The sequence below is a fragment of the Mesorhizobium sp. CA12 genome (genome assembly GCF_020165255.1).
Lineage (GTDB): Bacteria > Pseudomonadota > Alphaproteobacteria > Rhizobiales > Rhizobiaceae > Mesorhizobium.
In genome coordinates this window covers 1-86,004 of the sequence record NZ_JAIUHT010000024.1, presented here as the reverse complement: position 1 = coordinate 86,004, position 86,004 = coordinate 1, and the positions used below count along the sequence as shown (strand labels likewise).

Genomic DNA, 86,004 nt, shown 5'->3' with positions numbered 1-86,004 from the left:
AGCGCCAGCGGCAGCTTGCCGCCATAGCGCTTCGGGCCTTCGGTGCGGGCGCTGTTGCGCCTAGCATAGATGTGGATCGGCTCACCGATCTTGCCCGACGTCATCAGCTCCTTGGCGGCGGCGTAGCGCGGATCGAAGCGAAGCAGGTAGCCGACGCCGAGCTTTACGCCCGCCGTCTCGCAGGTGGCGATGATGGCCCGGGCGTCGTCGACCTTGGAGGAGATCGGCTTCTCGACGAAGACGTTGATGCCGGCTTCGGCGACCGCAACCGCCGGCGCCAGATGCAGATTGTCTGGCGTGCAGATAGAGACGAGGTCGAGATCGCGCTCCGAGCCGAGCAACGCCTGATGACTGTCGTAGACTTTGCAACCCGGCGCCTTGGCCGCCACCGCCTCGGCCAGCGCGCGGTTGGGATCGACGATAGCCGCGAGCTCGGAGCTCACCATGCCGGCGAAGATGCCGGCATGCATGGAGCCCATGAAGCCTGCGCCGATGACGGCCACGCGACAGCGCTTGATCATGATGGATTCCTTTTCAGTTGCGGACGGGCGCTCCAGGCGGCGACCTCGTCGGCGAAGCGGCGGGTGATGGCGTCGGGCCGCGTGATCGCGCCCCCGACGACGATGAAGCGGGCGCCGAGCTCGAAGCAGCGGGTTGCCTCGTCCGGCGTCCAGATGCGACCTTCGGCGACGAAAGGCAGGCCGGCGCGGGCGAATTCCTCCATCAGGTCGAAGGCGGGGCCGCGCTGCTCGCTGGAGTAATCCGTGTAGCCGGCCATAGTGGTGCTGACGACGTCGGCGCCGGCATCGAGCGCGCGCCTGCCTTCGTCGAGCGTGGCGACATCGCCCATCGACAGCCGCCCTTTCGCGGCGATGGCTGAGAACATCGCCGTCAGCTCGACCGGGCGCGGCCGACCGGTGGCGTCGATAGCGACGATGTCGGCGCCGGCCTCGACGACGGAAGCGACGTCGTCGAGCGTCGGCGTGATGTAGACCTCGGTGTCGTCGCGCCTGGCCTTGATGAGGCCGATCAGCGGCACCTCGACCGCAGCGCGAACGGCGGCGATGTTGGCCGCGCCCTCAATGCGCACGCCTGTAGCGCCGCCCAACAGGACGGAGCGCGCCATCGCGGCGATGTGGCCGGGAGCGTCAAGCGGCAGGCCAGGCTCGGCCTGGCAAGACACAACCAGCGTTCGATCGAGTGTGGCGAGCAAATCGCCCTGCTTGGCCTGCACCGCGGCTTCTCCTGGAAGAGCATTACCGCTCTAACCAAGCGTAGATGAAACTTTTTGTCAATAATTTATTTCTGAAGAAAATTTTCGTCAGAGCTCTTTGGTCGTGCCAGCACAGCTGCGCCAAGCAGGCCGGCATCGGCGCCAGCCCGCGCGGCAACAATGGGGCGCCGATAAACGCGCGGCAGATCGAGCGAGCGCACCTGCAGCGCCTCGATGAAGCCGCCGGCGAGGCCGACTCCACCACCGACAGCAAAGCAGTCGATATCGACGGAGGCCGTCAGGTCGGCAAAGGCGTCGACCAGCGCGACGACCGCGCCGGCGATAATTTCCGCGGCAATGCCGCTGCCTTCTTTCGCCGCCGCAAACAGCTCCGGCGTCGTAACCTTGCGGCCAAGGCGCGCGCTGCCCGCCCGGGCCAGCGCTGTACCCGAGGCGACCGTCTCCAGGCAGCCGCGCCTGCCGCAGCCGCAGAGGATACCGCCGGGCTCGGAGCGTGTGTGCCCGACATGGCCGGCAAGCCCGTTGGCGCCGCTTTGCAGCCGGCCGTCTATCACCAGGCCGCAGCCGATGCCGGTCGATACAGTGAAAAAGGCGAAATTGCGAAAACCCGTGCCGGCGCCGAGCGTGAACTCGGCCCAGGCGGCCGCTTGCGCGTCGTTAATGACGAGCGGCGGCATGCCGAAGACGCGTTCGATTGCTGAGGCCAGCATATAGCCATCCTCGATCGGCAGCGTTTCGGGATTCAGCGCGGTGAGCGAGCCGTCGCGGACGATACCGGTGGTCGCGACGGCGACGGCGCCGAAACCTGTTTTCGGCGCGAGATCGGCGATGGCCGCGACCAAATCGTCGCCCCGGCCGGCGCGTGGCGTCGGTGCCTGCCGCCGGTTGGCGATCCTGTCGCCGCTCACCTCGGCGATGGCTATCTTGGTGCCGCCGACATCGATGGCGAGCACCGGCAAATCAGAAGCTGCGGTCACTCACGACCTCCGCCGTGCGGCTGAGCTCGACCAGCCGCTTCGGATCCTGCCTCGTCATCTCGGCGACCAATGCGTCGACGATGAGCAATTGACTGATCTTCGACGGGAAGGCGCCGCCGGTGAGCGGCGTCTCCGGCCAGGAGGCTATTAAAGCCAGGTTACAGACGGCGATCAGCGGGCTCTTCGAGCGATTGGAGATACCAATGACGAAGGCGCCTTTGGAGCGGGCAAGCTCTGCCACGCGCACGGCATCGATGGTCGAGCCGGAGCTTGAGATCACCACCTGCACGGTTCCCGGCTGCGCCGTTCCCGCCGCCATCACCGCCAAATGCGCGTCGCCCGACGCGCGGCTTAGCTTGCCGATGCGGGTCATCTTGTAGGCGAGGTACTGCGCCGTGACGGCCGAGGCGGCGATGCCGAAACACTCGACGACGGAGGCGTCAAGGAGCTTTCGCGATGCGGTGGTAACGTCGTCGCGGACGATCAGTTGCTCGGTCTCGCGCAGCGAGGTAATTGCGGTTTCGACCAGCCGCTGGATGTCATCGGATGGCGAGCCGTTGTCGCGCGCCCGCTCGTCGGTCGCCAGTTCCTTGGCCAGTGCCAGCTTGAAATCCTGGAAGCCGGAAAAGCCTTGGTCGCGGCAGAACCGCATGACGCTGGCCTCCGACGATCCGGACGTTTCGGCAAGCTCGGTGATGCTTTGGCGAAGCGTTGCGTCGGGCTGCGCCAGCACCGTCTCGGCGACGCGTGCCAGCGCCGGCGTCATGTCGCCCGCGGCCGCTCTCAGCGAGGCTATCAGCGCGTGTGTCATGCAAGACCCCTCAAAAAGATTTTCGGTGCGAGCATGTTCTTGTCCAAAACCGGTTCCCACTCTTTGGAATCATGCTCAAAAATGCTCCGCCACCCAAGGCGGCGGTCCGGCAAAGAGCTGGTCGCAAAGGCGAATGTCCGCCGAGTCGCCGGAAACGAGGCCATACTGCGCCAGTTTCGATGCGCTGCGAAAGCCCGTGAAGAGCTGGGCGAAGGCTGCCGGCTGCATCGACACCGACGCGTGCGCCGCCTCGCATATTTCGACTGCGCCGGCGCGGATGTCGATCGCGAGCGGCGATGTCTCGCCGATGCGCAACGCGAGCCGCGCGGCGTCGACATGGTAGCCGCGCTGGCGCAGCGCGGCCTCGGGGTCGAGCACGCGTAAGAGCCATTCCTCCTGATGCGCAAGCCGCCAGCCCTTGTCCGGCATGGCCGCCACCAGATCGTCCTGCGGCGCGCCGTGCCATCTCACCGCCGGATAGACCGAGCGGAAGCGGGCTAGGAAGGAGAGCAGGCCTTGTGCAGCTTCAGGTGTCGCGGCGAACCAGTCACGCACCGTCAGGCAGGCCTTGTTGCCCATGTCAAGGATCAGATAGGCGGCCTCGCCGTCAGCGAGGTAGGCCGCGAGAGCGTCAGTCGGCGTGCGTCGCAACTCGTTCCAGTGCGCGGCACCGCGTTCCAGCAGCCCGGATTCGGGGAGCGTCTTTGCGAGATAAGCTATGGCTAGGCGTGGATCGTCGAGCTCGACGCGATCGAACGCAAGCTTGCTTGCCGAAGGCAGTGCCGCCGTCGCTGCCTCATAGATAATCTCGTGGCCGGCAAGCTCGAATCCGGCCTTGCGGTAGACCGGCCGCGTCGAGGCAAAGAGCGTGGCGATCGTCGCCCCATTGCTCTTCGCCTCATCGCACAGAGCATCCACAAAAGGTACAGCGAGTCCCTGTCCGCGCCACTCCGGCGCAATCGCCACATGCACGATGTTTGCCGCGCGCACAGATCTGCGGTGGAAGACATGCGCCGTCTGAAGCAGCCCCGCGCACACCGCTGGACGGCCATCCTCGCCTCGAATGAGCCGCATCGCTTCGAGGCCGATGTTGGCGATATATTCGTGCGAACGTGCCTTGCTGAACCCGAAAGCCCAGCTTAGCAGGCTGGCGATATCGACCACATCCTGTGTGGTCGCCCGGTCTGTTGTGAAGTTTTTTTTCATATAATTCCCATCTATGATGCTTTTTATCATAGCAAGAAAACAAGGGTGCGCAACGGGGGCTGATCAGCCCGGCAAAATTTGCGTCGGCAACGTCAAGGATGGATTGCTGTGGGAAGTCCCGCGTGATTAGGATGAACTTGGGCCCAAGTTCGCTTTTTGAGCGCTTCAAGCTGCGCCGAGCCGGGGCCAGCGAATTAATATTCGGGAACCGAACCAATCCACAGAAATATTTTGTTGGTATTTTTGTTGGCTAGAACGGCCAGGGGTCTATGGTCAAGTATCTGGAAACAAAACAAAATTTCCTTGACTTGGATTCCGCCTCTGGCACCATCCTCTCTTGGGGTCCGTTCCGGACACATAGGTTACGGTTTATACCGGAGACATGGGTAACACTTTTGGCCCGAAGGGGTTGAGTGGTTCGAGCCTGAATGTCTCATCATCAAAGTACCCCAAATCATAGTCCATGAAGCTGGCAAGCCAGATATGGTCTTCGATCTGTTTGATGCCGACGGTCTGGCCGGCAAAGACGAGGCTAAGGTTGATCTTCTTGCGATTGTAGCAGATGCGACCGCAGGTGGTGACGGTGACGGCCTTATCGTGAAACGGATAGTCGAGCTCTGGCAAGCCAGTGTAGGGGCGCGTTGAGGGCGTGTAGCGCTCTGCCGGGCAGTCCATGCCGAGCGCCTGATGCGGGCGCTCTGAGTTGAACTCGTCGATGAAGTCATCGAACCTAGCCTGTTGCTGAAGGAAATTGGCGCCAGCCGGTTTGGTGGCTTCCTTCTTCAGGGTGAGGTGCATGCGCTCGTGGCGCCCATTCTGCTGTGGGCAGCCCGGCTGGATGCGCTCGATGTCGATGCCCAGGCGCAGCCATCAGACCGACAGCTTGCTGAGGTTGAAGAGCGCGTTGGGGCTGGCGAAGGGAACGCCATTGTCGGTCCTGATGGCGCGGGGCAGACCCAACTCCTTGAAAACGCTCTCGAACACGGTGAAGGCATAGGCTTCCTTGGTGGTCGACAGCGCCTCGCAGGCAATGAGATAGCGGCTGGCGAAGTCAGTGATCGTCAGCGGATAGCAATAGCGCCGATCGGTGAGCATGAACTCGCCCTTGTAGTCGGCGCACCACAGATCATTGGGTCGACAGCTGCTTGAAAGTGGCGTCCCCGTTGCCTTGTTGCGCCGTCGCTTGCGGTGCTCGACCATACCGTGCCGGTCGAGCACCGCATGCCTGTGCACATCCGGATAGAGCCGGGCCAGCCGCTCGCGTATCTTAGGCGCACCCCAAGTCGGCTTGTCCTGCTTCAGGCGCACAATCAGCTTCTCGATTTGAAACGGAAGCTGATTGGCGTGGCGATAGGGTCGGCGTGACCGATCCGTCAGCCCCTCAAGGCCGCTATCATTGTAGCGCGCGAGGATCTTGTAGCCGGTCTTGTGCGAGATATCGAATTCCCGGCAAAGGACCGCCATCTTCTCTCCGTCCAGCAGACGGGCCACGAACTTAAGCCGCTCGTCCATGACGTTACACTCCTTCCAAGGCACCTTGCTCTCCTTGCAAAGGGCCAAAAGTGTAACCCATCTATCCGGAATGAACTGTCACCCATCTCTCGGGAAGGGCACTTCTCCTGATAGTCCTTTTCGCTGAAGCTTCTACGCCGCAGCCTCTGCAAACAGCTGAAATTGTTGGTCTTTTCGGGTCAGTTCGCGAATTTGAGCGCGGTTGGGCCGTTTCGAGCGCATTTGGTCCAACGGCGGGTGGAGATGGTATTCCGTTGCTAATGGACATTCTGATGGTATTGAGACAGCCAAAGGAGATCTGATAAATGGCCCTTTCCGACGTGAAATGCCGGCACGTCGCCCGCTTCCAAACTCGCGAAATTATCTGACGGTGGCGGGCTCCAGCTATGGCCATAAAGTGTATTCGGGAGATCGGCTCGCCAGGGAGACGAATATCCAACGCCCGAAAAACCCACTGACGATCGAACACCACCTGAAATCTTCCCGTTTCGTTCCGTATGGTCTCGCGCCCAGAATGATGTCAGCGATCTGAGCCGTGCCAGGAAGCGCGCCGAACCGCATGAACGTCAGCTAAGCCCGCCTCATTCTCGCCGCGGCGGATGCCGCCGCCCAGCCGGCAAATGCTCATCGCGGCGAGACGTCAAATAGTCCCGAAAAAGCTTACGAACGTGGAGTCCGCCTGCTGGCGAGATCAGAATAAATCTTGGCAGGGTCGCTATCGTCCTTTTCGATCAGAGACAGTGCTCCGATCGATTGAGCTTGCCGATTTTCATAAGAAATTCAAACTCGTGCATCGGCATACCGATTCCAAGCGAACGGTGCGGTCTCGTTTGGTTTCTTTCGTCACGCTTCGGTCGTCGTGAGTGTCCAACAGGGCGGCCAGCAGACGTAGGCGCAGTTCAGAGTGAACATGCGTTGCATGAGAGGCGGTAAGACGGTCTACGCATGACCGATGGTATCGAAGAAGGCCACCGGGGGTGCCGACTCGATCGCATTGCGTCCGCTTGACGAAAGAGTCGGGTGGGACAAGCAGGCCCTCAGGAGCGGGGTCGCTCGCGCCGGTCGGCACATGTCGCGTAAACCGCACGACGAAGCGTAGTTCCACCGCTGGTTCAGGCTCGACCAGCAGCGCGGCCGCCTCGGCCACGAGCCGCTGCCGCTCGAAACCGCCGGCATATAGTGCCTCAGCGCCTCTCTGGAAAGAACGATTACCGGTCGGTACGAATTGAGATCGAATTGCGTTCCACAAGATGGGCCGACAGAACACGGTGCTCCAGGGGTCTCGTGGCCTCCACCAGCCTCTTCAAGAGGAGTTCGGCCGCCGCCGCTCCAATCAAATGCGCTGGCTGCGCTATGGCGGTGATACCTTGGGCCACGAATTGCATCCAGTCGAGATCGTCGAAGCAAAGCAGCGAAACGTCTTCAGGGATTGCGAGCTTCAACGCGGAGGTCGCCTCCAAAACGCCCGTCGACATCACGCCGTCGGCGGTAAACAGCGCGGACGGCGGATTGCGCATTGTCAACAGATCGAGCGCTTCCTTCCGGGCTGCCTCGCTGGAGTAGACCGCCACGCGGCGTATCAACCGTATGTCAGGCTCGACGCCTGCGGCGCGATGGGCCTCCAAGTAGCCCAACAGCCTCTGCCAGCTCGGATGATGATATCGAACATCAGAGCTGGAGAGATCGGTATTTGCCACAAAGGAGCCGACATCGTCGCGCTGGCCGGGTCCGAGTTCGGCCAGTATGGCAATGCGGTTATGACCGGCCTCGATCATCGTCGCGATGCTGCTGCGCGTTGCAGAGACGTTGTCGACCACGACCGAATCGGTTTCCAGGCCGGCAGTGATGCGATCGAACTGCACGACGGGACAGTGGGCTGCGACAGCCTCCCGCAGATGGTCCGGCTCATCAACAAAGGTCGACGAGACGATTAGCCCGTCAACCTGCTTTTCCAACAGCAGCTGAACCGCCTCTCGCTCGAGTTCGGCATTTTCGTCACTGTTCGTAACGATGACGCCGAAGCCTCCGCTACGCGCGACGTCCCCTATTCCGCGCAGCACGCTCGCATAGAATGGGCTTTCGATGTCGCCGACTACAACTCCGATGGTCTGTGTCTTGCCGGTAATCAAACCTTTGGCCAGGCGGTTGGGGCGGTAGCCCAGCGCGGCTGCGGCGGCGCGCACTTTCTCCTGAACTTCGGGGCTGCTGTAGCCGTAGTCACCAAGTACGCGCCCTGCGGTGGCGGAACTCACCCCGGCCCGGCGAGCGACCTCGATGATGGTTGGGTTCTTCGATGATCTCGGAGTCACTCAGCAAGCCTTGCCGCCCGTGGGTGCATCGTGAAGAGACGAGCTAGCGGCAGCAGACCCTGTCCCGCAAGGCCGAAACCCGCATCACCGGAAGTTGCGCACACCATTGCAGTCATAGCACCTCGGACAGAAAGCGCCGAAGGCGTGGGCTCTGCGGATTGTCGAAAATATCCTGCGGCCGCCCTGCTTCGACGATCCGGCCCTCGTCCATGAACACAACCTGGTTCGCGACCTTGCGAGCGAAATTCATCTCGTGCGTAACGACGACCATGGTCATGCCTCGTTGTCCCAAGTCGGCCATCAAATTCAAGACGCCTTTCACAAGTTCTGGATCCAGAGCGCTGGTAACCTCGTCGAAGAGCATGACTTCAGGTTCGAGCGCCAGTGCCCTCGCGATTGCCACCCGCTGCTGTTGTCCACCCGAAAGATTGGCCGGCCGGTGGTCCTTGCGCTCCAGCAACCCGACCTCCTGCAATCTTGCTTTGGCCACGCTGTCGGCCTTTTCACGTGACATGCCTTTGACCTTGCGCAGTGCCAAAGTAATGTTGGCGAGCGCGCTGCGGTCGGGAAACAGGTTGAACTGCTGGAAAACCATGCCAACGCGGCGGCGAAGCTGGTCGGGGGTAGACTGGTGAATGCTTTCGCCATCGAGCAGAATGTCCCCCGCGCGACACTCGACGAGCCGGTTCAGGCATCGAAGCAACGTTGATTTGCCCGACCCGGATGGTCCGATGAGGCAGGTGACAGTCCCTGGCTCTACTTTCAGACTGACGTCATGCAGGACCTGAAGGTTGCCATAGGCCATATCGACGTTTTTGATTTCAATGCTGCCGCCCTTGAAGGGCGTGGACGTTGCAACGGATGGCTTTGCAACGTCCAGCGCGCCCGCGTCGGCAAGCTCGGCGACTTCCTTAAGCCCGCTTTGCACAGCCACGATACGCTTTCCGATGCGCATGCGCGCATCGATGTAGTTGACAAGGTGAGTCAAGGGTACGGTGATCACCAGGTAGAACATGCCAGCCAGCAAAAGCGGCGAGAGGTTGCCGGTCAGAACGGCCTGATCCTGCCCAACCCGGAACAGTTCGCGCTCCGAAGCGAGAAGACCGAGAAAGTAGACAAGACTGGAATCTTTGACGTTGCCGATGAACTGGTTGACCAGCGCCGGCAGCACGCGGCGGATACCTTGGGGAATGACGACCAGCCTCATGCCTTGGCCATATGTCATGCCGAGCGTGCGCGTGGCGTCGAGTTGTCCGCGCTCGACGCTCTGAATGCCGGCGCGGAAGATTTCTCCTATGTAGGCACCAGCAATCAGGCTCAGCGCTAGAATGCCCAGCGGATAAGGCGACGGACCGAACAGTTCTCGGCCCAGCCGGGCAAAGCCTTGGCCAATGATCAGAATGGTGACGATGGCGGGAAGCCCGCGGAAAATATCGGTGTAGACGCGCGCCAGGAGTTTGAGCACAGGGTTGTCGGATATCCCCATGATGGCCAGCACGATTCCTATGAGCGTGCCGAAGAATGTAGAGGCAAGGGCCAGGATCAGGGTGTTCTTGAGGCCGACCATGACCATGTTCGGCAGAACTTCCGCCATGGCCTGGAAATCGAGGAAGCTGCGCGAGAAGGTATCGAACCAGCTCATATCAGGCCCTTCTGTAGTTCGACCGGGCTCCGCTGCTCACGGGACCCGGCCGGAATGCGACAATGAATAGGCGCCAATTTACTTCTTGGGCAAATATTGATCCGGCATCGGAGTGCCCGGAAACCATTTCTCGTGCAGCCGCTTCCAGGTGCCGTCGTCCATGGCCTCGTGCAGTGCTTTGTTCAGGGCCTCCCGAAACGCGTCATTGCCTTTCTTGACCACGAATCCGGCCGGCGCATCGAAGGATGGCACGTTCATCGTTATCTTCAGGTTTTTATAGCGCTCGACATACTGCTTGGCCGATTCATAGTCGGTGAAGTGGCCATCGATCGTTCCGTTGTTCAGTGCAGCTACCGCGGTGTTGTTGTCGGGAAATTTGACGATGTCACCCTTCAGGTTCTTCTCGGCATAGATCTCCTGCAGGGTTCCCTGGATCACGCCGATGCGCTTTCCGGCGGTGCTCTCATTGCTGGTCAGTGCCGGATCGGCCGAGATGATCGACAGGTAGCCAGCGAGATAGCCGTCACTGAAATCCACGGTCTTTTTGCGCTCCGCGGTCGTGCCGATGGCGGCAACGGCCACATCGAAACGGCCGCTGGCAACGGAGGGCAGGAGCGCCGAGAATTCCTGGCCGGTGAAAACGACCTGCTCGTCCTTGAAACCGAGCCGGTGGGCCACGTCACGGAACAATTCCGCGTCGAACCCAGTGAAATTGCCATTGGCGTCGGTGAAGACATAAGGTTTTGCATCGCCCATGGTCCCAACACTGATTACCGAAGGATCAATGAGGTTGTAGGGATTGCCGGTCGCCTTTGACTGCGTTGACGCGACCAAAGTTCCAAACCCGGTTACCAGCGCAACGGCCGCGGCCAGACCACATTTGATCAGCCGACGTCTGCTCGAATTCGTTTGCATGTCTTCTCCTCTCATTGATAGCCGTAGTCGGCTTGCAACCCCACTTGAGCTCTCATCCATGGACCGACGCTCTCAGACGGTGCCTAATTCATGATGAGAACGTTCTCACGTTAGCACCGCAAATTCTTTGGGTCAATTCTCCCGGAGAATCCGGCAACTATACCGTTTCGTCTTGTAGGCGCCGTGCTCGGAGGAGGATTTCGGACGTGATCGCGCCTAAATCGATCACCGCCGCATGACCGACCGCCCCAAAATACTGGCACGTAGCGGCCGCTGCCTCCGCGGCTTGGCCGAGGATGTCCTCAGGCGCCTCCCGGCGAAGCAAGCCGAATAGCGTTCTGGCAATGAATGTGTCCCCCGCGCCCAATGTATCGATCGGTTCGACCAGCCGAGCCGGCGTGCGGTAGGAGAAGGAATGGCTGCGAAGCAGCGCACCGGCCCGTCCGCGAGTGACCAAAACCCATTTGGAACCGCACGCAAGCAATTCGGATGCGATTGCGTCCGATTGCTCGTCATCGAGACCGTCACTCGACACTGAGGCCAGATAGCAGTGGCGTCCGATCGAATAGCGATGCTCCGGGTCTCGCCGTGTCGAAAAATCGTAAGACACCAGAGACTTAGTGGAAATCTTCGGCACCCATGCATCGAGCCCGCTAGACTGACCGATGTGGGCGGCCTGAAAGCCCGAGAGAAAATCGAGATCTTGCCGGTTAGGCGTGAACATCGACACACCGAGATCGAAGGTCAGGAAAATCCGATCGGCGTCGCGGTGACCTACGACGCAGTATGCGGTGGGCCCGTCGAGGCGGCGGAGCTGGCTGATGTCCACACGCTCCGATGACAGCGCGGCCTGGATCAGGTCCCCGGCGCGGTCTCTGCCGATCGCTCCGACATATGCCGACTGCCCCCCGAAGCGGCTGACATAGACCGACACATTGAGGCAGTTGCCGCCAGGATACATCTCGCCCCGGGCAAGATAGCAATCGACAACGTTATCACCCATCGCGGCAATCTTGACCATGGCGAAACTTTCGGTTTATGGATATGAGAACGTTCACACAAATGGCTGCTGTTTGTCAATTGTGCACCAGCCTCAAGCTTTCCAACGAGACGAGGATACCGATGATTTCCGCACTGCCCGCCGATGTAGAACGCGCTCTGGCCGCTACAGCGGGCAAGCGGTTTTCGCATCTATTTCTCGTAGCGTGCGGCGGCTCGCTCTCGATCATGATGGCAGGAAAATACTTCGTCGACCGTCACAGCGGCACGATGGCCTGTGACATCTACAATGCGGATGAGTTCGTCTGCCGTGATCCGCGGCGCTTGGGGCCCGATACGCTCGTTGTCCTTTGCTCCCAGACCGGAACCACCAAGGAGACGGTGCGCGCAGCCGACCATGCCCGTGATCGAGGCGCCATGACGATCGGCATGACACTCGACCAAGCATCGCCGCTTGCTCGTGCGGTCGATCACTCGATCGCCTACCAGGCTTCTTATACGACGGGCAAAACAATCGATTCAGCCTACAGCAACTACGGAGTGCTCTACATGGTGCTCGCTGGCCTGATCGATGAGCGAGAGAATGCCGGATTGACCGCTGACCTGCTGATCAGCCTCGGCCATCTCCAGCCGGCGATCGATCGTGCGCACCAAACCTTTGACGACCGCTTTCAGACCTTTGCACCCCGCTTTGCGCCGCGTGATGCAATCTACACTCTCGCCAGCGGCGCCAGCTACGGCGCAGCCTATTCGTACGCTATCTGCGTTTTAATGGAGATGCAGTGGTACGACTCGCAGGCCATACATGCCAACGAGTTCTTCCATGGTCCTTTCGAGGTGGTAGACGAGGATGCCGGCTTCATCGTGATGCTGGGCCTGGACGAGACACGGCGCCTCACTGAGCGCGCGCGCGACTTCCTTTTCAAATATGGCAGCCGTGGGAACATCCTGCTGCTCGACGCGACGGAACTCGATCTCACGGGCATGGTAGATCGGATCAAGCCTTATCTCGTGCCTCTGGTCTTCTTCGACACTCTGTGGCGGTTTGCCTACAAGCTGGCCGATCTGCGCGACCGGCCGATGCTTGAGGGCCGGCGCTACATGAAGAAGCTGAAGGACTACTAGGTCTACCGTTCTTCGCCCAATCTCGGCCTCCCCCATTCCTCTTCAGCGCAGAAAGAACTCCCCATGACCACATCCCCAAAGCCGCGCAAGGTGATCGTCGTCGGCGCAGGCATCTTTGGTGTCTCCTCCGCCCTGCATCTTGCTCGTCTTGGCCTCGACGTGACGATCGTGAACGATGGTGCGCCCACCAAAGGGGCTTCGGGCCGTTCACTCTCCTGGCTGAACTCGGCGCGGCGCGCCAACACTGCCTATCACCGATTAAGGATGGCCGGCATCGATCGCTATCGCACGCTGGCCGCCACAAAGCCGGAAACGGCATCGTGGCTCCGCTTTGACGGCGGCCTGACTTGGGATGCGGATGAGGACAAAAACCAGATCGTCTCGATCTGCCAGCTGGAGCAGAACATCGGCTATGACGCCCTGTTGCTCAGCCCGGCGGAAGTGGCCGCCGTGACGCCCGGCGTCAATGCCGGTGCGATCAGTCCACAGGGCGCCATCTTCAATCCTGGCGAAGGATGGGTCGACTTGCCTTCTCTGATCGATCTTCTGCTCATCGAATTTCGCGCTCGTGGAGGCAAGCTTATCCAGGATGCCGGACGTGTGCGGATAGACACCACAGGCGGCCGCGCACGTGGCGTCGTCATTGCCGGCGATGCGCCGATCGAGGCGGGTTCGGTGCTGCTTGCTGTTGGACCGGCGACGCCTGCCATGCTTGCCGAGATCGACATCTATGTCCCCGACGCCACGCCGATTGCATTGCTCCTAAAGACCAAACCGATCAAGACAGCCCTCCGTGCCGTGCTGAATACGCCGCGTGTTGCGGTGCGTCCGACGCCGGACGGTGCACTTGTTTTGGATTCTGCATGGTCGGAGGAACAAGTGGTGGCTAACTCGGATGGCACTTACACCGTGCACGACAAGACCATCCGAGGGCTACTCGACGAAGCCAGTGCAGTGCTCGATGGCAATCCGCGGCTCCAGCTCGCCGCCTACGCCGTCGGCCCGAAGCCTATCCCCGGCGACGGCGAGCCGGTGCTTGGAGAGCTCGAGACCGTCCCTGGTCTCCACGTTGCCTTCAGCCACAGTGGCGCCACGCTTGGACTGATTGTCGGAGAGTTGCTTGCCCGTGAGATTGTCTCAGGCAACCCGCACCCAATGCTCGCGGCCTTCCGCGCCAGCCGTTTCAGTTGAGAGGCAACGTTAATTGTCTAAATGGGCTATGGTAGCTCAACGTTAGACTCCATCTGAATCAGAAGCACGCCGATTTCACCGAATGCGACGCCCCTTCGAAATGCCAAAAGACACTTCGAGCTTCTTCAAACGAGAGGGTTCGAATCCATAATATGAATCGACTCTCAAAAATTCAGCGAGAACAGTAGATGTAGGCATAGTGTGGTAGGCTCGGAGGGCGTGAGAACAACGGGAAAATCAATACGTTAGCGGCTGGCCCCCCAACCTTTTTCCCTCGTACTCTCTCGTATGGTCTGACGAACCCAATGACCAAGATGGAGAGTGACTTGAAGCTGTTCCATGCGCAATTCAACCCTACGTTAAGACGATCCCTCCCCTCTTTGAACGCCCTCGACACTTCCTCAAGCTTTCCGCTGAACCAGCCGTTCTGAGCCGAATCCGACTCAAGCATTCCATGGGTAAACGGCGGCTCTGCGCCAAGAAGTGGGCTTGGCGATCGCGCGGCCACCGAGCGAGGGGTCAGTGATAGTAAATGCCGCCGTCGACGTTGAGCGCCTGGCCGGTGACGAAGGCCGAGAGATCCGAGGCGAAGAACAGCACCGGTCCGACGATGTCTTCCGGCGCGCCGAGGCGCTTCAGCGCCGCGACCTCCTCCCAATGGCGGATCGCCGCTTCGCTGCCCAGATTGTTCTTGCCCATCTCGGTCAGGATGATGCCGGGGCAGATGGCGTTGACGGTGACGCCGTCCATGCCGACCTCCTGCGCCAGCACGCGGGTGAGCGTGATCACCACCGCCTTGGTCGCGGCGTAGTGGCCCTGCGTCGGCACGCCCTGCCGGCCGGCGATCGAGGCGATGTTGATCACCCTGCCCGACTTCCTGGCGCGCATATGCGGCAGCACCGCCTGGCACATCATCAGCACGCCCTTGGCATTGACGTCGAAATGCGCATTCCAATTGGCCTCGTCGAGATCCTGCAGTAGACTTGGCTTCAGGATACCGGCATTGTTGACCAGAACGTCGATGCTGCCCGCAGCCTCGAGCAGGGCCTGCGCGGCCGCCTCGATGTCCTTCTTCTTGCTGACGTCCATCGTGTAGACATACGCTTTGCGGCCGGCCGCCTCGATCTCGCCCTTGGTCAGGTCGAGCTCCGCCGCCTGCGACGGCAGATCGGTGATGGCGACATCGAAGCCCGCTTCGGCGAGCCCCTTGGCGAGCGCCCTGCCGATGCCGCGGCTGGCGCCGGTGACGAGAGCCGTCTTGCCCTTGGCTGCGGGGAGAATGGTCATGCTGCTTCCACCTTTGATGTCTTGACCGGGAGCGAGTTCATCGCCGCGATCGTGTCGTCGAACGAAACGAGTTTGCCGTCGGAGCCGAGCCCCATCGCCACCTTGGCGGCGACGGCGCTGGCAAAGCGTGCGGACTGCCTCAGGTCCCAGCCCTTGACGATGCCGACGATGATGCCGGCGGTGAAGGAATCGCCGCAGCCCGTGGTGTCGAACACGTCGACCTCGAAGGCGGGCAGATGGAAATCCTCGCCATGCTCGGGCGAGACATGCACACCGTGGGCGCCGAGCGTGAGGATGCAGTTCTTGACGCCCCTCGCCTTGAAGAAGGCGGCGACGCGGGCCGGATCGCGGTCGTGCGCCATCTCGCCGGCTTCGTCGATGCTGGGCACGAAATAATCGATATAGGGCAGGCAAGGCTCGACCAGCTTCCAGGTCTCCGGCGTCGCCTGGATGAGGTCGAAAGTGGTGATGCGGCCAAGCGCCTTCGCGCGCTTCAACAGCCGTACCGTTGGTGCGCCGTCAAAGCGCTTCAACAGGCCGGTGCCGCCGACATGGACTACGGTCGCGTCGAGCGCGGCATCGAGATCAGCATCGGCGACCTCGAACAGGGCGGCTGTGCCCGGCACATGCAATGCGGGACGCTCGCCGTTCGGCCGCACCGGCAAAATCGTGGACGAGGTCTGGACGCTGCCGTCGCGGCGCACGAGGCTCGTCTCCAGGCCGTATTTCTTGAGCTTGGCGAGGAACCAGTCGCCCATATCGTCGGTGCCAAGCGTGGTGACGGCCCGCGTCTTCAGACCGAGGATGGCGCAGTCCATGCCGGTCGCGCCCGCCGTGCCGGCGACGGTCATGCGGATCTCCTCGATATAGTCGGCCCGGCCGCCTTCGGGGATGCGCGAGACCGGCCGCCCGAGAATGTCGAGGACATAGAAGCCGATCGAGCTGACGTCGAATTGTGGCATGGTTGACTTAACCTTTCGAGTTCAATGAGCGGCGCGGCGCAGGCCGAAGCTCGCGGCCAGCACCAGGAAGACGAGCACGCCGATGCCGACCTGCTGCCAGTAGAAATTCCAGCCGACAAGCAGCAGCCCGTTCTTGACGATGGCGAGCAGCAGCACGCCAAGCAGCGTGCCGATGACCGAGGGCTTGCGCTCGCGGCTCAGCGTCGTGCCGATGAAGGTGGCGCCGATCGCATCGAGCAGGAAGGCGTTGCCGGAGAGCGGCACGTAGGACTTCACGGTCGCCGAGAGCAGGATGCCGGTGACGCCGGCAAGCAGCGCGCACAAAACATGCACCATCGACAATTCGCGCGGCACGCGGATGCCGGAATACCAGGCTACGCCGGGCTGCGCGCCCATGGCCTGCACGTAGCGGCCGAACACCGAGCGATGCAGCAGGACATGAACCGCGACGACGAGGACGATCAGCACAATGACCGGGGTCGGTATCCCGAACAAAGCGGTGCGGGCGATGGCGTTGAACTGGTCTGCTGCATACCCGCTGGTGAGATAGATCGGCTGGCCGCCGCTGGTGGCGAGCTGCTGCGTGCTCTGGCCGATGAAGAGCACGCCGAGCGTCGCCAGGAACGGGCTGATGTTGAGCCTGGTGATGAGGATCGCATTCAGCACGCCGACGATCAGCGCGGCGCCGAGCCCGCCCGCTACGCCGACCACGCCGCTGTAACCGGCGGCCAGAAGCATGACGAAGATCATGCTTGCCATGTCGACCGAGACGCCGACCGACAGATCGATGCCACCCGACGAGATGACGATGGTGAGACCCAGCGCGACGATCGCCAGCATGACGACGTTGTTGACCAGCACGTTGAAGAGGTTGGCCGGCGTCAGGAAGGTCGGGCTCGCCACGGCGAATAATATGACGATAACCGCGAAGGCGATGAGCACGCTGTATTTGGCGAGGAAGCCGCGCACACTCACCTTGGCTGAATTGTCGTTGGCTGAGACGCTCATCGCGAACCCTCCGAACCGCGGGCAAAGGATGTGATGGCCACCACCAGCAGGATCAGCGCGCCCTGCACGCCGTTGACCCAGTAGCTGGAGACGTTGAGCAGCTGGAAACCGTTCGCGAGCAGGCCGATGAACAGCACACTGAGCAGCGTGCCGCCCATGGTCGGCACGAAGCGGCGCGAAAAGACGGTGCCAAGCAAGGCCGCCGCCAGCACCGACAGAAGCAGCTCACCGGAACCGGGCGTGCTGGCCGACAGGCGCGAGACGGTGAGGATCGCCGCCACCGCCGCGCAGAGGCCGCTTAGAACATAGGTGAAGGAGACATAGAAGGGCACGCTGATGCCGGCCGCGCGCGCCGCCTCGGGATGGCCGCCGACAGCGTAGAGCCTGAGACCGAAAGAAGTACCGTGAACGAGCACGGTCATGATCGCGGAGAAGACGATCAGCGCCCAGGCAAGCGCGGAGACGCCGAGGAAGCTGCCCGAAACCAGCACGCCGAGCAGCGGGGAGGATGCGCCGACCACCGTGTTCTGGGTGAGCGTGAGTTCCATGCCGGCTGCGACGTTGAGCACGGCAAGCGTTGCGAGCAACGGCAGGATGCCGAGGCCGACCACGGCAAGGGCGTTCAACGCGCCGACCGCCATGCCGACGGCGATGGCCGCGAGCACGGAAAGGAAATCGCCATAGCCCATCGACAAGAGCGTCGCGTAGACGGCGGCGCAGAGCCCCATATTGGCGGCGATCGACAGATCTATGCCGCCTTCAGTGACATCGGAACCGCCGCCGATGATGACGGCCGTCATGCCATAGGCGAGCACACCCAGAATCGCCGACTGCTCGACGACGTTGATCAGGTTGAAGGTCGAGGTGAAGCCCGGCGCGAAGATGACGAAATAGGCCATGATCGCGGCGAAGGCGGCGATCGCGCCGAGCCGCACGACGAGCGCGCCAAAGCGCCGGCCGGCGCTCTTTGCGGCGGTCTGCTTCTCGTCGGAAACGCCGACTTCGGTGTGGAGAACAGTCGCGCTCATGCGGCCACCCCATCGGTGTTCGAGCGCGCGCCGGACGAAGCCGCCAGCAGCGCGTCGCTGTTCATCGCGGGACCGGAGAAGCTGCTGGCAAGCCGGCCGCGATAGACGACCAGGACACGGTCGCAGACGCCGACCAGCTCGAGCAGGTCGGAGGACAAAAGCAGGATCGCCGCGCCCTCGCCCGCCAGCCGGTTCAGCAGGTTGTAGATCTCGACCTTGGCGCCGACATCGACGGCGACCGTCGGCTCATCCAGCACATAGACGCGCGACTGGCAGCTCAGCCATTTGGCGATCGCCACCTTCTGCTGGTTGCCGCCGGAGAGCTCGCGCACCAGCGCGTCGCGATGCGGTGTCTTGATCGACAGTTCCTTGATCAGGCCGTCCACCGCCTGGTTCTCAGCGCCACGGCTGACCATGCCGCTGCGCGAATAGCGGCGCAGGCTGGCCAAAGAGATGTTCTCGCGCACGGACAGACCAAGCGCCACGCCATGCGCACGGCGATCTTCCGGCAGCATGGCGATGCCATCGCGCACGGCCTTGACCGGCGTGGACAGCGACAGCTCCCTGCCCTCGACCTTGACTTGGCCGCCATCGGCAGTCTTGAGGCCGAACAGGCACTGGACGATCTCCTTGGCGCCGGAGCCGAGCAGCCCGGTGAGGCCGACGATCTCGCCGGCGCGCACATTGAAGCCGATGTTCTCGAAACTGCCGCCTAGGCGGAGGTTGGAAACCTCCAGCACCGGCGCGCCTAAAGTGACCGAGCGCTTCGGGAACATCTCGCCGACATCACGGGCAATCATCATCGCGATGATCTCGTCGATCGGCGTCTGGCGCGGATCGACTGTGCCGACATCGGTGCCGTTGCGCATCACGGTGACGCGGTCGCAGAGTTTTTCGATCTCCTGCATATAGTGGGAAATGAAGACCACGGCGATGCCGTCGTCGCGCAGCCGGCGCAGCACGTCGAACAGGCTGTCGACCTCGCGCTTTACGAGCGCCGCCGTCGGCTCGTCCAGCACCAGCACCGACGCCTTCTGCGCCAGCGCCCGGGTGATCTGCACCACCTTCTGCTGCGCCGTGGTGAGGTCCTTGACGAGGGTTCCGGCCGGCAGTTCCATGCCGAAGAAGCGCTTCAACAGATCAGCGGCGCGGCGCTCCATGGCACGGCGGCTGACGAATGGACCGAGGCCGATTTCGTGGCCGAGGAAGACGGCTTCGCCGACGGTCGCGGTCGGCACCAGAAGCCTGTCCTGATGGATGAAGTGCACGCCGAGCTTTTCGACCGACGCTGGTGTCAGCGAGGTAATGACCTCGCCATTGATGACGATCGTGCCGCTGTCCGGCTTGATGATGCCGGCCAGCACCTTGATAATGGTCGACTTGCCGGCGCCGTTCTGGCCGACAAGGCCGAGGATCGAGCCGCGCGCGATCTCGAGGTTCGCGTTTTCCAGCGCGCGCACCGGACCGAACCGTTTCGATATGCCCGTCATCGATACAGCAATTTCTCTTGTTGCTGTCTGCATGGCCGTCAATCCTGGTTGGCTGTGACGGGCGGCCGCATAGGCGCGGCTGCCCGTCGTTCCGTTCCGTCCTATTGAACGCCAGCCTTCTCGGCGGCGTCGAGGAACGGCTTTCCTTTTTCGGCGGCGTTTTCCTTGTTGATCAGCACCGAAGGCACGAAAGTGAACGGCGGCACCTTTTGGCCGGCCAGATATTTGGCGGCGTTGTCGACCGAGGTCTTGCCGATCTCATAGGGCTGCTGAGCCGCGACCGCGCCGGCCGACGACTTCGGGTCCATCACCATCTTGATGACTTCCGGGCTGCCGTCGATTCCGTAGGTCTTGACCTCGTTGCGGCCGGCGGCTTCGACCGCCTGCGTGGCGCCGATCTGCGGCACGTCCCAGCACGCCCAAACCGCGCCGATCGACCCCTTCTCGGGCGACTTGGTCAGCATGTCCGTGACATTGGAATAGGCGCTCTGCACCGTGTTCGGGATGACGTCGCGCAGTTCCGGCTCGATGATCTTCACATCCGGGAACGAGGTCAGCACGTATTTCAGCTGGTCGTAGCGGATCTTGCAGACTGGCACGCTGTAGAAGCCGTTGAAGACCAGCACATTGCCCTTGCCGCCCATGTCGGCGACCATCTGCAGCGCGATCTCGGCGCCGATATTGTAGTTGTTCGACGTGGTGTTGTTGATGGCGTGCGGCGTCGCGGTGTCGACCGTGAACAGCGGAATGCCGGCGTCGCGGATCTTCTGCAGCCAGGGGTTCAGCACTTCGAGGTTGCCGAGCTGCTCGATGATGGCGTCGGGCTTCTGGGCGATCAGCGTCTGCAGCTGCGCGATCTGCTGCTGGTCCTTGCGGCCGGCATCGAGCGCGATGACTTCACCGCCGAGTTCCTTGACGCGGTCCTGGATGCCGCGGAACGCCATCAAGTCCCAATAGTGGTCCGTGCCGATGGCGGAGACACCGATGCGCTTGCCCTTGAGCGACAGCTCCTCGGCACTCGCGCCGGAGACGGCGGCAACGCTGCAAGCCGCCGCTAATCCAAAAGCGAGCGCCTTGACGAGGCCTTTCATGGATCTGGTCATTTTCATTCCTCCCTTGTTGATCGCTCCGGGCCTTCCCGGAGGATATGCGAAACTGTGAAATTGCTGCCCCTCAAGCAGCGGCGTCATTGTCGCGCAGGCCGTAGCTCGCCATGCGCTTGATGACGTTTTCGATCTCCTCGTCGGACAGGATCGGCGGCTCGCCGATCTGCAGGGCGCCGTGATACTGGCGCGCCAGCGTCTCGACCTCGACCGCCAGCCACATCGCCTGGGCGAGGCTCGATCCGACGGCGATCATGCCGTGCTGGGCAAGCAGGCAGGCCTTGCGGTCGCGCAGCGCCTCCACCGCATGCGCCGAAAGCTCCGCCGTGCCGAAGGTGGCGTAGGGCGCGCAGCGTATGTCGCTGCCGCCGGCAACCGCGACCATGTAATGGATCGCCGGTATCTTCCGGCCCATGATGGCGATGGTCGTGCAGTAGGTCGGATGCGCGTGAACGACGGCGTTGACCTCGGGCCTGGCCTTCATGATGTCGAGATGGAAGCGCCATTCGCTGGACGGTGGCAGGCGTCCGTCGACCTCGCCGTCCCAGCCCATGAAGACGATGTCTTCCGGCTGCAGCGTGTCATAGGGCGTGCTGGTCGGCGAGATCAGCATGCCCTCGCCATGGCGCCGGCTGATGTTGCCTGACGTGCCCTGGTTGATCCCCAGCGCGTTCATCTCGATGCAGGCATCGATGATGGCCCGGCGCGCCTCGAGGTCCGAAAGGGTCATGCGGTATTCCAATCCTTGCGAGGCCAATTACCAGGCCGTGTAGCCGCCATCGATCGACAGGATCGCGCCCGTGACGTAGCTCGACGCGGGCGACGCCAGGAACAGGATCGCCGAGGCGATCTCTTGCGGCGTGCCCAAGCGCCCCATCGGCGTCATGTCGATCCAGGTGTTGAAGAGTTCGGGACGCTCGCGCATCTTCAGTGTCATCTCGGTGCCGACATAGCCCGGCGCCAGCGCGTTGACGCGCACGCCTGACTTTGCCCATTCGACCGCGAGCGCCTTGGTCATCATATGCACGGCGCCCTTGCTCACCATGTAGGACGGCGCCGTCTGCGGACGGTTGATGATCAGGCCCGACATCGAGCCCAGATTGACGATCGAGCCCTTCTTGCGGGCGACCATCGAGCGGCCGAAGGCGCGCGAGGCCCAGTAGACGCCGTTGACGTTGACATCCATCACCAGGCGCCATTCCTCGTCCGACGTGTCAAGCGCGGTGTTGAGGCGCGCGATGCCGGCGCTGTTGACCAGGACATCGACCTTGCCGAAGTCCGCGACGATCTGAGCGGCCATCGCCTCCACGGCTTGCGGATCCGTGACGTCGAGCACGCGGCCATCGACGCTCGCGACGCCAGCCGCCTTGAGCGCCTCGACAGCAGCTTTCAGCCCGTCCGCATTCATGTCGAGAAGCACGATACGCGCGCCGCAAGTCCCCAGCGCCCCGGCGGCCTCGAGACCGATCCCGCTGGCGCCGCCGGTGACGACGGCGACCTCGCTCGTTAGGTCGAATTGCGACCGGTAATCCATGCACGTCCTCCATCAGGACGAGCTTGAGCGCGGGCAAAACACTGCCCTCGCCGCCGAAGCGGCGCCGCAAGCCAGCCGATCCTGATAATGCCTCCGGGGTCAGGCTCCTTCCGACCCCATGACAGGGACGTTACAGAAGCTTTTTCCACCCGTCAATCTGGTTATAACCAGAAAACAGATTCTTTTTTGGTAACTGGCAAGTCAGGTGCGATCGACGCCGTTCACCGTCGCTGACGGCTGCTCGACCGCCATATGGATGCGGGCGACGGAGGAATTATAAAAGGCCTCGTAATATTCGAGCGCGGCACCGTCCGCGTCATAGGCGATTGACTCGATCTCGATCAGCGGCGTGTTGGCGGCGACGCCCATTTCGTCGGCCTCTTCCTTGGTGGGGAGCGCGGCGCGCAGCCAGCGGTCGGCGCGCTTCACCGTCAGGCCGAACACGGCGCGGATAGTGCCGAAGATGGACTGGTTTTCCGACAGGATGTTCTCCAGACCCGGCACCCGGTGCCCCGGCAGGCTGATGCGCGTCATGGTGATAGGCGTGCCGTCGGTCATATAGACGCGGCTGATGCGGACCACGCTGCCATTGGCGGGAATGCCGAAGACCTTCGACTCCTTGTCGCTCGGCGGGCAGCGGTAGATCTCCAGCGTGCGGGTCGAGACCTTGTGGCCCTTGGCGGTCAAATCGTCGAAGACACCGAGATTGGCGGTCATGAAGTCGACATGCTCGCGGGGTGCCGCGACGAACATGCCCTTGCGCGGCATCTTGATGATGCGGCCTTCGTTGGACAGCGAGCCGATCGCGGCGCGCACCACAGGGCGCGAGACGCCGAAGAAATCGCAAAGCGCCTGTTCCGAGGGAATGCGTGAATTGGCGGCAAGCAGGCCGGTGTTGATCGCTTCCTCGACCTGGTTGCGCAACTGCACCCAGAGCGGTGCGGCCTCGTCGCGGTTGAGCTGCACTTTCGAGCCGATCGAGCGGAAGGCCTCGGCCGCCTCGGCGTCTTCCTGATCGTAACGAGGACGCCCGCGCGTTCTGGTAGCTTGTTCCATCCGATCCTGCCGCAATTCATTTGCCGCGACTCAGATAAGCGGCAGCGCCTCGCTAGCGGAGGCCGCCGGCCATTTTCACGCTCTCCGGCAAGTTTCGCAACCATAGCATGGCGGCCGCCCCCAGAAGCGGTCCGGGAACCAGGAGCAGGAAGGCCCAGCGCCAACCCCCGATGAATTCGGCGAAGCGCGGCGTCAGCCAGATGGCGAGCACCGTCAGCGCGAAGCCCGCGCCCATTTGCACCGACAGAGCGGTTCCGACGAAGCGGCGGTCGGCGAGCTCGGTGACGGCGGTGGAGAACTGCGCCGAATCGCCGATGACCGAGACGCCCCAGACGAGGGCCACCAGCATGAACAGCCAGAGCGGGCCGGTGAACAGAAAACCCATCAGCAGCGCGCAGCTTCCCGAGACGATCATCATGCCGGCGGTGGTGGCGGTGCGGCCGACGCGGTCCGACAGATAGCCTCCGAGCAAACACCCCAGAATGCCGGAGGCGACGACGAGGAAGGTCGAGAGCGAGGCAGCGGCCGCCGTTCCGATCGCCTGTGCTTCGAAGGCGGCGCGCGTGTAGGCGAGCAGCCACGCCCACATGGCGTACAGCTCCCACATATGGCCGAGATAGCCGAGATTGACTAACAGCAGCGGCTTTTCGCGAAAGACCTGGCCGATGCGCGAGGGCTCAAAGATAGCCTTGCCGAAGGGATGGGGTCCTTCCTTCGCGAACAGCAGGAAGAGCAGCGCGCCCGCCGCAGTGGCCAAGCTTGCCCCGGCAACCACCGGACGCCAGTCGAGCGCGGTCGAGACAGCGCGGAAAAGATGCGGCAGCGCCGAGCCGACAGTCAGCGCGCCGATGACGGCGCCGAGCGCCAGTCCCCTTTCGCGGGTGAACCAGGTGGCGACCAGCTTCAGCGCCGGCGGATAGACGCCTGCGAGCGCAACACCGGTGACGATGCGCGCGACGATCATGCCGCCAGGTCCGGGATGGAAGAGCAGCGTCGCGTTGGCCAAAGCGGCGACGAGCGCCGCCGCCGCCATCAGGTGACTCAGCCGTACGAGGTCGGGAAGATTGACCAGACTCGCCGCCAGCGCGCCTAGAACGAAGCCAACCTGGACGCCATTGGTCAGCCAGGCCTCGGCGCCCGCGCCCAACGCCAGCTCCTGCCTCAGTTCGGGAAGTATCGCGGTGGCCGAGAACCAGGTGGTCAGCGACAGGACGACTGCGAGGCAAAGCGGCGACAGCACGCGCCAGCGCTCGCTGTCGGCCGCCGTGCCAACCCCGCCGGCCGTGCTCATGCGCCTTGCAGCGGTACGGTGAAGACCGTGGCTGTGCCGGTGAGGCAAAGCTCGCCCTGGCCGTTGCGCACGCTAGTCTCGATCTTGCAGATAGGCTTATCGGGCCGCACTTCCTTGACCTCCACGCGTCCGGTGATCTCCTCGTCAACGCCGACCGCCTTGACGAACTTCCAGGCCACTTCGAGGAACACGGTTCCGGGGCCAGGCAGATCCTCCGCGACCAGCGCGTTTAGGATGCCGGAGGTGACGCCGCCCTGGACAATCAGCTTGCCGAACACCGACTTCTCGGCCAGCATTCGGTCGTAATGCAGCGGGTTACGATCGCCGGTGATGTCGGTGAAGGCCTCGATGTCGCTCATCCTTGTGCGGCGCGTGCGCTCGGCGAAGGCCCCGACCTGCGGGCGACCCTTCACGACACCCACCCAACCGTCTTTCGTCTCGGTGCTCATTGCGGCTTCTCCTCTGCTCCGGGTTCGACTGGTTTGAAGGCCGGCAGGACGCGACCGCCGATGGCTGTCGGCGCAAGCCGAAGCATGTCCCCGATCTGTAGCGGCCGTGTGCCGGCCAGGATGAAACTCAGCATCGTCGGGCCTTCGACCAATTCGATAAGGCCGACCACATAAGGTGCTACAGGCAGCCAGCCGGCATGGCCGGGCTTGTGCACCTCCGAAAAAGACTTGAGCCGCCCTCTGCCCGATGCGTCTTTCCAGACCAGGCGCTTGCTCCAGCAATGCGGGCAGATCGGGCGCGGATAGAAGATAGCCTTGCCGCAGTCCTCGCAGTGCTGGATGGTCAGCCGGCCTTCGGCGGCGGCATCCCAGAACGGCTTGGTCAGCGCGGTGATCGTCGGACCAGGGGTTTTCAGCGTATTGAGATCGACGGACATCAGGCGGCTCCCAGCACGAGCGCTGTCGCTTCGCTCATCGTCGCGCCATTGCCGGTGACCAGCGCGAGCCCGGCCTTGCCGATCTGGCGTTCGCCCGCCTCGCCGCGCAGCTGGCGTACCGCCTCGACGACATGAGTCATGCCGCCGGCAAGGTCCGGCTGGCCGAAGCCGAGCTGGCCGCCATGCGTGTTGAGCGGCTTGTCGCCCTTGTGGGAAAGGTCGTGGTCGTTGAGCCACGCGCCGAACTGGCCCGGCGCGCAGAGGCCGGCATCCTCGATCGTGGTGGCGACCATGATCGTATAGCAATCATAGAGCGACAGAAGGTCCATCTCATCGGCCCGCGTGCCGGACTGTTGGAAGGCCCGCGCCATGGCGCTCTTCAACGGACCGGAGGTAAGACTCGGCGCCTGGCTGACCGCGCGGTGCGTGACTTTCTCGCCGGCGCCGAGCAGATGCACGGGCGGCTTTCGCAACGACCGCGCGCGTTCGACCGAGGTGACGACGACCGCTTCGCCGCCGGCGACCGGCATGACGATTTCGAGGAGGTGCAGCGGCGAAGCGATTATCGGCGAGGCCAGCACCGCCTCCACATCGGCCGGCTTGCCGAAGAAGATGGCGTCGGGATTGAGCTGCGCATTGGCGCGCGCGGCCGCGGCGATCAGGGCGAAGTCCCGCGCGGTCGAGCCGTATGCGGCCATATGCGCCTGCATCAGCAGCGCATAGGAGATGTTGGCGCCCGAGGCGCCGAAAGGCACGTCGAACTCGCGGATCGGATTGCGGTTGGGAGAACGAGGCGGCGTCTCCTCGCGGTTGTTGGCGAGCACGCACAGCACCGTCTCGCACATGCCTGCCTCGATCGCGGCGGCCGCGCGCCAGACCATGCCGGCGCCGGATGCGCCGCCGAGGTCCACGACATTGGCCATGGTCGGCGCGAGACCCAGATATTCGGCAATCGTCGCCGGCACATGCTGCGGCGTCTCGCCGACCTGGGGACCGACCAGCAGCCCGTCAATTGCCGCCGGATCGAGCCCGGCGTCGAGCACCGCCAGGCGCGAGACCTCGGCGATCATCTCCAGCGTCCTCACGCCGCTGGTCAGGCGCTGCGGCTTCAACTCGCCGATGCCGACGATCGCTCCCTTCGGCCGGCTCATGCCGCCTTGCTCCGGTCGAGCGTGCGGTATTCCTCTAGGCATGCCGGATTGGCGAGCGAAGCCATGTTCTTGACCGGCTTGCCCTCGAGCGTGGTGCGGGCGGCGCCCTCGACGCGTTTTCCGTTCAGCGTATAGGGCACGGCCTGCACCGCATGGATGCGATGCGGCACATGGCGCGGCGAGGCCCCTTCGCGAATCGCGCCGCGGATTTGCGCGGCAAGCTCTGGGGTCAACGCATAGCCATCATTGAGCTTGACGCAGAGCACGATCTCCTCGTCGCCTTCGACCGGCGCGCCAAAGACCAGGCAATCCTCGATCTCGGCAAAGTTTTCGCAGGCGGCATAGATTTCCGCCGTGCCGATGCGCACGCCGCCGGGCTTCAGCGTCGTGTCCGAGCGGCCGTGGATGACGCCGGAGCCGTAAGCGGTCATCTCAGCCACGTCGCCATGCGTCCAGATCTCGTGGCGCGTGGCGAAATAGGTGGCGTGATAACGCTCGTCGCCGTCCTTGCCCCAGAAGGTCAGCGGCATCGACGGGAAGGGCTCGGTGCAGACGAGATCGCCCTGGCGGCCGATCACCGGCGCGTTGCGCTCGTCCATGACGGCCACGGCGAGGCCAAGGCCTTTCACCGTCAGCTCGCCGCGCCGCACAGGATGGATCGGCGATCCCAGCAGGAAGCAGCCGATGATCTCGGTGCCGCCGGAGATGGAGGCGAAGATCATGTCGCGCTTCACATGCTCGTAGACCCAGTCGAATTGCCCGGGCGAGACGGGCGCGCCGGCCGACAGCAGCGAGCGCAGCGGCGAAAGGTCGTGCAGGCGCCCCGGCGCGTAATTTTCGGCGGCAAGCGTGGCGAGATATTTCGGGCTCGTGCCGAAATGCGTGACGCGGGCACGCTCGGCCATCGTCCATAGCGGACTGGGGTCGAGGCCGTCGGCCGATTTCAGGATCGGCGCGCCGTCATAGAGCACCACGCTCGCGCCGCAGGCGAGGCCCGAGATCAGCCAGTGATACATCATCCAGGCGGTGTTGGTGTACCAGCTCATGACGTCGCCGGGGCGAACGTCGCCGTGGAGCAGATGCTCCTTCAGGTGCTGGAGCAGCACGCCGCCGGCGCGGTGGACGATCGCCTTCGGCGCGCCTGTCGTGCCGGACGTGTAGAGCACATAGGCCGGATGGTCGAACGGCACGCGCTCGAAGGTGAGCGGGCCGTCGCCGCCGAAATCGTCGAACGAAACGCAATCCGCTGCGCAATCCAGCTTCGCGCTCGGTTCGCCGGTCAGCACCAGCGCCGTCACCGTCGGCATCGCCGCGAGGATCTCGGCCAGCCTGCCGGAGATGTCGTGATCCTTGCCCGCGTAGCGGTAGCGCGGCGCGGCGAACAGCGCCTTGACGCCGATCTGGCCGAGGCGGTCGACGATCGCGGCGGCGCCGAAATCCGGCGAACAGGACGACCAGACGGCGCCGATGGAGAGCGTCGCCAAAAGCGCCACGAGCCCTTCGACCCTATTGGGCAAGATACCGCCGACACAATCGCCCTTGCCGATACCGGCCGCGCGCAGGCCGTCGGCCGTTCGAGCTACAAGCCGGCGCAATTCAGCGAGCGTGATCGCCTGGAAATGGCCGCCCTCGTCGGCCTCGATCACCGCGACCCTCTCGCCGTCGCCACGCAACAGGTTTTCCGCAAGATTAAGCTTTGCTTCCGGCAGGAAGCGGCTCCCGGTCATCGGCGCATTGTCGTCGCGCAGGAAGGAGATCGCGCCTGGATCGCCGACGACCTCGGCGAAATCCCACACCGCCCGCCAGAAGGCCCCGGGATCGCCGATCGACCAGCGATGCAGCGTCTCGTAGTCGCGCGGGTCGAAGCCGTTGGCGGTCGAAAAGCGCGCAAGGTTGGATGATTGGAACGCGGCCGGCGCCGGCGTCCAAAGCACGGATGACATGGATTTCCTCCCGCAACGCAGGCCGGGCTCGATGCCGCGACCTTGCCTGCCGATGCATTTCATGATTATTGGTTATAACCAGAATGTCAAGCGGCGATCCCGCCTGTGTGGATCGTGCGTGCGGAGGATCGGAAATGGATGCGGTTTATATCGTTGCCGCCAAGCGCACGCCCATCGGCAAGCTGAACGGCGCGTTCGCCGGCTTGTCCGCGGCAGATCTAGGCGGGCAGCTTATCGAGACGATGCTGGCGGAAACGCGACTTGCGCCCGATGCCGTCAGCGAGGTGATCATGGGCCAGGTGCTGACCGGCGGCGCCGGGCAAAACCCGGCGCGGCAGGCCGCGCTCAAGGCCGGGCTGCCGGTCAGTATCCCCGCCATGACCGTCAACAAAGTGTGCGGCGCCGGCCAGAAGTCGATCCATCTCGCCGCCCAGGCCATTCGCTGCGGCGACGCCGATTGCGTGATCGCCGGCGGACAGGACTCGATGACCTCGGCACCGCACTTCATTTCCGATATGCGCGGCGGCATCCGCATGGGCGACCGTACCCTCAAGGATTCGATGATCACCGACGGGCTGTGGGATGCCTTCCATCAGGTGCATATGGGCGTAACGGCCGAGGCGCTGGCGCAGCGTTACCAGATCACCCGCGAGGAACAGGACAGGTTCGCGCTGCGCTCACAGGAGAAGGCGGACGCCGCCATCCAGACTGGCCGATTCGACGAAGAGATCGTCCCGATCTCGATAAGGACAAGGCAGGGCGATCTCGTCATCGACCGTGACGAACATCCCAATCCCTCCACCACCATGGAAGTCCTCGGCCGGCTGAGGCCGGTCTTCGATGCGGCTGGCACGATCACGGCCGGCAACTCGTCAGGCCTCAACGACGGGGCGGCGGCGGTGCTGGTGATGTCGGAGGCGCGGATGAAGAAACTCGGCCTGACGCCCCTAGCCCGCATCGCCTCCTACGCTTCAGCCGGGGTCGAGCCTATGGACATGGGCCTCGGACCGGTGGCGGCCTCGCGCCGCGCGCTCGACAAGGCCGGATGGCACGCGTCCGATCTCGACGTGATGGAGGTCAACGAAGCGTTCGCCGCGCAAGCCATCGCGGTCAACCGCGAGATGGGCTGGAACGAGGACATCATCAACATGAGCGGCGGCGCCATCGCGCTTGGCCATCCGCTGGCCGGCTCCGGCTGCCGCATCGTGGTGACGCTGCTCCACGAAATGATCCGCCGCGACGCGCGGAAGGGCCTCGCCTCGCTCTGCATCGGCGGCGGCCAGGGCGTGGCGATCTGCCTGGAGCGGTGAGCCTGAAACTCTGAGCAGTTAGTTGCCCGAGGGAATTGGGCAATGGGCTTGGCCAGCATCTGGCGAACGACAGCTTTGGGTCAACGAAAGAGCTCAAGACTACGGCCGACATTAGGCGCGAAGCAGACGTTCAAGACTTTGTCAGCAGGAGGTCACTTCGGTCAACTTGCGCCATGCGCTTGACAAAGTCGGACTGCCTTAATGGCGACCGGCAGCAGTCCAGCTGCGTCGAGTTGGGACCTGCGAGTAATATTCGGGAACCAAACCAATCCACAGAAATATTTTGTTGGTATTTTTTGTTGGTTAGCACTGCTTTTGCGCGAGTCTTAACCATTTGAAACGACAGCCAGATTTCTCTGACTTGGATTCCGCCTCTGGCACCATCCTCTCTTCCCCCGACATTCCCCTGCGCCGAAGCTTCTACGCTCAGTCGAAGAAACCCGCATCCTCTTCCCTGAGATATTTCCTGGCCGCCTCGGCATCGATATCGAGCCCCAGTCCCGGCGCTTCCAGCAGGTCCACCATGCTGTCCTTCACGATCTGCGACGGCAGGCCGATGACGATGTCTTCCCACCAGGGATCGGAGGCGCTCGGATATTCGAAGGCGATGTAGTTGGCGGGCAAGGTGGCGCAGACATTGATCAGCGCGCCAAGACCGAGCAGGCCGTTGGCGGTGCCGTGCGGCGCCATCAGGATTGAATGCATGTAGGCGTGCTCGGCCACCCATTTGAGCTCGGCGATGCCGCCTATATCGGCCGGGTCGGGGCCGATGACGCGCACCGCTTGCGTCTCGATCAGCTCCTTGAAATTGTGCCGCAGGTAGATCTGCTCGCCGGTATGGATCGGCGTCGAGGTGGAGGCGGTCAGCTCCCGATAAGCCTGCGGATTGACCCACGGCACATAATCGCCGGTCAGCATGTCCTCCAGCCACATCAAATTGTACTTCTCGACCGCGCGGGCGAATTTGATCGCGTCGGGCAACATCCAGCCCGGGCCGCAGTCGAGCGCCAGGCTCACCTTGTCGCCCAGCACTTCCTTCATCGCGATCACGCAGTCGAGCATGTGATTGAAGCCGCGCTCGCTGATAACGCCCTGATCCATGGCGCCGTGATAGCCGGCCTTCTTCTGCGTCACGCCGTAATGGAAGCCCTCGATGGTGTCCTTCATATTGGAGTGGAATGAGATTCCCTGCTTGATCATGAAGAAGTTCTGCGGCTGCTCCATCATCCATTTGACGTCGGCGGCGTAGTCCTCCGGCCGGTCGCCGGTGCGCTTGCGGCGGATCGAGCCATTGTAGACGCGCACCTTGTCGCGCACCTTGCCGCCAAGCAGCTTGTAGACCGGAACGCCGGCGGCCTTGCCGGCAATGTCCCACAGCGCATGTTCGATCGCGCTCACCGCCGCGCCATAGGGCTTGAACGAGCCGCGCTGGCGGATCTTCAGCATCACTCGCTCGACATCGGTCGGGTCCTCGCCGATCAGCGCCTCGCGGAAATGCAGAACAAAGGGCTTGAGGTAGGTCTTGGTGAACTCGACTTCGCCAAGGCCGTAAAGACCTTCGTCGGTCACGATGCGCACGATGGGGTGCTGACCGATGACGGCGCAGCGCAGGTCGGTGATCTTCATGGCGCAGTCCTAGTTCACAGACGAGAAAGCTGTCGGCGTGAGCAGCTGGCTGCTGATATTGGCAATGATCTGCCCGTCGCGCTCAGACTCGTCCCGGGCCCTGTGCCATGCCGGATCGGTGACGAAAGCCGCCCATTTCGCCTCACGCTCGGCCAGCGATTCCCAGGCGAGGAAATAGGTGAGGCGATTGCTGTTTTCGCCGATCGCCGTGGTGAAAAAACCGGCCTGGCGGATGCCATGCCTCTCCCAGATGGCCAGCGTTTGGTCGGAAAAGCGCTTGAGCAAAGCCGGCAGCCTGCCCGGCAGGCAGTCATAGATACGCAGTTCGTAGATCATGGTTTCGTCGGTTTCCTTCTTCACCTCTCCCTTGGGAGAGGTCGACGCGAATGGTCGGTCGTTGGTCCTGTGAACCTGGGGGAATGAGGGCGGGCGATCTGGCTAACTCCAGGTCCGGTCCCAGCTATATTCATTGTCCCAATGCTCGGTGGATTGCCATATCCCCGTGACACCGGGCTGCAGATGCTGCGCGATCACTTCGTCGACGACATCGTCGATCCCCAGGCCCGGTCTGTCCGGAACAGTGATGAAGCCGTCCTTCACCAACGGTTTGGGCAGGCCGGTGACGATATCGTCCCACCAGTCGACATCGGCGGAATGGTATTCGAGCGCCATGAAGTTTTCGGTCGCAGTCGCGACATGCGCCGCGGCCATCGCGGCGATCGGGCTTTCGGCCATGTGGATCGCCATGGCGACGCCGTGGTCCTGCGCCATGTCGCCGACCTTCTTGGTCTCGAGGATACCGCCACTGGTGAGCAGGTCCGGATGGACGACGGAGAGACCGCCGCTTCTCAGCAGAGGGTCGAAGGCCTCCTTGAGGTAGATGTCCTCGCCGGTGCAGATCGGCACCGAGGTCGCTTGCTGCAGCTGCCGGTATTGCTCGGTGTACTGCCAGGGAATGACGTCCTCGAGCCAGGCCGGGACGTACTTCTCGATGCGGCGCGACAGGCGGATGCCGTCCTGCAGAGAGATGTGGCCGACATGGTCGATGGCCAAAGGGATCTCGTAGCCGATGACCTCGCGAACCTCGTGGATGTACCGCTCGAGAAGATCGATTCCCTTCTCGGTGAAATGCAGACCGGTGAACGGGTGCCGCACGTTCTGCGCGTCATAGGCGAGATTGCGGGCCTTGCGCTCCTCGATCGTGCCGCCGCGGCCGCGCGGATTGGCGTGAAACCCTTCGAGCGCGCCGGCGGGCGATGTCACAGCACCCGGAATGTGGGCGATCTGCATCAAGCCGAGATCCATCTTGAGGAAGGTGAACCCGCGGTCCATGCGTTCCTTGAGGCGTTTACCGGTCTCGGTGCCGCTCGGTTTCTCGGCGTCGGTATCGCAATAGACGCGCACGTGATCGCGGAACTTGCCGCCCAGCATCTGGTAGATCGGCACGCCATAGGCCTTGCCGGCGAGATCCCAGAGCGCGATCTCGACCGCCGACACGCCGCCACCCTGCCGCCCGTGCCCGCCGAACTGCTTGATGCGGCGGAATAGCCGGTCGACATCGCAGGGATTCTCGCCGAGCAGCCGGCTCTTCAGCATCAGCGCATAAGTGGCGCTTGCGCCGTCGCGCACCTCGCCAAGCCCGACGATGCCCTGGTTGGTGTAGATCTTGAGCAGCGCCGAGGTGAACGGCGCGCCGACGATCTCGGCCACCCGCATGTCGGTGATGCGAAGCTCGGACGGTCTGGAATTGGTGTTGACCCGATTGAGAGCCTCGTCGGCTGCATCCGTCTTCGGCATGACGTATCCTCGTTCTCGTCGATGGTTATGCCCCTCGCCTGGCTCGCACAGGTCGTTGCTAGCCCAACTCGATCTCGTGGGCCTGCAGGTAGTCGCGATTCATCTCAACACCGAGACCGGGCTTCGACGTCAGCTTGAGGCTGCCGTTCGAAACATCGAGCGGCTTGTCGATGAGGTGGTCGTATTTGGAGAGGTCCCACTCCGAGGTTTCGAGCTTATAGAAGTTGGGAACGGTCATCATCACCTGCGCTCCCGCGACCACGTTGATCGGTCCGGCAGCGTCATGCGGCGAGACGGGCACGTAATAGGCTTCGCACAGGGCGGAAATCTTCTTGAGCTCGGTGACGCCGCCGGTCCAGGTGACGTCCGGCATGATGTAGTCGGCGAGCTTGCCCTCGAGCACCGGCACGAAATCCCACTTCGTGTGGCCGCGCTCGCCCCACGAGATGGCGGCGCTGACCTTGTCGCGCACCTGTTTGAGGGCATTGAGGCTCTCGGGCGGACAGGGCTCCTCGAACCAGTCGATCTGGCCCGCCTCTTCGAGGCTGCGGCAGAGGCGAATAGCGGTCGGAACATCGAAGCGGCCATGCGCATCGATGAGGATGTCGACATCGGGGCCCGCCGTTTCGCGGATCAGGGCCGTCAGTTCGGCGGCCTCGCGCTCGTCCTTACGGGTCATGCTGCCGTCGAGATAACCGTCCCGCCTTTCGCGGGCTACGCCATCGACGCTGGGGCCCTGATGGGGAAAAGGATCGAATTTGAGGCCGGTGTGACCGGACTCGACGATGTCGCGAATTTCGCGGATCACGGCTTCCTTGCTGGTGAATTTGGCCTGGTTGGGATGGGTATAAAGCGCGATTTCGTCGCGCACCGGTCCGCCCAGCAGTTCGTAGATCGGCTTGCCGAGGACTTTGCCACGGATATCCCAGAGGGCGATGTCGATGGCGCTGACGCATTCGACGGCGGCGCCGCGGCTGCCCATATAGGTGAAGCTGCGGAAAATCTTGTGCCAGAGATACTCGATACGCGCCGGATCCTCGCCTGTCACGGCGGCGCCGATCTGCCGCAGGATCGTGCAGAGCGCGCGGTTGGCGAGCTTTGTCGTCGTGGTGATCTCCCCCCAGCCACTCACCCCCTCGTCGGTCGTCACTTCGACGAACAGGAACTCTCCCCAGTAAGAAGCATCGGACTTGATCAGCCATGGCCGAATGCTGGTGATTTTCATCTGGACTATCCTCTCTGAAACGGCCAGGCTGACGGTGTTGCGGATCGGCTACCCTGCCCGGGCGGCGCTTCGCGCGCGCATGTGTTCGAGGACATGCCGGCCGGAGCCCTCGACATGGCGGGCAATGAGTTCGGCCGCCTTCTCGGCCTCTCCCGATTTTACCAGCGCGATGAGCTCGCGGTGCTCGCGGATGATCGCGGCGCGCCTGGCAAGCGTGAAATTGAACCGCCGGCTGACCGCCCTCAGCACCTCGCGATGCTTCCACCAGAGCTCGGCCGCATGGCGGTTATAATGCCGCTGGTACATCACGGTGTGGAAGGCGGTATCGAGCTCGCTGTGCCTGAACGTGTCGGCAAAATTGTTCTCCTCGATCAGGTTCTGGAGACGTTCGAGCTCGGCGATGTCCTCGTCGGTGGCCATGTTCACGAACCATCGCGTCAGGGCGGGTTCGATCAGGACGCCGATCTCGTAGATATCCCGGACAAAGTCCTGATCTATGGGTCGCACGCGTGCCCCGCGATTGGGACTGAAGATGACAAAGCCCTCTCCGCGCAACAATTGCAGGGCCTCGCGCACCGGGTTGGTCGAGGTGCCGTGACGCCGGGCGAGATCGGCGACCACAAGCCGTTCGTTGGCGGCCAGCCGTCCTTCGATGATGTCATCCCTGATCAGTTCATAAAGCGAGGCGCCCTCGCTGGAAGCCCCGATGGGGTCAATTCCCGCAGGTGGCTCCGCTTTGAAATCGCTTGTCTCGGCCAAGGCCTATCTCCCCCAAGTGAATACACCCTCCGCCCTATATCACGCTCGGTTTCGATAAAACAATGTACGATTCTTCGCGTTGACAGATAATCTGTGATCTGAAAACGTACAAAGTCGTCGAAGGGATACATTAGAACTGGCAAATATCCCGCGATCGAACGAGCAACGACCGCTTGCCTCGACGCAGAGCGGCACGGGAGAGAAACCTGGAGGATACCTATGACGAGGATTACGCTCGGCGGTGCCGTCCTGCGCGGCACTGTCTCCACTGCGTTAATGGCATCGTTGATGGCCGCGCCGGCGCTGGGCGCGCCGCCGGTCGACCTGAGCAAGTGGTCGCCGGAATATGTGCGCTCCATTGCGGGCACGCAGGATTTTGACACTGCGGGCGATTGCGCCAAAGTCACCCCGCTCGACTACAAGGGGCGACTGACGTTCTGGTACCAGGGCGTGTTCGAGGGCGACCCGGACCTTTTGCGCCAGTACTACAAGGATTTCTTCGCGACCTTCCGCAAGACCTATCCGAACATCCAGCTCGAGGAACAAGCCCTCACCTACAACGACCTTCTCGACAAGTTCCGCACGGCGCTGCTCGGCAACGCAGCGCCAATGGCGGTCCGCCTGCAAATCCTGGGCGGCACCGAGTTCGCCTCGAAGGGCTATCTGCAGCCGCTCAAGCCAGAGGATGTGGGGTATTCGACCGAGGACTTCTGGCCCGGCGCCATGAAGGCCGTCACCTGGGACGGCGTGACCTACGGGATTCCGACCAACAACGAGACGATGGCGTTCATCTGGAACGCCGACATTTTCAAGCGCGCGGGCCTCGATCCGAACAAGCCCCCGGCCACCTGGGACGACGTCGTCAAATATTCCAAGCAAATCCACGACAAGCTCGGCATTGCGGGCTACGGCCTGGTGGCGCGCAAGAATGCCGGCAATACGCCTTACCGCTTCATGCCGCAGCTGTGGGCCTATGGCGGCGGCGTCTTCGACGAGGCTACCCCCAACCCCACTTACAAGCAGATCGAGCTCGACAGCCCGCAGAGCAAGGCGGCGCTGCAAGCCTCCTACGACATGTATGTTCGCGACAAATCGGTTCCGGTCTCGGCGCTCACCAACCAGCAAGCCGACAACCAGCCCCTGTTTCTCGCCGGCCAGCTCGGCATGATGATCTCGCATCCGTCCGACTACAACGTCATGCTCGACCTGCAGAAGAAGGCGACGGGCACCGACAAAGACAAGGCACAGACCGTCATCGACAACATGCGCTATGGCCTCATTCCGACCGGCCCCGACGGCAAGCGCGCCGTCGTGTTCGGCGGCTCGAACATCCACATCCTGAAGCCCGAATATGTCGAGGGGGGCAAGGTGGACGAGCCGGCCGCAAAGGCCATCATCTGCATGTGGACGAGCCCGGAATGGTCGCTGAAGATGGCCTATGCCGGCTCGAACCCGGGCAACCTCAACGGCTTCAAGACCAAATGGATGAAGGAACGTCTGGACAACATCAAGTTCCTCGACGTCACGACCTCGATGCTGCCATACGGCATCCCGTTCCCGGCGCTGCCGCAGTCGCCCGAAATCATGAACATCATCATCCCGGACATGCTGCAGAATGCCCTGACCGGAGCGATGACCGTCGATCAGGCGGCGGAGGACGCGGCCAAGAAGGTGAAAGACCTGATGGGAGGCGGGCTCTAATCCGGGCCTGACCGACGATCGGATCGGCTGCGCCGTGAGCGCAGCCGATACTTCCCCAAGAACAAGGGCGCGCTACAGTGACGATCGCGACCGGCAAGGCCGAGGCTCGCCGCAGATTGCAACCCGCCGGGTCCGGCGTGCTCCGCAGTATCTGGGAGCATCGCGCCGACTACGCGTATGTGCTTCCCGCGATCGCCGTAATGCTCATCGTCATCGCCTATCCGATCTACTACACAATCGAGCTGTCCTTCTTCAACACCCCGCCCGGCCTGCAGCTCCGCGACAAGATCTTCGTCGGCATCAACAACTACACGGCCATCCTCACAAGCGAGGTGTTCTGGAAGGTCACCTGGAACACGCTTATCTGGACAGCGGCCTCCACTTTCATTTCCTTCGTCCTTGGCTTTTGCGCCGCGCTGGCGCTCCACCGCGACTTTGTCGGCCGCGGTATCCTGCGCGCCATCCTGATCATTCCCTGGGTCATCAGCGCGGTCGCCGCTTCCTATATCTGGAAGTGGATCTACCATTCGGATTTCGGGGTCATCGGCGCGGTTCTGGTTGGCCTCGGATTGGCCGGAGGGCCGCCGAATTTCATCGACAATGTCAGCACGGTGCTGCCTTCCCTGATCGTCGTCAATATCTGGCGCGAGTTTCCGTTTGCCATGATCATGATGATGGCCGGCCTGCAGACGGTTCCCGACCAGTTGCTGCGCGCGGCGACAGTCGACGGGGCCAATGCGTGGCAGCGCTTCTGGCACGTCACCTTCCCGCATTTGAGAAACGTCTCGACGGTGACGATCCTGCTGCTCGCGGTAGCTAACTTCAACTCCTTCATCATCCCATGGATCATGACCGGCGGCGGGCCGTCCAATGCGTCGCATATCTGGATCACCCACATTTATGAGCTTGCCTTCGGCCGGCAGCGCTGGGGCGTGGCGTCGGCCTATTCGGTGCTGCTGTTCTTCATCCTGATGACACTCGGCTATTTCTATGTCCGTGCGCTGAGCGGCAACGAGCGGAAGGACGGGGGAGCATGAGCACGATTGCCGAGACGGCCCCTCGAGACCGGGCCCGTCGCCGCATGCGAATCGACGGGTGGCGGTGGGGCGGCCGCATATTCCTGGTGTTCATGCTGCTTTACACCGCGCTGCCGATGATCTGGATGCTGCTGACCTCGATCAAGTCCGGCTTCGCGGCGATGCAATTTCCGCCGCAATGGTGGCCGGACCAGCCCACTCTTGCCAGCTACCAGAAGCTACTCGATCCGCAGAACAGCGTCGGTCAGGATTTCCTGCGCTTCTTCTGGAACAGCCTTTACGTTTCCACTGCCACGACCATCCTTTCGGTGATCGTGGCGGTTCCCGCGGCTTACGCGTTTTCGCGCTTTACCTTCCCGGGCCGGAACTTCCTGTTCTTCGCAGTGCTGCTCCGAAACATGTTCCCGGCGGTGATCTTTCTCGTGCCGCTGTTCATCCTGATGCGTGCGCTCGGGCTGGTGAACACGCATGGTTCGCTCATCCTCACCTATCTGACCTTCGGCTTGCCGCTGGCGATCTGGCTGCTCAAGGGCTTTTACGACAACATCCCGGTGCAGCTCGAGCAGGCGGCACGCATCGACGGCGCTACACGGTTCCAGGCCTTCATCCTGATCGTGATGCCGCTCTCGACGCCGGGGATCATCGCCACCGCGATCTATTCCTTCATCGGCGCCTGGAACGAGTACATCTACGCCTACACCTTCCTCTCCAAGAACGAGCAGTTGACCCTGCCGGTCGGCATCCAGCGCTTCTTCTCGGAAAATACGACGGACTTTCCGGGCCTGATGGCGGCAAGCTTCATGATGAGCGTGCCCGTCGTCGTGCTGTTTCTCGTCCTGCAACGATACTTCGTACGCGCCCTGACGGAAGGCGCGGTCAAGCACTAGGAGTCGCTGCCGATGGCCCACGTGGTCCTCAAAGATCTCGTCAAGACCTATGGCGGCTTCAAAGCTGTCAACGACGTCTCGCTGACGGTCAATGACGGCGAGTTCGTCGCTCTCGTCGGCCCTTCAGGCTGCGGCAAGACAACCACGCTCAATCTCGTGGCGGGTCTGACCTCGGTAACATCGGGCGATATCATCATCGGCGACCGCGTGGTCAACCACCTAGATCCCAAGGACCGGGACATCGCGATGGTGTTCCAGAACTATGCGCTCTACCCGCAGAAATCGGTCTACAAGAACCTGGCCTTCCCGCTGCAGATGCGCAGGCTGCCCAAGGACGAGATCGACAAGAAGGTCAGGGAAGCGGCGCGCGTGCTCGATATGACGCAGTTGCTCGAGCGCAAGCCGCGCGAACTTTCAGGTGGTCAGCAGCAGCGCGTGGCCCTGGGCCGCGCCCTCGTTAGAGATCCGGCGGTGTTCCTGATGGACGAGCCGCTCTCCAATCTCGATGCGAAGCTGCGCGTGCAGATGCGGTCCGAGATCAAGCGGTTCCACCAGGACCTGAAGGCGACGATCATCTATGTGACGCACGACCAGCTGGAGGCCGTCACCATGGCGGACAGGATGGCGGTGATGAACGGCGGCTACCTGCAGCAATATGATTCGCCGGCGCAGGTTTTCGCGCATCCCGTGAACATGTTCGTCGCGAGCTTCGTGGGCAGTCCGGCGATGAGCCTTATTCCGCTCGAGGCATCGACGGCGAACGGCGGCACGGTGTTAACCAGCGCGGAGGGCTGGCGCCTTGAGCTGTCGCCGCCCAATGCGCGGAAGGTCGCGACAGCAACGACCCGGAAAGTCGTGCTCGGCGCGCGACATTCGACGATCAAGTTGCACAAGAGTTCTGTCCCCGGCACCATTCCGGCCAAGGCCTATACGGTGGAACCGACCGGAGACGTGACATTCGTTCAGGCCTTCCTGTCCGGCGCCATCGTCAATGTCAGCGTGCCGCCGAGCATTGCCGTCGCGCCCGACGAGCGGATCTGGCTCGAGTTCGACCAGGAGCGGATGCATCTGTTCGACAGTGAAACCGAAATGGCCCTCAGGGCCGATTGACGCGGCGAACGCGTGTGGACGTGGCGCGAATGACGACGAAACTTAAGATCACCGCGATCAAGCCCTACCCAGTGTGGGTAGGAACGCGCAACCAGATGCTTGTCAAGGTCGAAACCGACCAGGACATCTTCGGCTGGGGCGAGAGCGGCTTGAGCGGCCGCGAGAAGGCCGTGGCCGGCGCCGTCGAGCATTATCGCGAGTTCCTCGTTGGCCGCGACGCCATGCAGATCGGCCGGATCTGGCAGGAGCTTTATCGCAGCCAGTATTTCGAGGGCGGGCGGGTTCTGCAGGCGGCGATTTCCGCCATCGACATCGCCCTTCACGACATCAAGGGCAAGGCGCTGGGAGTGCCGGTCTACGACCTGCTCGGCGGCAAGCAGCGCGACCGCATCCCCACCTTCGCCTCGACCGGAGACGAGGCCGAGGGCGATGCTGCCATCGAACGCGCCCATGAATTGCGCGCGCAGGGATGGCAGGCCATCCGCTTCTTTCCCGCCGGCCAAAACAGCAAGGACATCTTCGAGCCTCGCGAGTCAATCGGCGCTACGGCGAGCATGCTGAACAAGGCGCGCGAAGCGCTGGGCGAGGACGTGGTGCTCGGCATCGACTATCATCATCGGCTGTCGGTGGCGGAGGCCGCGAGCTTCTGCAGCAAGCTCGGCCGCGGCGTGCTCGATTTCCTCGAGGAGCCGATACGCGACGAGACGCCGGAGGCCTACGAGTCCCTGCGCAGGATGACCGACATCCCCTTTGCCATCGGCGAGGAATTTGCCAGCAAGTGGCAGTTCCTGCCCTACATCGAGCGCGGCATCCACCAATTCAATCGGCTCGATGTCTGCAATGTCGGCGGGTTTACCGAGGCGATGAAGGTCGCCGGCTGGAGCGAGGCGCATTATGTGGACCTGATGCCGCACAATCCGCTCGGTCCGGTGTGCACCGCCGCGACCGTGCATCTGGCCGCCGCCGTGCCCAACTTCGCCTGGCTCGAAACCAGGGCGCCCGAAAGGAAGCTGGGCTTCGACAATTCCGACTTCTTCCCCGTGCAGCCGCGGTTGGACGGCCCAGATTACCCGGTGAGCGATCTGCCGGGGCTCGGCGTCGAGGTCAATGAGAAGGCGATCAAGGCGCAGAGTTTCCGCTTCTGGGAAGCGCCGCATCTCAAACGTCGCGACGGTTCTGTCACCAACTGGTAGTTCCAACTCATCCGGAGTTCGACAATGACGCATATTTCCGACATCACGCGTCCGCCCAAGGACCTGATCGACGCGCTGAAAGAGATCGGCGCCGCGACGGTTGCCGGCACGCTCGGCCACATGGGCTTCCGCAGTCCGCACATGGTCGGCCCGGTGGCGCAGAACCATGGGAAGTCGATCGTCGGGCCGGCGCTGACGCTGCAATTCCTGCCGCAACGGCCGGACCTGTTCGACGAAGGAGAATATACCGATCCGGAAACGCAACTGCACCGGCATGTGCTCTATCATGCGCAGGAGGGCGACGTGGTCGTGGTCGACGCCCGCGGCGACATGAGCTCCGGCGTCTTCGGCGATATGATGTCGACCTATTTCAAGGGCAGAGGTGGCGCCGGCATCGTCATCGACGGATGCATGCGCGACCGGCCCAATGTCGAGAAGCTCGATCTGCCCCTGTGGCTGCGTGGCTGGACGCCAAACTATCATGTGCAGACCAGGATCTATCCCAATGCGGTCAACGTCCCGATTGCTTGCGGCGGCGTGACGGTGATCCCCGGCGACATCATCGTCGCCGACGATGACGGCGCGGTGGTGGTTCCCGTCGCAATGGCCGCCAAGGTCATCGAGGAGGCTCAGAAACACCACGATTGGGAAGAGTTTTCACGCGAGAAGCTGATGCAGGGCGCTCCCTTGCAACGCTACTACCCGCTGCACGACGATGCCCGCGCAGAGTATGAGGAGTGGCGCAGGACAAGACGCCTTTAAGTTGGCAAGCGGGCCTCCCGGCCCGGCGGCGCAAGGCATCGACCATCCGGTCGCGCAAAGGCGGCTTCCCTCGCCATGAAGGCCTATTCGAACGAATAGGTAAATCCTTCCGGCGACGCGCCGACGATGACTTTCGCCATCTTCTTGCCCTCGAGCGAGCGGTTGAGGACGCCACGGCTGAGTTCCGGCAGCAGCGTGTTGGTGAGGATGGCGTCGATCATGCGGCCGCCGGATTCGATCTCCGTGCAGCGCGCCTTGACCAGGTCCATGACGCCGTCGCCGATCACCAGCTCGGCATCGTTGGTATCCTTGAGGCGCTTGGCGATCTTGCCGAACTGGTGACGGGCGATCGCCTCGATCATGGAATCCGACAACGGGTAATAGGGTATCGTGACGACGCGGCCCAGGAAGGCGGCCGGGAAGACCTTCAGCAGCGGGGCGCGCAGCGCGGTATCGAGATCGTCGATGCCGGTCCGCACCGTGCCGTTCTTCGTGCGATCCATGATGACGTCGGATCCGACATTCGAGGTGAGCAGGATCAACGTGTTCTTGAAGTCGATGCGACGGCCTTCGCTGTCGTCCATCATGCCCTTGTCGAAGACCTGGAAGAAGATCTCGTGCACGTCGGGATGCGCCTTCTCGACCTCGTCGAGCAGGATCACCGAATAGGGTTTCCTGCGCACGGCCTCGGTCAGGATGCCGCCCTTGCCGTAGCCGACATAGCCGGGCGGCGCGCCCTTGAGTGTCGAGACGGTGTGCGCTTCCTGGAACTCCGACATGTTGATCGAGATCAGGTTCTGCTCGCCGCCATAGAGCGTCTCGGCAAGCGCCAGCGCGGTCTCGGTCTTGCCGACGCCGGAGGGGCCGCAAAGCAGGAAGACGCCGACCGGTTTTTCCGGCGCGCCGAGGCCGGCGCGGCTGGTCTGCACGCGCCTGGCGATCATCTCCATCGCGTGATCCTGGCCGACGACGCGCTCGGACAGGGTCGCGGCGAGCCTGAGCGCCTTTTCGGTCTGGCTGGACAGCATGCGTCCGGTCGGGATGCCGGTCCAATCCTGCACCACGGCGGCGACCGCATTGCGGTCGACCGAGGGCAGGATGAGCGGTGTCTCGCCTTGCGCCGCGGCAAGATCGGCCATCAGCTCGCGCAATCGCGCGAGATTGGCAGCGGCTTCGTCTGCCGGCTCGGCGGACACCGCTTCGGCCTTCGCAGCCTTGGCGTTCGTGGCCTCGGCATTCCTGGTCTCGGCAGGCTTGCCGTCGCCAGTCTTGCTCTCGCCGATCTTGCTCTCGGGCGCCGTTTGCTCAGGCGCCTTTGCCGCGCCCTCCGCGCTCTCGGCCTCCGCAGTGACCTCATCGTCTGCCGCATCGAGCGGCACGCCCTCGCCGCGCAATTTTGCGCGCAGGTCGAGTATCTCGGCCACCAAGGCCTTTTCCCGGTCCCAGCGCGCCTGTGCGGCGGCCAAAGCGGTCTCGGTTTCCGCCAGCCCGGCGTCGACACGGGCCTGCCGGTCGGCGACGTCGATGCCGATCGCGGCTTCGCGGCCAATGATGCCGCTCTCGACCTCGAGCGCCTGGCGGCGGCGCAGGATGTCCTCGACCTCGGCCGGCGTCGCATGCTGCGAGACCGCGACGCGGGCGCAGGCGGTGTCGAGCAGGCTGACCGCCTTGTCCGGCAATTGCCTGGCCGGGATGTAGCGGTGCGAGAGCGAGACCGCGGCCTCGATCGCCTCGTCCAGGATCTGCACCTTATGGTGCTGCTCCAGCACGCCGGCAACGCCGCGCAACATCAGCACGGCCACCGCTTCCGAGGGCTCATCGATCTTGACCACCTGGAAACGGCGGGTGAGCGCCGGGTCCTTCTCGATATGCTGCTTGTACTCAGCCCAGGTCGTAGCCGCGATGGTGCGAAGCTCGCCGCGCGCCAATGCCGGTTTCAGGAGATTGGCGGCATCGCCGGTCCCGGCCGCGCCGCCGGCGCCGATCAGCGTATGCGCCTCGTCGATGAACAGGATGATCGGCACCTCTGAGGCTTGGACCTCGTCGATGACCGCCTTCAGCCGCTTCTCGAACTCGCCCTTGACGCTGGCGCCGGCCTGCATCAGCCCGACATCGAGCATGCGCACGCTGACATTCTGCAGCGTCGGCGGCACGTCGCCTTGGGCGATGCGGAGCGCAAAACCCTCGACCACCGCGGTCTTGCCGACGCCGGCCTCGCCAGTCAGGATCGGGTTGTTTTGCCGACGGCGCATGAGGATATCGACGATCTGCCTTATTTCCGGGTCGCGGCCGACGACAGGGTCGATCTTGCCGTCGCGGGCGCGCTGTGTAAGGTCGGTGGCGTATTTCGCCAGCGCCGAATCCCCGCCCGGACCGCGCTTCATCGGCGTCTCGGCAGCGTGCTCGGCGGGCGGTGAGCCGGCCTCGAGCGAGCCGTCGGTGACATCGGCGAAGCGGGAGATGACCCCATCGGCGTCGATCTTGTCGAATTCGGCGCTGATCTTGGAGACCAGGCCTTCCAGCACCGGCGTCTTCAGGCAGGCAAGCAGGATATGGGCGCTGCGCACTTCCTCGACGCCGAACTCCAGCGTCGCAAGGTTCCATCCTTCCTGGATGGCGTGGAAGATGTGGTCGGAGAATTCCTCCACCGAGGTGGCGCCGTAGGGCAGCTTATCGATGGCTCGGGTCATGTCGGCCGTCAGCCGGCTGGCATCCAGTCCGGCGTCGGCGATGATCATCTGCACATCCGAGCGTTCTGACAGCACCAACTGCTGGATGAAATGGACAAGCTCGACATAAGGATTGCCGCGCAGCTTGGCCGTGTCGGCCGCGGCCTTGAAGGCGCGCACCCCGGTGGCGTTCAGCTTGGCAACCAGTTCCTTACGCTTGAAGCTCTGCGATGACCGGCGCTGTTCCATCGAACCTGCTCCCGCAACCTGCCGACCGTACCCTGCCATATAAGCGGCTGCTTGACAAAGCCGCATGGCTGATAAGGTTTTTGAATCTATCCGGGCGGCACCGCCCGGATACACAAGCCTTGCAAACTCGTGGCCAACAAACACGATTGCTGCCCGGGCTATGCGAGCCATTTCACATACCGGGTCCGGCAATCGCGCAATGGGTTTCGCCGAAGAGAACGGTCGCGTTTAGCTTCCGTTAGTTTTTGCGCAGGTGCTCAATTGTCGTCGCGCGAAGCCGGTGATAACGTTACGTTACATAGGGGTCTCAGGGCCGCTGGCTGGGGGTTGGTGTGATTGATCTCGCACTCTGGCTGAATCCTCTGAACGGTGAGAATCCGTCGGGAGAGGACTTGCGCAACGACCCGGCCTTTCATGAGCTGGAGCGCCTGGCCGAGCCTCAGCTCAAAGTTGTCCATGACGGTAACAGCAAGCCCACCTCGCAACCCAGTCCTGTCGACTGGGCGGCGGTGCTCGAAAAGGCCGAAGAGTTGCGCGCCCGCGGCCGGGACCTGCGCCTGCTGGTCATCGTCGCGCGGGCCTTGGCCAACGAGGAAGGGCTGGCCGGCCTCGCCCAGGGCCTGACGCTGATCGCGCGAACCTTTGAGCAGTATTGGGACACCATGCACCCGTCGCTGCGGACAGGCGCGCCGCGCGATGCTGCCTTGCGGCGCATCAACGCGCTGCTCGATCTGCAGAACGGCCAGGAAGGCTTGCTGGCGAACCTCAGGCAGATGGCCTTCTTCTCCCCGCGCGCGATCGGACCGATCAGCGGCCGGGACCTCGAACAGGCTGCGCTCGACGAACGCGTCATGCTCCAGGAAGCGGCCTCTGGCCTTGGGGCCGCCGAAAAGGCGGCGCTGACGAGCGCCCACAATCAGCTGTTGAACCGCGTTCGCACCGGATGCGCGGCGCAAATCGATCAAGCAGCGGATGTGATGACCTCGCTGCTCGCCGACGCGCGGGCCGCGATCGCTGCCCTCGACGCGGTGGACGCCGCGCTCAACGCCCGCATCGACGGCCATGGCGCCACTATCCCGGAATTGAAGAAGTTCCTGCAGCGTTTGCTGACGACGCTGGAGCGGAATTCCGGTGCCGGCGCCACGGCGAATGGTGCCGCGAAGGCCGCTCCGCAGGCGGCGGCGGAACCAGCAATGCCCGCCCGCAACGGTCATGGAGCCGAGACGATGGCAAGTGTGACAAGCGCCGTGGAAGCGAGCACCGGTCTGCCGGACCGCATCAACTCGCGCGACGAGGTCGTCAAATGCCTCGACCTCGTGGTCGCCTTCTACGACCGCACCGAGCCGTCCAGCCCCATCCCGCATCTCGCCCGGCGCGTGCGCCGGATGGTGCACATGGATTTCGTGGAACTGATGGAAGATCTCGCCCCGTCGGGGCTGAAGGAGTTCCGGCTGCTTGCCGGCGTTCCCGATCCCAAGAAGCCGGCCCAGAAGGATGAAAGGTAGAAAAGCATGCCAGCAGAGAGCAAAGCGAAGGTCATCGAAAGAAACCGCGCGCCGCGCGTGCAGATCGCCTACGACGTCGAAACCTACGGCAGCCCGACGACGATCGAACTGCCGTTCGTCATGGCCGTGATGGCCGATCTTGCGGGCGCTTCGCAGACCAAGGAAGCGTCGAAGTCGGTGCTTGACCGCAACTTCGTCGAAACCGACGCCAACCGCTTCCCGAAATTCATGGAGGCGATGGGGCCGCGCGTGAAGGCGCGGGTGAAGAACACCCTGCCGCAGGCCGAGGGCCAAGAGCGTGAGGAAGAGCTCATGGTCGATCTCACCTTCTCGAAGATGGGTGACTTCGCGCCGGACAAGATCGCCGAGCAGGTCCCGCAACTGGCCGAGATCCTGAAGATGCGCCGTCAACTCGAGGAGTTGCTGGGCTTCATGGACGGCCGCGTCGACGCCGAAAAGCGCATCGCACAGCTTTTGAACAACGAGCCGCTGCTGAGCAAGATCGCCAGCCAGGCGATGGATGACGGCAAGGGCGAGGAGTAAGTCATGGCCGAACAGCAAAAGACCGCAGCCGCCACCGCCGAGGCGGAAGCCATCGATCTCGGCGAATTCAGTGGACTCCTTGAAAAGGATTTCAAGGTCAAGAAGGACGACAGCGAGAAGCTGCAGCAACTGGTGCGCAACCTGGCTTTGGCCGCACAGTCGCGCTCCGAGACCACAACCATCTCTTCCAATGCGATCAAGTCGATCAAGTCGCTGATCGCCGGCATCGACAAGATGCTGACGACGCAGGTCAACGAGATCCTGCATGCGCCGGAAGTGCGCGAGATGGAAGGCACGTGGCGCGGCCTCTGGTACCTGATCAACAACACCGAGACCGATACCAAGCTGAAGATCCGGGTGATGAACATCTCCAAGGAGCAGCTGGCCGACACGCTCGAAGACTATGAAGGCCAGATGTGGGACCAGAGCCCGATTTTCAAGAAGGTCTACACGGACGAGTATTCGATGCTGGGCGGCGAGCCGATCGGCTGCATCATCGGCGCCTACGAGTTCTCCAACCATCCGCGCGACGTCGGCCTGCTGCGCAACATTTCCGGCGTCTGCGCCTCGGCGCACACGCCGTTCATCGCCGCCGCCTCGCCGCGGCTGTTCCGCATGGACAGCTGGCAGGAACTGCCCAACCCGCAGGACCTGCAGATGATCGTCAACAACCCGGCCTATGCCTCGTGGCAGTCGCTGCGCGAGAGTGAGGACGCCCGCTATATCGGCCTCACCATGCCGCGCGTGCTGGCACGCCTGCCCTACGGCTCCGAAACCGTTCCGGTGAAGGGCTTCACCTTCGAGGAGGAGGTGGGCGGCGACCATAACAAATATGTCTGGATGAATGCCGCCTTCCCGATGGGCGTCAACATCAACCGCAGCCACAAGCTCTATGGCTGGGGCACCCAGATCCGCGGCGTCGAGAATGGCGGCACGGTGCTCAACCTGCCGGTGCACGCCTTCCCGACCGACGATGGCTCGATCGCGATGAAATGCCCTACCGAAGTCGCCATCGACGACCGGCGCGAGGCGGAATTGGCCAAGCTCGGCCTGATGCCGATCCTGCACCGCAAGAACACCGATCTCGCGGCCTTCATCGGCGCGCATTCGCTGCAGGACGACGAAACGCGCGCCGGACGTCTGGTCGATCCCGACGCCCAGGCGAACGAACGGCTGAGCGCCAACCTGCCTTACCTCTTCCCGGTCTCGCGCTTCGCGCACTACCTGAAGGCGATTGCGCGCGACAAGATCGGCTCGTTCAAGGAACGCACCGACATGGAGATCTGGTTGACCGAATGGATCAACCGGTATGTGCTGGCCAATCCAGCCTTTGCCGATGACAAGGCGCGCGCCAAGCGCCCGCTCGCCGCGGCCGAGGTCCAGGTCGACAGCGTCGAGGGCCGGCCCGGTTACTACAATGCCCGTTTCTATCTGCGTCCGCACTACCAGCTGGAAGGCATCAACGCCTCGCTCCGGCTGGTATCGGAACTGCCGTCGGTGAAGGGCTGAAATCGTTAAGCAAAGTCATCTTGTTTGTAGCGGTGGAGAAAGACAATGCCAGAGAGAACCGATGCGCCTTCGACGAAGATCGACGGCTTCCTGAAAGTCCCGGACATCAAAGGCCCGAGCAAGCGCGACGGCCATGAAGACGAAATCGAGATCCATGGCGTCGACTATAAGATGATCGCGCCCTACGACCCGAATTCGCTCTCGCGGCGCGGCCGCGTGTCGATGGGTATGATCAAATTCATCAAGCACTACGACAAGTCGTCGCCCTATCTGAAGAAGGCACTGTTCGAGAACAAGGCGCTCGACGAGGTGGTGTTCTCGGCACGCCGCACCATCGACGGCGAGACCAGCGACTATCTGGTGGTGACGCTCACCGACGCCTCGATCATGGAATACGACATGCGGCAGGCGCACGACGAGCCAGACCTGATCGAGGAAGAAGTCAGCTTCGCCTACAAGAAGATCAAGTTCGTCTACGACAAGGACGACGAGATCGAAATGGACGTCTATGTCGGCAAGTGAGGCCAAGCGGCCGGCCGCGAAGGCGCAGCTCGCCGGCAGCTCGCGGGCAAAACGCGAGGCGGTCCAGCCCTCCCTCTGGGACCGCCTTGTCAACGATTTGCCCGGGCTGACGTCGGAGATCGATGGGCTGCGCCGCCTGCTGGATGAAGAACTCGGCACCGAGCGCGTCGAGGCCCTTCTTGCCGGCAGCGCCCGCGTCATCGATGCCGATGCGGAATTGACGCCCGAGCAGAAACGGCGACTGCACAGGCTGGTCTTCCAGACCGAGCACCGCACCGAGATCGAAAGCCGCGGCGTGGTGGTGTCGGCGCGCGTGCTCAGGGAAGCGGTCCGGCGCGATATCGAGGCCCTGTTCAACACAGAGCGTTTCGAGTCCGTCCCGATGCTTTCCGACGCCGAGCATGAACAGCCCTTGGACGAATTGCCGCCGCTTGCCGACTTTCCGGAGGTGCGGCGCAGCGTCGTCAATTACGGCGTGCCGTCCTTTTCGGGCCGTTCGTCGCGGGATTTCGACCGCGATACTTTAGCGCGCGAAATCCGTGCGGTGCTCGCCACTTTTGAGCCGCGCCTTAAGGAAAGCGCTACGACCGTCAACGTCACGCTTGGCGACAAGACCGTCGGTCTCAAGATCGAGATCGACGCCGTGCTGATCATGACGCCGACGCCGGAACGCATGCGGCTGCGCACCACGATCAATCTCGACAACGGCCTTGCGCGAACCGAATTCCGGGAGACCTGAGATGGATCGGGTCTTCGTGGAGTATTACGAAGAGGAACTGACCCATATCCGCGCGCTGGCCGCGGAATTCGCCGACATGCATCCGGCGGTGGCCCGCAACCTTTCCCTCGATACCGTCCCCTGCCCCGATCCCTATGTCGAACGGCTGCTCGACGGCGTGGCCTTTCTTGCCGCGCGCACGCGGCTGAAGGTCGACGCCGAGCGCTCGCGCTTCTCGCGCGCCGTGCTCGACGTGCTCTATCCCGACCTTGTGACGCCGGCGCCGGCGACGGCGATGGCCGTGCTGAAACCTGGACAGCAGGTGCAATCGATGATCGCCGGCCATGCGGTGGCGCGCGGCACGCGGTTGGTTTCCGGCCTGCATCCTGGGCTCTCGACGCGCTCGACCTTCTCCACCGCGCAAGAGGTGACGCTGTGGCCGATCGCGATCAATTCGGTCAGCTATTTCCAGGACCGCAGCGCGCTCGCCGCCGCCGGCATCGCGCCGGTCGGCGGCGTGCGCGGCGAAGCGGCATTCCGCATCGCGCTTACCCGGACCGGAAAGGGCAAGCTCAGCGAATTGTCGCTCGACCGCCTCGATCTCTATTTCGCCGGACGCGCCAAGGCGCCGCTCATCTTCGACGCGATCTTCGGCGCCTGTTCGGCCGTCGGCGCGCGGCCGGAAGGCAAGACCAATCCGCTCGCCGCGCTGCCCGAGCCCGAAATGGTCGGGATCCACGACGATGAAGCGCTGATGCCGCGCACGCGGCCGACCTTCGAGGGATACCGGCTGCTGCGCGAATATTTCATGATCCCCGAACGCTTCCACTATGTGCGCGTCGCCGGCCTGCAGCCGGTGGTGCGCAAATGCGATGGGGGAATGGAGATCGTCCTCCTGTTCCGGCGTCCCGTGCCGGAGCTCGCCGATGTGACAGCGGCCGATTTCGAGCTGTTCGCGACGCCGATCATCAATCTGTTCGAACGCGAGTGCAACGTCATCGAGATCGATCCGCGCCGGACGCGCCAGGTGCTGCACGCCGACCGCACCCGGGCGCGCGATTTCGAGATCTTCCGGGTCACTCGGGTGGAAGACGCCGATGCCGAAGGCAGCGAGGCGACCATCCCCGAACTGTTCAGCCTGGGACAGAACCGCGGCAGCGGCTGGGTTTATTCGGCCGAGCGGCGCCCGCGGCGGGCCACGGAGGATGAACGGCGCGACGGCCTGACCCGCACCTCCTACACCGGCGACGATGTCTTTATCGCAGTCTCGCGTCCGGCCGGCAGCCAGCCGAACCGGCCGCTCAAGCGGCTCGACGTGATGGCGCTCTGCACCAACCGCGACCTGCCGATCCTGGACGATACGCCGTCGCTGACGCTGGAGACCGCCGACCCGGTGGAAGCGGTACGCCTGCTCGGCGCGCTGCGGCCGCCGCAGCCGGCGATCCCGGCGGCGCTGCCGGCCGGCGCCGAAGGCGAATCCCGCGCCGACAATCTCGCGTGGCGGCTGGTGGCGCAGCTCTCGCTCAATTTCCTGAGCCTCGCCAAGGAAGGCCGCGGCGTCGATCCGCTGCATGCCTTGCTCGACCTCTATGCCGATCGCGGTGATCCGAGCCTTGCCCGCAACGTGCATTCGATCACCCGGATCGATTCGCGGCCGGTGATCGAGCGGCTCAAGATCGACGGGCCGATGTGTTTCGGACGCGGCACCGAGGTGACCCTGCATGTCGATCAGTCGGTTCTGGCGGGCCAGAGCACGCTGCTGCTTTCGGCTCTGCTGGCGCGGCTGTTTGCCCGCCATGCCGGGATAAACGGTTTTGTGCGGACGCGTACGCGGCTGCTGCAGAAGCAGGAGGATGTGCCATGGCCGATGATGCCCGGCAATCGCTACCTGATCTAGCGCAGCCCGCCCTAGCCGAGGCCGAGGCGCTGTCGGAGAGCTTCGACTTCTTCGAGCTGCTGCGCCGCCTGGAGCAGCGGCGCGGACTGTTCGGGCATTCCGGAACCGCGGACCGCGAGCCGGCAAGGCTCGGCCAGCATGTGCGACTGAGCTTCTCGGCCAGGGACGTGATCAAATTCCAGGACGCTACGGACAAGGCGCCGGCGCGGGTGACCGTCGCCAATCTTGGCCTGCTCGGGCCGGAAGGGCCGATGCCGCTGCATCTGACGCGCTGGGTGCTCGACCGGCTGTCGCAGCGCTGGTTCACCGGCGCCGGCGCCGAGCAGACCAGCGACACGACCTTCGTCGACTTCGTCAACATCCTGCAGCATCGCATGATCGCGCTCTACTACCGCGCATGGGCAGATGCGCATCCGGCGGTGCAGGTCGAACGTTCGGTCGGCGGGCGCGTCCGCGCCATGCTGGAAGCGATGGCCGGCATCGGCCTTCCCGGCACGCAGGATTCCGAACTCGATACGGTGCGGCTGCGCCAGGCCGGATCGCTGGCCAACCAGGTCGACGGCGCGGAGCGGCTAACGCTTTTTCTCGCCACGGCCTTCAAGGTGCCGGTTGAAATCAAGGAATTCGTCGCCGCCTGGATCACCATTCCCACGGCGCTGCAGAGCCGCATCGGCAAGGCATATGCGGCGCTCGGCGGCGGAGCAACGATCGGCCCGCGCGTCTTCAGCCGGCAGAGCCGGATCGAATTGCGCGTCGGCCCGCTGAGCCTCGACGACTTCAAATCGTTCCTGCCCGGAGAACGGCGCCTTGCCCTGTTCAAGAAGGCGGTGCGCGACATGATCGGCGAAGCGCTCGACGTCGATCTGCGCATCGTGCTCGCGCGCGACGCCGTGCCTTCGCCGAAGATGGGAACCATCCAGCTCGGCCGTACCTCCTGGCTTTCGCGCCCTGTCGAAAAGGGCGACGCCGACGATCTCAGGCTGCGCACCATCGTCGGTTGGCGGCCGGACATGGCGGAGGCAGCCTGATGAGCCTCCTGCTGACCCTGGAACAAGGCCCGCGCTCGCAGGTGGTCAGACAGGCCCGGCTGGACGAGGGCGAGCTAGTGATCGGCCGCAGCGCCGATGCCGGCTGGCAGATCGACGATCCAGACATGTTCGTCTCACGCGCGCACTGCAAGATCAGCGGCGGCCGCGACGGCTATTACGTCACCGACACGTCGAGCAGCGGACTATTCATCGACGATTCCGACAGCCCGCTCGGCACCGGCAGGTCGACGCGCCTGCAAAGTGGCATGCGGCTGCGCATGGGCGACTATGTGCTCCATGTCGAGGTGCAGCCCAGCGCCGGCCACACCTCGATCAGCCAGGCGCCGATCGCCAACGCCGAGCCGGCATGGTCGTCACAATCGCGGACACCAGCCAGCATCGGCGGCGACGACTTTTTCTCGGCCAAGGTCGAGGAAGAGCCGCAGCGGCCGCGCCCGGGAGGACTGCCCGATCCGTTCGAGCAGCCTGTGCCCGGAGCTTACGATCGCAGTTCCAACCTGCGCAGCTCGCCCGCCTTCGACGACCCGTTTAGCCTCGATCCGGTGGCGACGCCGGCATCGAACAACGAGCCCGCCGTCGGCAGGTCGGATCCGTTCGGCTTCGGCGACATGCCGTTGCGCAGCGATATGCCCGAACCCGCGGCGAAACCGTCCGGCTTCGACGATTTCGGCTTCGGGCCAGCCGCGACGCCCGCTTCCGGTAACAGTGCCGATCCAGCTCGCCGCGTCGAAAAGGCCGCCGAGAAGCCGCAGGCCGCCCGCCCATGGGAGATGCCGGTGCGGGCCGAACCCGCTGCGCCGCCGCGTCCCGCTCCCAAACCGTCACGTTCGATGCAACCGGCGCCCAGCGACATGGCGTTGCGCGCGGCGTTCCTGCGCGGCATGGGCGTCGAGGATGCCGATTTCCCCGGGCGCGATCCGATCGCCGAAATGGAGAAATTCGGGCGCGAGTACCGGCTGATGCTCGATGGGCTGATGCAGCTCCTGCGCAAGCGCGCCGAGGAGAAGGGCAGCGCGCGCGTCGCTCAGACCATGGTCGGCGCCTCGGAGGTCAACCCGCTCAAATTCCTGCCGACGGTCGAGGATGTCATCGTCACCATCATCGCGGAACGCAGCCCCGGCTTTTTGTCCGGCGAGGCGGCGATCGGCGACGCGGTGAAGGACCTCGCGCAGCACCACGTGCGCGCCTGGCGCGGTGTGCAGGCGGCGCTGCGGCGCATGATCGACCGCTTCGATCCGGCCGCGATCGAGGAAGAGCTCAAGTCCAATTCCGCGATCGGCAATCTGCTTGCCGGCGGGCGCAATGCCAAGCTGTGGGAGCTTTACCAGAAACGCCACCGCGACATCGCCCAGAGCGCGGAATCGAGCTTCCTGGGCGAGATCGGCGCAGATTTCAGGGACGCATATGAAGAGGAGTAGGGACATGATCGACAGACGTGAATTCATCGTCGCCATCGGCGCGACGGGGCTGCTTGCGGCTTGCCAGAGCGGCCCGCCGAAACCATCGGTCATCTCGGTCAACGTGACCGGTGGCGCCGGCATGAATCCGGGACCGGGCGGCGGCGACAGGCCGGTGACCGTGCTGGTGATGCGGCTTGCCAGCACAGGCAAGTTCAACTCGGCCGATTATTTCGCGCTGCAGGGCGATGCCGGCTCTGCGCTGGGCGCCGACCTCATCGGATCGGACGCAATCTCGGTCGCTCCGGGCAAGACGGCAGCCAAGACCATCACGGTCGAACCGAACGCGACGGCGCTCGGCTTCGTCGCGCTGATCCGCGAGCCAGGCGGACGCAACTGGCGCACGACCAAGTCGGTATCGCCGGGGTCGAAATTCACCATCAACGTCAGCCTCGGCAAGGGCGGCATTTCCGCCTGACGGCGAGACAGCGCGGCAGTGCAGAGAGCAGTGGCATGAGCGACGCAAACAGGGTGCTGTGGTCCGAGGGACTCTTCTTGAGGACCCAGCACTTCCAGCAGCAGGACCGGTTCTTCGAGGGAATGGTGCGCGGCGCCTTGCAGGCCGGCCAGCTCCATACGTTCGGCTTCCAGCAGCTGACGCTCGACCAGTCGCTGCTCGATGCCGGCCAGGTGTCGATCGTGTCCGCCCGGGGCATCTTCCCGGACGGTACGCCCTTCTCCATCCCGGAACTGATGGACGCGCCGAAGCCGCTGCCGGTCACGGCCGACACCGGCGCCGGGCCGGTGCTGGTGGCGTTGCCGCTCGAGCCGCCCGGCGGCGTCGGCTTCGATCCGGCGCATTCCGCGTCGACGGGCGCGCGCTACCACGGCAAGATCGTTGCGGTGCGCGATGCCGTGAAGGGCGGCGCCGATCCGGAAGAGATCGAGATCGCGCGGCCGCAAGCGGTGCTGCTGGCGCCCGGCAAATCGGTTGGCGGCTATACGGCGCTGCCGGTCGCCGACATCAAAGGCGTGCGCGCCGATGGCGGCGTCTCGCTCGACCAGGCCTTCCTGCCGCCGACGCTGATCACCGGCGCCGTCCACTGGTACCGGCAATTGCTGCAGGAGGTCGTCACCGGCCTCGACCAAATCGCCGAGGCGCATGGCAAGATGGTGATGGGCGGCGCCGGCCGCAGCGTCGAGGACCTTTTGATGCTGCATCTCGCCAATGCCGCGCGGCCGCGCCTTGCGCATATGCTGGCGCAGGATGTCTTCCATCCGGCCGAGCTCTATCTCGAGCTTGCCGGCCTCGCCGGCGAAATGGCCACCTACGGCTCGAGCTCGCGGCGGCTCGGAGAGCTGCCGGCCTACGACCACATGGCGCCGGGTCCCGCCTATATGGCGCTGGCCGACGCCTTGCGTTCGCTCATCCTCAGCCTGCGCTACATCGAGCCGAAGTCGCGCGCGCTGCCGGTCATGCGGCACGCGACCAATGTCTGGAAGGTGCGCATCGACAATCCGAAACTGCTGGTCGCCAGCCGCATCGTCATCCGCGTCGGCTCCGAGCTTTCGGAAGACGCGCTGCGCAAGATCTTCGTCAACCAGGCGACGGTCGGCTCCGCCGACCAGTTCGAAGGATTGTGGAAGTCGCGCCTGCCGGGCATTCCGCTGAAACCGCTGCATTCGCAGCCGCGCGAGATCCCGTATGACGGCGACCGGCTGTGCCTGGAGCTCGACCAGAAGAGCGAGCATTGGGCTTCGCTGCTCGACGCGCCCGGCTTCGTCATCGGCGTTTCCGGTGTGCTGCCGAGCGAGCCGCAGGTCGACTGCTATTCGGTGAACAGGTGAGGCCATGAGCCGGGATGATCCTTTCGGACTGTCGGAGGATCGCGAGCGAACCCGCATCCGCCTAACCGGAGCCGCGCCCCGGCCGATGGCGCCGCTAGCACCGGGCGCGCCGGTCAAACGGGCGCGTGCCCATCCCAATACGCTGATCAACATCTTCGCGCCGCTGCTCGAATTCGCGCCGGAGCTCGAAAGCGCGCTGGCGCCGGAGAACCCGGAAGTCATGCGCACGCGCCTGCTCGACGAGCTGGTGCGGGCGCGCGATGCCGCTGTTGCCGCGGGCTCGTCGCTGGAGCGCGCCGACCAGGCCGCATGGGCGGTGGCGGCGCTGCTCGACGATCTCGCGCTCAACACGCCGTGGGGCGGCGCCAGCGCCTGGCCGCGCCAGCCGCTGGTCGTCATGCTGCGCGGCGATGTCGACGCCGGCACCCAGTTCTTCACCCGCCTCGACGAGCTGGAGCGGCATCCCAACCGCGACCGCGAAATGCTGGAGCTGCAATATTATTGCCTGGCGCTCGGCTTCCGCGGCAAATACCGCGTGCCCGGCCGCGCCGGCGACCGTTCGCTCAACGCCGTGCGCGTGGCGGCGGCGCGCTTCCTGCGCAATGCGGATGCCGAGGACGCGCCGCTGTCGCCGAGCTGGAAAGGCGTGATCGCCTCCGACGAGCCGCAGCGCTTCATCGTGCCGATCTGGGTGATGGCGCTTGCCGCGATCGTCGTCGCCGCAGCCGCCTATATCGGCCTGTCGATGGGCCTGAGCAGCCAGGCGGTCGAGCTCTCCGCGCTGGTGCGCACGCTGCCGCCGGCCTCGCGCGGCGACATCACCCGCGCGGCGCCCAAGCAGGATGCACCCGCGCCCGAGCCGCAACCGGTCGATTTCGCGCTGCTGCCGGAGTTCAAGGCCGAAGCGCCGGACAACCTCAAAGGAGCGCTGAGCGGCACCGAGAGCGTCTCGCTGGCGAAGCTCATCATCCAGTCCTCCAATCCCGAGCTGTTCCAATCCTCCCGGCCGACGCTGACGGAAGGATACGAACCGCTGATCGCAGCGATCGCCAAGGTGATCCTGGACAATAAGGAGCTGATCGGAAAAATCACCGTGGTCGGCCATACCGACAATGTGCGCCTGCAAAAATCCAACCCGCTGGCCAGCAACCAGCGTCTGTCGGAAGCGCGCGCCGAAACCATAGCCAAGCTTCTGGTGCAAGCCGGCGTGCCGCAGGAGAGTATTTCTTCCGAGGGCCGCGCCGAAACCGATCCGGTGGCCGACAACTCGACGCGCGAGGGCCGCGCGCTCAACCGGCGCGTCGAGGTTCTGGTCGAGAAGAGGCTCTGAGATGTTCATCCTGCGCTTCCTCTGGGCCGTCATCACCTCGCGTTTTCTCTGGACGCTGATCGGCATCGCGCTGCTTTCGCTGCTGATCTGGGTGTTCGGCCCGATCGTGCAGGTCGGCCCTTATGCGCCGTTCGAATCCGACAATGTGCGCATCGCCATCATCGCCGGGCTGATCATCCTGTGGCTGATCTGGCTGATCATCGCGCAGCGCCGCGCGATCCGCGCCAACCGCATGTTCGTCGCCGAGATCGCGGCGCCGGTCGCCGAAAAGCAGCTTACGCCCGGCGAGGAAAGCGTGGCCGCCGTCGGCGCCAAGTTCGGCGAGGTGATGGCGGAGCTGAAGCGCCGCAAGCTCGGCGGCAGAAAATTCCTGCGCGAGATGCCCTGGTATGTGATCGTCGGTCCGCCGGCCACAGGCAAGACCACGGCACTGCGCCAGTCCGGCCTCAATTTCCCGATCGACCTCACGGACGATCTGCAGGGAGTCGGCGGCACGCGCAATTGCGACTGGTTCTTCTCCGAGAACGCGGTGCTGATCGACACCGCCGGCCGCTACGTCCAGCAGGAAAGCCAGCCGGATGTCGACGCGGCGGAGTGGCTGGGCTTCCTCGACCTTCTAAAGAAGCACCGAGGCCGGCGCGCGCTCAACGGGGTGATCGTGGCGTTGTCGATCGACGCGCTGTCGGAGGGCGACGACGCGATCAAGGCGCATGGCAGAAAGATCCGCCGCCGGCTGGCGGAGCTGAACGACCGGCTGGAGATCCGCCTTCCTGTCTACCTGATGCTGACCAAGGCCGATCTGATCAAAGGGTTCGAAGCGTTCTTCGGCGGCTTGTCGACCACGGCGCGCGAGCAGGTGTGGGGAACCACTTTCCCGCTCGACGCCCGCGTCGGTGCCGGCATGATCCAGACGGAACTCGCCAGGCTTGCCACCGAACTGGAGCGGCGGCTGGTGCCGCGGCTGGAGGACGAGGACAAGCTTGGCCAGCGCGCCGAGATCTTCCGCTTCCCCGCGCAGCTTGCCAGCCTGTCGGAGCCGATCCAGGTGCTGGTCGAGGCGATGTTCGGCGAGAGCCGCTACGAGGAGGCCGCCTGGCTGCGCGGCCTCTATCTGACCTCGGCGACGCAGGAAGGCGCGCCGATTGACCGGCTGACGGCGGCGCTGTCGTCATCCTTCGGGCTGCCGCCGCGTCGCGCCATGCCGGCGGCGCGCGTCGAGAAGCGCAGCTTCTTCCTCAGGAATCTGCTCACCGAAGTGATCTTCAAGGAAGCCGGCCTCGGCACATTCGATCCGTTGGCGCAGCGCCGCCGCGCCTTGATCTGGCGCGGAGCCGCCGCCGCCTGTGCGCTCGCCGCCCTGCTCGCCGGCGGACTGTTCACCTGGTCCTATCTCGACAACCGCAATGCGATCGCCGAACAGGCCGGCCAATTCGAGGCGCTGCAGGCGCCGCTCACGGACGTCGCGGCGATGCCGGCCGCGGTCGAGCAGCCGACCATGGACGGCGCGCTGGCGGCAATGGACGCGGTGGCCACGGCCCGGACCGCGCCGCCGGATGCCGTCCATAATCTGCTCGGCCCGACCGCTTCGGCCGAGCTCATACGCGCGCAGACCGACACTTACGACCACGCTTTGCGCAATGTGCTCGAGCCGCACATGGTGGCGCTGCTTGAGGCGACGATGTGGCGGCAGATCCGCGATCCGGACTTCATGCTCGGCGCGCTGAAGACCTACCGGATGATGACCGGCCTGTCGCAGATGGACACCGATTTCGTGCAGAACTGGTGGGTGAACAACCTGCCGCAATTCGCGCCGGCCGCGCCCTTCCCGACCGCGGACGCCGAACAGCACCAGCTTGCCGCGATCCGCCGCATGGCCGTCGACGACAGCTACATCGCGCCGGACAAGGAGCTGGTCGCCGAGGCGCTGAAGACGGTGTGCACGATCTCGCTGCCGGAGCGCGCCTACAAGCAGTTGCTTGCCGACCCGGAAGTGGCGGCGGTCAAGGAATGGGTGCCGGCCAATTTCGCCGGACCGAACGGCGCCAAGGTGTTCGCGCGCCGCTCCGACAAGACGCTGCGCGTCGGCGTTCCGGGCCCCTATACCTATGCCGGCTTCCACGACGCGATCCTCGACCGGGTCGAGGATGTCGCCGGACAGGCGGCGCTCGACCGCGCGGTGTTTGCCGGCGGCTGTTCGGAGAATTCGGAGACGTCGGTCTCGGCGCTGTCGGAAGACATATTGAAGCTCTATTACGATGACTATATCGCGCAGTGGGACAGTTTCCTTCGTGACATGCGGCTGGCGCCGCTGACCGACCTCAACGTCGCCAGCGAGAACCTCAAGGATCTTTCCAGCGCCGACTCCGCGCTGAAGCGCCTGCTCACCGCGGTGGTGCAGGAGACCGACCTGACCCGTTCCGACGAGGCGTCGGCCGACGACAAGAGCGGCGCTGCCAAGACCGGCTCGAAGCTTTTGAGCAAGCTCGGCAAATTGGGCAAGGTGGTGAAGACGGGAGCGAAATTGCTGCCCCGCGCGGGCTCGGCCGATCAGGTCGACATGACCGGCAGCCTGGTGGCCGAGCATTTCAAGCCGCTCAAGGGCACGATCGCCCAGATCGACGGCCAGCCGCCGGCGCTCGACGCCGCCGTCGTGGCGCTCACGGCCCTGTCCAATGTGTTGCAGACGGTGACCGCCAACCCCGATCCGCAGGACGCCATCAAGAAACAGGGTGGGCTTGCCGAACTGACAGGCGCAGTCGCAAGGCAGGCGCAGATCCTGCCCTCGCCGATGAACGACTGGCTGGGCGGAATTGCCGGCGACACAAGCGGCCTGTCGCAGAAGGCCGTCACCAACGAGCTCAACGCCATCTGGCGCGCCGACATCCTGCCCTTCTGTCAGGCGGCGCTCAACAACCGCTATCCGTTCAGCCCCGACAGCGCGGTCGACGTCAATGTGCGCGACTTCCAGCGCCTGTTCGGCCCGACCGGGCTCATCGACGCCTTCACCAACGACCATCTGATCAACTATGTCGACACCGCCAGCGAGCCGTGGAAATGGCGCGCCGATTTCGGCCTCGACCCGGCGGCGCTGGCGGCCTTCGAGCAGGCGCGCCACATTCGTGACGACCTGTTCCCCGGCGGCACCGGTCCCGTGATGAATTTCACGCTGGAACCCAAGGATCTGTCGCCCAACGTGGCGCGGGTGACGCTCAACCTCGATGGCCAGAACCTCGTCTACTACAACAACGCAACCAGGCCGCAGCCGATGACATGGCCGGGCAAGGACGGCACCGGCGTGATCTCGCTCGCCTTCCAGCCGGTCGACGGCTCGCCCGAGGTGATGCTCAACGAGACCGGCAGCTGGGCGTGGCTGAGGATGCTGCGCGGCGGCCGCTTCAACGCGACCAAGCTCACCGACGTCTACAGCCTGCGGCTCGGCACCAAGGGGATGTGGGCCGATTTCGAGCTCAAGGCAGCCAGCGTCGAGAACCCCTACACGCTCGAAATGTTCAAGAAGTTCACATGTCCGCCGCAGATCTGATCCTGCCCGGCTTCTATGGCAAGATGCCTGCCGCCGGCGATTTCGTCACGCGCCGGCTGCCGGGCGATTTCGTGCGCAGGTGGGACCGCTGGCTGGCGCAGCACATCGTGCCGCTGTTCGGGGTAGAGACCTGGCCGGCGGACACGGCGCTGCGGTTCCTTAGCGGCCCTGCTTCGTTCGGTGCTGCGGCCGGCGTCGTGCTGCAGAGCGCGGACAGGATCGGCCGGCGGTTCCCGCTGAGCGTGGTCGCCCGGCTTTCTGAGGCGCCGCTGAAGCTGGCCTATTCCGATGGCTGGTTCGACGGCGTCGAGAACGCAGCCTTCGCCGCGCAGCGCGGGGAGTTGGTGCCCGATGAGCTGGACGCCGCCCTGACAGCGCTGCCTGCGCCACCTGTCGATGGGGATGGAGATATCATCGTCGACCTCGTGATGTGGACGGCGCATACGGACATTTTCGATGTCGATCCGCAAGCGCCGCAGCCGACGCTCGAGCAGATCTTCGCCGCGAGTTGGGAGACCAGCTGATGCAGATCTGGAACCAGATGGGCTATCCGCATCAGTTCACCATGGGCATGGACAAGGCCGGCCATGAGTGGCTGGTCGTGGTGGTAAAGGGCACTTTCGATTTTCCCGCGACACCCGCCGGGCTGGTGCGGAAATCGGCAGAACAGGTTCCGCTGGTCATGGCGGACACGCACACCGGCGTGCCGGGCTATTCGGCGACGCTGTGGGAAACCGATTTCGCCTTCCGCAAGCCGCGCTGCGACGTGATTGCAAATGGCTTTGCGTATGCGCCGGGAGGGCGTCCAGCCGAACGCGTGCCGGTAGGCATCAAGATTGGCAATTGGTCAAAGCTGTTCGAAGTCGTCGGCCACCGCGAATGGCGGGCCATCGGACCGGTGTTCACCGCAACCGCGCCGCAGCCCTTCCTGAAGTTGCCCATTTCGTACGATGTCGCCTGGGGTGGCGTCGACCGGCTCGACCCCGAGGACCAGCTTCCCGCTAGCTATAGACATAATCCGGTCGGCACTGGCTGGTCGCGGACAAGGAATCAACGCCTTATTCCAGGCCTTCGATTACCGAACACGCAGGCTCCCGGCGAGGAGATCCGCTCGCCCTTCGGCGACTACAGGCCAATGGCGTTCGGGCCGATGGGACGTGGCTGGCCCGGCCGCATCGAATATGGCGGCACCTACGACCAGAACTGGATCGACAACATCTTCCCGTTTTTGCCGCCCGATTTCGACGAGCGATATTTCCAAATGGCGCCGTCCGACCAGCAGATTGACCATCCGCGAGGCGGCGAGGACGTGGTGCTGGTCAATCTGACGCCAGAGGGACGAACCGCGTTCCGGCTGCCTCCGACGGCGCTCCCGATGCGGCTCTTCAAGAGCAGGTTCACCGCTTTCGAAAGCGACGTGTACCCGGATACAATCCTATTCGATCCGGAGGCAAAACGATTCTCGTTGGTCTGGCGTATTTCGTGCCGGATCGAGCGCACTGTGCTTGATTTTACAGAATGCTGGATCGGCGCGCCTACAGAGTCGATGATCCACGCGCACAGGACGGGGCGCATCTTCATACGAGCCAACGGTACCGCCCCGGACGAGGAGGAGGACGCCGCTTGAACGGGACGATCGATATCGCCTCGGTTGGGATGGTCACCTCCGTGGGACTGGACGCTCCCGCGTCCTGCGCTGCTATGCGCGCGAGGCTCGACGGATTTCGCGAGACACGTTTCACGGGCGCGCGGGGAGAGCCCCTGATCGGCGCTCCCGTGTCCCTTCCACGCGACTGGGTCGGAGAGCGCAGGATCGCGCATCTGGCCGCCGGTGCGATATCGGAAACACTGAGTGGAGCGCGCATTGCCGGAGAGCAGACGGCGCTCATCCTTTGCCTAGCCGAGGAAGGCCGGTCGGGAAGGCCGGTCCGCGACGCCTCCAGGCTACTGAGAAAGATCGCCGAGATCCTGGAAATGGCTCCGCATACGAAATCGCGGATCATCAGCTACGGCAGGCCGTCGGGCCACGCCGCGCTCGAGCAGGCGCGCCGTCTAATCTCCTCGGGTGAGGTGGCCAATGTCGTGATCGCGGGCGTCGACAGCTACCTCACGCCCCGCACGGTCCGATATTATCTCGACCAGAGCCGCTTGATGACCAAATTCAATCCGAACGGCTTCATCCCCGGAGAGGCCGCCGCCGCCGTGCTTTGCACGAAGCCCGGGCAAGGCTCCTTGACCCTGCTCGGTGTCGGATTGGCGCGCGAGCCGGCCGCCATCTACAACAAGCAGGACCTCCCACTTCGCGGCGAGGGTATGGCCGCAGCATACGGCGTTGCGCTCAGGGAATCGCGCTTCGCCATGGTCGGGATAGGCTACCGAATATCGGACCTGATCGGCGAGCAGTACTGGTTCAAGCAAACAGCTCTTGCATTTCTGCGCCAGATGCGCGGCCACGTGGACTTCCAAGACCTTTGGTCTCCGGGCGAGTCGATTGGAAATATCGGGGCCGCTGTCGTACCGACAATGATCGGCATGGCGTTCACGGCTGCAAGGAAAGGTTATGCGGCCGGAAATCCGGTGCTGATCGAAGCATCGAATGACGAGGGCGCATGCGGCGCCGCCGTCGTGGCGTCGAGGCTGAGCTAAATGTCCAACGTCTTCGCCAACGGATTGGAAATCTCCGGCAAGGCTGTCGACGCCAAGACGATCGCCGCTTTCCCCGACACCTGTTTCACGCCACCCGAAAACCCGGCGACACCGCCTGGCGTTCCTGTCCCCTATCCGAGTTTCGGCTTCGCCTCCGACACCGAGGACGGCACCGGGACGGTCAAGATCGGCGGCAAGACGATAAACATCAAGAACAAGTCCGACCTGACGAAGACGTCCGGAACGGAAGCCGGCTGCGCCGCGAAGAAAGGCATCATCACTTCCAACAACACAGGAAAAGAGTATTTCAATTCCTGGTCGCCGAACGTGAAGGCCGATGGCGAGCCGGTGATAAGGTTCACCGACCTGGCGACAAACAATCACGGCTCAGCGGCGAACACGCCGCCATGGCTGCATGTGTGCAAGGCCAACCCCGGCTGGACCCCGACCTGTCAGAAACTCTATGAAGACTACCTCTTCATGTACAAGCCAAACAAATGCGCCAAGGGGTATGAGCCGCATCATATCATCGACAACTGCGCCTTCGTGCGGGCCGGTGCTCGCGCCTCGACCAAGAAGTCCTTCAAGTCGGCGAAAAAGATAGCGGCGCGCGTCTGGAAGAAGCTCAAGAATATCTTCCAGTCGGGCAGCCCGCATCCGGGACGGAACTACAATGAGGACGACGCGCCCTGCATCTGCCTGAAGGACAACATGGACCATGGCGAGCAGCATAAGGTCGCTCATGACGTTACCCGGGCGGAGGCCAAGAAGGCCAATGTCAAGGCCAACGGCGGAAAATGGAAATACAGTCAGGCACGGGCCGCTGGCGTCAAATCGGTCAAGAAAGCCGCCAACCTGACGGACGCCCAGGCTGAGTGCATCAAGATCGTGCTTGATTCCTATTATAAGGACCAGATGGGCTGCACCGACAGCACCGAAGTCGGTGGGCCCGAGACCAGCGCTCCCACCGCGACATCCTTCGCCACGGGCCATGGCGGCAATGCCAATGTGAGCGCCGTACCGTCTTGACGCGGATATGTCCGCGAGGAGGTAAGCTATGAAGTACCAGACACCTGGCGGTTTGTATCCGACCTGCATCGCGCTGCATGAGACCGGCGCCTACGTCATCGCGCACCCGATCGGCGACGGACCGGTCGACGCGGATCGAACGCTGCTGTTTTCGGTGCAAAACGATGTCGCCACCCTGATCCGTGACTTCGGCATCGAAATCACCGGGATTGCGTGGCTCGACGGCTCGCTGTTCGCGGTGGACGGCTATTCCGGTCTCTACCGGCTGCGCGACGGCGAATGGAGGGACCTGCCGGATGTCGGCGATCCGGTGCCACGAATAAACGCCCTGCGCGTCGTCGGCGGCCGACTTCACGGCCTGACGTCGGAAGGTGTCATCTGTCTTTGGCAGGACCCGGCCTGGGTAGAGATCACGCCCAATGACGACGACACCTATCTGTTCGATCTGGCGCTCGAGGGCGAAGGCAAGATGATGGCGACGGGCGACAACGGTTTTCTGGCCTATGTCGCCAATGGCGCGTTTCAAACAATCGACGTGCCGACAAATGCAAGCCTGACATCGGTGTTCGCGCTGTCCAGGGACACGATACTGGTGACTGGATGGAACGCCACGGCCTTGATGGGCAATGCTGACCAGCTCAGGCAACTCGACGTCGAAGGCCGAACGGAAACACTGATGAACACGGTCCGCTGGGACAACAGGATCCTGATCGCGGCAAACGAGGAGATCCTCGAATTGAAGGGGACGACGTTGTCGGTTTTCGAGACCACGCCGGCGATCAGGCTGACATGCGACGGGAGCCAATTGTGGAAGCAGTACGGGCGCGGAGTCGACAGATACGAGAACGGCCAGTGGATCAACGTGCCGCTTGTGGCGAATATCTGATCGGCTCTGTTCCGGTTGGCGGCTGCAGTCGCGGTCACGCGCCCGGCCCCGAGCGAAGGTAAGTCCGCACCCTGTCGAGGTCGAGATCGAGGATGCGCGGCGGCTCGGCCACGGATAGCATCCTCAGCACGAAGAGCTCCCCCTGTTCAGGGAACTCGTCATAGCGCTCCCTGGCAATCCTCAGGCCCGCCTCGCCGGCGACGCGCAGCCCGTCGAGATGCGCCTCGAGGCGTTCAATCAGCCGGGCAATCCTGACCGCGTCAAGTTCAGGGTTCTCCTCCGGATGCAGCAGGTGGCGGTCATAGACGGACCAAAGGAACGCCGCCATCTCCGCATGCTGGCGAACGATCTTTTCCAGGACGAACTTGCTCAATTGAGATTCACCGAGCCCCCGCGGATGTTATTCGTAACACTGGCGTGACTTGTGACGTAGGTGCCGCGGATGGTGATATGGCCATCCTTCTCCATCACGATGGCCGCCTTGCCGCAGCGCAGCTCGACGCGCTCCTTACCAACGATCCTGACGGTCTCTCCATCGCGCACGATCAGTGCGGCGCTGTCGGGCCGGCTGGGCTCGACGATGCGGCCGACGATCAATGGACGGGCGGGGTCCCCGTCTTGGAACAGCAAAGCGACCTCGGTCCCGATCATACCAGCCGACAGATCGGTCAACGTGCGTGCCGCGATTGCGGTTTCCTCGGGATTTCCAGGGAACACGACGAGCGGGGAATCGTCTCCGAAGCCCAGGAAGACACCGATCACCACGCCGTCGATACGATCAATGACCTTCGCCATGCTGGGTCTCAATTCTGCTTGATCTCGGAGCCCTTCATCGTGATGTCGCTGGAGGCCTTCACATTCACGCTGCCCGATGCTTTCACGATGATGTCCTTGCCACTAATGGTGATCTCGCCGTCTTTCTTCAGGGTGATGGACGACGACCCGCAATTGAAGATGATCTGCTCGCCGGCGGTGATGGTCATGCCTTTGGCGACCTTTATGAGACCGTCTTCGCCGATATCGAGCATATCCTTCTTGGCGACCTTTGTGCTGCGCGCGCCGCCGATATCGGTCGAATCGTCTGTTCCGACTTTTGCGCCGCGCTCCTTGGCAATCTCGGTGCTGTGGGCTCCGCCGATCTTGAAGACCTGGTCGGCGCCGGTCTGAACGGTCTGGTCAACCGAGATCTCCCAGGTGTCGCTGGCGCCGATGGTATGGCTCTGGCCCGCTCCGACAGTCACCGACCGCGTGGCACCGATATCGTTCATCTGTGGGCCGCCGACGCTGCGCTGCTCAGCCGCGCCGACCGTGTCGACACGAGCCGCCCCAACGGTGATGGTCTGCACGAGGCTGACGGTTTGCGAATGGTTCTGACCGATCGTCTCGGTCGAATTGGCGCCGATGCTGATCGTCTCGTTGGCGCCCACCGTCAGCGACCTGTTCTTGCCCACCGTTTCGGTGTCGTTCGACCCGATGTTCGTCGTCTGGTCGACGCCGATCTTGACGGTCTTGTTGTTGCCGACGTCCTCGTCGAGGTTATGGCCGACGGAGTGCTTCGCGTCATGGTCGATGCGGTCGGACTGGTCGTGCTGGACCGTCTTGTTGCGGTCGTGCTTGATCAGCAGGTGATGGTCCTTCTGGGCCTGGAAGTTGACCAGCTCGGAGCCCGCCTTGTCCTCGAACATCAGCTCGTTGTAGCCGCCGCCGCCTTTCGAGGAATTCGACTTCCAGCCGGACTGCGTGGCGTTGCCGGGCAGCCCATAGGGCGGCATCTGCGAAGCGTTATAGACGCGGCCGGTGATGATCGGCAGGTCCGGATCGCCCTCGATGAAATCGACGATGACCTCCTGGCCGATGCGCGGGATCTGGATGAAGCCCCAGTTGCTGCCGGCCCAGGTCTGCGAGACGCGCACGAAACAGGAAGAGTTCTGGTCCTTCTTGCCGAGCCGGTCCCAGTGGAACTGCACTTTCACCCGCGCATATTTGTCGGTGAAGATCTCCTCGCCCGAAGGGCCGACGACGGTCGCCGTCTGCGGGCCGCGCATGATCGGCCGCGGCGTGATGCGCGCCGGCCGGTAGGGCAGTTTGGTGGGCGCAACGCCGAGCACCACCTTGAAATTCTCGCTGTGGGCCTCGTTCTGCGTCCGGTAGCCCGGGTCGAACAGGCGATATTCGGCGCTGACCACCAGATAGTCCTGGTTCTGGTCGTCGCGCGGAAAGCTTTCCAGCGTGAACTTGCAGCCGGAAAAAAGACCGCGCACGGTACCCACCGCCGTGCTGTGCTGATGCACTGCCTGAAGTTCCTCGCGGCGGATCCCGGCGATCTTGTCGCCGCGTCCGACATCCAGATGCGCGCCGGGCTGGCGATAATTCTCACCCGAAGCCTCCTTGTGGGCGAAAGGCTGGGCGGATTTCGCCATCAGATCGGCGCCGGGCTTCTCAAAATCATAATCCGTATGGGCATAGGCGCCCGGGCGCACCGCGCTGCCCGGAATCCACTCGGTGATGTATTCGACATCGCGCCGCGAGGCCTGGCCCTCGAAATTGTAAAGCACCTTCTCGTAACCGGGCGCCGGCTTCAGCTTGCTCATCGCATCGCAGAGGATGAGCGTGTGCTTGCCCTCGTCATGCTCGAAGAAATAGAAGATGCCTTCGTGCTCGAGCAGCCGCTGCACGAAATCGAGATCGCTCTCGTCGTACTGAACGCAATATTCGCGCTGGGGATAGGACCCCTGCAGCCGCTTCTCGAATTTGGCGATGCCGTATTTCGAGAATATCTTCTCGACGATCTCCACCGCCGTCATGTTCTGGAAGATACGGCAATCGGTGGTGTTGCCGAGGAACCAGAGCCATGGCCTGACGGTCGCCTCGTAAAAGGCCAGCCGGTCCTCGATGCGGGTCAGCTTGAAATCCGACGCAAGGCCGCTGAACCAGCGCTTCGGATCGGATTCGCCCTCGACCGAAACGACGCCGCCCAGCATCTTCAACGGGTCGATGTCGCGGTTCTTCGAGACGAAGCCGACCGTATAGGCAAAACAGCGGCTGATCTCATCGCGGCCGATGAGATGGGTGAAGGTCAGGTCGGCGCCCGCCGGCGTCTGCACAACCGTGGCGCGTTCGTTCGGCATGGTCGTGCCCCTCCTGGACGCGGCCGCCAGTATGATGGATTGAAGCCCCCGCTATGTTAACCGCATCACGTTCGGGAACTTTTCACGCCCACCGCACCGGACCGCTTTCAGCCTAGCATATGTTTGGCGGCGGCCAAATAACAGCCGTGGCTAAACCGCCCCGTGCGCCGGTGTGAAACGCTGCTCTCCCGCCGCGCTCGCAAGCTGCTAGAATGCCAGAGCATTTCCAGGAAAGCTGCGTTGGCGTTTCCCCCTGGAATTGCGCGGAAAATAAGCATTTGTTGACCAAGTTGGGCGACGCTTCCGGATGTTCATCTCGCTCCAGATCAGCAATGTCGACAGGCTGCCGGCCGGCACCGCCGCCAGCTATGCCGCCCGCGACCGCAGCTTCGAGATCGGTCGCGAGAATTGCGACTGGACGCTGTCGGACCCGGACAAGTTCATTTCGGGCCGGCACTGCGAGGTCCGCTACCAGGCGGGTTCGTTCTGGCTCTACGATGTCTCGCGCAACGGCACTTTCATCAACGGGTCCAGCCAGCGCATGGCTGGGCCGCATCGGCTGGCCCAGGGCGACCGGCTGCTGATCGGCCGCTACGTCGTCGGCGTTTCGATCGAAGACGAACGGGCCGCGACCGGACATCCGCAGGCCAGGACAGGATCGACGCAGCGCAAGCTGCCGCCCTCGACGGGCGGCCCGCCGGATCCTGGCCATGAGCCGTTCTTCACTCCGGTGGAACAGTGGTCGACCGGGGCGGCGCCCGTCTCCAGGTCCTCGGCCCCGCAGCCCGGTCCGGCCGTGCCGGCCAATCGGCCGGCCGAAGCGGACGCGATGCTGCGGGAGATCGCCAGGGCGGCGGGCATCGCGCCTGACTTGCTGCAATCGCGCGACCCGCACGATATCGCGGCCGAGATCGGCTCCGTGCTGAGGACCACGGTCGAGCAGCTATCCCTGCTCCTCAAGGCGCGCGCGGCGGCAAAGGTGCTCGCCAAGAGCGCGCACCGCACGATGATCGGCGCGGAGGACAACAACCCGCTGAAATTCGTGCCGGGCACCGACGACATATTGGAGATCATGTTCGCCAAGCGCAGAGCCGGCTATCTCGATGCCAGGCGCAGCGTCGAGGATGCGTTCCGCGACCTGAAGACCCATGAGATCGCGACCTATGCCGCCATGCAGGCCGCGCTGTCGCGGCTGCTTGACGACCTATCGCCGGAGGCGATCGCCAGGAAGATCCCGCCGGCTTCCTTCTCGTCCAGGAAGAGTCAGGCCTGGGATGCGCTTGTCGCGACCTGGCGGACGATGGAAGACAAGCACGAGAACGGCATGCTGGATGTCTTCCTCGCCTATTTCGCCGAAGCCTACGCCAAGGCCGACAAGCAGAAATAGCCGCACGGCACGGCCGCGCCGGCCGTATGTGACGGGTCTCATAGAAGAAGCCGCCTCTTCGAGCATCTTGCTCTCCGATTTCAATCGACGGGCCGTTTCAATTGGGTATCCGGGCGACTAGAATGCCTGGGGACGCTTGCCCGGCGGGCAAAGCGGCGTGGCTTGGGGCGTGTGCAGCAATGTCATGTTTCGGCGAGATGAGCCTGTCCATGCGGTGCGCCGCCGAGGCTCAGGCTGGAACGCGTTCCCCCGGGCCAAAACCTGCTCATTGCAATTCGAGGGCGGGTCGTCGCCGATGAGTTCCAAGGACGATCCTTCCAGGCCGGCGGATAGAACCGTCATCCGCGCGCCGCGGCCGAAGCAGAAGCCGCTTGCGGCTCCCGAGAGATCCGGTCCGGAAGGCGCACGTCCTGCTCCATCGCCTGCCCGCGAGGCGACAGTGTTCGACCCCGGCGGCGGCCGACAGATGCCAACCGGCTGGTCGTCCGGAACGGTGCTGTTTCAGGGACCTGCCCCGGGAGCGGTGGACAATGCGACGCCGGGGCTGCCGCAGGACGCCGTGCTCGCCGCCGCCGAGGGCGTGCGATATGTCGCGGCAAATCCGATCCTTGCCGCGGCGGCGCCGCTGCTGATGCTCTTCGGCCAATTGCGGCTGATGCCGGTCGAACGGCAAGCCGCACCCTTGGCGGAGCGTATCGCCGACGCGATCGAGACTTTCGACCGCGCGATCGCCAAAGCCGGCGTAGCCGAGGAAGACGCCCGCATCGCCAAGTTCGCCCTTTGCGAAACCGCCGACGACCTCGTCGGCAATCTACCTTGGCCGGACAAGGACAGCTGGCTTCAGCACAGCCTGGCGGCGCGGTTCTTCCACACCCAGCCGACGGGCACGGGCTTCTATGGAGCGTTGAACAACATTCTCGCCAAGCCGGAAGCGCATTACGACCTGCTCGAACTGATGCATGCCTGCCTGTCGCTCGGCTTCCAAGGCCAGTATCGGGGGCTGACAGGCGAACGAAACATGCTCGAACGCGTCCGGCGCGACGTCTACGACACGCTGCGCTACCTCAAGCCGCGCGCCAACGACGACGTCTCGCCACGCTGGCAAGGCATGGCGGCGGCGTTGCCAAAGCCAAGGGCGCAGCTGCCGCTCTGGGCGGCAGCGGCCGCCGCGGCGACGCTGGTGACAGCGGCCTTCTTCGGGCTGCGGGTGCTGATCACCGACGAAGGCGACGCGACCGCCGGCGAATTGCTGGCGCTCAACCCATCGACGCCCGTCACCATCGAGCGCGCCAGCGTGGCGGCGCCCACTGAGCCGGCGCAAGCCAGCCCGCCGCCGCCCGCGGTTCCGGACACCACCCAGATCGACCGCATCCGCGCCGCACTTGCCAAGGAGATCGCCGGCGGCGGACTGAGCGTCGGCGAGAAGGGCGAGTTCATCGTCGTCGAGATCAACAACCAGCTTTTGTTTGCGCCCGGCCAGGCGGAGCTGAAGCCGCAGTTCCAGCCTGTCGCCGCCGACATCGCCACGGCGCTCGATGCTGAAGCGGGACCCATCAATATCATCGGCCACACCGACAATGTGGAGCCGAAGAAATCGAGCACGTTCAAATCGAATTTCGATCTTTCCGTTGCCCGGGCGAAGGCCGTCCAGGCGATGATGGCCAAGCAGTTGAAGGACCCGTCGCGGCTGAGCGCCGACGGCAGGGGCGAGGATGAACCGATCGCCGACAATGGCACTGCGGAAGGCCGCGCCAAGAACCGCCGCGTCGATGTGATGATCCCGAAACAGGAGACCCTGCAGGCGAGCGCGGCGGCGGAGAACGGCGACTGATGCGCTGGATGCTGCGTATCTTCAGCCTGGCCGCGCTTGCCGGTTTCTCGGCGGCGGTCTGGTATGCCGGGCCGCTGATCCGCTTCGCCGATACGCGCCCGCTTGGACCTGTGTGGCTCAGGGCCACCATCATCGGCGTCACCATCGTGGCACTCGCACTGTTCTACGGGGTCCGCTTCTGGCAGCGGCGCAAGGCGCAAAAGGCGCTCGAAACCGCCATCGTGCGCAGCGACGAGCGCAACGACGATTCGCAGGTGCTTGAAGCGCGCATGAGCGAAGCCATCGCGACGCTGAAGCGGACGAGCGGCAAGCGCAATTTCCTCTATGATATTCCCTGGTACATCATCATCGGCCCGCCAGGCGCCGGCAAGACGACGGCGCTGGTCAATTCCGGGCTGAAGTTCCCGCTTGCCGGCTCCGGCAGCGCGCAGCCGCTGGCTGGCGTCGGCGGCACGCGATCCTGCGACTGGTGGTTCACCGACGAGGCGGTGCTGATCGACACGGCCGGCCGCTACACGACGCAGGAATCGGACCGTGAGCACGACAAGGCAAGCTGGCTCGCCTTCCTGGGACTGCTCAAGAAGCACCGCACCGCGCAACCGATCAACGGCGTGATCCTCGCCATCAGCCTTGCCGACCTGATCGGCTTCGACGACCGGCAACTCGACGCGCACGTCACCGAGATCAGGAGCCGCCTGCGCGAGCTGCACGAGACGCTGAAGGTCCAGTTCCCGGTCTATCTGCTCTTCACCAAGGCCGATCTCATCTGCGGCTTCATGGATTATTTCGGCGATTTCGATGAGGCGCGCAGGCGCAAGGTGTGGGGCGCGACGTTCCAGACCGCCGACCGCACCAAAAACATGGCCGGCGAGGCGCCCGCAGCCTTCGATGAACTGGCGAAGCGGCTCGCCGAAGAAGTCGCCGATCGCTTGCAAGAAGAGCCCGACCCGGTGGCGCGGATCGCGCTGTTCGGCTTCCCGGCCCAGTTCGGCGCGCTGAAGAACCGGATAACGCAGTTTGTCGGCAGCCTGTTCGACACATCGAGGTCGCAGGTCAATGTCAGCCTGCGCGGGCTCTATTTCTCGTCCGGCACGCAGGAAGGGACGCCCTTCGACCAGGTGCTGGGCGCGATCGGCCGCAGTTTCGGCGATGCCTCGCAGGCGCATCTTTCCGGTGCCGGCAAGAGCTTCTTCCTGCACGACCTGCTGGCCAATGTGATCTTCCCGGAATCGGGCTGGGTGTCCTTCGACCGGGCGGCCGAGCGGCGCGCGAAGCTCGCCAGGTTCGGCGGCCTGGCCGCGATCGCGCTGGCGGCAGTGGCGGCGCTCGGCATGCTTGGCCTCAGCTTCTTCGCCAACAAGGCGCTGATCGCTTCCACACGCCAAGCCATGGCGCATTATCGCGACAGCGCCGATAGCCTGCTCAAGAGCACCACGGTGACGGACGTCGACCTCGAAAACGTCATCGGTCCGCTCGACCAGCTGCGCAACCTGCCGGCCGGGTTCGAAAATAGCGACCAGGGAAAGCCGATCGAGGAGACGTTCGGGCTCAGCCAGCGCGAGCGGCTGCTGTCGGCCTCTAAGACGGCCTACCGGCAGGCGCTGGAGCGGACCTTCCGCTCGCGGCTGCTGGTGCAGGCCGAGCGGACGATCCAGGCCAGGATGGCCGATCCGATCGCGCTCTACGAGCCGCTCAAGATCTACCTGATGCTGGGCGGCAAGGCGCCGAAGGTCGACGACGAGCTGATCGTCTCCTGGATGAAGCAGGACTGGGAGGAGAACCGCTACCCCGGCGAGAACAACCGCGAAGGCCGCGCGCAGCTCGAAAAGCATCTGCGCGCGATGCTTGCGCTTGACGACGCCTATGATCCGACCTTCGCGCTCAACCAGCCGCTGGTCGAGGCCGCGCAGCGCTCGCTCGGACGCATGAGCCTCGCCGACCGCGCTTCGGCGCAGATCAAGTCGGCGGTTTACGCGGCAAAGCTGCAGGATTTCTCCATCGCCGCGAAAGCCGGTCCGGAAGCGCAGCTGCTGTTCGAGCGCACGGATGGCAGTGAGCTCGCCGATCTTCACGTCCCCGGTCTTTACACGCGCGCCGGGTTCAATCGCTTCTTCCTGCCGCAGCTCTCGCGCATCGCGCAGATGCTCGTCGACGACCAATGGGTGCTCGGCGGCGGCGGCGAACAGGGCGGCATCGACCAGGACCTGCCCAGGCTCGGTCCCGAGCTCATCGACCGCTACGGCAAGGAATTCGCCGCCGCCTGGAACGGCGTGCTCGACCAGCTGAAGCTCAAGGCGATGCTGAAGGACAAGCCGCAATATCTGGCGCTCTCCGCCCTCGCGGCGCCGGAGTCGCCCCTCGACCAGCTCTTCACCGCGATCGCCGATGAAACCGCATTGACGAAGGACAGCGGCGCCGAGGGCGATATCGGCACGGCGCAGCCGGATCCCGCCAGCATGGCCAAGGGCCTGGCCCGCATCGGCCTGCAGATCGCCGGCGGCAAGTCGCAGAGCCGCGCCGGCGCTAGCTCGGCCGTCGTGCAGAATGCCGGCGCGAGCGTCGAGGCGCAGTTCCGCTCGTTCCAGGCGCTCGTCGGCGGGGCCGCCGGGCGCCGGCCGCTCGATGCGCTGACACAGAACTTCCACGACATCTTCCAGAGCCTGAGGCTCGCGGCCGATGTCCCGACGCAGACCGAGCGCGTCAACGCCAATTTGCAGCTGCAGATCTCGACGCTAAGGGCCAATGTCTCGCGCCTGCCGAAGCCGCTGGCGCGCATGGTCAACGCGGCGGCGGACGAACTCGAAGGCAATGTCGCCGAGGCCTCCGTCGCCAACCTCAACCAGAGCCTCGACCAGACGGTGACGCGCGTCTGCGAGGAGGCAGTCAACGGCCGCTATCCCTTCACACGCGACGGCACCGACGAGATCTCGATGGCGGATTTCACCAAGCTGTTCGCGCCTGGCGGCCTGATGGACCGGTTCTTCGCGCAGAACCTCGCGCCGCTGATCGACATGACCGGCCAGGAGTGGACTTGGAAGCAGGACGCCCGTTCCAGCCGCGACCTGGCCAAGTCGACCTTGAAGGCGTTCCAGTCGGCGGCGGAAATCCGCAGCGCCTTTTTCCCTTCCGGTGGCTCGGTGCCCTCGGTGTCCATCACCATAACGCCCACCTCATTGAACAGCGAAGTCGACAGTGCTTTGCTCGACGTCGACGGGCAGACGGTCCAGAGCGCCCAGGCCGGCAACGCGCCGAGCATCGTGACATGGCCGAGCGGCGCCGCTTCCGGATCGGCGAGCCTCAGCCTCGTGCCGGAAATGCCCGGCCGGGAGTCCGCGCTCAAATTTGAAGGACCATGGGCATTGAAGCGGCTTTTCGACAAAGCAACCATCACCGGCGACGGCGCCAACACCGAAGCGCGCTTCGTGATCGGCGGACGCGATGTCGCCTACACCATCCAGGCCGGCTCGGGCGCCAATCCGTTGCTGCTGCCGGCCTTGTCCGGCTTCAGCTGTCCGAAGGCGTTCTGAGATGGTCGGTCCCAGCCTTCATTTCGGTACTCTAATAGATGCGCTTGTGGCAGAGTGGCCTGGGCACGCGGCCCATGGCTGGTCACAGAGGACGCCTGCTGAGCGCTTGGTGGCAAATTGAGCACTGTCGCCCTCCCCATCGACAGCTTCGGCGTGAGCCACAAGGGCTGCGTGCGCGACCACAATGAAGACAATTACCTCATCGAGCCGCAGGCCGGGCTGTGGGTGGTGGCCGACGGCATGGGCGGCCATGAGGCCGGCGAAGTCGCCTCGGCCAGCATCGTCGACCATCTCGCGACGATCGGAATTGCGAGCTCGGCGCCGGATCTTCGTGCCCGCTTCGAGGACAGGCTCAGCCGCGCCAACGCCGAGATTCGCAACATATCGCGCTCGCGCGGCATCACCATCGGCTCCACTTTCGCGGCCCTGCTTGCCATGGATGGGCGCTTCGCCTGCCTGTGGGCCGGCGACAGCCGCATCTATCTCGTCCGCAACGGCTCGATCTTCCAGGTTTCCAAGGATCACACCGAGGTGCAGGAATTGCTCGACCGCGGCATGATCAGCGCCGAGGAAGCGCGCGTCTGGCCGCGCCGCAACGTGATCACGCATGCGATCGGCGTCAGCGACGAGCTTGAGATCGATTTCCAGCAGGGCGAGCTGATGGCGGGCGATGTCTTCGTTCTGGGCACCGACGGATTGACCGCGCATGTCAGCGACGCCGAGATCGAGGCCGCGGTCAGATCCGCCACGCCGCGGACGGCATGCGAGAACCTCTTGAAAACCGTGCTGGCGCGCGGCGGAACCGACAATGTGACTATCGTGCTCGTGAAGATCGGCGACGGGCAGAGCGGTGCGCTCCATTCGGATCGGTCCGCGGCAGAGGGCCTGGCCGGATGAGCGACGACGACAAGACACGGCTGTCGACGAACGTCACCTATACGGGTGTCGGCACGCAGCTCAGCGGCATCTACGAGCTCGACGAGAGGATCGCCTCCGGCGGCATGGGCGAAGTCTATCGCGGCCACAACATCCAGACCGGCGACCATGTGGCGATCAAGATCGTGCTGCCCGAATTCGCCCGCGACCAGACGATCCTGTCGCTGTTCCGCAAGGAAGCATCGATCCTCAACCATCTGTCGCATGACGCGGTGGTGCGCTACCACGTCTTCACCATCGATCCGGGGATCGGCCGTCCCTATCTTGCGATGGAGTTCGTGGACGGCCAGTCGCTGTTCGACGTCATGCGCCGCGGGCCGATGCCGGGGGATGATGTGCGCCGGCTTTGCCATCGCCTCGCCTCGGGGCTCGCCGCGGTGCACCAGGCAGGCGCTGTCCACCGCGACCTCTCGCCGGACAACATCATCCTGCCCGGCGGTCGGGTGGAGCGCGCCAAGATCATCGATTTCGGCATCGCCCGGTCGGCCACCGTTGGCGGAGAAACGCTGATCGGAGGCAAGTTCGCCGGCAAATACAATTACGTCTCGCCCGAACAGCTCGGCCTCTATGGCGGCGAGGTGAGCGAGCAATCCGACATCTACAGCCTCGGCCTGGTGCTGGCCGCGGCGCTGCGCGGAAAGCCGCTCGACATGAGCGGGTCACAATATGAGGTCATCGAAAAGCGCCGGGCGGTGCCGGACCTGTCGGATATCGATCCCGATTTCCGCGAGCTGATCGAAGCCATGCTGCAGCCGGATCCGCGCGACCGGCCGGCCAGCATGGCCGAGATCGCCCGGGCGTCGCGCGGCGAGGATCTCGAGGCGACACTGCCGCCGCCGGTGTCGTTTGGGGCACGCGAACGCTCCGGCCTGCCGCGCGCCGGTTGGACGGCGCTGCCCGATTCCACACCGCAGCCGCCGGCGTCTCCCGGCGAGCCCCGCTTCGTTGAGCATGTGCGTCCCGCATATCTGTCGGAGCCACGGCCCGCGCCGGCAGCCGCCCCGGCCAGAGCGCCCGCACCGACCGCACCGACCGCACCCAAAAAGACTTCGCGCATGCCCGCCATTGCCGGCGGGGTCGCGGCTCTCGCTGTGCTGGTTGGGGGCGGCGTTTATTTCAGCGGTGTCCTGGCGCCCCCGCCGGCAACGGTAACACCCAAGCCACTGACGCCGAAGCCGGTCGCCGAAGCCGCCAAGCCGGTGGCCGAGGCGCAGCCACCGGAGGCGCCGAAACCTCAGACGCAGGCACCGGCCGCGGCTCAGCCGCAGGCGCCGAAGCCTGACGGCGCCGCCACCATCGAGACGGCGAAGCCGCCTGTCCAACCCGATGCGGAGGCCAAGGCGCCTGCCGAGAAGCCGGCCCCGCCTGCCATTCAGCCGGAGAGCGAGGCCAACAGCCAACCGCATCTCCCACAGGTCGAGACCAAACCGGCGCGACCGCCGGCGGCGCAATCGCCGACGCCTGCACCGGCTCCCGCGCCAGCGGCCGCCGAAAGCCAGAAGCCGGTGCAGCGTGTAGGCAAGCCGGCGGCCAAGACGCCGGAACCGAGCCAGGCGGCTGAGAACAAGCCGGCGCAAGAGGCAAATCCGCCGGCGGCCAAGCCGAGCGTAAAAGAGCTCGTGGAGATGCTTTCCAAGTTGCCCAAGCCGGCGGCTTCCCCACCTCCAGCTTCGCAAAGCCAGGCATCGACGCAGCCGACGCCTCCGCCGGCCGAGCCGAAGGCGCAGACCCCAACACCTAGTCAGCCGGAAACGCCGATCGCGCCGGCACAACCAGCGCAGCAAGCGCAGACACCGGCGGCCAAGCAGCCCGACAACACCGACGTTGCCATCAATGTGCCCAAGCCGGCGCTTCCTTCAGCGGAAGACGACATGATCAAGTGGAACGACCAGCGCTCTTGGGTGCGTGATTTCAGCGGCGGCAGCTGTTTTTACGCGAACGTCACTTCCGGACCTGGCGCCACCCCGACGATCGAGGGATACGCAACGGCGGTGCAGCCCTTCGAACAATTGCTCAACGATTTCCAGACGAGGTTCCATGTCGAGCCGGACATCAGCGTGCGCCTGATCACCCCGCTGCAGTGCGGCGTGCCCACCTTCCTTCGCTTCCTCGACCGAAGCTCGGCTGCAAAGCCACAGCTTGTCCTCGACCGGACATCGGTCCCCGACGGATCGCCGGTCAGCGGCGCGCTGTATACGGGCGGCGGGCTTGTCTCGAACATCATGCTGATCGACCACAAGGGCATCGCCTTCAATCTCGATGACCGCATGGTGCCGCAGACCGACAAGGTGACCTTCAACATCCCGATCGGTCTCGCTGCCGCGGACAAAGCAGCCGGCAAGGCGGTGCCGCAGATCATGCTGGTGATCACCGGCCCCAAGGACATCCAGGCTGCCATGTTCTCCAGACCGACGCCGGCTTCGGAGCTTTTGCCGAGGATCCTCGAGGAGATCGAGGCTGATGGATCGCAGTTCTCCGCCACGGCCACCTATTTCCGGCTTGGCGGATAGCATGAACGCCGATGGACCTTCGCCGCCTGCGTTATTTGCACCAGCCCTCGCCACGCAAGCAGCGTAACCGGCTCCGATTGCCGGGCCGCATGACGCTTGCGGCGCTGCTCGGCGCGGCGCTGTTCTCGATCCTTTCGCCCGGCAAGGCGCATGCCGAATTCACCGTCTGCAACCAGACGCTCGACGTCGTCAATCTCGCGGTCGGACAGAAAGTCGACAATGCCGACCAGACTGACGGCTGGTGGACCATCGGCGCCAACCAGTGCGTCAACGTCATCCGCGAGGAGCTCACCAACCGCTATATCTATCTCTACGCGACGGACGTCTTCGGCCACGCGGTCCTCAACGGATCGACCGAGATGTGCATCGACCGGCGGCGCTTTTCGATCCGTGGCATCGAAGAGTGCTGGCAGCGCGGCCATATCGCGGCGCGCTTCGTCGAGGTCGATACGCAGGAGCAGGTGCGCTGGACCTACTTCCTGACCGGAAGCAGCCCGTGACGCACTCGATCGACACGAGCTTCAGGCAGAAGAAGCTGGCGCGCTTGGCCGAGCGCCGGCGCAAGCTCTGGCGCGGAATCCTTGCAGGGGCCGCAGCGCTCGCCGTCGTCGCTTTGGCCACCGGCTTCTACCTGACCAAGGACTATTGGTCGTTCGGCGACGAGGACGAGGAGCTGCATCCCGTCGAGAGCATGGAAGACGTGCCCCCCGATGCCTCGGTCTATGTACCGGCGATCATTGATCTCGCCGGCGATCCGATGTGGATCACGCTGGCGCCCGATGCCGACACCGCGACTAAGGGCAAGACCGTTGCGCGTCCGGCTGAGCTCGACAGTTCCGGGGCTTCGCCGGAAATCGAGATGCTGTCCGACGTGATGCTGAGCGCCAGCGAGAAGTTCATGACGACGATCCCGTCGACGCAGGAGGATTTCGCCTTCTTCCAGGCCCAGCGGCAGGCGGCCCCAAAGCCTTCGGGAATTCCCGAGGACCAGCAACCGGCACCGCCCGCTCCGGCCGCGGCGCCAGACGATCAACAGAGCGATCCGCAGGGCGACCTCGAGAACGACCTCCAGGCGGCGCCTGACGAGAGCGACGCCGGCCCGGCGCCCAAGGCCGACGCCGACGATCCCGAGGCCGGCTGGGGCGAGACCATCGACCAGGGGGAAGCCGCGCTCCCGGCTTTCAAGAAGACCGCGGTCGAGAACAACACGACCGTGGCGACCGTCGCCAGCGAATACCAGCGCTTCGAGGCGACCGAGGATACCTTCGTGAAGATCCTCAACGACCGCAGCCTGGACAGCGTGGCACTCGACGCGCATTTCTCCGCCGACGACGCGAAGCTTGCGGGCGAGGCGCTGAAGACGCTGTTCAACCGCGACGGGCTGGAGCCCGGCTTTGTGGTGGCCATGCGCGGGTTCCGGCCGAACCGCGAGACGACGATGATGTCGCTGATGCAGGTCTCGATCTACGCCAAGAATGTCTATGTCGGCACACTGACGCGCAATGCGGCCGGCGCCTTCGTGTCGGGCGTCGACCCCTGGGTCCGCGAGGATCTGTTCAACTATTCCGGCGCCTCCGACCAGGGCGGGCCCAAGCGGCAGTACCGCCTGCTCGACGCGATCTATTCGACGGCAGCGCGCAACAAGGTGCCGACCAGCGTCATCGGCGAGGCGATCATGTATCTGTCGCGGGGGCAGGACCTCGACGCCTTTGCCAGCGAGGACCAGCGCCTGGTGCTGATCTACTCGCAGACGCCGCGCGGCCAGGGCGAGATCTCCGGCCGGGTGCTCTATGTCGGCGTCCAGGGCGCGCAAAAGAGCCTCGACTGTTTCGTCTTCCAGCAGAGCGACGGCCAGTATGCCTGCGTGACGGGCGACGATCAGGTGCGATCGCTGACCGTCACCAACGGCATGGTCACACCGGTCGCCGGAGTGATGACCTCGACCTTCGGCCCGCGCAAGCATCCGATCCTCGGCACGGTTCGAATCCACAAGGGCGTCGACTGGGCGGCTCCGGTCGGCACGCCGATCGTGGCCGCCTTCGATGGCGCGATCTCCTTTCAGGGCGATGGCGGCGGCTACGGCAATCTGGTGAAGATCACGCATGCCAACGGCCGCGAGACGCGTTATGCGCATATGCAGAAATTCGCCATCGCCAGCGGGGTCGGCACCAAGGTGAAGGCCGGCGACGTCATCGGCTATATCGGCACAACGGGGCTTTCGACCGGCCCGCATCTGCATTTCGAACTCTATCAGAATGGCGAGGCCATCGATCCGCTGGGCACGGTCACTTCGGTCGCCACCGCCGTTTCCGTCAGCTCCGGCGGCTCAGGCGATTCCGCCGTCGAGACGCTGACCGACCGGATCGTGCACGTCGAAAGCGGCGGCAGCGCCCGTGCCAAGAACCCGCTTTCGTCGGCGACCGGCGCCGGCCAGTTCATCTCCAAGACCTGGATCCGCATGATGAACACCTATCGTCCCGATCTCGCCCGCTCGCTTTCGACCGCCGACCTTTTGGCGCTCCGCTACGACGCGACGCTGTCGCGCGAAATGGTGCGCAACCTGGCGCGCGAAGGCGAAGCCTATCTGCGCGCCCGCGGCCACCAGATCACCGCCGGTCGCCTCTATCTTTGCCATTTCCTCGGCATGGAAGGGGCGCATCAGGTGCTGGCGGCGCCGGGCTCGTCGCAATTGACCGCGGTTCTGGGATCAGCCGTCATCCAGGCCAACCCGTTCCTTACCGGCAAGACCGCCAGTTATGTCGTGGACTGGGCCGAGCGGAAAATGGGGCAGAAAGCGCCGCGCGCGGTGACCGATCAGGGCCAGCCGGCGACGACCACGACCGAAATCCGGCAGACGTCTCCCGAATTCGAAAAATACAAGCAGGCGATCGCCGCGCTGATAGGTTCGATCCAGAATACGCCGGGACCCGGCTGACCGTGGTCTTTTGGCTAAGGCACGATTTCGACGCGCGGTGAGCTGGAACATTTGAGAGGATTCGACGTTGCCGGCCATGGTCAAAAAGCAATCCAACGAAAACGGTTCGTGCTTCGAATTCGACGTCATGCGCGAAGCGTTCACGCGCTGGGTCGATGAGGATGAGATTCCTGAAGATCAATGGCGACCGCGCGCGACGAAGCTGGTTCGTATCATGACCGGGGACGATTACGTCGATCCCAACGTGGTCGAATGGATCATGCGTAAAAAACCCCAGCGCTGAGGGGGATCGGCGCTGGGGCTCTTTGGGCATGTACGCTGTACCGGCATGGCCGAATATCAGGCTGCGCTAATATCGTAAACGAGTGGTAAATTGCTTCCTCTAAACCATGGTCCCGAAAACCGGCTCCCACTTTTCGGGTCATGCTTTAGAACTGATCGAGAATGCGAGCCCTGCCTGTCGGCAGTCGCCCATCGGCAGTTCGCTAAGAGCTGAACGGCGCCGACCGCCCTATTGCGTCCTGATCCGCATTTCCACCCGGCGGTTGACCGGATCGTAGGGATTGGCGACGCGCGGATGCGACTTGCCCAGGCCGATCGGCTCGAGGCGGGTCGATTGAACGCCGTTCGCTGTCAGGAAGGCCGCCACCGATTGCGCCCTTCGCTGCGACAGGTCCTGGTTGTAGCGATCCGTACCGGTCGCGTCGGTGTGGCCTTCGACGACGAAGCTGAACGTGCTCAGCCTATTGTCCTTCAGCGCCTTGGCGAACTCGTCCAGCTCCGTGCGGGCGGTCTGGTCGAGCTGGGCCGAATCGAGGGCGAAATTGATCATCATGTCGAGGCTGCCCTTTTGGGGCGCCTCGTTCTTGTCGGCTTTGCTCTTGCACTCTTCTTCGGTTCCGACGCAGATACCGCGCGACGCGCCAAGATTACCCTGGCCGGCGAAGAACTTCACGATGTCTTCCGATTTCTGTAGCGGATCGGCATAAACGTGCGTTGAAAAAAGCACGGTCGCCAATGCCAAGGCTGAGCTGCCCCACCGCATGACCGTCACTCCTGTTTGAGCGGGTTTCGCTGGCGCGCACCATATCAAATCTTGAAGCGATTGTCTGTGAACAAGCGCACGTTGCCGATGGCCGCCACCTGCTAAAAGCTGGAGCATGATGCCGAAAAATATGAAGCGGTTTCGGGCGGCATCATGCTCTAGTTCTTTGATTTAGAGACGGGTTCATCCGGCTCTAGGCTTGACCGGCTCTCGGCTAACGGCTTGAGTGGTTGTCAGCTGGCTCTCGGGGTTTGGCAGCCATGGCCAACGAACTCGGATACAGAACCGCAAGGGATCTCTTTCTTGCCTGTCCCGCGATCGCCCGGGACATGAAATCGCCGGCCGCCAATCAATCCCCGCTTGAGTTCTGCCGCGCCCTGCTCGCCGGGCGCGTGCCGGAGGAGGCTGTCACGTTCTGTGCCTATCTCCTGCCGGAACGCGCCGCGGTCTGGTGGGGGCATGAATGCCTGAGCCATCTCTCAGAACTCCTTGCCGATAGGGACCTCGAATTGCTGGCGCTCGTCAATGACTGGGTCGGCGAGCCTGGCAATCCCCGTCATCGCATGGCGCTGGGCGACGCCGTCGATCCGTCGCCGACGACGCCGGCTGCTTGGATCGCTCTGTCCGCGGCGTGGCGCGACCCGGCCTTCGATATGCTGTCGACTGGATTTCCCGCCGCCCACGCCGTCAACGCCGGAATCCTGGCGGGGCTGGCGCGCGTCTCGACCGCGGACCGTTTTGGCGTGCTTTCGGCCTTCGTCGATATGGGCATCCAGATCGTGGAGATGGAGGCGCAGCGGCAATCGGTCGACGCGTACTAGGGCCTACCGCACACAGTCATTTGCAGCCGCCTTGCGCCCATCTGGCCAAAGCGACCTTGAAGCGCGTGCCGAGCGGATGCTGCAGGCGCAGCACGGAGATGTCGTTGGCGGCGAAATTCTTCGCCTGCTCGCAGAGGCGGGTCTCGTTCCACTCGTGGCAGCCGTCGCAGTGCTTGCCTTGCCAGACCGACTTGTCGAGGCCTTCGACCGGACTGAAAAGCGGTTGTCCCTTGATCAGTTGGGCTATGCTCTTGCCGTCGATTGCCGGGTCGCCGAACTTGACCGGGCGCTCGAAAAAGATCGGCCCGTCCGTCGCCAGCTTCGGGATTCTTTCACGCAGCGCATTGAGCGCAAGCTGATCGTCGGTCTGGCCGGACGCCGCGCCGGTGTTGCGCGTCCCGGAGCCCGCTTCGGCCTGAGGCGGGCCCGCCTCGCCGACAATCAGCGGCGCATTGAGATCGATCCTGTGCAAGACGACCTCGGTGGTCAGCGAGACGTTGATCCAGGGGCGCTGCTTGCCGGCGGTGGCCTTGAAGACATCGCTGGTCACCCTGTTCATCGCTTCGGTGATGGAGACGTTGGCTTCGCCGATATGCTGGAGCAGCGCCGTGGTGAACGGCGAGTGGTCGCCCGAACCGTCATAGGCGAGCTGGTTCGGACTTGCGGCGAAGGCGACAAGCGTGCCGGCGCCGCCATTCTCGATCGGAATTTCGGCGAGGCCGCTGCTAGCGCCCTTGATGCCGGCGGTCTTCGCCAGCACGTCGGCAAGCGGATTGTCGCGGCAAGCGTCCAGGAAAACCAGTCTTATGCTGGTCTCGCGCGACATCTGGCGCAGGACGAAATCGACCGAGACGGCCTCGAAATCGAGCGAGGTCTCGTCCTCGAGCGCGGCGTCGACCGGAAGCAGATAATTCTTGCCGGAGACCTGCAGGCCATGGCCGGCATAGAAGAAAAGCGCGATGTCGGCGCCCCGCACCTGCTTGGCAAACTGCGCGACCGTAGTCTGTGTCTGCTGCTTGGTGAGGTCGAAGCCGGAGACCACCTCGAAGTCGAGGTCCTTGAGCCGATCGGCCATGGCTTGCGCATCCCGCGCCGGATTGGCGAGCGGCGCCGCGTGCTGATATTGCGAGTTGCCGAGCACCAGCGCGACGCGCCGCCCGGCATTGGCGGCGGCCATCGTCAGAATCAGGGCAAGCGCCACAACTCCCAGAGCGCGAAGCAGGCCACCGCAAAAGGCGATCGGACCAGGACCCACCGCCACCTCAGTTGGCGAGCTTGCTGGCGGAGAATTCGATCCGCCGGTTGAGCGCCTTGTTCTTGGGCGTGTCGTTGGCGGCGACCGGCTTGTCCTCGCCATAGCCGGCCGAGCTTATCTGGTTGCGCGGAACGCCGTCGGCGACCAGCGCATCGGCGACCGCCTGGGCGCGCCGCTCGGAGAGCGCCTTGTTCGCCTCGGGCGATCCGTCGGAATCGGTATAGCCGGACACTTCGACCTTGAGGGCCGGGCATTTGCCGACGACGCCCTCGACCTCCGCCAGCAGCGGGCGGCTCTTGGCGTCGAGCCTCGCGCTCGCCTGGCGGAAATAGATGGCGCCGGTGCGCGAGAGCACGGCAAACCGGTTGAGGCATTCCTCGTCGCTGAAATTGGCTTTCGCGGCATCGGTGGCGACGGGGCCGACCTCGGCGGTCGAGGCCGCAACGGTCTGCACGGCGGCCGGCTTGGCGCCTTCGGCGGTGAAGACGAAATCGAAGGACACCGACGCCGTGGGCACGATGTTGGTCACGTTGGCCGCCTGCTGCAATTTGTCGATGTTGGGCAGGAGGCCGAAATCCTCGACATGGACCGCGACGGGCGCTTCCGAAGCGACGGAAACCTGGGTGTCGCTGATCATGGTGACGACGACGCTTGCCTCGAGATCCTTGTCGACGCCATGCAGGCTGAGGCGGAACGGCAGTGTCGTCTTCACGCGGCGCTTGGTAGGCAAATCGGCGAACGCCGCCGGATCCACCTTCGCCGTCACTTCGGCCGTCGGATAGGTGAATGTCTCGAAAAACAGGAAACGCATGCGAACGTTGCGCAGGTCGACGCCCGTATCGACGGAATTGAGGTCGAAGCTGATCCTGGCGCCGCCGGCGGAACTCAGCGTGCCGGTGATGTTCCTGATCTTGTTGGTCTCGACGATCGTGTTCTTCTTGACCGACTGGTAGGTGAGCACCGAAGCGGAAGGATCGAGCGTCCAATTCGGCGCGGCGCTCGCAGCCTGCGATCCGAAGACCAGCAGGGCGGCAACGATCAAGCCAAAAGCCGCCGCCTTGACTCGCATCTTTCGCCAGAATGCGACGACTTCGAACATGGAACGCCCCCGCCAGGACAACCCGATCTCGATACCGGCATGTGATCGGAGCATAGAGCACTTGCCCCGGCTTGGCGAGCGGTTACGCGGACTTGATAAACGACTCGGCCGCAGCTACCGAGTCC

General features: G+C 63.9%; 70 protein-coding genes and 1 pseudogene. 35 read left to right on the top strand and 36 right to left on the bottom strand.

What is annotated here, in order from left to right; translation table 11 throughout:
- The 10 genes and pseudogenes from LB520_RS27530 to LB520_RS27480 form a co-directional block, all read right to left on the bottom strand.
- A partial coding sequence (locus LB520_RS27530; RefSeq protein ID WP_224640022.1) for a Gfo/Idh/MocA family protein occupies positions 1-521 on the bottom strand: 521 nt, incomplete at its 3' end.
- Positions 518-1,234: an N-acetylmannosamine-6-phosphate 2-epimerase gene (locus tag LB520_RS27525; protein ID WP_140846237.1), complete on the bottom strand. Its 717-nt coding sequence runs from the start codon at positions 1,232-1,234 to the stop codon at positions 518-520. The genes LB520_RS27525 and LB520_RS27530, both read right to left, overlap by 4 nt.
- A gap of 65 nt (positions 1,235-1,299) precedes the next feature.
- A complete protein-coding gene (locus tag LB520_RS27520; protein WP_224640021.1) occupies positions 1,300-2,211 on the bottom strand; it encodes an N-acetylmannosamine kinase in 912 nt (303 codons plus the stop codon).
- Positions 2,195-3,022: a MurR/RpiR family transcriptional regulator gene (locus tag LB520_RS27515; protein ID WP_140846235.1), complete on the bottom strand. Its 828-nt coding sequence runs from the start codon at positions 3,020-3,022 to the stop codon at positions 2,195-2,197. Before LB520_RS27515 ends, LB520_RS27520 begins: the two co-directional genes overlap by 17 nt.
- Positions 3,023-3,097: 75 nt before the next feature.
- The gene (gene eis / locus LB520_RS27510) at positions 3,098-4,228 is read right to left on the bottom strand and encodes an enhanced intracellular survival protein Eis (protein WP_224640020.1); all 1,131 of its coding nucleotides are present in this window, start codon (positions 4,226-4,228) and stop codon (positions 3,098-3,100) included.
- 369 nt (positions 4,229-4,597) lie between these two features.
- Positions 4,598-5,764: pseudogene (locus LB520_RS27505) on the bottom strand (integrase core domain-containing protein).
- A gap of 1,184 nt (positions 5,765-6,948) precedes the next feature.
- Positions 6,949-8,049 (bottom strand): LacI family DNA-binding transcriptional regulator, encoded by a 1,101-nt coding sequence (locus LB520_RS27500; protein ID WP_095765777.1) that lies wholly within the window; start codon positions 8,047-8,049, stop codon positions 6,949-6,951.
- A gap of 112 nt (positions 8,050-8,161) precedes the next feature.
- Positions 8,162-9,691 (bottom strand): amino acid ABC transporter permease/ATP-binding protein, encoded by a 1,530-nt coding sequence (locus LB520_RS29325; RefSeq protein WP_095765778.1) that lies wholly within the window; start codon positions 9,689-9,691, stop codon positions 8,162-8,164.
- Between the two features lie 78 nt (positions 9,692-9,769).
- Entirely contained in the window at positions 9,770-10,606 is an 837-nt protein-coding gene (locus LB520_RS27485; protein ID WP_224640019.1) for an ABC transporter substrate-binding protein, read from the bottom strand.
- A 157-nt stretch (positions 10,607-10,763) separates the two neighbouring features.
- Positions 10,764-11,627, bottom strand: coding sequence for a PfkB family carbohydrate kinase (locus LB520_RS27480; RefSeq protein WP_224640018.1), 864 nt, complete (start codon positions 11,625-11,627; stop codon positions 10,764-10,766).
- Between the two features lie 101 nt (positions 11,628-11,728).
- On the opposite strand from LB520_RS27480, the gene LB520_RS27475 reads away from it, so the two are divergent.
- Both LB520_RS27475 and LB520_RS27470 read left to right on the top strand, forming a co-directional pair.
- Positions 11,729-12,730 (top strand): SIS domain-containing protein, encoded by a 1,002-nt coding sequence (locus tag LB520_RS27475; RefSeq protein ID WP_224640017.1) that lies wholly within the window; start codon positions 11,729-11,731, stop codon positions 12,728-12,730.
- A 63-nt stretch (positions 12,731-12,793) separates the two neighbouring features.
- On the top strand, positions 12,794-13,921 hold the full coding sequence (locus tag LB520_RS27470) for an NAD(P)/FAD-dependent oxidoreductase (RefSeq protein WP_224640016.1): 1,128 nt from the start codon (positions 12,794-12,796) through the stop codon (positions 13,919-13,921).
- 519 nt (positions 13,922-14,440) lie between these two features.
- Here LB520_RS27470 and LB520_RS27465 read toward each other — a convergent pair.
- The 14 genes from LB520_RS27465 to LB520_RS27400 all read right to left on the bottom strand — a co-directional run bounded on the left by LB520_RS27465 (position 14,441) and on the right by LB520_RS27400 (position 28,660).
- Positions 14,441-15,208 (bottom strand): SDR family NAD(P)-dependent oxidoreductase, encoded by a 768-nt coding sequence (locus LB520_RS27465; protein ID WP_224640015.1) that lies wholly within the window; start codon positions 15,206-15,208, stop codon positions 14,441-14,443.
- Positions 15,205-16,170: a carbohydrate kinase family protein gene (locus tag LB520_RS27460; protein WP_224640014.1), complete on the bottom strand. Its 966-nt coding sequence runs from the start codon at positions 16,168-16,170 to the stop codon at positions 15,205-15,207. Before LB520_RS27460 ends, LB520_RS27465 begins: the two co-directional genes overlap by 4 nt.
- A 21-nt stretch (positions 16,171-16,191) precedes the next feature.
- The gene (locus tag LB520_RS27455) at positions 16,192-17,178 is read right to left on the bottom strand and encodes an ABC transporter permease (RefSeq protein ID WP_224640013.1); all 987 of its coding nucleotides are present in this window, start codon (positions 17,176-17,178) and stop codon (positions 16,192-16,194) included.
- Positions 17,175-18,206, bottom strand: coding sequence for an ABC transporter permease (locus LB520_RS27450; protein WP_224640012.1), 1,032 nt, complete (start codon positions 18,204-18,206; stop codon positions 17,175-17,177). The genes LB520_RS27455 and LB520_RS27450 overlap by 4 nt, the downstream gene beginning before the upstream one ends.
- Entirely contained in the window at positions 18,203-19,696 is a 1,494-nt protein-coding gene (locus tag LB520_RS27445) for a sugar ABC transporter ATP-binding protein (RefSeq protein ID WP_224523632.1), read from the bottom strand. The genes LB520_RS27450 and LB520_RS27445 overlap by 4 nt, the downstream gene beginning before the upstream one ends.
- Positions 19,697-19,797: 101 nt before the next feature.
- The gene (locus LB520_RS27440) at positions 19,798-20,799 is read right to left on the bottom strand and encodes a sugar ABC transporter substrate-binding protein (RefSeq protein WP_224545047.1); all 1,002 of its coding nucleotides are present in this window, start codon (positions 20,797-20,799) and stop codon (positions 19,798-19,800) included.
- Between the two features lie 70 nt (positions 20,800-20,869).
- On the bottom strand, positions 20,870-21,529 hold the full coding sequence (locus LB520_RS27435; RefSeq protein ID WP_095765789.1) for an L-fuculose-phosphate aldolase: 660 nt from the start codon (positions 21,527-21,529) through the stop codon (positions 20,870-20,872).
- 27 nt (positions 21,530-21,556) lie between these two features.
- Positions 21,557-22,333 carry an SDR family NAD(P)-dependent oxidoreductase gene (locus tag LB520_RS27430; protein ID WP_224640011.1) on the bottom strand — a complete coding sequence of 259 codons (777 nt, stop codon included), beginning with the start codon at positions 22,331-22,333 and terminating at the stop codon, positions 21,557-21,559.
- Positions 22,334-22,534: 201 nt separating this feature from the next.
- Positions 22,535-23,389, bottom strand: coding sequence for a GntR family transcriptional regulator (locus tag LB520_RS27425; RefSeq protein WP_095765791.1), 855 nt, complete (start codon positions 23,387-23,389; stop codon positions 22,535-22,537).
- Between the two features lie 52 nt (positions 23,390-23,441).
- Positions 23,442-24,680: an MFS transporter gene (locus tag LB520_RS27420; protein ID WP_224640010.1), complete on the bottom strand. Its 1,239-nt coding sequence runs from the start codon at positions 24,678-24,680 to the stop codon at positions 23,442-23,444.
- On the bottom strand, positions 24,677-25,129 hold the full coding sequence (locus tag LB520_RS27415; protein WP_224640009.1) for a MaoC family dehydratase: 453 nt from the start codon (positions 25,127-25,129) through the stop codon (positions 24,677-24,679). Before LB520_RS27415 ends, LB520_RS27420 begins: the two co-directional genes overlap by 4 nt.
- Complete coding sequence (locus LB520_RS27410) at positions 25,126-25,566, bottom strand: Zn-ribbon domain-containing OB-fold protein (RefSeq protein WP_224523622.1); 441 nt, start codon at positions 25,564-25,566, stop codon at positions 25,126-25,128. Before LB520_RS27410 ends, LB520_RS27415 begins: the two co-directional genes overlap by 4 nt.
- Positions 25,566-26,717 carry a thiolase family protein gene (locus LB520_RS27405; RefSeq protein ID WP_224523620.1) on the bottom strand — a complete coding sequence of 384 codons (1,152 nt, stop codon included), beginning with the start codon at positions 26,715-26,717 and terminating at the stop codon, positions 25,566-25,568. The genes LB520_RS27410 and LB520_RS27405 overlap by 1 nt, the downstream gene beginning before the upstream one ends.
- Positions 26,714-28,660, bottom strand: coding sequence for an acetoacetate--CoA ligase (locus LB520_RS27400; RefSeq protein ID WP_224640008.1), 1,947 nt, complete (start codon positions 28,658-28,660; stop codon positions 26,714-26,716). Before LB520_RS27400 ends, LB520_RS27405 begins: the two co-directional genes overlap by 4 nt.
- Positions 28,661-28,794: 134 nt before the next feature.
- Between LB520_RS27400 and LB520_RS27395 the strand changes: the two genes are divergently transcribed.
- A complete protein-coding gene (locus LB520_RS27395) occupies positions 28,795-29,970 on the top strand; it encodes an acetyl-CoA C-acetyltransferase (RefSeq protein WP_224640007.1) in 1,176 nt (391 codons plus the stop codon).
- A 426-nt stretch (positions 29,971-30,396) separates the two neighbouring features.
- Here the strand turns inward: LB520_RS27395 and LB520_RS27390 are convergent, their stop codons facing one another.
- The 5 genes from LB520_RS27390 to LB520_RS27370 form a co-directional block, all read right to left on the bottom strand.
- On the bottom strand, positions 30,397-31,596 hold the full coding sequence (locus LB520_RS27390; protein ID WP_224640006.1) for a mandelate racemase/muconate lactonizing enzyme family protein: 1,200 nt from the start codon (positions 31,594-31,596) through the stop codon (positions 30,397-30,399).
- A 9-nt stretch (positions 31,597-31,605) separates the two neighbouring features.
- Positions 31,606-31,932, bottom strand: a complete 327-nt coding sequence (locus LB520_RS27385; protein ID WP_095766173.1) for an NIPSNAP family protein — start codon at positions 31,930-31,932, stop codon at positions 31,606-31,608.
- A gap of 102 nt (positions 31,933-32,034) precedes the next feature.
- Positions 32,035-33,393 carry a mandelate racemase/muconate lactonizing enzyme family protein gene (locus LB520_RS27380; RefSeq protein ID WP_224640005.1) on the bottom strand — a complete coding sequence of 453 codons (1,359 nt, stop codon included), beginning with the start codon at positions 33,391-33,393 and terminating at the stop codon, positions 32,035-32,037.
- Positions 33,394-33,451: 58 nt separating this feature from the next.
- Positions 33,452-34,618 (bottom strand): mandelate racemase/muconate lactonizing enzyme family protein, encoded by a 1,167-nt coding sequence (locus tag LB520_RS27375; protein WP_224603298.1) that lies wholly within the window; start codon positions 34,616-34,618, stop codon positions 33,452-33,454.
- Positions 34,619-34,666: 48 nt separating this feature from the next.
- Positions 34,667-35,377 (bottom strand): GntR family transcriptional regulator, encoded by a 711-nt coding sequence (locus LB520_RS27370; protein WP_140844146.1) that lies wholly within the window; start codon positions 35,375-35,377, stop codon positions 34,667-34,669.
- A 219-nt stretch (positions 35,378-35,596) separates the two neighbouring features.
- On the opposite strand from LB520_RS27370, the gene LB520_RS27365 reads away from it, so the two are divergent.
- The 6 genes from LB520_RS27365 to LB520_RS27340 all read left to right on the top strand — a co-directional run bounded on the left by LB520_RS27365 (position 35,597) and on the right by LB520_RS27340 (position 42,067).
- Positions 35,597-37,078, top strand: a complete 1,482-nt coding sequence (locus LB520_RS27365) for an ABC transporter substrate-binding protein (protein WP_140844144.1) — start codon at positions 35,597-35,599, stop codon at positions 37,076-37,078.
- A 77-nt stretch (positions 37,079-37,155) separates the two neighbouring features.
- A complete protein-coding gene (locus LB520_RS27360; protein WP_224640004.1) occupies positions 37,156-38,115 on the top strand; it encodes a carbohydrate ABC transporter permease in 960 nt (319 codons plus the stop codon).
- Positions 38,112-39,002, top strand: coding sequence for a carbohydrate ABC transporter permease (locus LB520_RS27355; protein WP_140844140.1), 891 nt, complete (start codon positions 38,112-38,114; stop codon positions 39,000-39,002). The genes LB520_RS27360 and LB520_RS27355 overlap by 4 nt, the downstream gene beginning before the upstream one ends.
- A gap of 12 nt (positions 39,003-39,014) precedes the next feature.
- Positions 39,015-40,112, top strand: a complete 1,098-nt coding sequence (locus LB520_RS27350) for an ABC transporter ATP-binding protein (RefSeq protein ID WP_224640003.1) — start codon at positions 39,015-39,017, stop codon at positions 40,110-40,112.
- 29 nt (positions 40,113-40,141) lie between these two features.
- On the top strand, positions 40,142-41,305 hold the full coding sequence (locus LB520_RS27345) for a mandelate racemase/muconate lactonizing enzyme family protein (protein WP_224640002.1): 1,164 nt from the start codon (positions 40,142-40,144) through the stop codon (positions 41,303-41,305).
- 24 nt (positions 41,306-41,329) lie between these two features.
- Positions 41,330-42,067: a ribonuclease activity regulator RraA gene (locus LB520_RS27340; protein ID WP_224603292.1), complete on the top strand. Its 738-nt coding sequence runs from the start codon at positions 41,330-41,332 to the stop codon at positions 42,065-42,067.
- Positions 42,068-42,150: 83 nt separating this feature from the next.
- On the opposite strand, the gene tssH is transcribed toward LB520_RS27340, so the two are convergent.
- The gene (tssH, locus tag LB520_RS27335; RefSeq protein WP_224640001.1) at positions 42,151-44,985 is read right to left on the bottom strand and encodes a type VI secretion system ATPase TssH; all 2,835 of its coding nucleotides are present in this window, start codon (positions 44,983-44,985) and stop codon (positions 42,151-42,153) included.
- Between the two features lie 332 nt (positions 44,986-45,317).
- On the opposite strand from tssH, the gene tssA reads away from it, so the two are divergent.
- Genes tssA through LB520_RS27250 form a run of 17 tightly spaced genes read left to right on the top strand, consistent with a single transcriptional unit; the run spans position 45,318 to position 65,405 of the window.
- The gene (gene tssA, locus LB520_RS27330; RefSeq protein ID WP_224603289.1) at positions 45,318-46,490 is read left to right on the top strand and encodes a type VI secretion system protein TssA; all 1,173 of its coding nucleotides are present in this window, start codon (positions 45,318-45,320) and stop codon (positions 46,488-46,490) included.
- Between the two features lie 6 nt (positions 46,491-46,496).
- Entirely contained in the window at positions 46,497-47,033 is a 537-nt protein-coding gene (gene tssB / locus LB520_RS27325; protein ID WP_095765809.1) for a type VI secretion system contractile sheath small subunit, read from the top strand.
- A 3-nt stretch (positions 47,034-47,036) separates the two neighbouring features.
- On the top strand, positions 47,037-48,542 hold the full coding sequence (gene tssC / locus LB520_RS27320; protein WP_042638543.1) for a type VI secretion system contractile sheath large subunit: 1,506 nt from the start codon (positions 47,037-47,039) through the stop codon (positions 48,540-48,542).
- Positions 48,543-48,587: 45 nt separating this feature from the next.
- The gene (locus LB520_RS27315) at positions 48,588-49,064 is read left to right on the top strand and encodes an Hcp family type VI secretion system effector (protein WP_095765810.1); all 477 of its coding nucleotides are present in this window, start codon (positions 48,588-48,590) and stop codon (positions 49,062-49,064) included.
- A complete protein-coding gene (tssE, locus tag LB520_RS27310; protein WP_224640000.1) occupies positions 49,051-49,803 on the top strand; it encodes a type VI secretion system baseplate subunit TssE in 753 nt (250 codons plus the stop codon). The genes LB520_RS27315 and tssE overlap by 14 nt, the downstream gene beginning before the upstream one ends.
- Before the next feature lies 1 nt (position 49,804).
- Entirely contained in the window at positions 49,805-51,679 is a 1,875-nt protein-coding gene (gene tssF, locus LB520_RS27305; protein WP_224639999.1) for a type VI secretion system baseplate subunit TssF, read from the top strand.
- Complete coding sequence (gene tssG, locus LB520_RS27300; RefSeq protein ID WP_224639998.1) at positions 51,643-52,707, top strand: type VI secretion system baseplate subunit TssG; 1,065 nt, start codon at positions 51,643-51,645, stop codon at positions 52,705-52,707. Before tssF ends, tssG begins: the two co-directional genes overlap by 37 nt.
- Positions 52,707-54,146, top strand: coding sequence for a type VI secretion system-associated FHA domain protein TagH (gene tagH / locus LB520_RS27295; protein WP_224639997.1), 1,440 nt, complete (start codon positions 52,707-52,709; stop codon positions 54,144-54,146). The genes tssG and tagH (LB520_RS27295) overlap by 1 nt, the downstream gene beginning before the upstream one ends.
- A gap of 4 nt (positions 54,147-54,150) precedes the next feature.
- Complete coding sequence (tssJ, locus tag LB520_RS27290; protein ID WP_095765815.1) at positions 54,151-54,603, top strand: type VI secretion system lipoprotein TssJ; 453 nt, start codon at positions 54,151-54,153, stop codon at positions 54,601-54,603.
- A gap of 35 nt (positions 54,604-54,638) precedes the next feature.
- Complete coding sequence (tssK, locus tag LB520_RS27285) at positions 54,639-55,973, top strand: type VI secretion system baseplate subunit TssK (protein WP_224639996.1); 1,335 nt, start codon at positions 54,639-54,641, stop codon at positions 55,971-55,973.
- A gap of 4 nt (positions 55,974-55,977) precedes the next feature.
- Complete coding sequence (gene tssL, locus LB520_RS27280; protein ID WP_224639995.1) at positions 55,978-57,303, top strand: type VI secretion system protein TssL, long form; 1,326 nt, start codon at positions 55,978-55,980, stop codon at positions 57,301-57,303.
- Between the two features lies 1 nt (position 57,304).
- Complete coding sequence (gene tssM / locus LB520_RS27275) at positions 57,305-60,844, top strand: type VI secretion system membrane subunit TssM (RefSeq protein WP_224639994.1); 3,540 nt, start codon at positions 57,305-57,307, stop codon at positions 60,842-60,844.
- Positions 60,826-61,368, top strand: coding sequence for a type VI secretion system-associated protein TagF (gene tagF, locus LB520_RS27270; protein WP_224639993.1), 543 nt, complete (start codon positions 60,826-60,828; stop codon positions 61,366-61,368). The genes tssM (LB520_RS27275) and tagF overlap by 19 nt, the downstream gene beginning before the upstream one ends.
- Positions 61,368-62,471, top strand: a complete 1,104-nt coding sequence (locus tag LB520_RS27265; RefSeq protein ID WP_224639992.1) for a DUF2169 domain-containing protein — start codon at positions 61,368-61,370, stop codon at positions 62,469-62,471. The genes tagF and LB520_RS27265 overlap by 1 nt, the downstream gene beginning before the upstream one ends.
- Positions 62,468-63,490 (top strand): beta-ketoacyl synthase N-terminal-like domain-containing protein, encoded by a 1,023-nt coding sequence (locus tag LB520_RS27260; protein ID WP_224639991.1) that lies wholly within the window; start codon positions 62,468-62,470, stop codon positions 63,488-63,490. Before LB520_RS27265 ends, LB520_RS27260 begins: the two co-directional genes overlap by 4 nt.
- Complete coding sequence (locus LB520_RS27255) at positions 63,491-64,519, top strand: PAAR-like domain-containing protein (RefSeq protein ID WP_224639990.1); 1,029 nt, start codon at positions 63,491-63,493, stop codon at positions 64,517-64,519. It begins immediately after the preceding gene.
- Positions 64,520-64,547: 28 nt separating this feature from the next.
- The gene (locus tag LB520_RS27250; protein ID WP_224639989.1) at positions 64,548-65,405 is read left to right on the top strand and encodes a hypothetical protein; all 858 of its coding nucleotides are present in this window, start codon (positions 64,548-64,550) and stop codon (positions 65,403-65,405) included.
- A 34-nt stretch (positions 65,406-65,439) separates the two neighbouring features.
- On the opposite strand, the gene LB520_RS27245 is transcribed toward LB520_RS27250, so the two are convergent.
- Genes LB520_RS27245 through tssI form a run of 3 tightly spaced genes read right to left on the bottom strand, consistent with a single transcriptional unit; the run spans position 65,440 to position 68,533 of the window.
- Positions 65,440-65,733 carry a hypothetical protein gene (locus LB520_RS27245; protein WP_224640023.1) on the bottom strand — a complete coding sequence of 98 codons (294 nt, stop codon included), beginning with the start codon at positions 65,731-65,733 and terminating at the stop codon, positions 65,440-65,442.
- A 41-nt stretch (positions 65,734-65,774) separates the two neighbouring features.
- Entirely contained in the window at positions 65,775-66,200 is a 426-nt protein-coding gene (locus LB520_RS27240; RefSeq protein WP_224639988.1) for a DUF6484 domain-containing protein, read from the bottom strand.
- Between the two features lie 8 nt (positions 66,201-66,208).
- Entirely contained in the window at positions 66,209-68,533 is a 2,325-nt protein-coding gene (gene tssI, locus LB520_RS27235) for a type VI secretion system tip protein VgrG (RefSeq protein WP_224639987.1), read from the bottom strand.
- 307 nt (positions 68,534-68,840) lie between these two features.
- Between tssI and tagH (LB520_RS27230) the strand changes: the two genes are divergently transcribed.
- From tagH (LB520_RS27230) to LB520_RS27195, 8 genes are all read left to right on the top strand, one after another.
- The gene (gene tagH / locus LB520_RS27230) at positions 68,841-69,920 is read left to right on the top strand and encodes a type VI secretion system-associated FHA domain protein TagH (protein ID WP_224639986.1); all 1,080 of its coding nucleotides are present in this window, start codon (positions 68,841-68,843) and stop codon (positions 69,918-69,920) included.
- Between the two features lie 295 nt (positions 69,921-70,215).
- Positions 70,216-71,751, top strand: a complete 1,536-nt coding sequence (tssL, locus tag LB520_RS27225; RefSeq protein WP_224639985.1) for a type VI secretion system protein TssL, long form — start codon at positions 70,216-70,218, stop codon at positions 71,749-71,751.
- A complete protein-coding gene (gene tssM, locus LB520_RS27220) occupies positions 71,751-75,278 on the top strand; it encodes a type VI secretion system membrane subunit TssM (protein ID WP_224639984.1) in 3,528 nt (1,175 codons plus the stop codon). Before tssL (LB520_RS27225) ends, tssM (LB520_RS27220) begins: the two co-directional genes overlap by 1 nt.
- Positions 75,279-75,395: 117 nt before the next feature.
- Complete coding sequence (locus LB520_RS27215) at positions 75,396-76,175, top strand: PP2C family protein-serine/threonine phosphatase (RefSeq protein ID WP_224639983.1); 780 nt, start codon at positions 75,396-75,398, stop codon at positions 76,173-76,175.
- Positions 76,172-78,724, top strand: coding sequence for a serine/threonine-protein kinase (locus tag LB520_RS27210; RefSeq protein WP_224639982.1), 2,553 nt, complete (start codon positions 76,172-76,174; stop codon positions 78,722-78,724). The genes LB520_RS27215 and LB520_RS27210 overlap by 4 nt, the downstream gene beginning before the upstream one ends.
- Positions 78,725-78,735: 11 nt before the next feature.
- Positions 78,736-79,224, top strand: a complete 489-nt coding sequence (locus LB520_RS27205) for a DUF1036 domain-containing protein (RefSeq protein WP_224639981.1) — start codon at positions 78,736-78,738, stop codon at positions 79,222-79,224.
- A complete protein-coding gene (locus LB520_RS27200; RefSeq protein ID WP_224639980.1) occupies positions 79,221-81,659 on the top strand; it encodes a M23 family metallopeptidase in 2,439 nt (812 codons plus the stop codon). The genes LB520_RS27205 and LB520_RS27200 overlap by 4 nt, the downstream gene beginning before the upstream one ends.
- A 67-nt stretch (positions 81,660-81,726) precedes the next feature.
- Positions 81,727-81,942: a hypothetical protein gene (locus tag LB520_RS27195; protein ID WP_224639979.1), complete on the top strand. Its 216-nt coding sequence runs from the start codon at positions 81,727-81,729 to the stop codon at positions 81,940-81,942.
- Between the two features lie 228 nt (positions 81,943-82,170).
- On the opposite strand, the gene LB520_RS27190 is transcribed toward LB520_RS27195, so the two are convergent.
- Entirely contained in the window at positions 82,171-82,704 is a 534-nt protein-coding gene (locus LB520_RS27190) for an OmpA family protein (RefSeq protein ID WP_224523530.1), read from the bottom strand.
- 260 nt (positions 82,705-82,964) lie between these two features.
- Between LB520_RS27190 and LB520_RS27185 the strand changes: the two genes are divergently transcribed.
- Complete coding sequence (locus LB520_RS27185; RefSeq protein ID WP_224639978.1) at positions 82,965-83,525, top strand: DUF6931 family protein; 561 nt, start codon at positions 82,965-82,967, stop codon at positions 83,523-83,525.
- A 16-nt stretch (positions 83,526-83,541) separates the two neighbouring features.
- Here LB520_RS27185 and LB520_RS27180 read toward each other — a convergent pair whose 3' ends face one another.
- Positions 83,542-84,726 carry a caspase domain-containing protein gene (locus LB520_RS27180; RefSeq protein ID WP_224639977.1) on the bottom strand — a complete coding sequence of 395 codons (1,185 nt, stop codon included), beginning with the start codon at positions 84,724-84,726 and terminating at the stop codon, positions 83,542-83,544.
- 61 nt (positions 84,727-84,787) lie between these two features.
- Positions 84,788-85,879, bottom strand: coding sequence for an OmpA family protein (locus LB520_RS27175; RefSeq protein WP_224639976.1), 1,092 nt, complete (start codon positions 85,877-85,879; stop codon positions 84,788-84,790).
- Positions 85,880-86,004: the final 125 nt, after the last annotated feature.

What these genes read in the sequence shown, in the direction of transcription:
- LB520_RS27400 (WP_224640008.1), bottom strand. Translation starts at nt 28,660, where the DNA reads ATGTCATCCGTGCTTTGGACGCCGGCGCCGGCCGCGTTCCAATCATCC.
- LB520_RS27255 (WP_224639990.1), top strand. Translation starts at nt 63,491, where the DNA reads ATGTCCAACGTCTTCGCCAACGGATTGGAAATCTCCGGCAAGGCTGTC.
- LB520_RS27380 (WP_224640005.1), bottom strand. Translation starts at nt 33,393, where the DNA reads ATGCCGAAGACGGATGCAGCCGACGAGGCTCTCAATCGGGTCAACACC.
- LB520_RS29325 (WP_095765778.1), bottom strand. Translation starts at nt 9,691, where the DNA reads ATGAGCTGGTTCGATACCTTCTCGCGCAGCTTCCTCGATTTCCAGGCC.
- LB520_RS27460 (WP_224640014.1), bottom strand. Translation starts at nt 16,170, where the DNA reads ATGCCACAATTCGACGTCAGCTCGATCGGCTTCTATGTCCTCGACATT.
- LB520_RS27205 (WP_224639981.1), top strand. Translation starts at nt 78,736, where the DNA reads ATGGACCTTCGCCGCCTGCGTTATTTGCACCAGCCCTCGCCACGCAAG.
- LB520_RS27265 (WP_224639992.1), top strand. Translation starts at nt 61,368, where the DNA reads ATGCAGATCTGGAACCAGATGGGCTATCCGCATCAGTTCACCATGGGC.
- LB520_RS27455 (WP_224640013.1), bottom strand. Translation starts at nt 17,178, where the DNA reads ATGAGCGTCTCAGCCAACGACAATTCAGCCAAGGTGAGTGTGCGCGGC.
- LB520_RS27450 (WP_224640012.1), bottom strand. Translation starts at nt 18,206, where the DNA reads ATGAGCGCGACTGTTCTCCACACCGAAGTCGGCGTTTCCGACGAGAAG.
- LB520_RS27250 (WP_224639989.1), top strand. Translation starts at nt 64,548, where the DNA reads ATGAAGTACCAGACACCTGGCGGTTTGTATCCGACCTGCATCGCGCTG.
- LB520_RS27185 (WP_224639978.1), top strand. Translation starts at nt 82,965, where the DNA reads ATGGCCAACGAACTCGGATACAGAACCGCAAGGGATCTCTTTCTTGCC.
- LB520_RS27415 (WP_224640009.1), bottom strand. Translation starts at nt 25,129, where the DNA reads ATGAGCACCGAGACGAAAGACGGTTGGGTGGGTGTCGTGAAGGGTCGC.
- LB520_RS27475 (WP_224640017.1), top strand. Translation starts at nt 11,729, where the DNA reads ATGATTTCCGCACTGCCCGCCGATGTAGAACGCGCTCTGGCCGCTACA.
- LB520_RS27425 (WP_095765791.1), bottom strand. Translation starts at nt 23,389, where the DNA reads ATGGAACAAGCTACCAGAACGCGCGGGCGTCCTCGTTACGATCAGGAA.
- LB520_RS27445 (WP_224523632.1), bottom strand. Translation starts at nt 19,696, where the DNA reads ATGACGGGCATATCGAAACGGTTCGGTCCGGTGCGCGCGCTGGAAAAC.
- LB520_RS27345 (WP_224640002.1), top strand. Translation starts at nt 40,142, where the DNA reads ATGACGACGAAACTTAAGATCACCGCGATCAAGCCCTACCCAGTGTGG.
- tssC (WP_042638543.1), top strand. Translation starts at nt 47,037, where the DNA reads ATGGCCGAACAGCAAAAGACCGCAGCCGCCACCGCCGAGGCGGAAGCC.
- LB520_RS27340 (WP_224603292.1), top strand. Translation starts at nt 41,330, where the DNA reads ATGACGCATATTTCCGACATCACGCGTCCGCCCAAGGACCTGATCGAC.
- LB520_RS27385 (WP_095766173.1), bottom strand. Translation starts at nt 31,932, where the DNA reads ATGATCTACGAACTGCGTATCTATGACTGCCTGCCGGGCAGGCTGCCG.
- tagF (WP_224639993.1), top strand. Translation starts at nt 60,826, where the DNA reads ATGTCCGCCGCAGATCTGATCCTGCCCGGCTTCTATGGCAAGATGCCT.
- LB520_RS27240 (WP_224639988.1), bottom strand. Translation starts at nt 66,200, where the DNA reads ATGGCGAAGGTCATTGATCGTATCGACGGCGTGGTGATCGGTGTCTTC.
- tssG (WP_224639998.1), top strand. Translation starts at nt 51,643, where the DNA reads ATGGCCGATGATGCCCGGCAATCGCTACCTGATCTAGCGCAGCCCGCC.
- LB520_RS27315 (WP_095765810.1), top strand. Translation starts at nt 48,588, where the DNA reads ATGCCAGAGAGAACCGATGCGCCTTCGACGAAGATCGACGGCTTCCTG.
- tssE (WP_224640000.1), top strand. Translation starts at nt 49,051, where the DNA reads ATGTCGGCAAGTGAGGCCAAGCGGCCGGCCGCGAAGGCGCAGCTCGCC.
- LB520_RS27245 (WP_224640023.1), bottom strand. Translation starts at nt 65,733, where the DNA reads ATGGCGGCGTTCCTTTGGTCCGTCTATGACCGCCACCTGCTGCATCCG.
- LB520_RS27350 (WP_224640003.1), top strand. Translation starts at nt 39,015, where the DNA reads ATGGCCCACGTGGTCCTCAAAGATCTCGTCAAGACCTATGGCGGCTTC.
- LB520_RS27480 (WP_224640018.1), bottom strand. Translation starts at nt 11,627, where the DNA reads ATGGTCAAGATTGCCGCGATGGGTGATAACGTTGTCGATTGCTATCTT.
- LB520_RS27375 (WP_224603298.1), bottom strand. Translation starts at nt 34,618, where the DNA reads ATGAAAATCACCAGCATTCGGCCATGGCTGATCAAGTCCGATGCTTCT.
- LB520_RS27435 (WP_095765789.1), bottom strand. Translation starts at nt 21,529, where the DNA reads ATGACCCTTTCGGACCTCGAGGCGCGCCGGGCCATCATCGATGCCTGC.
- eis (WP_224640020.1), bottom strand. Translation starts at nt 4,228, where the DNA reads ATGAAAAAAAACTTCACAACAGACCGGGCGACCACACAGGATGTGGTC.
- LB520_RS27470 (WP_224640016.1), top strand. Translation starts at nt 12,794, where the DNA reads ATGACCACATCCCCAAAGCCGCGCAAGGTGATCGTCGTCGGCGCAGGC.
- LB520_RS27395 (WP_224640007.1), top strand. Translation starts at nt 28,795, where the DNA reads ATGGATGCGGTTTATATCGTTGCCGCCAAGCGCACGCCCATCGGCAAG.
- tssM (WP_224639994.1), top strand. Translation starts at nt 57,305, where the DNA reads ATGTTCATCCTGCGCTTCCTCTGGGCCGTCATCACCTCGCGTTTTCTC.
- LB520_RS27190 (WP_224523530.1), bottom strand. Translation starts at nt 82,704, where the DNA reads ATGCGGTGGGGCAGCTCAGCCTTGGCATTGGCGACCGTGCTTTTTTCA.
- LB520_RS27515 (WP_140846235.1), bottom strand. Translation starts at nt 3,022, where the DNA reads ATGACACACGCGCTGATAGCCTCGCTGAGAGCGGCCGCGGGCGACATG.
- tssJ (WP_095765815.1), top strand. Translation starts at nt 54,151, where the DNA reads ATGATCGACAGACGTGAATTCATCGTCGCCATCGGCGCGACGGGGCTG.
- tagH (WP_224639986.1), top strand. Translation starts at nt 68,841, where the DNA reads ATGTTCATCTCGCTCCAGATCAGCAATGTCGACAGGCTGCCGGCCGGC.
- tagH (WP_224639997.1), top strand. Translation starts at nt 52,707, where the DNA reads ATGAGCCTCCTGCTGACCCTGGAACAAGGCCCGCGCTCGCAGGTGGTC.
- LB520_RS27410 (WP_224523622.1), bottom strand. Translation starts at nt 25,566, where the DNA reads ATGTCCGTCGATCTCAATACGCTGAAAACCCCTGGTCCGACGATCACC.
- LB520_RS27210 (WP_224639982.1), top strand. Translation starts at nt 76,172, where the DNA reads ATGAGCGACGACGACAAGACACGGCTGTCGACGAACGTCACCTATACG.
- tssM (WP_224639984.1), top strand. Translation starts at nt 71,751, where the DNA reads ATGCGCTGGATGCTGCGTATCTTCAGCCTGGCCGCGCTTGCCGGTTTC.
- LB520_RS27175 (WP_224639976.1), bottom strand. Translation starts at nt 85,879, where the DNA reads ATGTTCGAAGTCGTCGCATTCTGGCGAAAGATGCGAGTCAAGGCGGCG.
- LB520_RS27365 (WP_140844144.1), top strand. Translation starts at nt 35,597, where the DNA reads ATGACGAGGATTACGCTCGGCGGTGCCGTCCTGCGCGGCACTGTCTCC.
- tssK (WP_224639996.1), top strand. Translation starts at nt 54,639, where the DNA reads ATGAGCGACGCAAACAGGGTGCTGTGGTCCGAGGGACTCTTCTTGAGG.
- LB520_RS27465 (WP_224640015.1), bottom strand. Translation starts at nt 15,208, where the DNA reads ATGACCATTCTCCCCGCAGCCAAGGGCAAGACGGCTCTCGTCACCGGC.
- tssI (WP_224639987.1), bottom strand. Translation starts at nt 68,533, where the DNA reads ATGCCGAACGAACGCGCCACGGTTGTGCAGACGCCGGCGGGCGCCGAC.
- LB520_RS27440 (WP_224545047.1), bottom strand. Translation starts at nt 20,799, where the DNA reads ATGACCAGATCCATGAAAGGCCTCGTCAAGGCGCTCGCTTTTGGATTA.
- LB520_RS27420 (WP_224640010.1), bottom strand. Translation starts at nt 24,680, where the DNA reads ATGAGCACGGCCGGCGGGGTTGGCACGGCGGCCGACAGCGAGCGCTGG.
- LB520_RS27405 (WP_224523620.1), bottom strand. Translation starts at nt 26,717, where the DNA reads ATGAGCCGGCCGAAGGGAGCGATCGTCGGCATCGGCGAGTTGAAGCCG.
- tssF (WP_224639999.1), top strand. Translation starts at nt 49,805, where the DNA reads ATGGATCGGGTCTTCGTGGAGTATTACGAAGAGGAACTGACCCATATC.
- LB520_RS27355 (WP_140844140.1), top strand. Translation starts at nt 38,112, where the DNA reads ATGAGCACGATTGCCGAGACGGCCCCTCGAGACCGGGCCCGTCGCCGC.
- tssL (WP_224639985.1), top strand. Translation starts at nt 70,216, where the DNA reads ATGAGTTCCAAGGACGATCCTTCCAGGCCGGCGGATAGAACCGTCATC.
- LB520_RS27485 (WP_224640019.1), bottom strand. Translation starts at nt 10,606, where the DNA reads ATGCAAACGAATTCGAGCAGACGTCGGCTGATCAAATGTGGTCTGGCC.
- tssB (WP_095765809.1), top strand. Translation starts at nt 46,497, where the DNA reads ATGCCAGCAGAGAGCAAAGCGAAGGTCATCGAAAGAAACCGCGCGCCG.
- LB520_RS27430 (WP_224640011.1), bottom strand. Translation starts at nt 22,333, where the DNA reads ATGGATTACCGGTCGCAATTCGACCTAACGAGCGAGGTCGCCGTCGTC.
- LB520_RS27390 (WP_224640006.1), bottom strand. Translation starts at nt 31,596, where the DNA reads ATGAAGATCACCGACCTGCGCTGCGCCGTCATCGGTCAGCACCCCATC.
- tssL (WP_224639995.1), top strand. Translation starts at nt 55,978, where the DNA reads ATGAGCCGGGATGATCCTTTCGGACTGTCGGAGGATCGCGAGCGAACC.
- tssH (WP_224640001.1), bottom strand. Translation starts at nt 44,985, where the DNA reads ATGGAACAGCGCCGGTCATCGCAGAGCTTCAAGCGTAAGGAACTGGTT.